Annotated in this window: 97 protein-coding genes, 2 tRNA genes, 2 rRNA genes and 1 pseudogene; 51 read left to right on the top strand and 51 right to left on the bottom strand. The window is 42.6% G+C overall.

Annotated features, from left to right (window positions below; genetic code table 11):
• Window positions 1–205, bottom strand: a 205-nt coding sequence (locus E7588_07390; GenBank protein ID MBE6689084.1) for a helix-turn-helix transcriptional regulator, incomplete at its 3' end; no start/stop codon positions are given.
• Window positions 206–342: 137 nt separating this feature from the next.
• Between E7588_07390 and E7588_07385 the strand changes: the two genes are divergently transcribed.
• Window positions 343–687 (top strand): hypothetical protein, encoded by a 345-nt coding sequence (locus tag E7588_07385; GenBank protein ID MBE6689083.1) that lies wholly within the window; start codon window positions 343–345, stop codon window positions 685–687.
• Window positions 688–953: 266 nt separating this feature from the next.
• On the opposite strand, the gene E7588_07380 is transcribed toward E7588_07385, so the two are convergent.
• The 4 genes from E7588_07380 to E7588_07365 all read right to left on the bottom strand — a co-directional run bounded on the left by E7588_07380 (window position 954) and on the right by E7588_07365 (window position 3,202).
• Complete coding sequence (locus E7588_07380) at window positions 954–1,292, bottom strand: hypothetical protein (GenBank protein MBE6689082.1); 339 nt, start codon at window positions 1,290–1,292, stop codon at window positions 954–956.
• Window positions 1,293–1,297: 5 nt separating this feature from the next.
• On the bottom strand, window positions 1,298–1,858 hold the full coding sequence (locus E7588_07375) for a recombinase family protein (GenBank protein MBE6689081.1): 561 nt from the start codon (window positions 1,856–1,858) through the stop codon (window positions 1,298–1,300).
• A gap of 262 nt (window positions 1,859–2,120) precedes the next feature.
• Complete coding sequence (locus E7588_07370) at window positions 2,121–2,777, bottom strand: SprT family zinc-dependent metalloprotease (GenBank protein ID MBE6689080.1); 657 nt, start codon at window positions 2,775–2,777, stop codon at window positions 2,121–2,123.
• Between the two features lie 146 nt (window positions 2,778–2,923).
• Window positions 2,924–3,202 (bottom strand): hypothetical protein, encoded by a 279-nt coding sequence (locus E7588_07365; protein MBE6689079.1) that lies wholly within the window; start codon window positions 3,200–3,202, stop codon window positions 2,924–2,926.
• A 320-nt stretch (window positions 3,203–3,522) separates the two neighbouring features.
• Between E7588_07365 and E7588_07360 the strand changes: the two genes are divergently transcribed.
• The 4 genes from E7588_07360 to E7588_07345 all read left to right on the top strand — a co-directional run bounded on the left by E7588_07360 (window position 3,523) and on the right by E7588_07345 (window position 7,326).
• Window positions 3,523–3,708, top strand: coding sequence for a hypothetical protein (locus E7588_07360; GenBank protein ID MBE6689078.1), 186 nt, complete (start codon window positions 3,523–3,525; stop codon window positions 3,706–3,708).
• 914 nt (window positions 3,709–4,622) lie between these two features.
• Window positions 4,623–5,444, top strand: a complete 822-nt coding sequence (locus E7588_07355; protein ID MBE6689077.1) for a hypothetical protein — start codon at window positions 4,623–4,625, stop codon at window positions 5,442–5,444.
• Window positions 5,445–5,466: 22 nt separating this feature from the next.
• Entirely contained in the window at window positions 5,467–5,724 is a 258-nt protein-coding gene (locus E7588_07350) for a hypothetical protein (protein ID MBE6689076.1), read from the top strand.
• A 327-nt stretch (window positions 5,725–6,051) separates the two neighbouring features.
• Window positions 6,052–7,326 (top strand): site-specific integrase, encoded by a 1,275-nt coding sequence (locus E7588_07345; protein MBE6689075.1) that lies wholly within the window; start codon window positions 6,052–6,054, stop codon window positions 7,324–7,326.
• A gap of 362 nt (window positions 7,327–7,688) precedes the next feature.
• Here E7588_07345 and E7588_07340 read toward each other — a convergent pair whose 3' ends face one another.
• Window positions 7,689–8,240 (bottom strand): TetR/AcrR family transcriptional regulator, encoded by a 552-nt coding sequence (locus E7588_07340; GenBank protein MBE6689074.1) that lies wholly within the window; start codon window positions 8,238–8,240, stop codon window positions 7,689–7,691.
• A gap of 163 nt (window positions 8,241–8,403) precedes the next feature.
• On the opposite strand from E7588_07340, the gene E7588_07335 reads away from it, so the two are divergent.
• From E7588_07335 to asd, 15 genes are all read left to right on the top strand, one after another.
• Window positions 8,404–9,300, top strand: a complete 897-nt coding sequence (locus tag E7588_07335; GenBank protein ID MBE6689073.1) for a cation transporter — start codon at window positions 8,404–8,406, stop codon at window positions 9,298–9,300.
• 141 nt (window positions 9,301–9,441) lie between these two features.
• Window positions 9,442–10,269 (top strand): sugar phosphate isomerase/epimerase, encoded by an 828-nt coding sequence (locus E7588_07330; protein ID MBE6689072.1) that lies wholly within the window; start codon window positions 9,442–9,444, stop codon window positions 10,267–10,269.
• Between the two features lies 1 nt (window position 10,270).
• Complete coding sequence (locus E7588_07325; GenBank protein MBE6689071.1) at window positions 10,271–10,966, top strand: hypothetical protein; 696 nt, start codon at window positions 10,271–10,273, stop codon at window positions 10,964–10,966.
• Window positions 10,967–11,224: 258 nt separating this feature from the next.
• Window positions 11,225–14,872 (top strand): S-layer homology domain-containing protein, encoded by a 3,648-nt coding sequence (locus tag E7588_07320; GenBank protein MBE6689070.1) that lies wholly within the window; start codon window positions 11,225–11,227, stop codon window positions 14,870–14,872.
• 358 nt (window positions 14,873–15,230) lie between these two features.
• Window positions 15,231–15,671: a GNAT family N-acetyltransferase gene (locus E7588_07315; GenBank protein MBE6689069.1), complete on the top strand. Its 441-nt coding sequence runs from the start codon at window positions 15,231–15,233 to the stop codon at window positions 15,669–15,671.
• 212 nt (window positions 15,672–15,883) lie between these two features.
• Window positions 15,884–17,269: a tRNA (N6-isopentenyl adenosine(37)-C2)-methylthiotransferase MiaB gene (miaB, locus tag E7588_07310; protein MBE6689068.1), complete on the top strand. Its 1,386-nt coding sequence runs from the start codon at window positions 15,884–15,886 to the stop codon at window positions 17,267–17,269.
• Window positions 17,269–17,658: a YlbF family regulator gene (locus tag E7588_07305; protein MBE6689067.1), complete on the top strand. Its 390-nt coding sequence runs from the start codon at window positions 17,269–17,271 to the stop codon at window positions 17,656–17,658. The genes miaB and E7588_07305 overlap by 1 nt, the downstream gene beginning before the upstream one ends.
• Before the next feature lie 35 nt (window positions 17,659–17,693).
• Entirely contained in the window at window positions 17,694–20,282 is a 2,589-nt protein-coding gene (gene mutS, locus E7588_07300) for a DNA mismatch repair protein MutS (GenBank protein MBE6689066.1), read from the top strand.
• Window positions 20,282–22,348 (top strand): DNA mismatch repair endonuclease MutL, encoded by a 2,067-nt coding sequence (gene mutL, locus E7588_07295; GenBank protein MBE6689065.1) that lies wholly within the window; start codon window positions 20,282–20,284, stop codon window positions 22,346–22,348. Before mutS ends, mutL begins: the two co-directional genes overlap by 1 nt.
• A gap of 18 nt (window positions 22,349–22,366) precedes the next feature.
• A complete protein-coding gene (gene tgt, locus E7588_07290) occupies window positions 22,367–23,497 on the top strand; it encodes a tRNA guanosine(34) transglycosylase Tgt (GenBank protein ID MBE6689064.1) in 1,131 nt (376 codons plus the stop codon).
• A 97-nt stretch (window positions 23,498–23,594) separates the two neighbouring features.
• The gene (locus tag E7588_07285) at window positions 23,595–24,410 is read left to right on the top strand and encodes a hypothetical protein (GenBank protein MBE6689063.1); all 816 of its coding nucleotides are present in this window, start codon (window positions 23,595–23,597) and stop codon (window positions 24,408–24,410) included.
• Between the two features lie 28 nt (window positions 24,411–24,438).
• A complete protein-coding gene (locus E7588_07280) occupies window positions 24,439–25,815 on the top strand; it encodes a glycine--tRNA ligase (GenBank protein MBE6689062.1) in 1,377 nt (458 codons plus the stop codon).
• A 15-nt stretch (window positions 25,816–25,830) separates the two neighbouring features.
• A complete protein-coding gene (locus E7588_07275; protein ID MBE6689061.1) occupies window positions 25,831–28,233 on the top strand; it encodes a leucine--tRNA ligase in 2,403 nt (800 codons plus the stop codon).
• 147 nt (window positions 28,234–28,380) lie between these two features.
• Window positions 28,381–28,557, top strand: a complete 177-nt coding sequence (locus E7588_07270) for a 30S ribosomal protein S21 (protein MBE6689060.1) — start codon at window positions 28,381–28,383, stop codon at window positions 28,555–28,557.
• Between the two features lie 104 nt (window positions 28,558–28,661).
• Window positions 28,662–29,744 (top strand): aspartate-semialdehyde dehydrogenase, encoded by a 1,083-nt coding sequence (asd, locus tag E7588_07265; protein MBE6689059.1) that lies wholly within the window; start codon window positions 28,662–28,664, stop codon window positions 29,742–29,744.
• Between the two features lie 57 nt (window positions 29,745–29,801).
• Here asd and E7588_07260 read toward each other — a convergent pair whose 3' ends face one another.
• From E7588_07260 to E7588_07230, 7 genes are read right to left on the bottom strand one after another with little or no spacing between them, the layout of a single operon-like run.
• Window positions 29,802–30,512, bottom strand: coding sequence for an rRNA pseudouridine synthase (locus E7588_07260; protein MBE6689058.1), 711 nt, complete (start codon window positions 30,510–30,512; stop codon window positions 29,802–29,804).
• A 2-nt stretch (window positions 30,513–30,514) separates the two neighbouring features.
• A complete protein-coding gene (locus E7588_07255) occupies window positions 30,515–31,642 on the bottom strand; it encodes a D-alanyl-D-alanine carboxypeptidase (protein ID MBE6689057.1) in 1,128 nt (375 codons plus the stop codon).
• Between the two features lie 43 nt (window positions 31,643–31,685).
• A complete protein-coding gene (locus E7588_07250; GenBank protein MBE6689056.1) occupies window positions 31,686–32,126 on the bottom strand; it encodes a sporulation protein YtfJ in 441 nt (146 codons plus the stop codon).
• Entirely contained in the window at window positions 32,123–32,743 is a 621-nt protein-coding gene (locus tag E7588_07245) for a hypothetical protein (GenBank protein MBE6689055.1), read from the bottom strand. Before E7588_07245 ends, E7588_07250 begins: the two co-directional genes overlap by 4 nt.
• Window positions 32,740–33,354, bottom strand: coding sequence for an SMC-Scp complex subunit ScpB (scpB, locus tag E7588_07240; GenBank protein MBE6689054.1), 615 nt, complete (start codon window positions 33,352–33,354; stop codon window positions 32,740–32,742). Before scpB ends, E7588_07245 begins: the two co-directional genes overlap by 4 nt.
• A complete protein-coding gene (locus tag E7588_07235) occupies window positions 33,347–34,078 on the bottom strand; it encodes a chromosome segregation protein ScpA (GenBank protein MBE6689053.1) in 732 nt (243 codons plus the stop codon). The genes scpB and E7588_07235 overlap by 8 nt, the downstream gene beginning before the upstream one ends.
• A gap of 3 nt (window positions 34,079–34,081) precedes the next feature.
• Window positions 34,082–34,816, bottom strand: coding sequence for a site-2 protease family protein (locus E7588_07230; protein MBE6689052.1), 735 nt, complete (start codon window positions 34,814–34,816; stop codon window positions 34,082–34,084).
• Between the two features lie 185 nt (window positions 34,817–35,001).
• Here E7588_07230 and E7588_07225 point away from each other — a divergent pair, with 185 nt between their 5' ends.
• Window positions 35,002–35,556, top strand: coding sequence for a DUF4364 family protein (locus tag E7588_07225; GenBank protein MBE6689051.1), 555 nt, complete (start codon window positions 35,002–35,004; stop codon window positions 35,554–35,556).
• Here the strand turns inward: E7588_07225 and E7588_07220 are convergent.
• The 11 genes from E7588_07220 to E7588_07170 form a co-directional block, all read right to left on the bottom strand.
• The gene (locus E7588_07220) at window positions 35,548–36,027 is read right to left on the bottom strand and encodes a 2-C-methyl-D-erythritol 2,4-cyclodiphosphate synthase (GenBank protein MBE6689050.1); all 480 of its coding nucleotides are present in this window, start codon (window positions 36,025–36,027) and stop codon (window positions 35,548–35,550) included. The genes E7588_07225 and E7588_07220 overlap by 9 nt on opposite strands.
• On the bottom strand, window positions 36,017–36,784 hold the full coding sequence (ispD, locus tag E7588_07215; protein MBE6689049.1) for a 2-C-methyl-D-erythritol 4-phosphate cytidylyltransferase: 768 nt from the start codon (window positions 36,782–36,784) through the stop codon (window positions 36,017–36,019). Before ispD ends, E7588_07220 begins: the two co-directional genes overlap by 11 nt.
• Window positions 36,784–37,314 (bottom strand): 2-oxoacid:ferredoxin oxidoreductase subunit gamma, encoded by a 531-nt coding sequence (locus E7588_07210; protein ID MBE6689048.1) that lies wholly within the window; start codon window positions 37,312–37,314, stop codon window positions 36,784–36,786. Before E7588_07210 ends, ispD begins: the two co-directional genes overlap by 1 nt.
• 1 nt (window position 37,315) lies before the next feature.
• Window positions 37,316–38,065, bottom strand: coding sequence for a 2-oxoglutarate oxidoreductase (locus E7588_07205; protein MBE6689047.1), 750 nt, complete (start codon window positions 38,063–38,065; stop codon window positions 37,316–37,318).
• Between the two features lie 15 nt (window positions 38,066–38,080).
• Window positions 38,081–39,136, bottom strand: coding sequence for a 3-methyl-2-oxobutanoate dehydrogenase subunit VorB (gene vorB / locus E7588_07200; protein ID MBE6689046.1), 1,056 nt, complete (start codon window positions 39,134–39,136; stop codon window positions 38,081–38,083).
• A 15-nt stretch (window positions 39,137–39,151) separates the two neighbouring features.
• Complete coding sequence (locus tag E7588_07195; GenBank protein ID MBE6689045.1) at window positions 39,152–39,361, bottom strand: 4Fe-4S dicluster domain-containing protein; 210 nt, start codon at window positions 39,359–39,361, stop codon at window positions 39,152–39,154.
• 14 nt (window positions 39,362–39,375) lie between these two features.
• Window positions 39,376–40,047 (bottom strand): MinD/ParA family protein, encoded by a 672-nt coding sequence (locus tag E7588_07190; protein MBE6689044.1) that lies wholly within the window; start codon window positions 40,045–40,047, stop codon window positions 39,376–39,378.
• 103 nt (window positions 40,048–40,150) lie between these two features.
• Window positions 40,151–42,499, bottom strand: coding sequence for a hypothetical protein (locus E7588_07185; protein ID MBE6689043.1), 2,349 nt, complete (start codon window positions 42,497–42,499; stop codon window positions 40,151–40,153).
• Window positions 42,500–42,519: 20 nt separating this feature from the next.
• On the bottom strand, window positions 42,520–43,386 hold the full coding sequence (gene rlmB, locus E7588_07180) for a 23S rRNA (guanosine(2251)-2'-O)-methyltransferase RlmB (protein MBE6689042.1): 867 nt from the start codon (window positions 43,384–43,386) through the stop codon (window positions 42,520–42,522).
• The gene (locus E7588_07175; GenBank protein ID MBE6689041.1) at window positions 43,386–44,144 is read right to left on the bottom strand and encodes a 4-hydroxy-tetrahydrodipicolinate reductase; all 759 of its coding nucleotides are present in this window, start codon (window positions 44,142–44,144) and stop codon (window positions 43,386–43,388) included. Before E7588_07175 ends, rlmB begins: the two co-directional genes overlap by 1 nt.
• A gap of 24 nt (window positions 44,145–44,168) precedes the next feature.
• Window positions 44,169–45,056, bottom strand: coding sequence for a 4-hydroxy-tetrahydrodipicolinate synthase (locus E7588_07170; GenBank protein ID MBE6689040.1), 888 nt, complete (start codon window positions 45,054–45,056; stop codon window positions 44,169–44,171).
• Between the two features lie 226 nt (window positions 45,057–45,282).
• On the opposite strand from E7588_07170, the gene queA reads away from it, so the two are divergent.
• From queA to E7588_07080, 18 genes are all read left to right on the top strand, one after another.
• A complete protein-coding gene (gene queA, locus E7588_07165) occupies window positions 45,283–46,326 on the top strand; it encodes a tRNA preQ1(34) S-adenosylmethionine ribosyltransferase-isomerase QueA (protein ID MBE6689039.1) in 1,044 nt (347 codons plus the stop codon).
• Window positions 46,319–47,236 carry a tRNA (adenosine(37)-N6)-dimethylallyltransferase MiaA gene (gene miaA, locus E7588_07160; GenBank protein MBE6689038.1) on the top strand — a complete coding sequence of 306 codons (918 nt, stop codon included), beginning with the start codon at window positions 46,319–46,321 and terminating at the stop codon, window positions 47,234–47,236. The genes queA and miaA overlap by 8 nt, the downstream gene beginning before the upstream one ends.
• A complete protein-coding gene (locus E7588_07155) occupies window positions 47,233–48,513 on the top strand; it encodes a hypothetical protein (protein MBE6689037.1) in 1,281 nt (426 codons plus the stop codon). Before miaA ends, E7588_07155 begins: the two co-directional genes overlap by 4 nt.
• Window positions 48,513–49,208, top strand: coding sequence for a YggS family pyridoxal phosphate-dependent enzyme (locus E7588_07150; protein ID MBE6689036.1), 696 nt, complete (start codon window positions 48,513–48,515; stop codon window positions 49,206–49,208). The genes E7588_07155 and E7588_07150 overlap by 1 nt, the downstream gene beginning before the upstream one ends.
• Before the next feature lie 22 nt (window positions 49,209–49,230).
• A complete protein-coding gene (locus E7588_07145) occupies window positions 49,231–49,704 on the top strand; it encodes a cell division protein SepF (protein ID MBE6689035.1) in 474 nt (157 codons plus the stop codon).
• Window positions 49,705–49,729: 25 nt separating this feature from the next.
• Entirely contained in the window at window positions 49,730–50,005 is a 276-nt protein-coding gene (locus tag E7588_07140) for a YggT family protein (GenBank protein ID MBE6689034.1), read from the top strand.
• Between the two features lie 6 nt (window positions 50,006–50,011).
• A complete protein-coding gene (locus E7588_07135; protein ID MBE6689033.1) occupies window positions 50,012–50,761 on the top strand; it encodes a hypothetical protein in 750 nt (249 codons plus the stop codon).
• A 21-nt stretch (window positions 50,762–50,782) separates the two neighbouring features.
• Window positions 50,783–51,370 carry a DivIVA domain-containing protein gene (locus tag E7588_07130; protein ID MBE6689032.1) on the top strand — a complete coding sequence of 196 codons (588 nt, stop codon included), beginning with the start codon at window positions 50,783–50,785 and terminating at the stop codon, window positions 51,368–51,370.
• A 31-nt stretch (window positions 51,371–51,401) separates the two neighbouring features.
• The gene (ileS, locus tag E7588_07125; GenBank protein ID MBE6689031.1) at window positions 51,402–54,218 is read left to right on the top strand and encodes an isoleucine--tRNA ligase; all 2,817 of its coding nucleotides are present in this window, start codon (window positions 51,402–51,404) and stop codon (window positions 54,216–54,218) included.
• 25 nt (window positions 54,219–54,243) lie between these two features.
• The gene (gene lspA / locus E7588_07120) at window positions 54,244–54,750 is read left to right on the top strand and encodes a signal peptidase II (protein ID MBE6689030.1); all 507 of its coding nucleotides are present in this window, start codon (window positions 54,244–54,246) and stop codon (window positions 54,748–54,750) included.
• Window positions 54,725–55,666, top strand: a complete 942-nt coding sequence (locus tag E7588_07115; GenBank protein MBE6689029.1) for an RluA family pseudouridine synthase — start codon at window positions 54,725–54,727, stop codon at window positions 55,664–55,666. Before lspA ends, E7588_07115 begins: the two co-directional genes overlap by 26 nt.
• Complete coding sequence (locus E7588_07110) at window positions 55,650–56,477, top strand: Cof-type HAD-IIB family hydrolase (protein MBE6689028.1); 828 nt, start codon at window positions 55,650–55,652, stop codon at window positions 56,475–56,477. Before E7588_07115 ends, E7588_07110 begins: the two co-directional genes overlap by 17 nt.
• Window positions 56,470–57,294, top strand: coding sequence for an HAD-IIB family hydrolase (locus tag E7588_07105; GenBank protein ID MBE6689027.1), 825 nt, complete (start codon window positions 56,470–56,472; stop codon window positions 57,292–57,294). Before E7588_07110 ends, E7588_07105 begins: the two co-directional genes overlap by 8 nt.
• Window positions 57,272–58,093: an HAD-IIB family hydrolase gene (locus E7588_07100; GenBank protein ID MBE6689026.1), complete on the top strand. Its 822-nt coding sequence runs from the start codon at window positions 57,272–57,274 to the stop codon at window positions 58,091–58,093. The genes E7588_07105 and E7588_07100 overlap by 23 nt, the downstream gene beginning before the upstream one ends.
• 50 nt (window positions 58,094–58,143) lie before the next feature.
• Window positions 58,144–58,977, top strand: coding sequence for a transketolase (locus E7588_07095; GenBank protein ID MBE6689025.1), 834 nt, complete (start codon window positions 58,144–58,146; stop codon window positions 58,975–58,977).
• A 29-nt stretch (window positions 58,978–59,006) separates the two neighbouring features.
• Window positions 59,007–59,966: a transketolase family protein gene (locus tag E7588_07090; protein ID MBE6689024.1), complete on the top strand. Its 960-nt coding sequence runs from the start codon at window positions 59,007–59,009 to the stop codon at window positions 59,964–59,966.
• 151 nt (window positions 59,967–60,117) lie between these two features.
• Window positions 60,118–61,347: a hypothetical protein gene (locus E7588_07085; protein MBE6689023.1), complete on the top strand. Its 1,230-nt coding sequence runs from the start codon at window positions 60,118–60,120 to the stop codon at window positions 61,345–61,347.
• A gap of 58 nt (window positions 61,348–61,405) precedes the next feature.
• On the top strand, window positions 61,406–62,200 hold the full coding sequence (locus E7588_07080; GenBank protein MBE6689022.1) for an amidohydrolase: 795 nt from the start codon (window positions 61,406–61,408) through the stop codon (window positions 62,198–62,200).
• A gap of 61 nt (window positions 62,201–62,261) precedes the next feature.
• Here E7588_07080 and E7588_07075 read toward each other — a convergent pair whose 3' ends face one another.
• Both E7588_07075 and E7588_07070 read right to left on the bottom strand, forming a co-directional pair.
• On the bottom strand, window positions 62,262–66,224 hold the full coding sequence (locus tag E7588_07075) for a hypothetical protein (GenBank protein ID MBE6689021.1): 3,963 nt from the start codon (window positions 66,222–66,224) through the stop codon (window positions 62,262–62,264).
• Window positions 66,145–66,957, bottom strand: coding sequence for a methyltransferase domain-containing protein (locus E7588_07070; GenBank protein ID MBE6689020.1), 813 nt, complete (start codon window positions 66,955–66,957; stop codon window positions 66,145–66,147). The genes E7588_07075 and E7588_07070 overlap by 80 nt, the downstream gene beginning before the upstream one ends.
• A 227-nt stretch (window positions 66,958–67,184) precedes the next feature.
• Between E7588_07070 and E7588_07065 the strand changes: the two genes are divergently transcribed.
• From E7588_07065 to E7588_07030, 8 genes are all read left to right on the top strand, one after another.
• Window positions 67,185–68,249: a branched-chain amino acid aminotransferase gene (locus E7588_07065; protein MBE6689019.1), complete on the top strand. Its 1,065-nt coding sequence runs from the start codon at window positions 67,185–67,187 to the stop codon at window positions 68,247–68,249.
• A gap of 3 nt (window positions 68,250–68,252) precedes the next feature.
• Window positions 68,253–69,488 (top strand): DUF3810 domain-containing protein, encoded by a 1,236-nt coding sequence (locus E7588_07060; protein ID MBE6689018.1) that lies wholly within the window; start codon window positions 68,253–68,255, stop codon window positions 69,486–69,488.
• The gene (locus E7588_07055) at window positions 69,463–70,668 is read left to right on the top strand and encodes a hypothetical protein (protein ID MBE6689017.1); all 1,206 of its coding nucleotides are present in this window, start codon (window positions 69,463–69,465) and stop codon (window positions 70,666–70,668) included. Before E7588_07060 ends, E7588_07055 begins: the two co-directional genes overlap by 26 nt.
• A gap of 13 nt (window positions 70,669–70,681) precedes the next feature.
• The gene (locus E7588_07050) at window positions 70,682–71,383 is read left to right on the top strand and encodes a response regulator transcription factor (GenBank protein ID MBE6689016.1); all 702 of its coding nucleotides are present in this window, start codon (window positions 70,682–70,684) and stop codon (window positions 71,381–71,383) included.
• 18 nt (window positions 71,384–71,401) lie between these two features.
• Complete coding sequence (locus E7588_07045) at window positions 71,402–73,219, top strand: cell wall metabolism sensor histidine kinase WalK (GenBank protein ID MBE6689015.1); 1,818 nt, start codon at window positions 71,402–71,404, stop codon at window positions 73,217–73,219.
• A 4-nt stretch (window positions 73,220–73,223) separates the two neighbouring features.
• Complete coding sequence (locus E7588_07040; protein ID MBE6689014.1) at window positions 73,224–74,657, top strand: hypothetical protein; 1,434 nt, start codon at window positions 73,224–73,226, stop codon at window positions 74,655–74,657.
• A gap of 32 nt (window positions 74,658–74,689) precedes the next feature.
• Window positions 74,690–75,550, top strand: coding sequence for a hypothetical protein (locus E7588_07035; protein ID MBE6689013.1), 861 nt, complete (start codon window positions 74,690–74,692; stop codon window positions 75,548–75,550).
• Window positions 75,551–75,719: 169 nt separating this feature from the next.
• Window positions 75,720–76,994, top strand: coding sequence for a UDP-N-acetylglucosamine 1-carboxyvinyltransferase (locus E7588_07030; protein ID MBE6689012.1), 1,275 nt, complete (start codon window positions 75,720–75,722; stop codon window positions 76,992–76,994).
• A gap of 301 nt (window positions 76,995–77,295) precedes the next feature.
• Here the strand turns inward: E7588_07030 and E7588_07025 are convergent, their stop codons facing one another.
• The 6 genes and pseudogenes from E7588_07025 to ybaK form a co-directional block, all read right to left on the bottom strand.
• The gene (locus E7588_07025) at window positions 77,296–78,750 is read right to left on the bottom strand and encodes a hypothetical protein (protein MBE6689011.1); all 1,455 of its coding nucleotides are present in this window, start codon (window positions 78,748–78,750) and stop codon (window positions 77,296–77,298) included.
• A 254-nt stretch (window positions 78,751–79,004) separates the two neighbouring features.
• A pseudogene (locus tag E7588_07020) lies at window positions 79,005–79,082 on the bottom strand (resuscitation-promoting factor).
• 817 nt (window positions 79,083–79,899) lie between these two features.
• Entirely contained in the window at window positions 79,900–80,745 is an 846-nt protein-coding gene (rsmI, locus tag E7588_07015) for a 16S rRNA (cytidine(1402)-2'-O)-methyltransferase (protein MBE6689010.1), read from the bottom strand.
• Window positions 80,735–81,475, bottom strand: a complete 741-nt coding sequence (locus tag E7588_07010) for an SAM-dependent methyltransferase (protein ID MBE6689009.1) — start codon at window positions 81,473–81,475, stop codon at window positions 80,735–80,737. The genes rsmI and E7588_07010 overlap by 11 nt, the downstream gene beginning before the upstream one ends.
• 66 nt (window positions 81,476–81,541) lie before the next feature.
• On the bottom strand, window positions 81,542–81,712 hold the full coding sequence (locus tag E7588_07005; GenBank protein ID MBE6689008.1) for a 4Fe-4S dicluster domain-containing protein: 171 nt from the start codon (window positions 81,710–81,712) through the stop codon (window positions 81,542–81,544).
• A gap of 87 nt (window positions 81,713–81,799) precedes the next feature.
• Window positions 81,800–82,282, bottom strand: coding sequence for a Cys-tRNA(Pro) deacylase (gene ybaK, locus E7588_07000; protein ID MBE6689007.1), 483 nt, complete (start codon window positions 82,280–82,282; stop codon window positions 81,800–81,802).
• Window positions 82,283–82,408: 126 nt separating this feature from the next.
• Between ybaK and E7588_06995 the strand changes: the two genes are divergently transcribed.
• The 3 genes from E7588_06995 (at window position 82,409) to E7588_06985 (ending at window position 85,749) form a co-directional block, all read left to right on the top strand.
• A complete protein-coding gene (locus tag E7588_06995; GenBank protein ID MBE6689006.1) occupies window positions 82,409–82,807 on the top strand; it encodes a hypothetical protein in 399 nt (132 codons plus the stop codon).
• 9 nt (window positions 82,808–82,816) lie between these two features.
• Window positions 82,817–84,952, top strand: a complete 2,136-nt coding sequence (locus tag E7588_06990) for a hypothetical protein (GenBank protein MBE6689005.1) — start codon at window positions 82,817–82,819, stop codon at window positions 84,950–84,952.
• A 92-nt stretch (window positions 84,953–85,044) separates the two neighbouring features.
• Entirely contained in the window at window positions 85,045–85,749 is a 705-nt protein-coding gene (locus E7588_06985; GenBank protein ID MBE6689004.1) for a PIG-L family deacetylase, read from the top strand.
• A 51-nt stretch (window positions 85,750–85,800) separates the two neighbouring features.
• Here the strand turns inward: E7588_06985 and E7588_06980 are convergent, their stop codons facing one another.
• The 15 genes from E7588_06980 to E7588_06910 form a co-directional block, all read right to left on the bottom strand.
• Window positions 85,801–86,121, bottom strand: coding sequence for a multidrug transporter (locus E7588_06980; GenBank protein MBE6689003.1), 321 nt, complete (start codon window positions 86,119–86,121; stop codon window positions 85,801–85,803).
• The gene (locus E7588_06975) at window positions 86,121–86,426 is read right to left on the bottom strand and encodes an EamA/RhaT family transporter (protein ID MBE6689002.1); all 306 of its coding nucleotides are present in this window, start codon (window positions 86,424–86,426) and stop codon (window positions 86,121–86,123) included. The genes E7588_06980 and E7588_06975 overlap by 1 nt, the downstream gene beginning before the upstream one ends.
• A 59-nt stretch (window positions 86,427–86,485) precedes the next feature.
• Window positions 86,486–87,412: a glycosyltransferase gene (locus E7588_06970; GenBank protein MBE6689001.1), complete on the bottom strand. Its 927-nt coding sequence runs from the start codon at window positions 87,410–87,412 to the stop codon at window positions 86,486–86,488.
• Window positions 87,413–87,424: 12 nt separating this feature from the next.
• Entirely contained in the window at window positions 87,425–88,543 is a 1,119-nt protein-coding gene (locus tag E7588_06965) for an FAD-binding oxidoreductase (protein MBE6689000.1), read from the bottom strand.
• A 12-nt stretch (window positions 88,544–88,555) separates the two neighbouring features.
• Window positions 88,556–89,881, bottom strand: a complete 1,326-nt coding sequence (locus tag E7588_06960; protein MBE6688999.1) for a hypothetical protein — start codon at window positions 89,879–89,881, stop codon at window positions 88,556–88,558.
• Between the two features lies 1 nt (window position 89,882).
• Window positions 89,883–90,704: a glycosyltransferase family 2 protein gene (locus tag E7588_06955; GenBank protein MBE6688998.1), complete on the bottom strand. Its 822-nt coding sequence runs from the start codon at window positions 90,702–90,704 to the stop codon at window positions 89,883–89,885.
• Window positions 90,701–91,483, bottom strand: a complete 783-nt coding sequence (locus tag E7588_06950) for a sugar phosphate isomerase/epimerase (GenBank protein MBE6688997.1) — start codon at window positions 91,481–91,483, stop codon at window positions 90,701–90,703. The genes E7588_06955 and E7588_06950 overlap by 4 nt, the downstream gene beginning before the upstream one ends.
• 9 nt (window positions 91,484–91,492) lie before the next feature.
• Window positions 91,493–92,407, bottom strand: coding sequence for an NAD(P)-dependent oxidoreductase (locus E7588_06945; GenBank protein MBE6688996.1), 915 nt, complete (start codon window positions 92,405–92,407; stop codon window positions 91,493–91,495).
• A 357-nt stretch (window positions 92,408–92,764) separates the two neighbouring features.
• Window positions 92,765–93,610: a hypothetical protein gene (locus E7588_06940; GenBank protein ID MBE6688995.1), complete on the bottom strand. Its 846-nt coding sequence runs from the start codon at window positions 93,608–93,610 to the stop codon at window positions 92,765–92,767.
• A 556-nt stretch (window positions 93,611–94,166) separates the two neighbouring features.
• Window positions 94,167–94,763, bottom strand: coding sequence for a TetR/AcrR family transcriptional regulator (locus tag E7588_06935; protein MBE6688994.1), 597 nt, complete (start codon window positions 94,761–94,763; stop codon window positions 94,167–94,169).
• A gap of 20 nt (window positions 94,764–94,783) precedes the next feature.
• Window positions 94,784–95,137, bottom strand: a complete 354-nt coding sequence (locus tag E7588_06930) for a dihydropteridine reductase (GenBank protein ID MBE6688993.1) — start codon at window positions 95,135–95,137, stop codon at window positions 94,784–94,786.
• A gap of 243 nt (window positions 95,138–95,380) precedes the next feature.
• Window positions 95,381–96,619: a hypothetical protein gene (locus E7588_06925; GenBank protein ID MBE6688992.1), complete on the bottom strand. Its 1,239-nt coding sequence runs from the start codon at window positions 96,617–96,619 to the stop codon at window positions 95,381–95,383.
• Window positions 96,620–96,871: 252 nt separating this feature from the next.
• Window positions 96,872–97,033, bottom strand: a complete 162-nt coding sequence (locus E7588_06920; GenBank protein MBE6688991.1) for an AraC family transcriptional regulator — start codon at window positions 97,031–97,033, stop codon at window positions 96,872–96,874.
• Window positions 97,034–97,098: 65 nt separating this feature from the next.
• Window positions 97,099–100,125 (bottom strand): hypothetical protein, encoded by a 3,027-nt coding sequence (locus E7588_06915; protein ID MBE6688990.1) that lies wholly within the window; start codon window positions 100,123–100,125, stop codon window positions 97,099–97,101.
• Window positions 100,126–100,468: 343 nt separating this feature from the next.
• Window positions 100,469–101,698 (bottom strand): MFS transporter, encoded by a 1,230-nt coding sequence (locus tag E7588_06910; GenBank protein MBE6688989.1) that lies wholly within the window; start codon window positions 101,696–101,698, stop codon window positions 100,469–100,471.
• A gap of 100 nt (window positions 101,699–101,798) precedes the next feature.
• On the opposite strand from E7588_06910, the gene E7588_06905 reads away from it, so the two are divergent.
• On the top strand, window positions 101,799–102,770 hold the full coding sequence (locus E7588_06905) for a LysR family transcriptional regulator (protein ID MBE6688988.1): 972 nt from the start codon (window positions 101,799–101,801) through the stop codon (window positions 102,768–102,770).
• A 136-nt stretch (window positions 102,771–102,906) separates the two neighbouring features.
• Here E7588_06905 and E7588_06900 read toward each other — a convergent pair.
• The 4 genes from E7588_06900 to E7588_06885 all read right to left on the bottom strand — a co-directional run.
• Window positions 102,907–102,982: transfer RNA gene (locus tag E7588_06900), tRNA-Asn, on the bottom strand.
• Window position 102,983: 1 nt separating this feature from the next.
• A 5S ribosomal RNA gene (rrf, locus tag E7588_06895) occupies window positions 102,984–103,100 on the bottom strand.
• Between the two features lie 28 nt (window positions 103,101–103,128).
• Window positions 103,129–103,204, bottom strand: a tRNA-Lys gene (locus E7588_06890).
• 64 nt (window positions 103,205–103,268) lie between these two features.
• Window positions 103,269–103,368 (bottom strand): 23S ribosomal RNA (locus E7588_06885); the annotation flags it as partial.

Raw genomic sequence — 103,368 nt, 5'->3', positions numbered from 1 at the left:
TTTCTACTCCAAGCAAATAATCAGTTGTTACCTTGAAATAATCAGCAATTAAAATTAGTACATCAAATGTAGGATAGCCCATACCATTTTCATATTTACTAACAACAGCTTTTGATAATCCTAATTGGAAGCCTAATTCTTTCTGTGTTAAGTTATGGCTTTTGCGTAATTGTTTTAATACTGTACCAAAATCACAAACATTCATTTAATCACCGCCTTTTTATTATATTATTATATACCAAAAGCGGTTTATGTTTCATAGATTATAGTCAACGATATATTGACTTTTTGCATTTTGTATGCTATAATATACATATCTGTATATATGGGGGAAATGCAACTATGGGAGCGAAAAACAAAGTTATTGCGGGAGATTACGAGGGCGGGGAAATATTTTGTGCCTTTGATAATCTGTCAATAATTGGTACAGCTAATAATATGCCATTGGATAAAAGCACTATTAAAAGCTATGATATTATAGACGAAGAAAGCAGAAAAAGTGCTACAAGTGCAGTAGGTAGGGCTGCCGTTGGTACTTTCCTATTGGGTCCGGTTGGATTGCTTGCGGGCGTTACAGCCAAGAGAAAAGGCATTTATACTATTGCTCTTGAATATCACAAAGGCGGTAAAAGTCTAATAGAAATAGACGAAAAACGATATAAGCTATTGATTAAAAAAATGTTTTAAAACGGGGGTAAATTATGAAAACGATTATAAGTATAATGCTGTTGTTAGTTATGTGTATATCCCTTTTAACAGCCTGTGGCGGTAATGATAAATGCGGGGCGTGTAATGGTAGCGGGTACTATCAAAAAAAGACTTGCCCTATATGTAAAGGGAGCGGGCATAGCGACTATGACCCATACGAGCAATACAAGAACATAGGAAAATAATTGAAAGTGTACATCCAAGAAATAGTTAAAAGTAAAGCGGGGTTTTATGCCCCGCTATTTCTATCTTATAACCAATGTATAAGCCTTTGTCTTTTCGTCTGCGTTACAGTACAATGTAACAACATCACCAAGCAGACAACAGCTTGTATCAATACTTACCCTGTGTATATGGTTAAATCTCATTTTACCGCTTTTGGATTGAAGCTGTACAATGTTTGGATTAGTTGCTATAAGTATATCATTAAAGGTTAAGCACATATGTAATGGCTGTGCGATTGAATAACACCGCCGTTCTGTGCCTTGCATATAGTCGCTGTTGTTTTCGTCATTGTAGATTATTTCTTTCGGTCTTTTCTCTGTTATATAGTCTTTAAATTCAGTTATATTCAGCATATCCATTTTGATTACCTCTTTTCCTCAAATTCTTTTATAAGTTTGTCAAGTGTCGGTCTGCTTATGCCAAGCTCACAGGCAAGAGCTGATTTTGTGATTTCCCTTGATATATAGCGGGCGTAACATTCGGCAAAGTTGCCAACAGTTTTACATTTACCGCCTTTATACTTTCCGCTCCGCTTTGCTATTGCAATACCCTCTCTTTGTCGCTCCAATAGGTTTACACGCTCAAATTCGTTTATAGCTCCTATCATAGTCAACATCAATTTTCCTGTCGGTGTTGATGTATCTATGTTTTCCTTGTTGCTTATAAGGTGTACGCCTTTTGCGTTAAGCTGTTCTACTATGTCGAGCAAGTCCCTTGTAGAGCGGGCAAGTCTTGAAAAATCGTGTATGTGTATTGTGTCCCCCTCTCTTGCAAATTCTAAAAGCTCTTGCAGTTTTGGTCTGTTTGTGTCTTTGGCTGATACCTTTTCTGTAAACCACTTTTCAATATTGTATATTTGCATAGCCTCGATTTGTCGCTGTTCGTTCTGCTCTATGGTTGAAACTCTTATATAAGCAATGTTCATAATATAGTCCCCTTTGTAAAATTCAAGTTATGATATGCTTTACATTTTGTAAAAGCGGTTGAAAAACAACTTTGTTTTTACAGCTTTGTAGGTTATTCAAAATGTAAATACAGGGTGTACCCTGTTTTATTAGATAGTAGCGGGGATTGCTCCCCGCATATCTATTATTTAAACAGTAACCACGCTACAAACAATCCAAGTAAAGGATTTAAAGCGGAAGCACATACAACGATTATACAACATATTAAACCGCCCATCTTGTTCACCCCTCTATCATTCTTTGCATACAATCACCGCATATAACATTGACCTGTTTTGTTGCTCTTACGCTGTTACCACAACAAGGGCAAGAATATTTTCTGTGGTGGTTGTTCGGTGTTACGCCTATTGGTTTAAGCTCCCCGCCGTTGCTTGCGTGTGTGCCAATTCCAATAGCTGTAAATGTTGGATTTGCTCTGCACATTTCAACCTCTCTTAATTCGGTATGTTCAAGTACCCATTCAAGTAAGCTGTCTGCGGGGGCTGTGTGTGCATATCCGTATTTGTCTGTGCGTGTAACAATCAATCCTCTTTGTTCCGCTTGCTTTGCAAAATGCTTGTTGTGATATGTACCGCCCCTTGATGTGTCGGCTATGTTTAAAACAATGTCATTGTACATATGTACCATTTCGTGTACAAGTGAAGCAATGATATTTTCAAGCGGTCTGTCAAGTGTTCCGCTTGCTATGTTTATCTCTCTTTTCTTGCTGTCCTTTGTGTCCCAAATGTCAAAAGGTACATAGTGGGCGTATGCTCTCGGTGTAGGTATAACTGTTATAATTGGTGTGGGTAATTCATTATCAAATATTTCATCATTGATAAGTCTAAATGCTTTTTCAAGCTCTCCTGTTAATCTACTCATTTTGTCAATCTGTTTCATAATGTAAACGCTCCTTTAATTCTCATATTTTAATATTGATTTTATGGAGCGGATACGATATAATATATGTACCCGCTCCTTGTGGTTGTGGGTGTTAAGTCCTTTGCTGTGTCGCTTTGGTCGGTGGCTTTTGCAAGGGGCTTTTCTTATGCAATACTAAATCTACGGCTTGATGTTTGCTTTGTGTACTGTTTGTACATTTCTGCGTGTTCTTTTTTAAATGATGTAGTGTCAAAGCGGTTTGATAATACCGAAGTCCAACGGCAAATAAATCTGCCCGCTTCCATTTCTTCTGTGTCCTGTGAAAGCATTTCGGCTTTGATTTCATCTTTTAATGCTTCCGCTTCTGCTTTGGCTTCTTCTGCAAGTGCTTCCCATTCTTGCAACTTTGCAATTTTCATTTCCATTTCTTTTACTGATAACATTTCGTTATCCCCCTTTAATTCTTTTATTCAGCGTGCGGGCTGTTGCCCTTGCTGTGATTATAGTATAGCACATTGTGTAATGTTCGTCAATAGGCACATTGCACAATGTTTTTAATTTCTTTTTGTGCAAAAAGTACATTGCGTAATGTACTGCGTTGTGATATAATATAGTTACGATGGGAAAGGTGCAAACAAATTGCTTGACACAGCCCACGCATAGCGGGGGTAGTTTTGGTATTTTGTCGGCTGATGATGTGTCTATATGTATAAGTCGCTTCATCTCCCATATACAAGTTAAAATATTTATTGGGGGTGCTGTTATGGCATACAAAGACAAAACAAACGCAATTAAATACAACAACGAATTTAACAAACAGGCGTATGACAGAATTAGTCTTATGGTAGCAAAGGGTAAAAAAGAGCTTATCCAAGAGAAAGCAAAGGCAAACGGCGAGAGCTTGAACGCATTTATTAACAGGGCTATTGATTTGTTACTGAATAAATAAAAGATATACCCGACCACCATTTACTATATATACGAAACGCCACAGCATACAGGGTACACCCTTTGGGATTATAAATTGAAGTGTCTATATTCAAAAAATATTAGTACAACTTTTGAGAAAACATTGACTTCATTTTTTCGGTGTGGTATAATTAACACATAACAACAGAATATAAGGTTTGTAAGAACGCCAAAAGGCTAATGCTGTAAGTAAGTCGTGCTTCACAAAGTAGATTTTTCTATCTTGTGATGTACGGCTTTTTTATTTTATCCTGTAATACAGTAAGAAAAGAGGTGTAAAGAATGAAACAATCAAACTGCGGTTTTATATGCAAATGTGCAATATGCGGAAAGCCTGATTTAGTAATGTCTGAGTTGACGCTAAAAGCCAATTATGGTAGCAGTTATGACGGCGAAGTGTTACAAATCGATTTATGCAGAAATTGTGCAGATAAAATCTTTGTATCGTTATCCAATGAGCATAGAACTTTTAGTACAATTTAGAACTTTTAAGGTTCTAAAAATTTTTGTAAAGCATTGTGTAACAACGGATTAGAGCGGGAGGCTTAAAAGCAAAAATAACTCCAATCATTGTATAATAAAATACTATATACAAGTAAAAATAATAAATAATATATTTGATATAGTTGATAGATAAATACTGTTTTATCCAACAGGAAAACATTTTTATTAAATATAAATGAGTACAAATCTTAATAGTCTGTTTGAGCCTGTCAGTAATACAAATTAAGCTATTAAATGCGAGTGTTAATAACAGCAACAGTACACAGGAATTTGTACGAATGATTATTTATATAAAATGTTATATAGTAATTAAATGATTGGAGTCAAAAACTAAATAGATGCTTTAAATAACCAAAGTCCCGCCGACAAAATTTTATAAGGAGTGAGTGTATGAGCTTGATAAGAAATGAATTAGGGCAAGTAATGACAAGAAAAACTAATTCAATGGATAATGCAACAAGAATTATAGAGGTATGCAATGATAAGATTATATACACGCTGAAATTAGACGGTGTTAAGGATTATTTAACTTATAACGAAACTCTATTAACAATTCTTAAAATGGATAAGTTAAAACCATATCGTGATAATGGGCGTTTGAAATTTAAAGTATGGCACAACGGGGCAGATGTCAATATAGCGTTGCACGATTTAGCCTTTGCCTGTTATTCGGAGCGGGTGCATAGTAAAACATTTATTAGTGATATGCAAAAATACCACGAGTACAAGGCGTTTAATAATCTGTCAATAGACCACGCCGACAACAATGTACGAAACAACACAGAATACAATTTATCTCTTATGGATAAAACGCTAAATTCAACAAAGGGTACAATTATAGCAAGGGTTAAAATGCCCGCATATCTAAATGTATCTTTTTGTAATGATAAGTATAGGGTACAGCTATTGTGGGCTGTTTCTGCTGATGATATAAACAACAGTATAGGAAAGCTGTTTAATGAAAGCATTACAGACACAGCGGGGGTTTGTGCAATGCACTTTATTTGTGAGAGTACAGAAAGTTTTGTAGATTGTTTGCAGTATATCATATCACAAAAATATGAGTGGGCTTTGCCATTGAAAAACGGCGGTAATTGGATTAAAAATAATAATCCTTGTTGGTGCGAAAATATCAATCATTCTATGCACGCACAGGAAATATTATCAAAAATGAACGAGGCGGATTTTCAAGTTTTTAATCGTCTATCTTAATATAACAGGAGTTGAGAGGGGTATGTTAAACTTGACTGTTGACGAGCGGGAAAAGAATTTAAAAAAGATTTATCCAAACCTTAAACGCTACACAATAGATTTTGCAAATGATTTTTTATGTTGGTGGGATATGTACGATATGCCTATGTTGGCTATGCTTTATATTGATATTACCTGCAATTCCCCCGACAAACCAAAAGATTTGGAACGGTGGAAAAGTGAGCATTATGTAGGTAGAGAAACAAATGTAAGGTGGGATATAATTCGCAAACAAGGATAGAAGCTTTATAAATAGCGATTGTTATGGGCTTTTTCTCCCATAGGCATATATTTTTCTTGCATAAAAAGGCGGTTGTCAACATCTGTATTTTTGATACATCATTGTTGCAACACAAGGAGTTATACATATTGGATATAATAACAATACATTATAAAACACCCATAACAACGGGATTTTCAATAGTGTTTTAGTGTGATTTTGAATGTGTACATTCAAGAAAAACACGATAACACCGGTAAATAATTTGGTAAATTTATATTGTCAGTTGGTATGCGGTATGGTATAATATCAATACTATATCGTGTGCCACAGACAGAAAGGAGCAGTATGGCACATAACAGAAAAGATAAAAGAAACAGGGTACTTTACAAGGGCGAATATCAGCGTGCAAACGGAATGTATGAATACAGATACACCGACACAAAAGGAGTATCGCAAAGTGTTTATGCGTGGAGATTAAAGCCAGAGGACAGCACCCCATACGGCAAACAGGAAACGCTGTCTTTGCGAGAATTGGAAAGCGTTATTGTTAGAGATAAGCAAGACGAGATAGACACCATATCAGCACGAAAAACAAGTCTTGACGATTTCTTTGCAGAGTACATACAGGAAAGACCGCTAAAACAATCCACAAGGACAAATTACAAGTATATGTATAACAAGTATGTTAGCGGTGTATTAGGGCAGAAAAAGCTCTCTAACATCAAATACAGCGATATACGGCGGTTGTATAATTCCTTAATAGATGAACAGGGATTTAAGCCAAACAGTATGGAAGTTGTACATACCATTTTACACCCCATTTTTGCGGTTGCTGTTCGTGATGATTTGATAAGGAAAAATCCAACAGACGGAGTTATGGCAGAAATAAAAGCAAGGCGGGATTGGAGCAAGCCGAAGCGGTTAGCATTAACAGCGGAGCAACAAGGCGTGTTTATCGACTATCTATCAAAGTCAATAACATATTGTCATTGGATACCGCTATTTACTTTGTTTCTCGGTACAGGGTGCAGAGTTGGAGAAATTATCGGTTTGCGGTGGGAAGATTGCGACTTTGAAAACAATCTAATATCCATAAATCATAATTTGATATACCGCCCGCAAGATAACGGAAAATGCGAATTTCACATAACAACACCAAAAACAATGGCGGGTATGCGTGTTATACCGATGTTTGACGAGGTTAAAAAGGTACTGTTAAAAGAATATGAGTACCAACAGGCAGAGGGATTTAATCAAACAGTAATAGACGGATATAGCGGGTTTATTTTTAAAAATCGTTTTGATACTGTATATAATCCCCATTGTATAAACAGAGGTATAGAGCGGATATGCAGAGATTACAACGCTGAGGAAACAGCAAAGGCAGAAGCTGAAAACAGAAGCCCTGTATTATTACCCCATTTTACAGTACATAATCTACGGCATACTTTTTGTTCGAGAATGTGCGAGAACGAAAGCAACAAAGTAAATTTAAAAGTTATACAGGAGATTATGGGGCATAGTAGCATAGACACAACACTTGATGTTTATACTGATTTGACAACACAGATTAAGCAAGAAGCGTTTACAAGCCTGCAAGGGAAAATTAAACTTTCTTAATGGAAAACTTAAACTTTTTTGATATTCTCTTGATTTTGTGATACTTTATGTTATAATATGTTTGTGGGTTTAATGCTTGTACCAAAAATCATACCAAAAATTTTGGTATTGTGCCACAATAAATAACATAAGGATAACAAAGGGCTGTAGTAGATATTGTACTACATATTGTGGTTTAACCAAACCAAAACAGCAAAATGCAATGTCTATGTCTTGTTTTGGTACATTTCAAGGTTTAATCCCCACGATGAAGCCGTTGGATTAAGAACGTAAATCATTTACTGAAAAAGTGTTTTAAAACAATCACCCTCAAAGGACATATGTCCTTTGAGGGTGATTTGTCATTCTGTAAAGTTGGTATTTTATACAACCGCGAAAAAATAATCCGTTATAACTTCCGGACTTTCTTTTATGCCATTGTCAATCCACCATTTGAGCGTTCCCACAAATGCAGATATGATATGATTTTTCCAAAATGCTTCCGGAACATTTTTTCTTTTTTGTGAATCAAACAAATCAATATGACTTTCCACGAGACTTTCAAGGTTGCTGCGAAAGTATTTTAAAAACAACTCGTTGTTTTGTGATGATAACAAAGCCAAGATGTTATTATCATTTTTCTGCAAATGCTGAAACAAGTGCAAAAAAACAGAATCGGCGCCGTCGCATTCAAAAATATGCTTATGTTCATGTTCCCGATTATTTTCGGTGTCAAATATGTGGCAAAACAATTCCTCACAAAATTCTTTAAGCAAGAAATCTTTAGTTTCAAAATGAGAATAGAATGTGGCTCTTCCCACATCCGCGCCCTCAATAATTTCTCCCACAGTTATTTTACTGAATTCCTTTTTAGAAAGTTGCTCTGTGAAGGCGCTGAAAATTGCCTCTCTTGTTTTTCGCTGACGTCTGTCCACGTTGATTCCTCCGTACTTTTTTCACAATTTGTTCAGTAATGAATAAGCCGATAATCTTGTGTATTGAAGTTTTGAAATATTCTGTTATAATATTATCGAACGATGTGTTCCGTACCATACTTATCATACCACAAATAAACACATAAGTCAATCGGAGGATACTATGAAAACCGAAAAAAATATTTTTATTGCATTTATTTTAAATCTCACTTTTTCCGTAATTGAGTATTTTGGCGGTATTTTTACCGGCAGTGTTGCAATTATGTCGGACGCACTGCATGATCTGGGTGACGCGGCAGGTATCGGCGTTTCGTGGTTTCTGGAAAAGAAAAGTAAAAAGAAGCCGGACGACGTATACACATACGGTTATACACGTTATTCCATTATCGGAAGCGTTATCACTACATCAATTCTGCTTTTTGGCTCACTGGCGGTAATATATAACGCAATTTGCAAAATAATAAATCCCATCAGCATCAATTACAGCGGTATGATTATTTTCGCCATAGTCGGTTTATGCGTAAATTTTGCAGCGGTATTTTTCACCCGTGAAGGACATTCGCTTAATCAAAAGGCGGTTAATCTGCACATGCTGGAGGATGTATTGGGGTGGGCAGTGGTTCTTATGGGCGCTATCGTAATGAAATTTACAGATTTTGCGCTTATCGACCCTGTTATGTCTGTCGGCGTGGCGTTATTCATTCTTGTGAACGCTGTCAGAAATTTAAAAGCTTCTGTTGACCTTTTTCTTGAAAAAGTACCGCAAGGTATAAGTATAGCCGAGCTCAAAGAACACATTATGAAAATTGACGGTGTGCAGGACGTTCACCACATTCATGTATGGAGTATGGACACTCACAACAACTTTGCCACCATGCACATTGTCACAAACAGTGACCCGCACGAAATTAAACATAAAATACGCGAGGAGCTGAGCGAGCACGGCATTTTCCATGCAACACTCGAGCTGGAAGCACAAGGCGAGCACTGTCACTCAAAACACTGTGTTATAGAGACAGAAAACACTGCGTGGCATCAACACCACCATCACCATCATTAAACATAATGCGGTAAAACACATAATCAAATCCCCAAATCACAAAAATAGCATAAATTTTAATAAATTAAGCAAAAAAACGCTTGAAAAAAGCTAATGAAACAAGTATAATATACTCATAACTTACTAAAAAGGAGAATTATTATGAGCAATCTTAAAATAGGTTTACAGCTTTATTCCGTTCGTGACAAAATGGAAAAGGACGTTGACGCAACTCTTAAAGCTGTCAAGGAAATGGGCTACGACTATGTAGAGTTTGCGGGTTATTTTGATAAAACTGCGCAAGAATTGGCAGACATTTTGAAAAAGTACGACCTCAAATGCATATCCGTTCATCAGGCGCTTGACTTTTATATTGAAAAAGGCACTGCCGGAATTGAATACGTAAAAGCGCTGGGAGCTGAGTACTCCGCCATTCCCTGGTATGACGCAGCCAAATATCAAGAGGACTTCAACGGTACAATGGAGCTTTTCACCAAGTTAGGCAAACAGCTTAAGGACGGCGGTCTTAAAATGCTTTACCACAACCATGATTTCGAATTCAAAAATATCGGTGACGAGCTTATTATCAACAAGATGTATTCCACGGTTCCGTCGGAATATCTCAATCCGGAATTTGACACCTGCTGGATAAAATACGCCGGCTATGAGCCTGTTGAATATCTCGACACCTACAAAGGTCGCATCAATGTTGTGCACATTAAGGATTTCTGGGCAAAGAAACTGGCAAACGGTCCCGTATACGCACTTATTGATGCTGACGGAAATGAAATCAAGAACGATTCCAACGCAGGACGTGATTTTGAATTCAGGCCCGTAGGAAGCGGAATTCAGGATGTAAAGGCTATTATGGAGGCTTCCGAAAAAGCCGGCGCAGAATATGTTATCGTTGAACAGGACAACTGGTATGACGATGACAGTCTTGAGTGTGCAAAGAAAAGCCGCGAGTACCTCAAGAGCATAGGCTACTGATATGACGAAATTTCAGAAATGGCTGGATAACTACTGGTATCATTACAAGTGGCCCACCATTATCGGCTCGCTTTTTGCGCTGTTTATAATAATCTGCACAGTACAGATGTTTTCAAAGAAAGCTCCGGATGCACATATTATGTATGCGGGTCCCGCATCGGTGTCCTTCACATCACTGGATGAAATTGAGCAATCCTTCAATGATATTATTTCCGCAGACCTCAACGGCGACAAGCGTAAGATTATCGAGTATGTGGAAATAACACTGAACGACCGTGTCAAGATAACCGAAGAAGGAGAGCTTTTCAGCGAATACATAAACAACAATCTCGACTATAAAGGCAGTATGCTGGAACGATACAACGCAGAAATCGCTTTCGGTGACTCGGTTATATACTTACTGTCCCCCGGAATTTATCAGGATCTTAAATCCAACGGACAGCTTGTTCCGCTGGTGGCAGAACGCCTTTTGTACGACATCCCCGACAATGCCTTTGACGAGTATTCCTTCAAGCTTTCCGATATGGATATTTACAGGCTCCCCGGGCTTTGTATGCTCCCCGAGGACACTTTGGTGTGCGTAAGAAACCCGGACAAACGGTTGCAGGTGGCTAAAATTTCAGATCAGGCTTTCAAAAATAACGTTCAGGTGTTCCGTGAGATGGTAAATTACGTTCATCCGCAGGAAACCGAATGATTATAATACCAATCATAAATGGCGAGGAAAATCCCTCGCCATTTTAATTTTTTGAATGTCTTACCTCGTATCAATTATTCATCGCCACGATACAAAAGAGCGGGCCCCTCTCTATTTGCATAATAAACAATACCGCATTTAAATTTTGTGCGTTTTGCTGTTTTTTTATCCAAACATAATATTTATATTGCAATTTGCGCAATTATATTGTATAATTGCTTTATAGCATAAATTAACCACGTTTTCAGGAGGAAATTTATGAAAAAATTCACACTTATTTTGTCAACCGTTGCTCTCTTCTTATGCCTATTTACCGTTTCTGCTTTTGCCGTAGAATGGGTATTCGACAATGAGACCGAGAAAAACGCCTGGACGTATACAGGCATGGACAGTGTGCTGTCCGATGACGGTGTTGCCCTTGCGATGAATGCGGATGACAATTATATGTCACGTGCTCTTGCGGCGGGTGAACGTATTAATGCAACAGATTACCGCTATGTAGCAATGGTAATGAAGGTTGAATCAAAATCAACATATGGTGCCATTTTTTATGTTACCGACCAGTCACCCAGTATGGGAAGCAATCACACACATATTGGTCTGTCAAACAATACCGGCGAATGGCAAGGATATGTATTTGATATGTCTGCCCTCTCCGCCAACTGGAAGGGAGAGCTTTCCACCTTCCGTATTGACCCCATAAATGCTGCCGACATAAATGCAAAAATCACCGTTGCGCGCGTAGGTATATTCAAGACAAAAGCCGAAGCAGACGCATTTGTTGAGAATCTTCCCAATAATACAGCAACCGAAAATACCGAAGTGACAAAACCGGCTCCCGAAGTATCCTCAGATGTGGAAAGCAAAGGATGGATATTAAGTGACCCGACCGAGACTGCCAATTGGAAATTCACCGGCATGAAGGAATCGACCACCGATGAAGGAGTTGCACTTGAAATGACATCTGACGACAACTTCATGACACGAAATCTGCAGGGCGAGGAAGTACTCAACACTGCCGAGTATCACTACCTGTCTTTGGTTATGAAGGTGGAATCAAAGGTAAATTACGGTGCTATTTTCTATATTACCGACCAGTCAACCAACATGGGCAGTAACCACACACATTTCAATTTGTCAAACAACACCGGCGAATGGCGCACATATATATTTGATATGTCCTCCATCTCCGGCAAATGGAAGGGCAATCTTTCCACCTTCCGCATAGACCCCATTAACGCTGCCGACAGAGATGCAAAGGTAACCGTTGCGCGTATGGGCATATTCAAAAGCAAAACAGATGCTCAGGCATTTGCCGATGCTGACCCCGTGATGTACGAGCAAGCCGCAAAAAAAGAGGCTGAGCTGGCAGCCAAAAAGGAGTTGTACGCAGATATGGAATCCCCAAAGTTTATTTTTGATTCCTACGAAGCTGTTGACCAATGGAGCAACAGCGGTTCTGACATTTCCTTCCGTTTCGGGTATCTGTGCATGGTTCCCAAGCACAACGACCCAATAATGGAGTACAAATTTGAAACTCCCTTCCCCGCCTCGGAATTCAAATATTTCGCAATACGAATCAAGCCAATTTCCACCTTCCTCAGCGGTGCGCTTTTCTTCTCCAACACCGTATACAACGGATATTCCGACAAGAGCCATATTCCTTTTGCGCTCGAATATAACAAGTGGAAAAATGTAATTATCAACATGGAAGATAGCTTCCCCGAACGCTGGACAGGCGAAGTAAACAAATTCCGTCTGGACCCCATCAACCCCGGTTATTACGATAAGAACGCCGAAATATATCTTGACCGTTGCGGATTCTTCAGAACGCAAGAAGAAGCAGAAAAGTTCCTTTCCTCGGGACGTGAGGATTTTGATTATTCGCATGAAAGCGTAATCACAAGAGAAATGTCTCAGACCATCATTCCCGGAGGAAGCATAACCGACGGCTATGATCCTGCAAAATATATCATAACCAACACAGCCGATGCTTCCACTGCAAAGGATGCTGTTGTCATGTTCACCGATGCAAACGGAAAAGAAACTCCCGTGGCACTTTCTTACGTGAACGGTGCCGGATATGTCACCTACACTGCAAGAAATGCAGGCACTTACAAAATAGGCTATAATACCAAAGCTTTCACCGACACCGACGGTCACTGGGCAAGCGAAAATATCAAGTTTGTTGCTGACCGTGCACTGTTCGGTGGAACATCCCCTACCGAATTCAGTCCCGATATGACCATGACAAGAGGTATGTTTATAACCGTCCTCGGTCGTATGCACGGTCTTGATGTGACCGAATACGACGGTAACACGGGATATGCGGATGTTAAACCCACCGAATACTACGCTCCATACATCAAATGGGCAACCGAACAAAAGCTTGCCAATGGTGTAAACGAAACGGCATTTGCACCCGAAGAGCCTATCACCAGAAAGGATATGGCGCTCATCACCTCAAACTACATGAAAGCATTTAACTACAATGTCAAGCTCATGCAGGAGGTCGAAGCGTTCAATGACCTTGAAGGCTTCAGCAACGAGGAAAAAGAGGCTATTATTCTGATTCAGAAGGCAGGCATAATAAACGGCAAGGGCGCCGGACGTTTTGATCCCCACGGCATTTCCACACGTGCCGAGGTTGCCACCGTTATGCAAAGAATTATCAAATCTATACTCAGAGTTAACATTCTCTACTCACAGAATACTGCCGAATACATTTCGCGTGACCGCATAAGAATCGGCGTGTGGAGCTATTATATAAACCCCAACGAAGGCAACTTCTTTGAAACACTTGCTAACGCAGGCTTTGATAATGTTGTCGGAATGGGCTTTGTTACACCCGACACATACGATCTTGCGGATAAATACGCGGTTGAAATGTTCACAGGCTCTATGTCCCGTTCTCTCGATACCAACGCAAACCCTGTATTTATGAATGCCGCCATTTACGATCATCCTTCCTTCGGCGGTTCTTATCTGGGTGACGAGCCAGGAACCACACAGTTTGACGCGCTCTCCGCATGTGCAAATGATTATATCCAAAAGCTTCCCGGAAAGGTACCGTTTATCAACCTTCTTCCCATGTACGCAAATGCGGCACAGCTCAAATACGATGCAGGCGCGGCGGCTATCGAATACTACGATTCCGACCCCAACCTTTACAGAAAGTATTGTGATGAGTATTGTGAAAAGTTTGACACCACATATATTTGTGTGGACATTTATCCTCTGCACTCCGCAAGCACTTATAACGATTATGTCGAAAGCGTTAACCAGGTTGCATCTTCCGCACGCGACCACGGAAAGGAATTCTGGTGCTGTCTCCAGGCATTTGGCTTCAACGGCAGTAAACGCACTCCTGTCCTCAACGAATACTACTGGCAGTGCTTCACTCTGCTTTCTTTCGGATGCCGCAATCTTATCTGGTGGTACTACGAGGGCAATGAAAACTTCCCCTCTCTCATTGACAGAAGTACCATGCAGACCACGCAGGCATACGATGATTCCAAGGCTGTAATCTCTGTAATCAAGGCGATTTCCGATACATTCATTCAGTATAACAATGTCGGTGCGTTTACCGTTAACTGCACATCGAAAACACCTTATCTCAAGATATCAAATGAATACAAGGACTTTGATGCCATCACCGAAATAATATGTGATGAGCCTCTTCTGGTAGGTTGCTTTGACAAAAAGGATGGCAACGGACACGCATTTACACTTGTTAACATGACCGAGCTTCTTGAAAAGAAGAGTGCAACAATAAAATTCAAGATTGCCGACAACAGAACCGTAACCTCTTATAAGAGCGGAGCGCCCACCGTTCTGACTCCTGTTGACGGTTACTACACCGTGACACTCGACTGGGGCATGGGAGAATTCTTCACAATAGCATAAAATGTTTATCAAGCCGTACAGATATTTTCTGTACGGCTTCAGACTCTCGAGAAAGTCGTGATACCGCGACGGAAATAAAATATATTTCAAAAAGACGAAAATAAATCAAAAAAATTTAACAGCAGGTGATACATCGAATATCACCTGCTGTTTGTCGCTTTTTGCCGCTTCAAGCCTTACCGTACCTTTGTACGCCGACAGGCTTAAATCAGCAAAATATCCCTGACTTTTCGAAAGTCTCACAGTGTGTCGATAGGTTTATCGACACACTGAAGCCGTACAGATATTTTCTGTACGGCTTGATTTTTTCATGTTTTTGTTGTAAAATACAGATAAAAAATAAAACTGGAGAAAAAATATGATACGTGAAATAACTTCAAACGACAAACAAGATTTCCTCGATATGGCGCATGAGTTTTACGCTTCCGATGCTGTGCTTCATCCCCTGCCGGACGAATACCATCTGAGGGCCTTCAACGAGGCTGTAAATTCCAAACTTTATCTGCGAATATTCATAATGGAATATGACGGAAAAGTCGCGGGATATTCCACTCTTTCCAAGCAATTCTGTACCGAAGCCGGCGGATTCTGCATGTGGTTTGAGGATATATATGTAAAACCGCAGTACCGCTCCAAGGGACTTGCAAGGGAACTTTTCGCTCATGTTGAACAAAATTTCGGTTATGCACGCAGACTCAGGCTTGAGGTAGAAGAAGAAAACGAGCGTGCGGTAAAGCTGTATAGCAAAATGGGGTTTGAAGTTCTGCCGTACATGCAGATGGTTAAAGAAAAACAATGATAAAATACGGGTATGACACTGTGAAGCGTCATACCTTTTAGTTTTGTACATAATAATGAAAAACGAACAGATGGGTAAAATAAATATCGTGTTTCCGGTTGACATGTACAACAAAATATGATATAATTATACATTGATTATTATAATGAAACGAGTGACTTATTTTGCCATCCAAAAGACTGGTTTTGCATGAAACCGAGCTAGATAAATCAATACAGCTTCTTAAAGCGCTTAACGGACAGTTTGAAGCTTTACGCGGACATTTACCGCGTGTTTACACCGAAACCTACGGTTGTCAGCAAAACGAAGCGGACACCGAGAGGATACTTGGTATACTCACATCGGCAGGATATGAAAAAACAGACTGCAAAGCCAACGCCGACCTTATAATAGTAAACACCTGCGCAGTGCGCGAGCACGCAGAATTAAAGGCACTTTCAAACACGGGTGGCCTTAAGCATCTTAAGGAAAAGAATCCCGAGCTTATAATCGGTGTGTGCGGATGCATGGTGCAGCAGGAGCATCGCACAGGTGATATAAAGCACAAATATCCTTATGTGGATTTCGTTTTCGGCACCAATATGATGCACAATCTTGCTTCTATCGTATATTCGGCACGCACTCAAACGGGACGCGGTTTTTTCGTTGAGGATTATTCGGTAAATCCCGGAGTAATGCGGGAAGACATACCCGTAGTGCGCGAAAGCAGCTTTAAGGCATGGGTGTCGGTGATGTACGGCTGCAACAATTTCTGTTCTTACTGTGTTGTTCCCTACGTGCGCGGACGTGAAAGAAGCCGCAAAAAGGAAATGATTTTAAAGGAAGTTCGCGATCTTGTTGCGTCCGGCTACAAAGAAATAACTCTTTTGGGGCAAAACGTAAATTCCTACGGAAAGGACCTTTACGGCAGACCGGCTTTCGCCGAGCTTTTACGTGAAATATGCGAGATACCCGGTGAATTCTGGATACGCTTCATGACCTCTCATCCCAAGGATGCAACCGAAGAGTTATGTGATATTATCGCGCAGAATGATAACATCTCGAATCACTTCCACCTTCCAATGCAATCCGGAAGTAATGATGTACTCAAGGTGATGAACAGAAAATACACCCGTGAGGAATACTTCGACTATATAGACCTGTTGCGCAGCAAGATACCGGATATATGCATAACAAGCGATTTTATTGTTGGCTTTCCGGGCGAAACCGACGAGGATTTCGAAATGACGCTGGAGGCGCTTGAAAGAGTCAAATTTGACCAGATATACTCCTTTATATACTCCGTACGTCACGGCACACCTGCGGAAAAGATGGAGAATCAGGTGCCCGAGAATGTAAAAAAAGAGCGTATGACACGGCTTCTGGAGCTTCAGAGCAGTATATCGGGTAATAAAAACCGCGAATATGAAAACAAAATTATATGTGTGTTGGCAGAGGGACCAAGCAAAACAGATCCAGGCATGATGACCGGACGGTGTTACCACAATAAGCTGGTTCATTTTAAAATGCCGAGCAACGCGCAGGACATCATCGGACAGTTTGTAAACATAAAAATCGAAAAAGGCGATGCCTTTTCAATGAAAGGAACGATAGTGTAATGGAAATTATAGAGATGGCTCAGGCACTGGGCGAAGCAATAAAGGCAGATGGCCGCATGGCGCGTTTTCAAAAGGCGAAGGAAGCTTATGACGCGGACGAAAAGCTTGTGGCAGCAGTAAAAGAATACAATGTTCAGAAAATGGCGCTCAACGAACATCTTAAGGACGAAAACAGGGACGAAGCGGTTACAGATGCCATACAACGGCGTATTGAAGAGATTTGCAACGAAATCTGCGCTTCTCCCGTTATGATTGAGTATAACGAAGCTGAAAAGGCGCTCAACGACTTTATCGGTCTTGTAAACATGGCTATATCCTGTGCTATCACAGGCGAAGAAATGGGTTGCACCGAAGAAAAGTGCAAAACCTGCTCGGGATGCCGCCACTGATAAATTAATTTTTTTGAAAGGTACGGGTGTTTTGCATGGCGACACCAATGATGCAGCAATATTTTCAGATTAAAGAGGAATACAAGGAATACCTGCTTTTTTACCGTCTGGGCGATTTTTACGAAATGTTTTATGACGATGCAAAAACAGTATCTGCTGAGCTCGACCTTGTACTCACAGGTAAAAACTGCGGCGAAGAAGAACGTGCACCTATGTGCGGAATTCCATACCACAGTGTGGACACCTATATTCCCAAGCTGATTGAAAAGGGATATAAAATAGCTATCTGCGAGCAGACAGAGGATCCCGCAACCGCAAAGGGTCTTGTCCGCCGTGAAGTTGTCAGAATAATAACTCCCGGTACTCTCACGGAAAGTACTTATCTCAAAGAATCTGCGAATAACTATCTGGCCTCTCTCTATTGGGGACGGAACACTGCTGCTATATCTTTTTGCGATATTTCCACAGGTGAAATATACACTACCTCCTGCGAAACCGATTCCGATCCGTCAGGAGCTGTCATCGACCAGCTTGCGTTATATGCTCCCAGTGAACTTATGACCAATGCCCGCGAGGAGGATGCTTCGGAAGTATTCAAATTTATAAAAACAACTTTAAAATGCGCTCTCAACAGCGGATGCTCAGATTATTTTTCGCATACCGGCGCGGAGGACGTTATTGTTGAAAATGCAGGGGAAAATGCTCAGACACTGGGCGTGTCCTCCGATTCCCCCATTCTTCCTTCGCTGAGCGCTTTGTTTATTTATCTTCGCGAAACTCAAAAAACAGAGCTGAAAAACATAAAAAAAATAAATGTATATTCCCAAAGCACATTCTTATCGTTGGATGCCTCCACGCGCCGCAATCTTGAACTTTGCGAGACCATGCGTACAAAAACGAAAAAAGGCTCTTTGTTGGGAATTCTGGACAAAACCAAAACCGCAGGAGGTGCGCGTGCACTTCGCAGATGGCTGGAAGCACCGCTTACAAACTGTCTGTACATAAAGAACCGCCAGGACGCGGTAGGATATTTTGCTTCTCAGCAGATGCTGAGGGATGATGTGCGCGAAATGCTTTCTTCGGTGCACGATATTGAGCGTATTCTCACAAAAATCATATATCAGACATGCTCCGCACGTGACCTGAAGGCACTGGAGCGGACGCTCAATATTATTCCGAATATAAAATCCGCCGTTTGTTCCTGCACGTCCCCACAGCTTGCATCTCTCGGTGAAAAGCTTTACGAGCTTGGTGAAATAAAAGAGCTTATTTCAACAGCTATTGTAGATGACCCTCCTTTTTCGGTTCGCGAGGGTGGTTTTATCGCTCAGGGCTACAATGCAGATGTAGATGAGCTCAATCTCATAATCAAAGACAGCAAATCATATCTTGCCACCATTGAGCAATCGGAGCGCGAGCTCACGGGAATAAAAAATCTAAAGGTAGGCTATAACAGAGTTTTCGGTTATTATATCGAGGTAACAAAATCCATGCTGGACAGTGTGCCCGAAAGATACATCCGACGCCAGACTCTTACAGGTGCTGAGCGTTATGTAACTACCGAGCTCAAGGACGTAGAAGGAAAGGTTCTGGGGGCAAAGGATAAAATACAGGCACTGGAATATGAGCTTTTCACACATATATGCGAAAAAGTACGTCTTGTCAAGGATGAGCTTCAGCAAAATGCCGTCATTATTTCCACTATTGATGCATACCAGTCACTGGGCGAGGTTGCTGCAAAAAATTCATATGTCTGCCCCGAAGTGGATTACTCGGACAAGCTTATTCTTGAGGATTCCCGTCATCCTATTGTCGAGCAGTATGCCCAGACTATGTTTGTTCCCAACGATGCCAAGCTTGATTGCGGAGATAACCGCCTTAACATAATAACAGGTCCCAACATGGCAGGTAAATCAACATACATGCGTCAGGTTGCACTGCTTGTCATTATGGCACAGATAGGTTCATTTGTGCCTGCAAGATATGCCCGTATCGGTATTGTGGACAAAATATTTACCAGAATCGGCGCTTCGGATGACCTGTCACAAGGCTCCTCCACCTTCATGCTTGAAATGAAGGAGGTTGCCGCGATACTTTGCGGTGCCACCGAAAAAAGCCTTATAATTTACGACGAAATAGGCAGAGGCACCAGCACTTTTGACGGAATGAGTATTGCCCGTGCGGTATTGGAATTTACAGCACAGAAGATAATGGCAAAAACACTTTTTGCTACCCATTATCACGAACTTTCCGCGCTGGAGGGAAGCATAAAGGGTGTAAAGAATTACAATATAGCCGCAAAAAAACGCGGTGATGATATTATTTTCCTGAGAAAAATCATAGCAGGCTCAGCCGATGACAGCTACGGTATTGAGGTTGCAAAGCTCGCAGGAGTACCCAATGAGGTAATCACACTTGCGAAAAAGTATTTAAAGCAGCTTGAAAACGAAGCTCCCGAAAAGAGACCGGCTCACACTTCCGAATCCGCAGCAGATATAACAATGGGCTCGGCTCTTTCCCAATCCATAATCGATGAAATGAAAAAAATCGATGTAAACGTTCTTACTCCCATAGAGGCACTGGAGAAGCTGCATGATTTGTGCAAAGAAGCAAGGAGTATATAATGGGAATAATAAATGTTCTGGACCAGCAAACGGTAAATCTTATTTCAGCCGGCGAGGTTGTTGAACGTCCCGCCTCGGTAATCAAGGAGCTGCTTGAAAACGCGGTAGATGCAGGTGCAACAGCCGTAACTGTTGAAATTAAAGCAGGCGGTTCAGCATATATGCGCGTCAGTGACAACGGCAAAGGTATGTCCCGCGAGGATGTGTTGATATGTGTGAAAAAGCACGCCACAAGCAAAATAAAATGCTCCGACGACCTTGACAGCATAATCACGCTGGGATTCCGAGGAGAAGCTTTAGCGGCAATATCGTCCGTTTCAAAATTCGAAATAGTTTCAAAACGACGTGATGATATTATAGGAACGCGCCTTGAAATTCACGGTGACGAGAAAATTTCCGAGCAAGAGATCGGCTGTCCCGAGGGTACAAGTGTTACCGTTTGCGACTTATTCTTTAATCTTCCCGCACGCAGAAAATTCCTTAAAAAGCCCGCTACCGAAACGGGTGTAATTTCACAATATGTCGAAAAAATCGCTCTGTCCCACCCCGAAATAGCTTTCAAATACATTGCTGACGGCAGTATAAAGTTCCAGACACCGGGCGATTCCAAGCTTGCAAGCGCAATATATTCAATATACGGACGCGAATTTGCTTCGGGCATAACCGAGGTTTCGCACGAGGAAAACGGCATCGAAGTAAGCGGTTACATTTCAAAACCCGAGTTTTCAAAAAACAACCGCAATTATCAGACATGCTTTGTCAACAACCGCTATGTACGCGCAAAATCCGTAATGTTTGGTGTTGACGATGCGTACAAGAATTACATTCTCAGCGACAAACATTCCTGTTATGTGTTGTTTTGCAAGGTAGATCCGCACACTATTGACGTAAATGTTCATCCCGCGAAGCTGGAAATCAAATTTTCGGATGAAAAAGCAATATATTCGGCTGTATATTCCGCTGTTCTTATGACTTTGCGCAATCTTAAAAATCCAATTGCAGCCGGTCAGCCTCTCTCCGAACCGCCGAGGCAAGACAGCGATTCAATCCGGATAATCCCCAAAAACGAAACAACTCCGTCCGAAAAGGCAGTACCCGATTCTGCAAACAGAATCCGCACAGAGCAGAATACATACAAAATGGTACAATCACCATCCGATTCGCCTATAAGTTTCAAGGAGTTTTCCGAAATATTCAAAATAGAGGAATATAAACCTGCCGAATCGGAACTAAAAGCAACTGTTCCTGAAAATGTTGCCGAGTTTAAATCAGCTCAGCCCGTCGGAATTTTGCGGACACGTTATATCCCGGAAAATCCCGGCGGAAATATAATAAATCAGGTTTCCGAAAAAAATGAAGTTCCCCAAAAAACGGAGTCTGCACAGGAAATAATATCCCCAAAAGACAGCACCGAAACACACATCACTACGGAATCTTCGGATATCCCGCAAGAAACCGACATTCCAAAGCTGGAAGGGACCGTATCACCCTATCGCATTGTGGGGGAAATATTCAATACTTATGTTCTTGTGGAAAGCGATGACGGTCTGGTCATGGTGGATAAGCATGCCGCACATGAGCGAATACTTTACGAGGAATTAAAGCTATCCTCCAAAAACGATGCCATACAGATGCTTATGGTGCCGGTGGTAATAGAACTGGATCGCAAAACATCCGAGTATGCCGAAGATTTCATTCCGCAGATAACAAAAGCGGGCTTTGAAATTGAAAGCTTTGGAGACAACACCTTTACGGTACGCAGTGTCCCTGCAATGCTTTCAGGAATTTCTTCCGATGATATAACCGAAATCGTAACTTCCATGGCACTGAATGTTGCAGACAGCAAAAAAGCGCTTATGACGGTAGAGCATATTTTTGATGACATATTGCACACTGCCGCATGCAAAGCCGCAATAAAAGCAAAGAGGCATTATGACGAAAAAGAGATTGAATATCTCATAAAGCGTCTCTACGAAATAGGCAACATCACCTACTGCCCCCACGGACGTCCCGTGTGCAAAATTTTCACAAAAAAAGAGCTTGATAAATTCTTTTTCAGAACATAGAAAGAAAGGTACGAAAAATTGTTTGAACTTATAAAACGCGAAAAAAGAGCACGTCGCGGCAGACTTCATACCAACAAAGGAGTTATAGAAACCCCTGTATTTATGAATGTTGGTACTTCAGCCGCTATTAAAGGCGGCGTCTCCACACTTGACCTGCAAAACATAAAATGCCAGGTGGAGCTTTCCAACACATATCATCTGCACGTGCGTCCGGGTGACGACGTTATACGCGATATGGGCGGTATCCATAAGTTTTTTAACTGGGACAAGCCCGTCCTTACCGACAGTGGCGGATTTCAGGTGTTTTCACTGGCAAAAATAAGAAAAATAGACGAGCAAGGTGTAACATTTGCCTCCCACATAGACGGCAAACGCATATTTATGGGGCCAGAGGAAAGCATGCGGATACAGTCCAATCTTGCTTCTACGATAGCCATGGCATTTGACGAATGTATCGCAAATCCCGCCGAATACGAATATACCCGTATATCCTGCGACAGAACCACAAGATGGCTATACCGCTGCAAGGATGAGATGGCCCGTCTGAACGCACTGCATGATACCATTAATAAGGAGCAGATGCTTTTCGGTATAAATCAAGGAAGCACCTATGAGGATTTGCGTATAAAGCATATGCAGGCAATTTCCAAGCTTGACCTCGACGGATATGCTATCGGCGGTCTTGCAGTAGGTGAATCCACAGAGGATATGTATCGCATTATCGATGCGGTCGAGCCTTTTATGCCCGAAAACAAACCTCGTTATCTTATGGGAGTAGGCACATGTTCCAACATAATAGAGGGTGTATGGCGCGGGGTGGATTTTTTCGACTGTGTTATGCCCAGCAGAAATGCTCGTCACGGCAATCTGTGCACAAATCAGGGTGTAATAAACCTGATGAACCAGAAATATGAGCGTGACCCGCTGCCTATCGACCCCGAATGTGATTGTCCGACTTGCCGTAATTTTTCGCGTTCATATCTCCGCCACCTTCTTAAGGCGAAAGAAATGCTTGGTTACAGACTTTGCGTTCAGCACAACCTTTATTTCTACAACAATCTCATGGAACGTATACGCAATGCGCTGGACGAGGGTACTTTCGAGGAGTTCCGCAATAAATACAGTCCCGTTCTTTCAAAGAGAATTTAAGTAATGTATTGATTTTTTCTTACTTTTATGATAAAATATTACAGATTGGATATTTTATGTTATCCGGCTTAAACGTTCACCCGAAAGGAGAATTTTCTTGAAGCTTGTTAAACAGTTAATTTTCACCGTTTGTGTCGTCCTGGCAGCCCTTTTTGCACTGTCCTGCGATGACGTATCGGAAACGGAGGCGCTTGATAACCTAGTGCTTCAAAATGTGCTTACTGCAGATGCCTCACAGGAAAAAAACAATCTCACCAATGACGAAAACATCAACGAAGAACCGATTATGAAGGCTCTTCAGAACGGCGATAGCGGTTTTGACGATGTTTTTATCTCCGACGGTGCAATATGGCATTTCAAAGCCGACGGAACTATTGACGCATACGAAAACGAAAGCAAAGTTTACAGCTATACCTATTCACTGGAATATGAAGGCGCGGACAATGCAAACAAATATATTGAGCTTCTGACTCAGGAAAGCGTCCGAAAGTTCAGATTTAAAAAAATAACCACAAAAGGCTTTGATATAGTCTTTACCGACGTCAATGGAAACGATGCGGGAATTTACACTTTCATCAAAAGCTCTTTTTATGCCGCTCTTTTCAACAAACGTCCGTATTTTACGGAAACTTTCTATGAAAGCAACGCAGTATGGAACTTCAAACCCGACGGCACTCTGAAGACATATGACACCAACGGCGAAGTTTACAACTACATGTACAATCTGGAATATGTTGAAACGGAAGACGGAAAATACGAAAACTTCCTTGTTCTGACCGGAAATGCAGGTAAGGAGAATGAGATAGTTCTTCGCCTTAAGATTCTTTCCTTCGTCGCAACACAGTTCAGCTTGCTTAATGTAAGCGAGGATTCCGACGGTGCAGGCGCCGTCATCACATTCACAAAGCAATAAAAATATATAATTAATCCGGAGGATATAAATGGTTAATACTGAAAAAACTATGGAAAAAGTCGTTGCGCTTTGCAAAGGCAGAGGCTTCGTCTATGCAGGCTCCGAAATATACGGCGGTCTTTCCAACACATGGGACTACGGTCCTTTGGGTGTTGAGCTTAAAAATAATGTTAAACGTGCATGGTGGAAGAAATTTGTTCAGGAATCCCAATATAATGTCGGTCTCGACTGTGCTATTCTCATGAATCCCAAAACCTGGGAAGCTTCGGGACATCTCGGCGGTTTTTCCGACCCACTCATGGACTGTAAAGACTGTAAGACCCGTCACAGAGCGGATAAACTTATCGAGGATGTAACAGGTCAGGCTGCCGACGGTATGTCCAACGAGGAACTTATGGCATACATCAAAGAGCATGATATAAAGTGCCCCAACTGCGGCTCCACCAATTTCACCGACATTCGTAAATTCAATCTTATGTTCAAAACCTTCCAGGGTGTTACCGAGGACGCAAAAAATGAACTTTATCTGCGTCCCGAAACCGCACAGGGTATTTTCGTGAACTTCAAAAATGTTACCAGAACAACCCGTAAAAAGATTCCTTTCGGTGTATGTCAGATCGGTAAATCCTTCAGAAACGAAATCACACCCGGAAACTTTACATTCCGTACACGTGAATTTGAGCAGATGGAGCTTGAATTCTTCTGCAAGCCCGACACCGATCTTGAGTGGTTTGCTTACTGGAAAGATTATTGCGCAAACTTCCTTTATAACCTGGGTATGAAAAAGGAAAACCTCAAACTCCGCGACCATTCCAAGGAAGAGCTTTCCTTCTATTCCAAAGCAACTACTGACTTTGAATACCTGTTCCCATTCGGTTGGGGCGAGCTTTGGGGTATTGCCGACAGAACTGACTATGACCTTACACAACATCAGACCTTCTCCGGCGAATCCATGGAATACTTTGACCAGGAAACAAACGAAAAATACATTCCTTATGTTGTTGAGCCCTCTTTGGGTGCAGACCGTGTAACCCTCGCATTCCTGGTCGAAGCATACGACGAAGAGGAAATTGCTGAAGGCGATGTAAGAACAGTTATGCACTTCCACCCCGCTTTGGCTCCTGTGAAAGCTGCTGTCCTTCCCCTCTCCAAGAAACTGGGTGATAAGGCGGGCGAGCTTTATGTACAGCTTGCCAAGAAGTTTAACGTTGAATACGATGACGCAGGTTCCATCGGCAAGAGATACCGTCGTCAGGACGAGATCGGTACTCCTTTCTGCATAACCTACGACTTTGACACCGAAAATGACAACTCCGTTACCATACGCGACCGCGACACTATGGAGCAGATACGTCTTCCCATTGACCAGGTTGCCGCTTATATCGAAAGTAAAATGGAGTTTTAACAGAGAGGCATTAAAATGAAATACGATTACAAAGATATAGAAGCCAAATGGCAAAAAGCATGGGACGACCAGCAAGCCTTTAAGGTAGACATTGACTATTCAAAGAAAAAATTCTACCCTCTGGTAGAATTCCCATATCCCTCTGCCCAGGGTCTGCACGTTGGTCACCCCCGTTCCTACACAGCTATTGACATTATAGCGCGTAAACGCCGTCAAGAAGGCTACAATGTTCTTTATCCCATGGGTTGGGATGCTTTTGGTTTGCCTACCGAAAATTTTGCGATGAAAAACAAAATTCATCCTGCAATAGTTACGGCAAACAACGTTAAAAGATTCAAGGCGCAGCTTAAAAGTCTGGGGCTTTCATTTGACTGGTCACGCGAGATAAACACCACCGACCCCGATTATTTTAAGTGGACACAGTGGATATTTCTCAAGCTGTTTGAAAAGGGTCTTGCATACAAAAAGAAAATGTCGGTTAACTGGTGTACCTCCTGCAAGTGCGTGCTCGCCAATGAAGAAGTTGTCAACGGTCTTTGCGAACGTTGCCACAGCGAGGTAGTTCACAAGGAAAAAAGCCAGTGGATGCTCAAAATCACCGAGTATGCACAGCGCCTGCTGGATGACCTTGACGAGCTTGATTTCATCGACCGCGTAAAGCTCCAACAGAAAAACTGGATAGGACGTTCCACCGGTGCTGAAGTTGATTTTGACACAACTGCCGGGGAAAGCCTTACCGTATATACCACCCGCCCCGACACACTGTTCGGCGCAACTTACATGGTTATATCCCCCGAGCATCCCTTTATAGAAAAATTTGCAGACAAAATTGCCAACATTGATGCTGTAAATGCATACAAAGCCGAGGCGGCTAAAAAGTCCGACTTTGAGCGTACCGAGGTGGCAAAGGACAAAACCGGCGTTAAGCTGGAAGGCATTGAAGCCATCAATCCTGTAAACGGCAAGCAAATTCCTATTTTCGTTTCCGATTATGTTCTTATCACCTACGGAACAGGCGCTATTATGGCAGTGCCCGCTCATGATACACGCGACTGGGAGTTTGCAAAAGCGTTCAATCTTCCCATTATCGAGGTTGTAAAGGGTGGAGATGTTGAAAACGAAGCTTTCACCGATGTTGAAACCGGCGTAATGGTTAACTCCGGATTCCTGGACGGTATGGAAGTTAAGGAAGCTAAAGAAGCCATTATAAAATGGCTTGACGAAAAGGGTCTTGGCAAGCCCAAGGTTAACTTCAAGCTTCGCGACTGGGTATTCTCCCGTCAGCGCTACTGGGGCGAGCCTATTCCGCTTGTATGGTGTGACCACTGCGGATGGGTTCCTGTAAAAGAAGAAGAACTCCCACTCAGACTCCCTGACCTTGAAGTGTACGAGCCCAATGAAAACGGTGAAAGCCCTCTGGCTAATCTTACCGACTGGGTAAACTGCAAGTGTCCCAAGTGTGGCGCGCCCGCACAGCGTGAAACAGATACCATGCCTCAGTGGGCAGGTTCCTCCTGGTACTTCCTGCGTTACTGCGATCCTCACAATGACAAAGAGCTGGCTTCTAAGGAAGCACTTGAGTATTGGATGCCGGTTGACTGGTACAACGGCGGTATGGAGCATACCACTCTCCATCTTCTGTACTCCCGTTTCTGGGCTAAATTTCTTTATGACATCGATGTTGTTCAAACTCGTGAGCCATACAAGAAGCGTACCTCTCACGGTATGATACTGGGCGAGGACAACCAGAAAATGTCAAAATCCAGAGGAAATGTTGTAAACCCTGATGACATTGTAAATGATTACGGCGCAGACACGCTCCGCCTTTACGAAATGTTTATCGGTGACTTTGAAAAGGCGGCTCCTTGGTCCAGTCAGAGCATCAAGGGCTGTAAGCGTTTTCTCGAAAGATTTATGGGACTTTGCGATATTGCTTCCGGAAACGGTGTAACTCCCGAGCTGGATACAATTTTCCACAAGACCATTAAAAAGGTTTCCTGCGATATCGAGGACATGAAGTTCAACACCGCAATCGCGGCAATGATGGCTCTCATGAACGCAATATACGAGCACGGCTCTCTTACAACAGATGAGCTGAAAACCTTTGCTAGTCTGCTTTGTCCCTTCGCTCCTCACATTTGCGAGGAAATCTGGCATAACTTCGGCGGTGAGGGTCTTTGCTCACTTGCTCCCTTCCCCACCTATGATGAAGCGAAAACCGTTGATAATGCTGTGGAAATTGCAGTTCAGTTCTGCGGTAAGGTGCGTGGAAAGTTGATGATTGCCGTGGATGCTGCACAGGACGATGTTATTGCTCAAGTTAAAGCAGACAGCCAGTTCACCCAATATCTTGACGGCAAACAGATAATCAAAGAAATTTATGTTAAAAACAAACTTGTGAATATTGTTGTAAAATAAATTTCGATTTTTTTAAAGTTTTTTGCAAATAACTATTGACATATTGATATTGTTTGTAGTATAATGTAGTGTAGTTAATATTTATCTATTCAGATGATATTATAATTTTTCCTTTGCATGAGTGCAATGCGGGGGGAGGGATATAGAATGGCAGAAGTAAAACTTAAAGAAAATGAGTCTCTTGACAGTGCTATCCGCAGATTCAAAAGACAGTGTGCAAGAAGCGGTGTACTGAGCGAGCTGCGTAAGCGTGAGTGCTATGAAAAGCCCAGCGTTAAGAGAAAGAAAAAATCCGAAGCTGCAAGAAAACGCAAGTTCAAATAATTGAGCGCGTATTGCGATTTTGGGTCTATGTTTTACGGCAAAAACCCGTCTTTTTAGGCGGGTTTTTGTGATTTATTTTTGAATTTATGAAAGAGAGTAACAATATGGATAAGCTTAAAGTGGGTATTGTCGGTGCAACCGGTATGGTTGGTCAGCGTTTCATCACTCTCCTCAACAATCACCCTTATTTTGAAGTAACCACCCTTGCGGCAAGTAAAAATTCCGCAGGTAAAACCTATAAAGAAGCCGTGGGCAGCAGATGGAAGCTGGATATAGATATGCCCGAAGCTGTAAAGGACCTTGTTGTAAAAGATGCTTCTCAGGTAAAATCTGTTTGCGATGAAGTTGATTTTGTTCTTTGCGCCGTTGATATGAAAAAGGACGAAATCCAGGCGCTTGAATATGAGTACGCAAAAATGGAAACTCCCGTCGTTTCCAACAACTCTGCACACCGTTGGACTCCGGATGTTCCCATGCTCATTCCCGAGGTAAACAGCGACCACATCGCTATTATTGAGGCTCAGAGAAAGCGTCTGGGAACTAAGCGCGGATTTATTTCTGTTAAGCCCAACTGCTCTATTCAGAGCTATGTTCCCATGATAACTCCCCTGCTCAAATTTGAACCTACAAACATAGTTGTCAGCACATATCAGGCTATTTCAGGTGCAGGAAAGACATTTGGCGACTGGCCCGAAATGGTTGATAACGTTATCCCCTATATCGGCGGTGAGGAAGAAAAGAGCGAAAAGGAGCCTCTTAAGGTTTGGGGTAAAATCAGCGGTAACGAAATCATTACCGCGCAATCTCCCATTATTACCTCTCAGTGTATCCGTGTTGCCGCTTCAAACGGACATCTCGCAACTGTATTTATGTCCTTTAAAAACAAGCCCTCCAAAGAAGAAATTCTTGAGCTGTGGAAAAACTTCAAAGGCAGACCTCAGGAACTGGAGCTTCCTTCGGCTCCCAAGCAGTTTATTACTTATTTTGAAGAAGATAACCGTCCTCAGACAAAGCTGGACCGTGACATTGAAAACGGTATGGGCATCACCGCAGGTCGTCTGCGCGAGGATTCCATATTCGATTACAAGTTTATCGGTCTTTCCCACAACACCATCCGCGGTGCCGCAGGCGGCGCTCTTCTGGGTGCAGAGTTGTTGTACCGTGAGGGCTATATAACAAAGAAATAAGCTTCACAATAAAACAAAAAGGAGTCTTTTGAGACTCCTTTTTATTTTATACAATAATTATATTGATTTCAGATAATCAATTTGTTGTTTTGACAGTTCAAGTATAGCACCGCTATGCAGTCCGCCGAGTGTAATTTTACCGATAGACACACGTTTAAGACGCATTACTTCCAGTTCACACTGCTCACACATTTTTCGTATCTGGCGATTTCTGCCCTCTTTGAGAGGAAATTTCAGCACAGTGCCGTCTTCCATAGTTTTTTCTACCGTAACCTCTACCGGCATTATAGTATAACCGTCAAGCACAAGTGCACTGCGAAGTTTTGTAAGCTGTTCAGTACTTACCGTGCCGCGTACCTTGCACATATATATTTTTTCAACATTTCCCTTGGGGTGCATGAGGCGATTTGCAACATCGCCGTCGTTGGTAAGAATAACAAGTCCTTCGCTGTTAAGGTCAAGACGCCCCACGGGATACACTCTTTCAGGAATATCCTTGATAAGATCGGCTATGCACTTTCTTCCTCTCTCGTCTGACATTGTTGTGACATATCCGCGCGGCTTATTTAGAATATAATAGCTTTTGGTATCGGTGGTTCTTTCTATAATTTTGCCGTTAAACATTATAATATCGCTGTCGTCCACTTTCTGTCCCAATTCACACGGCTTATTATTTACGGTTATTGTACCTTTTTTCATTTCTTCCTCGGCCTTACGACGAGACATTACACCACAATCGGACAGATATTTTTGCAATCTTACTTTCATTTTCACTTTCCTAACATTCTGCTCCAGAAGCTTTTGGGAGCCTTAATATTTACATCGTCTTCAAAATATAAATCGACCTCACCAATATATTCTCCGCCCTGTCTGAATACCACTCTGCCCGCCTTTTCACCCTTGGCAACGGGCGGATAGTAAAAAATAAACAGCTCTACGGTATGCGTAACAGGCGGTGAGGTTTTCTTTGAACAAATACTTATTTCCTGTACATTGCTCACGCGGGCGTATTCCGTTTTTCCTCCGACAATAGGCACATTAAAGCTGAATTCACCATTTTCGGCAACGCTTCTCCTCTCATAGAGAGAAAAGCCATACTCGGTCAGCTCTTTGTGAATATTCCAATCATCTCCCGCGTTCAGCGTGACACATATCATGTATATATCGTCACGCGCAGTGCCCGAAACAAGGCACCTGCCGGCTTTTTTGGTATAACCGGTTTTACCGCCTATACATCCGTCCAAAAGCGATAAAAGGCGGTTATGATTGGAAAAATATCGATATCCATCGCTTTTCAAAGGCGATTTATAGCTTTTAGCGGCGGTTATCTGAGCAAAATCCGCATTATCAAGAGCATGGGAAAACAGCCTTGCCATATCACTCGCACTGGAATAATGGTTGTCGTGCGGAAGTCCGTGGGGATTTTCAAAATGTGTATTACCCATACCAAGCGCTTGTGCCTTATCATTCATCAAGCCTACAAACGCTTCCACCGAGCCCGCCACATGTATTGCAATAGCTACAGCCGAATCATTGGCGGATTCCAGCATCAATGCGTACAACATATCCCTCAAAGGTATCTTTTCGCCCGCCTCAAGATATATGGAAGAGCCTTCCACGCCCACCGCGTCCTTATGAACAGTAACAATACTGTCCGCAGGAGAATTTTCAAGCGCCACCAGTGCAGTCATTATCTTCGTCGTGCTTGCTATCGGCAAACGTGCATCTGCGTTACGGGCAATAATAAACTCATCCGTGGTCTTATTATAAAGTACTGCGGCATCTGCATAAAAGCTTGAAACGCCCGACACTTCTACCGCGTGATCCGCAAAATCAGATGCTGACACAGCTATTTCAAATATCAGAACAAATAATATCAGAAACCAATATTTTTTCATTCAAATCCACCTTTCGGTAAATACTATGCCGAAAGGTGAATTTTTATTCTGATTTTTCTTCAGTCTTTACTTCCTTATTTTTTTTAGGAAACAAATCAATAAAACGCTGTACAAGATCGGGCGAACGATCTACAAAATCAGCTATCGTTCCTACAATGTTATCGGAAGCAATGGCGGTCGGCTGGTTAAGATTAAGTATACGCACATCGTCCTTGGTGACAACAAGAAATGCCACAGGAGTAACAGTCATTCCGGCTCCGTTTGCACCGCCGAAATGCGCCTGCTGTCTTGTTGGGTTGTGCTTACTGTCAAAATCCACTCCGCCTGAAGTTATGCCTACTGCAACCTTAGAAACGGGTATTATTACGGTATCGTTAAGTGTGTTAATGGGTGTACCTACAATGGTGTCAACATTAAGTACCTGCTTGATACTCTCCAGTGAGGATTCGATAACTTGTTTCAACGGAATTTCGTTATTATTCATGCCTTTTTCCTGTTCCTTTCAGAAATTCGTTTACGTGTATTTTCATTAAAAATTCTGAGTGCGCCAAAAAGTATGCGAATGAAATGCCATATCTTCATAGTAAAAACAATCTCTGCCGCAAATGTTGATTTTTCGGCAAGATAGTCGGGATATATGTGTATTTCCTTATAATGTGGATCAAATTTACGTACTGCATTGGGCAAAAGCTCAAAAAGAACGGCCACTGCATTACTCACAGCACTATACCGCCTTGCCGTCTTATCTGGGGAATCAGTAGCGATAACGGCATTGAGCCTGCGTATTTTGACACTCAGACTTCTTGAAAGATTGTCGCAAAACATGCGTACCACAGAATTTATAAGCTCTAAAAAAGCCATAAAATCATCAAACGAGCCTTTGGTTTTCTTTTTCTTTTCGGTGGGGTGAGCGGGTGTTTTTTCGCTCTTTTTGGAAGCTTTTTTGTCCTTATCGAAAAACTTCAGAACATCAACGCTTACAAACAGCACTCTGACACGCACTTTAATTCTGTCATCATAGGCAAATATAAGATGTACATTAAGTAAAAGTACTGCTGCAATAAAAGCAACTACACCTGCAATTATATACAAAACTGTCATTCCTGTTCCTCGTCGGGCGATTCCTCCTGCTGTGACGGCGACATTTGCTCTATTTTCATTTCGAGCTGTTCGTTGCCGTATTTATCGATATCAGGAAGCTCCTCAACCGAATTCAGTCCAAAGCTTTTGAGGAAGTTAAGCGTGGTTCCGTAGAGTATGGGACGACCGGGAGCATCCATTCTGCCCCTTTCCTCAATCAGTTCCTTTTCAAGAAGAGAATTGACTATACCGCTGCAGTCAACACCACGCACCTTTTCCATGTACGCTTTAGTAACAGGCTGAGCATACGCCACTATCGCCAACACCTCAAGCGCAGGCTTGGAAAGTGAAACATTGCGTTTTACCTCCAAAGCATGGGAAACGTAATCCTTATATTCAATTCTTGTGCACAGTGTTACACTGTCTTCCAGCGAAATAAGCTCAAAGCCACCCGGGTGAGCCGATAGCCGAAGACGAAGCTCGGTTATAACTATTTCAAGTTCGTCTTCGTCAATCTGAAATATTTCGCAAAGTTTGTCTTTTTCCACGGGTGTGGAGCAGGCAAACAGCACTGCCTCAAGTGCGGCAGCAAAATATTCTTTGTCGTGTTCGTAAAATGTAGATTCAGTCATTTTTCTTTTCTCTGATAAGTTTTATTTTATAATCATTGCCGTTTTCTGTGACTCTTATTCTGCCGGACTTTGTCAATTCCAGTGCCGCAAGAAAAACAGCTACCACTTCGGATTTGGATTTACTCTCCCCTACCAGCTCGCTGAAATTCATTGAATTATCGGAATTTTTAATACGGCAAAGTCTGCGAAGAATGAAAATGATTTTTTCCTCAACCGGTATTACGCGATGCTGCATCATTGCACCGATTGTTCTGAAATTATTTTCCTTTTTCACCTCGGGCGCTGTCATTTTCATGTTTGCATACGCCTTTGCCAATTCCTGTGGCGAATAACTGCGAAGCACCTTAGTGATATGAATTTTCATGCCGGCACTGCGATAACGTTCGAAAAAATCGTCCTTTCGACGAAACAGATAATCCGCGACATCTTTGACTTTGGAGTATTCCAAAAGCGCTTCCACAAGCTCGCTTCTGGGATCCTGGTCCTCTGCCTCACGAGGGAGAAGCATTCTGGACTTAATATAAAGCAATTCACATGCCATTACCACAAATTCACTGGAAAGCTCTATATTAAGCTGAGCCGCCTGCTCCATATATGCCAGATACTGTTCCAGAATTTCGGAAATGGGGATATCGTAAATATTGATTTTATTCTTCGCTATAAGGCTCAAAAGCAGGTCCAGCGGACCGTCAAAAACCTCAAGCTTGTAATTAAGTTCTTCCATAATTTATCTCGGAGGTAATAAATCGACAACGAATGAAAGTCCTCTGTAAACCAGACCGCCAATATAATCCAGCGGTACATCCAGCACGTCAAATATCAGGAGGAACAAAAGTATCATTGTGATATATTTTTCATATTTTACAAAAGCAATAAGCATCTTCCGCGGCAAAAAGTAATAAAGTATCTTAGAGCCGTCAAGCGGAGGAATCGGCAACAGATTGAATACAGCAAGACCTATATTCAGCTGTGTAAGATAAACAAAGAAGTACATTGTCATGAACGCAACGTACATTCCGAACTGTGTATCGGGAAGAATATACACCAGGAGGTAGGAAATGTATTTAAACAATATAAGAGAAATAAGAGCAACAAGAATATTGGTAACAGGACCTGCAACAGCGATAATTGCCATATCCCTTAAAGGATTTTTCAAGCCGCCCGAGCCTACGGGAACAGGACGTGCAAAGGTAAAGCACACCATAACTGAAAGCATGGACATAACAAATCCGCTGCTTGCGCCGGAAAAGGAACCTATAAGCATAAGTATAGCCAACAGCAAAAGACTGGCAGGATTAATATGTGCAAACGGGTTAAGTGATAATCTTCCCGAAGATTTTGCAGTGTAGTCCCCCATTTTATACGCGGCATAGCCATGCGCCACTTCATGAAGCGTTATACTTATCAAAAGCGCAACCATTCCCAGAAGCATGGTCATTATGTTGTAAGCAATTTCTGACATTTTTTACACCTTTCGTTGATGTGATGGTTTTAGTTTAGCATAAAACAATAATATTTTCAACAGAATTTTGTAAAATCGGTAATTTAAAAATTTACTGTAATTTTTTATATTGTGTATTTACTTTTAAGTGAAATTATAGTATAATTATAGTAAGATAATAAAAAATAATATATTCGGAGGCATATATGACAGCTATTGAGCTTCGAGACGATGACGATATAAAAACTCTAATACTGTATCTTCTTAAAAATTTAGATATACCGATTGATTTTGACACACTTTGCGAAGTATTTTTTACCATTGACTTTGTGCGCCATTTTGATTTTACCGACCAGTTTGCCGACCTTCTGGACAAAAAGCTGATTACCGAGGTGCAGACCGACGGCAAGACAAAGTATGTTATTTCCGCAAAGGGAAAAATCGCGCTTGAAGGAATTGAGGACAGGCTTCTGGAGCTTGTCAAGGAAAAAGCCCTCACTGCCGCCACTCGATTTCTGGAATACAAGGATCACGGCTTCATGATAATCTCCTACATCGAAAAATCTCCCGACGAAGAAGATGATGAGGGGGTTATGCTTCATTGCATAATTAAAGACAATCGTTTCACCATGCTCAACATGGAAACATACGTAGGAAGCCGCATAATAGCCGAAAAAATGAAGCTTATTTTTGAAAAAAGGGCCGAAAAGCTGCTTTCCCAGTTTCATGCCCTTATGAGTGAAGATATAAAGCTATTTTAAACTCAATAATGCGACGCTGTGGGCAGAAATACCCTCAAGGCGTCCTGTAAAGCCCAACCCTTCCTCGGTTGTGGCTTTTATATTTATGTTGTCACAATCAAGTATCTTTTTGATATTGTCAACCATCTGAGGAATATGCGGTGCAAGCTTGGGTTTTTGTGCAATTACGGTGACGTCGGCATTGACAATTCCATATCCCTTTTCGTCGAGAAGTTCCTTTACGTGTTGTAAAAGCAAAAGGCTGGAAATGCCTTTATACTTTGCATCACTGTCCGGGAAATGCTTTCCTATGTCACCAAGAGCAGCCGCGCCGAGAAGTGCATCCATAAGAGCATGGCAAAGCACATCTGCATCCGAATGTCCCAGAAGTCCCATTTCATAAGGTATTTCAACACCGCCCAGTATAAGCTTTCGCTCTGTGGCAAAACGGTGAACATCATATCCGTGGCCGATTCTGAAATTACATTGCATTTTCTGTCCCTCTTTTTTCAAGTATAGCCTCAATGGTTTGGCAATCGTGAGGCACGGTAAGCTTAAGATTTGGTATTCCAAGCTCGCAAAGCATAATTTTGAAGCCTGCATTCTCCACCATGGAACAATCGTCGGTAACAGCGGTTTTATTTTTCAGGTGAAGGCTTAGCGCCGTACGGTAAATATCGCAGGCAAAAATCTGAGGGGTCTGAGCACCATAAAGCCCATCCCGGGGCACAGTTTTTTCAATAAAGCCTTTAGAATCCGCACGCTTGACAGTGTCGTTTATGCGACCGGCAGCACATGCCGAGCCGTATCTGTACGCCTGACGGAAAACGGCATCTATCTTTTCGGTAGTAATAAGCGGACGCGCAGCATCGTGAATAGCAACATATTTAATGTTGCCTCCGATTTTTTCAAATCCATTTTTGACCGATTCATCTCGTGTACTGCCGCCCGTCACAATATGCTTCACCTTTTGGAATCCGTATTTTCCGACTATATCCTGAATAGCAGAAATGTCCTCTTCACGAGTGACAATTATTATCTCATCAACATTTACACTTTGCTCAAAGGCTCTGAGACTGTAATATATAACGGGATGACCCGCCAGTTCCATGAGCTGTTTCGCCACGTTTCCCATACGGCTGCCGTTTCCGGCAGCCGTAATTATTGCGCCAGACTTACGTCTTTTATGCGCACCGGGAAGCTTGTAAAGCAATTCAGCCACAATGTGTGTCACACTGCGAAGCTTCATTATTTGTGGTTATAGCCTATGGAAAGAGCTTTTTTGTTAAGCTCAATAAGTCTTTCCTTGGCAGGAGGGATAGAGCCGATCATAACATTTTCGAAATACTCATAATCGTAAATACCGGTAACCTGGATAAGCTTACCCAGCATTATAACATTAGCCATACCGCTGATGTTATTTTCGTTGGCAAGCTCGGTTGCGGGGATATAGTACGCCTTTATGTCGTCTCTCTGAGTTTTTTTAGGAATGAGAGAGCTGTCGGAAATGAGTATGCCGCCTTCTTTAATTTTGTCCTCAAATTTTTCAAAGGAGGGCAGATTAAGAGCGATGAGAATATCCGGCTCGGTTACGAGAGGAGAACCGATAGGCTCATCCGAAACAATAACAGAACAGTTGGCCGTACCGCCGCGCATTTCGGGGCCGTAAGAAGGAAGCCAGCTTACTTCTTTATCGGATTTCATACCTGCATATGCAATCTGCTTTCCGGCAAACAAAATACCCTGTCCGCCGAAGCCTGCAAGAAGAATATTATACATTTTATTTATCCTCCTTTGCAGTTATATCCTTGTAAACACCAAGAGGATAGAAAGGCATCATATCGCTTCTGAGCCATTCCAGAGCTTCCTGAGGTGTTTTTCCCCAGTTGGTGGGGCAGGTGGAGAGAACTTCTACAATAGAAAGTCCCTGCTTGTTCTTCTGAACTTCAAAAGCCTTTCTGATGGCTTTTTTAGCGTTATTGATATTTTTTACGGAGTCTACCGCAACTCTTTCAGCGTAGGCAGTACCATCGAGAGTGGACAGCATTTCGCAAATTCTGATGGGGTTACCCTGAATTTTCAGGTCACGTCCGTAAGGAGAAGTGGTAGAGTACTGACCGGGAAGAGTGGTAGGAGCCATCTGACCGCCGGTCATACCGTAAATTGCGTTATTTATAAAGATAATGGTGATGTTTTCACCTCTTGCGCCTACGTGAACGGTCTCAGCAGTACCTATCGCAGCAAGGTCACCGTCGCCCTGATAGGTGAATACGAACTTATCAGGCATAGCTCTCTTTACACCGGTTGCAACGGCAGGAGCACGTCCGTGGGGAGCTTCTATCATATCGCAGTTGAAATAATTATATGCAAAAACCGAGCATCCGACGGGTGCAATACCTACGGTGTCGCCTTCTATGCCGAATTCGTCAATCACTTCAGCTACCAGACGATGCACGATACCGTGTGTACATCCGGGGCAGTAGTGAAAAGGTACATCGGTCAATGCTTTGGGTTTATCAAATACTACCATGTTATTTTTCCTTTCTTATTCAGCATATTTCTCTATATTCTCGAGAACCTCGTTTACGGAGGGCATCATACCACCGGTACGTCCGTAAAATTCAACGGGCTTTTTGAACTGTGTTGCAAGTCTTACATCCTCTACCATCTGACCCATGCTGAGCTCGACGGTAAGGAACTTCTTGGCAGTCTCGGTAAGCTTAAGAAGCTGCTGTGCAGGGAACGGCCAAAGAGTTATGGGACGGAACAGACCTGCCTTGATACCCTTCTTGCGTGCAGCATTGACTGCGGATTTTGCAATACGTGCGGTAATTCCGTAAGCCACAACAACGATATCGGCATCATCGGTAAGATATTCTTCGTATTTTACCTCTGTTTTTTCGATTTCCTTATACTTTTCAAAACGATCAAGGACTGTTTTTTCAAGAGCATCCGGCTCGATATAGAGGGAGTTAACTATATTATGCTTGCGCTTTCCGCCGTGTCCGCATGCTGCCCAGGTCTTTTCGGGAATTTCGCGGGGAGTTCTTGCTTCAAAATCAACAGGCTCCATCATCTGACCCAGTGCACCGTCGGCAAGAATCATGGCAGGCATTCTGTATATATCGGAAAGGTCGAAAGCTTCCATTGTAAGGTCAACGATTTCCTGAATTGATGCAGGTGCAAAAACAAGAATGTGCTGGTCACCGTGTCCAAGTGCGCGAGTTGCCTGATAATAGTCAGCCTGTGAGGGCTGGATACCGCCCAGACCGGGACCGCCGCGCTGTACATTTACGATAACACAGGGAAGATCGGAGCCGACGATATAAGAAATACCCTCAGATTTAAGGCTTATTCCGGGAGAGGATGAAGATGTCATAACTCTGTTACCGGTGGAAGCCGCACCGAGAACCATGTTTATGGCGGCTATTTCACTTTCCGCCTGAAGGCAAAGTCCGTCCACCTTGGGCATACGCTTTGCAAAGGTTTCGGCAACCTCGGTCTGAGGTGTTATGGGATATCCGAAGAACAAGCGGCAGCCTGCTTTTATAGCAGCCTCGGCAATGGCTTCATTGCCTTTCATAAGTACCTTTTTACTCATTTATGTATCTCCTTTTTAATCTTTTTCAACTTTGATGACTACATCCGGGCAAATTGTTGCACAGAATGCGCAGGCGATGCACTTTTCCGCATCGGTGATAACCGCAGGATGGTAGCCCTTTTTGTTGAGAGCGGAAGTGTCAAGGGAAATTATTTTTTTGGGGCATACAGATACGCAGAGGCCGCATCCCTTACACAAGTCGCTTTTGAATGTTACTCTTTTCATTTTTTCTCCTCTTTTCAGCAATATAAGTGTTTAGTTATGTCTTTAATAAAAACCATTTCTCGTTTTTGGTCGGATGAAAACTCACTTTCCAGTGAATCTATCACCGTTGTAGCCGCTATTTCCAGTCCCGTAAGCTTTGAGACCTTGCGAGCGTATTCCATTCCGTCCAATACTATATTTTTATCCGTTTCCGCACCGAGATTTGTATTATTGATAATAGCGCAGAACTTCATGCCGCTCGTGTTTTCAATTTCGCGCATCATCATTGCCGCATCCTGCGGATCCTCTATCTGCGGACGGCACATATTGATAACATAATACATCTCGTAACCGCGCTTTTTGAAGCCCTCGGCAAAGCCGCACAATGCAATGGCACCGGCGTCGTCGCCGCCTACATCAAAAACAGCACTTTTGCCCGGATAAAAAACGGAGTTTATATCCGGCGGAATTGAGGGCACATCCACATTTGTATTAGCAAAAAGCGGCGTAATCACCCTCACTCCCCTTTCCTCCAGCTCGGATTTGTTATCCGCTGATCTGAAAAAGGGATTAACTATATCAAGGTCAATGAGCGTAATATCACCTTTGGGGATGTTAAGTGCCATATTAACAGCAATGTTGGTTTTACCCACGCCGTAATGTCCGCAAACAACATAAATAACGTCTTTTTCAAAAATATTTTTCAAATTATCACCTCGCCATACTGTCCGGAGCATTCGGATAACAACCCTGTATGTAAAAGTATCGGGGAGAAACTTTAAAAGCAAGTTCCTCCCACTTTATACAAACTTATCCCAGAAGTGCAGTAGCTATGCAAGGCATCAACCACAAAAGCTGATATATTATTATAAACTGCGGTGTAATTCCGGAAATATCGCCGCCATTTATTACAGACAAAAATGCAATAATTGCAAATGCCAGGAACATTGCAATAAACTTTGTTCCTATATTGAGGGAAACATTCTTTGCAAGCTTATCACAGCTGAGGAATGCTCTGAGCATATTAAACGCATTTGATGTGCAAACTATGCCCGAAGAAGCATTGGGAAGGACATCGTCTGACGGAAGGGGGGCTTCGGATTTGATTATTCTTACGGGGAATTCCTTACGTCTGAGAAGCTTTTTGAGAAGCATATCATCAATATTGGGATCACAGGTCTTGATGCCTACGCATATACCTACTTTTTCAAGATTGGTAAGAAGCTTTTCAAAGCCTTTATAAATGGAATACTTAATATAGAACTTAGCAGCAATATTATCGCCGATAGTCATGTACATTATGCGACCTATGGAGTTTTCAAAAGCATCATCCATGCTGTCCTTGACAAAACCGAAGTTATATGCCAGCATGAAATTTTTCTTACCGATAAACACCTCGGTACCGTCCACAACAGCGCTGATACCGTCGTGTTCGATGGAAATTATTTCCACAGGCGAAATTTCATCCACAGCGTTCTTTATGTAATTTTCAAAAACACTCGCCAACGGTCCGCCAACCGTTTTAAAAACACGTGCGGCATACATGAGCGTGTGATCAATACGATGCTCGCCATAGGTTCTCACACTGGTAACCTTTATACCGCGGGAAGGAAGCACCTCTACGTCGTTGAAGGAAACAACGGACGCATAGCTGTATTCCTCGAAAGAATCTCCGCCGATAACCGCACATCCACGCTTAGCTATCTTAAGACTTTCAACCAAGTACGGAAGTGCTATATAAATAAGCGAGGAAGCCGGCAAAGCAACAAGGCTCATCACGGTGAAAGCGTTTATACATTTGTTTAAATCATAGGAAACGAAATAGGTAATAACCGCGTAAACGACAGCTGCAATAAGCGCCAGCGGAATGATGATTTTGCAATTCTGTTCTGCTCTTGCGGGGGTTTTGATATTTCTCACTGCGTCATCGACAAATTTCGCCTTTTTAAGCGAAAAAATATCAGGATCCTGTGGCAGATAATCGCCCAACTCATTAAGCTCGCCATCCGAGCCGTCAGTCTTTTCGGCAACAAATTTCACCTGTTCGCCGGAAATAATATTGAATGTGCAAAGATTGCGTTTATTCTCCATCGCGTTGGAAAACGCGCTTATAACCGCGAACAGTGCACCGACGGAAGAATAGAGCGAAAGGGTTTCTGCATTTGAAGTGAAGCACATAAAAACTGCATGCAAGAGGCACACAAAAATTGCACTTACAGTAACCGTGTTACGATTTGGGTTTCCCGAAAACAACGCTTTCGCGCCATCTATTATGCTTTCATAAACCAAAGCTCCTGCGATAACCAGAAGTTGAATATCCACCAATATAAGCACAAGACGGAAATTCTCGGGCTTAAGAAAAGCAGGGCGCGGTAAAGAAGGCATAAATGAAAAGCTTTCTATGTAAAGCAATGCAAACAGAGCTATTACAGCACCTACACCCAACAGCAAGTCGACAAGAGACTTGGTTCGGTAATGCTGCTTGAACTTATCTGCATCCTCGGGATCGGTATATTCACCTATGTCAGGCTCGTCATATTCGTCGTTATCATATGTTTCAGCCGCTTCGTCATCCTCATCATTGTAAGGATTGTCGTCATCGTCATCAAAAAGCAACGGTCCGTGGTCAACCTCGCCGGGGATAGAGGATGTTTTTTCCTCAGGAAGCTTGACTTCTTTTTCTTCTTCCTCAGCATCGTAAAGCGAGCGTATATCCTCATCCACCTGTATGGTGCTTCTGAGTTTTTCGCCGCGCCTTTTTTTGCGTTTTGTGTCAGCATCATGCTCGCCATCATCCGGTTGCGCTTCATCGGAGGCAAAAGTCTTCATCATGAGCATGTCAGTTTCATCAAGCTCGCGTCCGGTTGTAACCTTTCCAGGCTTTACAACCTTTTCGGGAGGAGTGCTGGTAATCCCGTAAATAACGGTTCCGTCATCGGGTATTCCGGTTTCATCCTCGCGCGCTACACTTACAAGATCGTCAACATCCTTGGTGCGCAAATTATCAGCCAAAGAAGCATTTGTCAGAGCGACGCCGTTGTCTTGCACAGAGAGGTCATTTTCCGTTGCGCGACCGCCTTTATAATTGCGAAAGAAATATGTCGGTGGCTTTTTAAACAAGCCTTGTGGATCCTTGCTTATTTTATAAACATTTGCCATAACTTATCCTTCCTCTTATTTTATTTTCTGCCGCTCACTACTCTGTAAAGCACTGCTGCCGCGGCGCAGGAAACATTAAGCGAATTTATCTTTCCCTTCATGGGCAGGGATATTACATAATCGGAGTTTTTGATTACCTGCTTGGATATACCGTTTTCCTCACTTCCCATGATGATGCACAGCGGAATATCGTAATCCATTTCATCATAAGGCTGTCCGTCGGCTTCGCATGCCATTATCCACAGTCCTTTCTGCTTAAGCTCCTCCACAGCGGAATTTATGTTTGTCACTTTGGCAACAGCCATGTGTTCAACCGCCCCCGCGGAAGCCTTGGCAACGGCAGGACTGAGTCCCACACTACGGCGCTTTGGAATAATAATCCCGTGTACACCGGCACCCTCGCAGCAACGTATCAGAGCGCCCAGATTATTCGGATCGCATATTTCGTCCGCTATGACAACAAAGGGTTTTTCACCACGTTCCCGGGCAATGGCAAGTATTTCATCTATGGTGGAGTAGCCCTTGAACGCCGCCATGGCTACTATACCCTGATGGGAAGTAAAGCCAGAAAGTGCATCGAGCTTGCTTTTTTCTGTTTCCACAACCGGTATTCCGCGTGAAATTGCTTCCGCCGCAAGAACTACAATCGAACCCTCGCGCTCACCCGCCTGAGTGAATATCTTATCTATATCCCTTCCGCTTTTCAAAAGCTCACGCACGGCGTTTCGTCCCGCCACTATACCGCTTTCGGAGAGCTCCTCGCGGGGCTGATCATCAAAATTACGACGTGTGTCACGTCTGTTACCGTCGAAGCGGTCATCGCGCTTTTTGGGGGAATGACCATTGTCGCGGGGAAATTTCGAAAATTTCTTGTCTTTTTTTTCCATCATATGTTTCCAATCAGATTTTTCATATTATACATTCCCGCAGGCTTTCCGGCAAGAAATTCAGCCGCGCGTATTGCACCCATCGCAAAAACCTCACGGGATGCGGCATGGTGAGACAATGTTATTACCTCGTTGTATCCGGCGAAAATAACGTCATGTTCGCCCACAATGGTTCCGCCGCGCACAGAAGAAAAGCCTATTTCATTTTTGCTTCTTTCCTTACGGACGGAGAATCTGTCAAACACGTATTCCGGCTTTTCGTCCATAACCTCACTTATTCCGTCGGCGATCATAAGTGCAGTGCCGCTGGGAGCATCCAGCTTTTTGTTATGATGCTTTTCTACGATTTCGATGTCGAAGTTCGTGCCCAGAAGAGCCGCCGCCTTTTTGGAAAGCTCGGTGATGAGATTTATACCGATAGACATATTGTACGAATAGAAAACCGGAATTTTTTCGGAAGCTGCATATATATTCTGCTTTTCCTCCTCGGTGTGTCCCGTGGTGGAAATTACACACGGAAGGTTGTTTGTGACAGCAAAATCAAGAAGTTCATTTGTAAGAGCATGATTTGAAAAATCAATAATAATACCGTCAGGCGAAGGGATACACTTTAAAGAAGAGTACAACGGATACGGGTAACCGGCGTCCGTAGTAATATCGACTGCCGCGGTTATGTTGAAATCATCGAGTTCGGCAACCTTGGCAGTGATAAATCTTCCCATTCTGCCCAACGCGCCTGTGAGAATAATATTTGTCATTTCGATACCTTTCGGGGTAATATATTATTTTATAATTCCGAGTTCTTTCATTATGGATGCAAGCTTAGCCGCATTCTTTTCTTCCATTTCGCACAAAGGCAGACGAAGCTCACCGTTGCAATATCCCATGAGTGCCATAGCCGCCTTTACGGGAATGGGATTTACTTCGCAGAACAGTGCAGAAATAAGATCATGGTACTTAAGCTGAAGCTTAAGGCTTTCTTTGGTTTTACCCTGTTCAAAGAGTGCACAGATATTATGTACCTCGCGGGGAATAAGGTTAGACAGCACGGAAATAACGCCGCTTCCTCCCAAAGACATTATGGGGACGATCTGGTCGTCATTTCCCGAATACAACGTAAGCTCGTCACCGCACAGCGCCATGGTGTGGGCAATAGCCGACATATCTCCGCCCGCTTCCTTAAAAGCAACTATGTTGGGGTGCTTTGCAAGCTCGGCATAAGTCTCAGGCTTTATGCAAAGACCCGTACGGCCGGGAACATTGTAAACGATAATGGGCTTATCAACACTGTCAGCAACCGCATTGAAATGCTTTACAAGACCGCGCTGACTGGTTTTATTGTAGTATGGTGTCACCATAAGAAGTGCATCTGCGCCCATTTCGCATGCTCTCTTAGAGAGAGATATCGCATATGCAGTATCGTTACTTCCGGTTCCGCAAAGCACGGGAACACGTCCTGCGGTACGCTGAATGCAGTATTCCATTGCGTTGATGTGTTCGGCATCATCCAGCGTGGATGGTTCGCCGGTAGTTCCGCAAACTACAAGTGCATCAATTCCGCCGTCTATCTGAAAATCTATGAGGCGTCCAAAAGATTCGTAATCTATCTTTCCGTCCTTGAAGGGTGTGATAAGTGCGGTAGCTGCTCCGCGAAAAACAGTTTTCTTCATAAATCATGGTCCTTTCCGTCCGAATGATAACATTATATGCGGTTAATAAAAAATTTTGCTATCATCCGAAAAAAACAGTTGAAAATTAAAACTTTATGGTGTATAATATAATCACACTATATTTTATCACTAATTTTTATTTTTGTCAAATGTTTTTTGTCAATTTTGCGCATATTTTTTAAAATAATCGAATATTTTTTCTATTTTAATAGGAAAGGGTACTGTTTTGGACTTTCTCAAACGCTCAACTTACAATTATTACCTGCCGGAAGAACTTATTGCACAGGTACCGGTGGAGCCACGCGACTCGTCGAGGCTTCTTGTTTGTGACGACGGAAAAATAACTCACCGTCACTTTTTTGACATAACCGAATATCTCGAGCCGGGAGATCTGCTTGTCATAAACGATTCCAAGGTTATTCCCGCGCGCCTGTGGGCAAAACGCGAAAGCGGTGCGCTCACCGAGGTTGTACTGCTGGAGCAAAAAGCAGACGGAGTCTGGGAGGCGCTCACACGTCCCGGCAAAAAAGCCCGTCCCGGAACTGTTCTTGATTTCGGAGATACTCTCAAAGCCGAAGTGCTTGACACCGTCGAAGGCGGAAACAGAATACTAAAATTCGACTACGACCGTTCCAAAACCTTTTTTGAAATCCTGGACGAGGTCGGCAACATGCCGCTTCCGCCGTACATACATGAAAAGCTGAGGGACAAAAGTCGCTATCAGACGGTTTATGCAAAAACCGAGGGTTCTGCCGCAGCACCTACCGCAGGACTTCATTTCACCCCGGAGCTGCTTGAAAAAATACGTGCGAAGGGTGTAAATATCGCAACCGTCATGCTTCACGTAGGCCTGGGGACTTTCCGCCCCGTAAAATCCGAGGATCTTTCAGGACACAAAATGCACTCTGAGTTTTACAGTCTTTCCGAAGAAACCGCCGGAATGATACTGGAAACAAAGAAAAACGGCAAAAAAGTAATCGCCGTCGGAACCACCTCCTGCCGTACACTGGAGGGTGCTTTCGCAAAAGAGGGCTGCATAAAGCAATCATCGGGTTACACGGATATTTTCATCTATCCCGGTTACAAATTCAATGTCATAGACAGTCTCATCACCAACTTCCATCTTCCCGAAAGCACGCTGATAATGCTGGTATGCGCACTGTACGGCTACGATAACACCATGGCGGCGTACAAAGAAGCCGTAGAGCAGAAATACCGTTTCTTTTCGTTTGGCGATGCGATGCTGATACAGCAGGTGGAGCATGAATAAGGCAATAATCATTGCGGGACCCACTGCAAGCGGAAAAACATCCCTTGCCATAGACATATGCAAAAAGTTCGGCGGAGAAGTGGTCTCAGCCGACTCTATGCAGATATACAAAGGCATGGACATTGCAACCGCAAAACCCACCGCACAGGAAATGGACGGCATTGTGCACCATCTGATTGACATTGTGGACCCCAGCGAACCGTTCAGCGTATCGCAGTTCAAAAGCATGGCAGATACGGCTATAAAGGATATAGTTTCCCGCGGAAAAATTCCGGTTATTGCAGGAGGAACAGGGCTTTACATCGACAGCCTTATAAACAACACGGAATTCGGAGAGTTTTCGGAAGATGAAAACTACCGTGCCGAGCTAAACCGACGTGCGGAATTATCCGGCGGTCAGGTCCTTTTGGATGAGCTTGCCGGCGTTGACCCCGAATGTGCTGCCAGACTCCACGCAAATGACATAAAGCGGATAATACGCGGTCTGGAGTTTTATCATTGTACAGGAAAGACACTTACTCAGAATGAAAAAGAGTCCCGTGTAAAAAAGAGCGAGTACGAGTATCTTATTCTGGGGCTGTTTTTCGAGGATCGCGAGAAGCTGTACCAACGCATAAATCTGCGTGTGGATAAAATGCTGGAGGCAGGACTTGAGCAAGAAGCACGTAACGCGCTCAAGGTTGCAGATTCACCTACGGCATATCAGGCTATCGGATACAAAGAGCTAAAGCCGTATTTTGACGGTGTTATAACATTAGAGCAAGCTGTTGAATCTCTCAAGAAATCCACACGTAATTACGCCAAGCGTCAACTGACCTGGTTCAGACGTTACGAAAACATGGTAAGACTTTATGTTGACAAGGGCGATTTACAAGACGCAGAGCAAATCGTAAGGAGTTTTCTCAAGTGAAATTTTCAAAATCATTAAAAAGTCTTTTAGCAATCGGAGCCTGTGCCGCCGCACTGTTGTATGTGGGGATATGGTTTATGCGCACTTTTTCCACCGATGTGGGTACAGAGCATATAGGCATGGCTACCGTCGAGCAGAAGCTTGACATAACAGGCTATATACTTCGCTCCGAAACAGTGCTTCCCCGCCCCACCGACGGCGTGGCATACTACATTGCCGACGAGGGTGAAAAGGTTTCCAAAAATTCGATTGTAGCCAATATCTACGAAAGCGAGCTGCTCGCCGACACTCAATCTCAGATACTTGAAACAGAGCGGAAAATAAAGGTGCTCGAGGACAGTGCCATAGACAAAAACAACATCATATTGGACATTTCAAAAATCGATCAGCAGATAACCGAAAATCTGATAGCCATAAAAGCCAATGCTCTTAACAGAGATTTCAGATTATCCGCCCAGAAAGGTGACGAGCTTCTCACCATACTGAACAAACGTCAGATTCTTTCCAAAAAGACCGAAGGTTTCGAGGAGAAAATCGAGCAGCTTGAAAATGAAAAGACCAATCTTTCCCACTCACTCACGGGACTTAAAAGTGCTGTTGTAACCACCGAAGGTGGGTATTTTTCCACCGCAGTGGACGGATACGAGAATATATTCTCCCCTGAAAAGCTGAAAGAAATGTCGGTAGACTCATTTGAAGAAATGCGTTCCGCACAAGCGGACGAGACGCTGAAAAATAATAACGCAGGAAAGATAATCACGGACTTCTGGTGGTATATTTTATGTCAGGTGGATAAAAACTCCTGCATGGAGCTTCACGAAGGAGAAACTTATGAACTCATCTTTCCGTACTCCTCCGGCAAACGCATAGAATTCCGTCTTGATGCAAAGCTGACGCAAACCGATCGCGCTACTGCCGTATTGGTTTTCAAGACACTTTCCGAGCCGGACGGATTTGATTATACAAGGCAACAGGAAGCGCAGATAGTTAAAAAAAGTTACACGGGTTTAAAGATTCCCAAGTCTGCACTACGCATTCTGGGTGAAGAAGAGGGCGTTTATGCGCTCAAGGGCAGTGAAGTGGTTTTCAAGCGTATAGAGCGGATTTTTGAAAGTGATACGTTTTATCTTGTGAATCCCGTGGCACCCGAAAACAGAGACGAAAACAAAGAGAAGGTTGCACAAGGACTTATTGACACAACATATGATTATCTGGCGTTGTATGACGCCGTCATCACAAAAGGAAAAGAGCTTTACGACGGAAAGGTGGTCAACTGATGAACATTGAAGAAAAGAAAAAGCAGATAAAAGAAAACATCGACAGAATAAAAAATGAAATCGGAGACCGTGACGTAGTATTACTTGCAGCCACCAAAATGAATTCACCGGAACTTATCAATTACGCTATTGAATGTGGTATAACTCATATAGGTGAAAACAAGGTCCAGGAGCTGCTTGACAAGTACGATGACATCAACAAGGACAACGTGAAAATACATTTCATCGGTGCTCTTCAGACCAACAAGGTAAAGTACATTGTCGACAAGGTATCCATGATACAGTCGGTCGACAGGCTTTCGCTGGCACAGGAAATAGACAAACGCTGCAAGGCCATCGGCAAGGTAATGGATATTCTGGTGGAGGTCAACATCGGAAACGAAGAAGCAAAGTCGGGGGTCAGTCCCGAAAATCTGGAAGCCACGTTAAAAGTTTTTTCACAGTTTGAAAACATATCGGTAAAAGGTTTGATGTTCGTACCGCCAATTTTTAAAAATTTTGATGAACAGTCTTATTATTTGAAGAAAATTAGGGATTTATATATTGACATTTCGCGCAAAAAATTAGATAATATATATATTCATGTACTTTCGTTCGGAATGTCCAACGATTATATTGCCGCAATGGATTACGGCTCCAACATGATTCGAATAGGTTCGGGCATTTTCGGTGCCCGCAATTATGCTGAAAATTAATAAAACTCGGAGGTATATTACCATGAGCGCATTCGACAAAATCAAAAATCTTTTATTCACCGACAATGATGACAGCGATGTAGATGACGAAATAATCGACGAGAGAAACCCCTACGATACAGACGAATTCACCCCTCCTGCCGCAAACCACGCATTCGAGCGCACTCAGGTAGGCGGTGCCGAAGAAATCGAGACCTCTAAGGTTAACATGACCAGCGGAACTTCCATCGAAATGAAGGTTATCCGTCCCGAAAAGCTGGACAACAGCGTCACTCAGATTGCTGATTATCTTATCAACAAGAACACCGTGCTTCTCAATCTTGAAGCAACCAACAAGGAGACTGCAAGACGTCTTCTGGACTTTTTGAACGGTGTTGCTTATGCCGTAAACGGCAAGCTTAAAAAGGTTGCCAACAGCACCTTTGTTATCACACCATCCAATGTTTCAATTTCCGGAGAAAACATTGCGGAAACCTCTGACCACGAGGCTATATAAGTACATAGCAGAGTAATACCGCACTATGTACGATATCATTGCCACACTTGTCAGAACCCTGCGGCTTTTACTGGATGCGGTTCAATTTCTGATGATGTTACGCGCAGTTCTTTCCTGGATCCCCACTATGGGTGATAATGCCGTTGTCAATTTCATATATTCTGTCACGGAGCCCATTATTACACCCGTAAGATCATTTATGGAGCGCTTCAATATCATGCAGGGACTGCCAATTGACACCTCATTCATGGTAACATTCTTTATAATCATTATCATACGTTCTTTGTTGCCTGTCATCTGATTGCATATGGAAAACAGTTTACTTGCCAACAGAATATCTGATGCCGTCTACAACGCACGCGAGCGGTATATGAGTTTCACGCTGGGTTTTTGCGATGAAAAAGAGCAGTGTGAAATTACCGAAGTTTTGAAATCACTTGCATTTCATGATTATATGTTTTGGGGCGGATACAATGATGCCGAGCGCAAATGCCTCGGCATTTTTCCCGACACTCCAAACCGGGAAAATTTCCCTATATCCTTTTTAAAGTTTACTGCCGACAAGTTTTCTTCCCTCTCGCATCGTGATTGCATGGGAGCTATTCTGGGGTGCGGTGTCAAGCGTGAAATATTGGGGGATATAGTTCTCACTGATGATAAAACCGCTTTTGCCGCCATATACGATGAAGATAATATGGCACAATATCTGTGCGGTGCCGTTTCTAAAATAGGTCGTGCTACCGTCAAATGCACGTTGATGCCGGAGGGCTTTGTTCCCGACATACAGCGAAAGTTTGAAAACATATCATTCACCGTTTCCTCGATACGTCTTGACAGCGTTGTGGCAGGAGCCGTGCATGCTTCGCGAAGCGGTGCGGTTTCCCTTATTTCCGAAGGTAAGGTCACTTTGAACCACAACACCGCAACTCGTCCGGATATATCGCTCAAGCCGGGAGATGTGTTTTCGGTGCACAAAAAGGGAAAGTTTATTTTTGAGCAGAACGGCGGACTCACAAAAAAAGACAAAATACGCATAAACCTAAAAAAATATCTTTGATCCACATGAAAGGAACATGCTATGATACCTCCGCATGAATTAAAGAATAAGCAGTTCACTCAGTCCTTCCGCGGATACAATCCCGCAGAAGTTGACAGTCACATTGATTTTATTATCGAAAAGTACACCGAGCTTTACAGGTCCAATCTGGAGCTTGACAAACAGCTTTCTGCGGCAAACGAGCGTCTCGAACAGCTCAGCGACGAAGAAGAGGCAATCCGCAAAACTCTTGTCAAGGCTCAGAAGATGGGCGAAACAATTATCAAACAGTCACAGGAAAAAGCCGACGGTGTTATACTTAAAATACGCGAGCGCAGCGAGGAAATAATTTCAGAAACCGAGAAAAAGCTTGCCGCCGAAAAAGAAGCTCTTGAAAAGCTCCGCGCTTCAGCAGACGAATTCCGTGAAAATGTTCTCAATCTGTATGTAGAGCAGTTGAAATTTCTCAAGGAATCCGCAGGCGCTGATATAGAAACCATAAAAAACAGCATTCCCGAAGGCGGAGAGCTTAAAAAACAGCTTCTCTCCATAGATACCGAATCCTCTTACGATCTTACGGAAGCAAAATCTTCCGACAATGCCTCAAAGGGCAGTAATGACCAGGAATAATATAATTCACAACGAATAGGAGCAAATAGACATGGCATCTGAGAAAAAAGATTACGCCGGCACGCTTAATTTACCGATTACTTCTTTCCCCATGCGTGCCAATCTCCCTCAAAAAGAGCCGGAGATACAGAAAAAATGGGAAGAAGAAAAGCTTTATGACAAATTGATGGAGAAAAATGACGGTAAGCCGTTGTTTGTTCTGCATGACGGTCCCCCTTACGCAAACGGTGATATTCACATCGGTCATGCCCTCAACAAAATCATAAAAGACTTTGTCATCAAAAACAAAAACATGAGTGGCTTTAAGGCGCCATATGTTCCCGGTTGGGACACTCACGGTCTGCCTATTGAGCTTCAGATGATAAAGAAGCACAACATTAACCGCAATGCCACCGACCCCGTCAAATTCCGTGCTCTTTGCACCGAATTTGCAAAAAACTGTGTCAATAATCAAAAAACACAGTTTTTGCGTCTTGGTTCACTTGGCGACTATGATCATCCTTACCTCACACTGCAGAACGAGTTTGAAGCAAAGCAGATAGAAATATTCGGTGAAATGGCTGAAAAGAAGTACATCTACAAGGGTATGAAGCCTGTTTACTGGTGTGCTCATGACGAAACCGCTCTGGCGGAAGCTGAAATCGAATACAGCGATGACCCCTGCGATTCCATCTACGTAAAATTCCTCGTAACAGATGATAAGGGAGTTTTCTCTCAGCTTAAAGGTGAAAAGATATACTTTGTAATCTGGACCACCACAACCTGGACTCTTCCGGGTAATATGGCAATTTGCGTAGGACCCGATTTTGAATATTCCGTAATGAAATACGGCGACGAGTGCTATGTACTCGCAACCGAGCTTATCGCTTCCACCGAAAAAGCGGCAGGTCTTGAAAACGGTGAGTGTCTTGCCAAGTTTAAGGGAAGCGACCTCGAGTTCATCGAATGTGCACATCCTTTCATTGACCGTGTATCCCCCATCATTGTAGGCGACCACGTAAGTCTTGACAGCGGTACGGGTTCTGTCCATACTGCGCCCGGTCATGGTCTTGAGGACTATCAGGTATGCCTCAAATACAAAAATCTGAAGGAAAATATTATCGTTCCCGTTGACTCCAAGGGACGTCTCAACGAGCTTGCAGGCAAGTATAACGGCTTGCCCGTTGCAGAAGCAAATGTTGCTATTCTCAACGATATACGCGAAAGCGGAGCACTTCTTGCTGTTGAAAAAATCGTCCATCAGTATCCTCACTGCTGGCGTTGCAAGAGTCCTATTATTTACCGTGCTACCGAGCAGTGGTTCTGTTCTGTTGACGGCTTTAAGGATGAAGCTCTCGCGGCAATCAAATCTGTCAAATGGATTCCCGACTGGGGCGAACAGAGAATTGAAAACATGGTTCGCGACCGTGCGGACTGGTGTATCTCGCGTCAGCGTATCTGGGGTGTGCCGATTCCGATATTCTACTGTGCGGACTGCCACAAGCCCATAATTTCCAAGGCAACCATAAAAGCCGTTGCAGACCTGTTCAGAAAAGAAGGCTCGGACGCATGGTACAAGTACAGTGCAAAAGAAATCCTGGGTGAGCTTTGCGCGTGCGAATGCGGATGCCACGAGCTTGAAAAGGAAACCGATATAATGGACGTATGGTTCGACTCCGGTTCTTCCTATGCTTCTGTTCTGGAAAGAGAAAATCATGCATTCCCTGCGGACTTATATATTGAAGGAAACGACCAGTACCGCGGATGGTTCCAGTCCTCCCTTCTCACCTCCGTTGCTACACGCGGTGTGGCTCCTTACAAGGGTGTTATAACCCACGGTATGACAGTGGACGGCGAAGGTAAAAAGATGTCCAAGTCACTGGGCAACGGTATTGACCCTCTGCAGGTTACCAAAGAATACGGTGCGGATGTTCTGCGTCTGTGGGTTTCCAGCGTTGATATAACAGGCGACCAGCGAATTTCCAAGGATATTCTCAAACAGCTTTCCGAAATATACAGAAAGATAAGAAATACCATCAGAATACTCCTTGCCAACGTAGGTGAAGGCGAAAATGCTTTTGACCCCAACGTTGATGCAGTTAAGTACGAAGATATGGTGGAAATAGATAAGTGGGCTCTTTCCCGTCTCAATGGTCTCGTTGAACGTGTACGTGCTGCATATGACAGCTATACTTTCCATTATATCTATCACGACATTCATAATTTCTGTACAATCGACATGTCAAAGCTTTATATTGACATTACAAAAGACAGAGTTTATGTCGAAAATGCAAAATCTCTCGCACGCCGTTCGGCGCAGACCGCAATGTATATTATTGCAAACTCTCTTACCCGCCTTATCGCTCCTATCCTTTCCTTCACCGCCGAGGAAACCTGGACACACATGGCTCATACCGCCGATGAAGATACCGCAAGTGTATTCTTCAACGATATGCCGTGCGTAAACCCCTTGTATGTAAACGCGGCTGTTGAGGAAAAATACAATCACCTCTTTGATTTCCGCGACGATGTTATGAAAGCACTTGAAAAAGCGCGTGCCGAAAAGGTTATCGGTAAATCTCTTGAGGCGAAAATCACCGTTTACGGTGAAAAGGGCAGCGATGTTATGGCGCAGTTTGAAAGCTTCAAGGATATGCTTGCCACTGTATTTATTGTTTCTCAGGTTGAGCTTTCATACGATGCGGCGCCTGCAGATGCATTCAACGAAACCGACAGCGGTATAGCCGTAAAGGTCGCTCCCGCAGACGGCGAGAAGTGCGCACGTTGCTGGATGTACGTCACCGAGTATGACACCGACGAGGCAGGTCAGGCTATTTGCCACCGTTGCCGTGATATCATAAACGGTTAATTAATTTGAATTTCAGGGAGAGCAGATGTTAGCGTTATTTATTATAATTTTGGTGGTAGCAGCCGATCAGATAACCAAATATTGGGCGTTGACTCTGCTCGCCCCTATTCGCAGTTATCCCATTATAGACGGTATACTGGAATTCCACTTTGTACGAAACCGCGGTGCGGCATGGGGAATGCTGGCTGACAGCCGATGGATATTTATGACAGTATCCGCAGTCGCCATTATTCTCATGCTGGTTTGTCTTTTCTGTTCCAAAGAAAGCGGTAGGCTTTTCAGAATCTCGCTTGCCATGATTATCGGTGGCGGCATCGGGAATATGATAGACAGATTGTTTTACACTGACGGTGCAGTGGTGGATTTTATATATTTCAAGCTCATCGATTTTCCGGTATTCAATGTTGCCGACTGTGCCGTGACGGTAGGTGCCGTTTTGCTGGTACTTTGGCTGATAACCGATATTATTTCACAAGAAAAAAGCAAAAAAAGCAAGGACAGTGCCGATGGAAAAACTGATAACATGCAGTGAAAACGGCATACGCCTTGATATGTTCTTGGCGAAAAACGCCGAAATGACGCGTTCACATGCCGCACAGATGTGTGAAAACGAAAAGATTACAGTAAACGGCAAACCGGCTAAAAAGAATCTTATCCTGAATTCCGGTGATGCCGTATATCTGCAGATTGATGCCCCCGTGGCAATAGACACGGTTGCGGAGGATTTACCGCTTAATATTGTATACGAAGATAACGATTTATTGGTGGTAGACAAGCCGCAGGGTATGGTAGTACATCCCGCTGCCGGCAATTACAGCGGTACACTTGTAAACGCTCTGTTGCATCATTGCAAAGATTCCCTTTCCGGAATAAACGGCAAAATACGCCCGGGAATAGTTCACAGAATTGACAAAAACACCGCAGGACTTCTGATTATAGCCAAAAACGATGCTTCTCATGAGGGCCTTGCGGAACAAATAAAAGTTCATTCCTTTGTCAGACGCTATCACGCTATACTTTACGGCCGGCTGAAAAGCGACAGCGGAACGGTGGATATGCCAATCGGGCGCCACCCAAGCGACCGAAAGAAAATGGCAGTATATGACAAGGAAAAACAAGGTGTGCGAAACGCCGTAACCCATTACAGAGTGCTGGAGCGTTTCGACAATTACACTTACACGGAGCTGACACTGGAAACAGGTCGTACACATCAGATAAGAGTTCATACGAATTATCTTGGTCACCCCGTTGTAGGTGACGATGTTTACGCATCGTCTTTTGTGAAGAAAGACAAAAACAAGTTCAACGGTCAGCTTCTTTACGCTAAAGAAATAGGCTTTGTCCATCCCATAACAAAGCAAGAGCTGTTTTTCAGCGGTAAGTTGCCCGACTATTTTACTAAATTTCTGGAAAAGCTCAGAGGTATGCCAAGTGGCAAAATTCAGTAACATTGTTATCGTTTCCGATATGGACGGAACTTTCTTGGCTTCAAAATCAAGGATTGTGCCCGAAAACATGAAGGCTATTGAATATTTCCGTCAAAACGGCGGAAAATTCACATTTGTGACGGGACGTAACCATCCTGCCGTTGCATCGTTGGATGGTGCTGTCGACGCCGTAAATGCCCCGATAGGCTTTCACAACGGATGCTATTTGTTTGACACACAAAAACAAGAAATTTTTGACGAAATTTGCATAGTGCCAAAAGCAGTAAATGATGTCACCGAATACCTTCTGACATTGCCCGAAAGTATTGATTTTACATTCCGCTGTGCTTTTTCTTTTCTTAAAATAGACGGAAGAAGCTCCGGTGATTTTGATATATTTGCAAAGCGTTGGCCCGAACGTTGCTTTGCGCTCACTGTTGATGAGGCAACAAAACGCTCTGTAAACAAAATCGTATTTTCAGGTAATACGGAAAAAATAGCTTCCGTGCGTGAATATATCGAAAACACTTTTTCAGACACAGTTGAATGTACTTCTGCAGGCTCCGGGTACATAGAAATAATGCCAAAGGGAGTTAAAAAGTCAATAGTTATACCACATCTCAGAAAGCTCGAGGGCTTGGAGAATGCAAAGTTTTTTGCCATTGGCGATTATGAAAACGATATTGACATGATAAAAACTGCGGATTTCGGTGCATGCCCGGACAACGCAATGGACAAAGTAAAAGAAGTCGCACAAATCCATGTTTGCCACCATGACAAAGGTGCTGTTGCTGATCTTATCCGCATAATCGAGGAGAAATACATTGGGTAAATTTGATAACATTGTTATTGCCTCCGACATGGACGGGACTTTTCTCGGGAATGATTCAAGGATTATTTTCGAAAATGTGTCAGCCATTGAGTACTTTAACAAAAACGGCGGACGTTTTACATTTAACACGGGACGTGGTTATACCACCGTTGCTCTGCGCTTTCCCGAAATAATGCATCTGGTTACCGCCCCACTCGGTATACATAACGGTTCATGCATTTACGATGCGAAAAATGATTTACCGCTTGATACAATTTTTATAAACAAAAATGCGGTTTGTGACATTTCACGTTATATTATGTCTTTTTCGGGCAGTGTCACGTTTACGCTTCGTACAATCCATGAATTTTATGCTGTCGAAAGATTCGAAAAGGGAAATTTTGAGTACTTCAAAACAACTTATCCCGAATTTTCCCATGTAATAAAGCATGAGCAAATCGGAACACTTGACGTCCAGAAAATATTTTTTGTGGGACCGCAAAGCATTATTGACTCCATGCGCGATCACATTCAGAATGTTTACGGTGAATATGTGCAGTGCACAACCGGTGGTGAAGGATACATTGAAGTCGACCCCGCAGGTGCTACAAAAGCGAGGCCGATTGAATATATCAAAAAATCTTTTCCGCAATCGAAGATTTTTGCAATCGGAGATTATGAAAACGACCTTGAGATGCTTGAAGCTGCTGATTATGCAGTATGTCCCGAAAACGCAATGGACAAAGTAAAACAAGCATCTGACTTCATGGTTTGCTGCAACAACGAGGGTGCTGTCGCCCATCTTATCAATATAATTGAGGAAAAATATCTTGGCTAAGTTTGATAACATAATAATTGTGACCGATCTTGACGGTACATTTTTCGATGACAATTCCAAGCCGACACAAAACAATGTGGAGGCTGTAAAATATTTCACACAAAACGGCGGACATTTCAGCTTTTCCACCGGACGTAACGAGAGTATTCTTAAAAAGATAATTCCGGATACCATCAGTCTTAACAATATGCCCGCGATACTTTCAAACGGTGCGTATCTTTACGATTTTTCCACTGATATCCGTTCAGAAGAGGTAGTGATGCCCCCCGAAGCGGCAAAAGAATTTGCTCAGCGGGTAGAAAATGAATTTCCGGGAATCGGTGTCAGATGGAATGTGGAAAACGGATTTGTTACTTATAACCTTGAAAACGTATCAAAAAACGATCTTCCCGTTTACCGAAACGGTATTCCCGAATTACCAAAGGAAAAGCTTTTTGAAATGAAGCTTTACAAAGCGGTATTTTCTGCACCCGCGGAAAGCATTCAAAAAATCAGGGAATTTGCCGAAAGCATAAATGAATACGGTTTTTCAATCGTAGTCACCGCCCCTACCCTTGTGGAATTCATGCACAAGGATGCAACCAAGGGCAAAGCACTGGCAAAGCTTAAAAAGGTGCTTGAACTGCCTGATGCAAAAGTATATGCCGTGGGTGATTACGAAAACGACTACGATATGCTGAAATCGGCGGATGTCGCCGTATGCCCGTCCAACTCATTGGATATTATAAAAGATATATCCGATATAATAGTTTGCTCCAACAACGAAGGAGCGCTTGCCGATCTTATCGGCAGACTTTAATTTCGAGCAAAAAAAATATAATATAAAACATTTTCAGGAGGATTTACAACATGCAAGAGGCAAGAGTTAAAGAATTACAAAAAATTGCCAACAATATCAGAATGGGTGCACTTGAGTGCGTTTACAGCGCAAATTCCGGTCATCCGGGCGGCTCAATCTCCATAGCTGACATTATGGCTTATCTTTTCTTTGAAAAGATGAATATTGATCCCAAAAATCCCAAATGGGAAGACCGTGACCGTTTCGTACTGTCCAAGGGTCACACTGCTCCCGCACTTTATGCTACTCTGGCTAACAGAGGTTTCTTCTCCACCGAGCTTCTCAAAACCTTCAGACATTCCGACAGCATTCTGCAGGGTCACCCCGATATGAAGGGGGTTCCCGGCGTTGACATGTCTACCGGTTCTCTCGGTCTGGGTATTTCCGCTGCCTGCGGTATGGCTCTTTCAGCAAAGATTTCCAACAAGAATTATAAAGTATTCGCAATCATGGGCGACGGCGAGCAGGAAGAAGGTCAGGTTTGGGAGGCTGCAATGTTTGCGGCTCACTATAAGCTGAATAATCTCTGCGCGTTTGTTGACTTCAACGGTCTTCAGATTGACGGCGACATAACCAAGGTTATGAATCCTACTCCCTTAGACGAAAAATACAAGGCGTTTGGCTGGAACGTAATCGTTATCAACGGTCACGATTTCAACGAAATAGAAAGTGCAGTCAAGGCTTCCGAAACCAGTGATAAGCCCACCGTAATCATTGCAAAATGTATCAAGGGTAAGGGCGTTTCCTTCATGGAAAACGAAGCTTCCTGGCACGGTACCGCTCCCAACAAGGAACAGTACGAGCAGGCCATTGCCGAAATCACCGCTGCAAACGCAAATCTGTAATATTTTTAGATTAAAGGAGTATCACAACAATGAGTATATACGAAATCGGTAAAAAAATTGCTACCCGTGAAGCATATGGTAACGCTCTGGCTGAGTTCGGCTGCGACGAAAGAATCGTAGTTCTGGACGCTGACCTTTCCAAGTCCACCAAAACTGCCACCTTCATCAAAAAGTACCCCGAGAGATTCTTCAACTGCGGTATTGCTGAAGGCGATATGATCTCTGTTGCGGCAGGTCTTGCAACCACCGGAAAAATCCCCTTTGCAAGTTCTTTTGCAATGTTCGCGGCAGGCCGTGCATTTGAGCCTATCCGCAACTCCATCGGCTACCCTCACCTCAACGTTAAAATAGGTGCTACCCATGCAGGTATTACCGTTGGCGAAGACGGCGCAACACATCAGTGCAACGAGGACCTCGCTCTCATGAGAGTTATCCCCGGAATGGTAGTTCTCACCCCCGCAGATGCTACCGAAGCACGCGCGGCTGTTAAGGCAGCTATTGAGTTTGACGGTCCCGTTTACCTCAGATTCGGACGTCTCAGCGTACCTGTAATTTACGACACCGACACCTTCAAGTTTGAAATCGGCAAGGGTGATATGATAAGCGACGGTAAGGATGTTACTCTTGTTGCAACCGGTATTATGGTTGCTCAGGCTATTGAAGCGGCTAAGATGCTGGCGGCTGAAGGTATCAGCGCAAGAGTTATCAACATAGCAACCATCAAGCCTATTGATAAGGACATTCTTATTAAAGCCGCTAAGGAAACCGGTGCTATCGTTACTGCCGAAGAACACAGCGTTGTGGGCGGTCTGGGTAGTGCTGTTTGCGAAGCACTTTGCGAAGAAAAGCCCGTACCCGTGCTCAAAGTAGGTATTCAGGACACATTCGGTAAATCCGGTCCTGCAGAAGAACTGCTCAAGATTTACGGTCTTACCGCGGCTGATATCGCCGACAAGGCTAAAAAGGCCATCGCAATGAAAAACAACTGATTAATATTTGCGGAAAAGTAGGGTTTACCACCCTACTTTTCTATATATAAATCTTTAAACTTCGTACATAATATAATGCAAATAGTATGATACAATAGTAGGGTAAGTGTTTTACAGACTTGCCAAAATTATTAAAAGAACGGAGAAAATTATGAAAAAGCTTATTACACTGGCGGCTGTACTTTTGTGTACCGTTATGATCATGTGTGCATTCACCGCATGCAATAACACCACACCGCCCGTTGACGAACAACCCGATGCAACTCAGAACGGTGAAGCAACCAATGAGGATAAAACCTCCGAAGCAGAGCCTTTCGACCTTTCCGGTATAGACCTCGAGCAGGTTACTTACTTTGTTCCTCAAGGCGAGCAGACCGGTTACATCGACAACAACGGTGAAAAAGTTGTTCCCGAATATGTGCTGAAAATCAACGGTGTCCCCGTCACCATCGAGGAATACAGATATCCCTACCTCAACATCAAGGCTTCTCTTGACGGCGGAGATGATGCACTTTGGACCGAAGAAGCGGCTGAAGAAAACCGTCTGACCGAAGAGGACATAGCTTCTCTCAAGGATGAGGTGCTCAGTTACTTCAAGCAAACCACAGCATATCAGCTTATGGCAGTTAAGTTTAATCTGCCTCTTACCGAAGAAGAAAAAGATGAAATTGCCACTTCAGTTCAGCAGACAATCGACAGTATGAACGTTGAAGGAAGTACTTATACTTACGAGCAGGCTCTTGAAGATTCCTTCTTCACCGATGCACTTTACCGATACACCATGAGCCTCTACTCCATTGCAAACAAAATTTTCAACCACCTGTACTTTGACGAAGGAGCTCCTCTGGGTTATACACCCGATGAAATGCTTCAGGCTGTTAAGGATGCCGGTTATATAAGAACCCAGCAGCTTCTCGTTAAATTCCCCGATGCACCTACCGAAGGTACAGACGAGGAAAAAGCTGCCGCTGTTGAAGCCGGAAAGGCTGCCGCAAAAGCGGAAGCTGAAGAGGTTCTCGCAAAGATTAACAACGGTGAAGACTTCATGAAAATGGTTGAAGAATACAATGATGACCCGGGAATGGATGTTTACGGTGAAGACGGTTACTACTTCGTCGCAGGAACTATGGTTCCCGAGTATGAAGAAGCTTCATTTGCTCTCGAGGAAGGCGCTGTAAGCGGTATTGTTGAAACCTCTTACGGTTATCACATCATCAAGAGAATGCCTCTTGAAGCTGATTACATCGTTGAAAATGCTCAGCAATATATGAGCGAAATCTACTCTGCAGACTTCACAGAAAGACTCGAAGCAACCTTTGACGCAATGGAAGTCGAGTATGCACCGGAATATGAACTGATTTCTCCCACAACATTGAAATAACAACATTTAAGTTGTATCCGGCGTGCAATAGCGCCGGATACACTTTTTTGGAGGAAGCATGACTATTGATTTTCACACACATGCCTTTCCGGATATGCTGGCACAAAAAGCAATCGGTGTATTGACATCTAATCTCACCATTGATCTCAAGCCCGTCCATAATGGTACTGTATCCGATCTGATTGCACGTATGGACGAATGGGGTATTGACAAATCCGTGGTAGCCCCCATCGTCACAAAGCCCAGCCAGACTAAAACCCTCAACGAATGGGCCGTAAGTATAACTTCACAACGAATCATTTCCCTGGGCAGTATTTACCCAAGCACCGATAATTACAAACAGGATATCGATTTTGTATGTTCTCTCGGACTTAAAGGCTTAAAATTCCATGCAGAATATCAGAATTTCATACTGGATGCACCCGAGATGCTCAGGATTTACGACTATGCACTTTCAAGGGGGCTTATTATTCTTCATCACGCAGGAGCGGATTACGGAATGCCCGCACCATACAAAAGCAGTCCGAAACAATTTGCAAACGTTGCCGACCAAATGTGCGGAGGCATAATTGTGGCGGCACATCTGGGCGGTCATGCACAGTGGGATGATGTATTTGACAACCTGTGCGGTAAGAATATATACCTGGACACTTCCATGGGCTTTGAGTATTACGGTAAAGAAATGTTCAAAAAAATAGTTTCCAAGCACGGTGCGGACAAAATACTGTTTGCCTCGGACTCGCCCTGGAGCAATGCAGGAGATGATCTGAAGGCTTTACGTGACTGCGGTCTGGACTGTGATACGATAAGTATGATAGAAGCGAAAAACGCACAAAGAATTCTTAAAATATAAAAACATCCGATATGGAAATCCATATCGGATGTTTTTTATACGTCAGGCTTTGCAGTATGCTTTATTCTACCATAAGAATTGCTTTTATCAATCTTGTCATTACAGTAGAAACCTCTGCACGCGTAGAGCTTCCAAGCGGGTCGAAACGGCTTGCGCCCTTTCCGTTAACCAGACCGCAACGCTGTGCAATTTGTATTGCAAGCTGTGCTTCCGGCTCAACGACAGAAATATCATTAAATTCAATCGCCTTTACGACGCGTTTAATACCGTATGAATAGCGGTTTATGTAACGATAAATCATTACTACCATATCTTTTCTCGTAATAGGCTCATCGGCATAAAAGCTACGCTCGGAAAGTGTGTTAAGAATTCCGTTTTCTGCAGCCCATCTTACATACGGTGTGTAATATTCATCGAGTTTGACATCATCAAACGGAACAAGACCATCAGCATACGCCCAGCTGTCAACACCGTGCATTCTGCCCAAAACAGTCACAAACATTCCGCGTGTCATTATTTCGTCGGGCGAAAACTCAGTTGGCGAAGTGCCGCCAAACAAACCGCGTGCCGATGTGAAATCAACATACTCTTCGCCCCAGTGACCGCTTATGTCATCATATTCCTTGTGACTATATGCCAGCTTGTAGTTTCCGGGCTTGTTGGCAACATAACTGGTATATGCATTATCATCTGTATAGCACATGGGAACAACACTTTCATTTCCGCCGTTATCCATATACATAACAACTATCTGTGCTTTTTCGTGTTTTTGCGATGCATCGGGAAGAGAAGCGTCCTTCATGGTGAAGCCTTTTTTATTTCCTTTTGTCAGGAATGCATTCTCGGAAAGATATACAGTCTGATTTTCAGCCCTTAGAACCTGGCTTATCATGTCACTTTCATCCAGAAAAGCTTGTGCTTCCTGTTGTGTCTTGAAAATTCCGATACGCTCTATGGTTATCTTAGCTTCGGTGTCTTCACCGTTAATTGGGTCAAGGCGAAATACATTTACCGTGCCGTGCCATCTGTCATGCTCATACTGCGACATGTCAATGATGTAATCATGCCATCTGCCGTCATTATAAACCTCAAACTGAGAATACGCCTCTGCTACGGGTCCGGGGAATTCGTCAGTTCCAAAGAAAAATCCGCCCTCATCAACCGTTGAAACAACTCTCATCTTTACAGCAACAAAAGGATACTCCTCTGCCAAAAAGCGCTCATTTATATCAAGGCTTACAAAAGTTATCGGGTCATTATTCTCAGGAGCCATGGTAATGTATTTTTCTTCGTACTGCGCTTTGGCACCGCTTGTATTTCTTATCCACTTGTTTGCGGTGCTTCTGTTTGACATTATCCACTCCGGCTTATACTTCGGAAGCGTATCCAACGTTGCAAAATCATCAGTCAGCTTTATAGCGTTTGTTCCCGTCTCCCACATTTTCAACAGGCGGTAATCCAATCCGCCGGTTCTGGAAATTGATATAAGCTGCAAATTCATTTCATGTGCAAATTCCTTGCTGTTAAGCACCTTTGCATCCAACGCGCTGCCACTGAAGACGTTCATATTGCGTCCACCCTCGGTCTGGGTTCGCTGTTGCTGTCCCTGACCACCGACTCTGTCGCCCTCTCGGCTAAGCCAGTATGCGTGTGTAATGCGTGTACGTCTTCCGGAAAGCTCACCTATAACAGCGCCTACAAATCCGTCGGGGGCAAAAGAACAAGTTACTTCACCGTAATTCACAACCGCTACTGCTACTGCTCCGGTTGAAGCGTGTCCTATAATACCACCCACTCCACGGCAAGATGCAAATATGGCATTGGGAGCATTTACATTTCCGTAATTTATACAGTTGACCAGATAATTCTGTGTTCCGCTCACCATATGGCCGACTATTCCGCCCACCATCTGAAGATTGGAATCGGCTCTGTTGGTAACATCGGCACTGTTCGTGCAGTTATAAATCTTCGCGCCGTTCATACGTCCCGCAACAGAACCCACATCACAGGCAACAACATCTATAACACCGCTTATGATATTTACGTTCTTAATCTCTCCGCCTGACACTCTGGCAAACAGCCCCGCAGACACGGTACTGTCATTAACGGATTCAGTGGTTATTTTAAGGTTCTTTATACTGTATCCGCAACCATCATAGTTGCCCATAAAGCCCTCGGCGTTCATGCCTATCGGAGCAAATTCCTCGCCAGCCAAATCAATATCAGCAGTCTGACGAAAGTAACAGCCCATCTGGCAGTCCCCCGCATTCACTTCGTCACGCATCTTTTTCAGGTCAAGTGCCGTGGAAATTTTAATAGGATTATACTCTGTGCCCAAATCGCTGGTTGCCATGTCGCTGTTCATGGTCTTATCTATCCATTCGGCGCGTCTGGAAAGATATGTCTTTACAAAATCAATTTCGCCGTCATATGTCACCGACTTGTTAGGAGTTTCCCATTGATGATCCTGCAACAGCACATTCCAACGAACGAAATTCATATCGGCACTTTTACGGATATATTCAGCATATTCATCTGCGCGCTGAGACATGTTGAGAAGAAGTTCTCTTACAATGGTATCGTATATTTCTTTATTGCGAAGTCTGAAATCCTCATGTGCGAAAAGACGTTTTGTAAAGCCATCCGCTACTGTTCTTACCCACCATCCGATGGGGCTTGCAAGGTTTGCCTGTCGTGCAGGTGTTCCGGCACCGGCATTGGAACAGGCGTTTGCAAGAGTTATGTCAAAATCCCATGCGGGGCCGCTGTAAAGCTTTTCATTTTCGCCGACATCTTTATACATAAATGTACTTCCGTAGAAAAAGTCGCCGTTTTTGAATATTTCATTTATCCAATACAGCTTTATAAAGGAATCCACATCCATATATTCGCTGTAATGCTTGCCTTCGGGACTTTTTCCGTCATCGGCATATATGGATTTTTCCATGTTGCCAATAAAGCCGGTTATATATGCTCTTTGCTCGTCATTTGCCTCTTCGGGGCTTTTAATGGTAATAAGGCGTCCCGTTTCAGGACCGACCGTCCAGGTAATTTCGCTTTCCGCAAGTCGGTCGTACTCTATGAGATATCCGCCGGTAACACGGTCGGCATCCGGATTTTCGTCCTTTTCTTCAAGGTCGTAAATATTAACTCGCTCTTTGCCCAACTCTACCTTTTCGGTGAGAAGGTAGTTACCTTGGTACTCACCGTTAAAGTACACATCCACAAACTCACAGTCCAGCGCAAACTCCATATCCATGTCTTTGGCAAAATCATACGCAAGCTTGTTTCTGATAAGTGAGCGGTCGCCGTGATTTGCAAGGATTATCCAGGTTTTATCCTTGCCCATTTCCAAAATACTCTGTTTTTTGTCCAGCTTTATCTGATATGCTTTCTTATCCAATGACCATGTTGCGTTCCCGCGGCCCTTTATTTCAGAAGCGGGATCGGTATAGTATTCCTGCCATCCGTTTTTCTGTGCCAATTCGGAAGGGACATCAAGATAAAACGTACCGAAACACTTAGTATCATGCTCAGGGTCCTTATTCATAGCTGCGATCGTTCCCTGCGACTCGTCAATTGTCATGTTAATAACGGGAAGATTTGTCTGCATGGCGCACAGCGTAAATTCGCCATCGGCGAGGTGCACGGTCTTTTCCGTAGTCATGTCAAGCACCTTGGAAACATTATTGAAAGTAATAATGAGCTTTGACAAATCCACATCTGCAGGCATGAACAGATATACCGTTTGCTCATTCGCTTTATAAGCCTTGATATCAAAAGCCAGGTTATCATTATTGGCACTGCGTACAATAATGTCCTCCGCTTTTGCTGTTGTAACGCTTACATCCGCAGCACTGACAAGACATACTGCATACAGCATTGCGACTATCAATATTACCAGAGTTAAAAATCTTGTGATTCTTTGCATAAAAATCCTCCTATTATCTTTTTTTGTAAACCAGTATGTCAAATTCCAATTCTGTTTCGAGCTTTGATGTATTTTTAAGCTTTTCATGTCCATTAATGTCGGTTTTCCAGTAGTATGGTGTCATGGCAAAAAGCGACATTATAACCTTGTTTTCGCAACAGTTAAGCTGTGATTTCAGGGGGATGCGGTCAACAAAATTGAAGCCCTCGTATTCGGTTTTAATAATGTCGTTTTCGTAAGGCTTGTCATACAGTATTTCTTTGAGTCCGAAAAGATGCCTGGGTCCCGGTACAGCTATGATAAGATGTCCGCCCGAAGCACAGGTGCGCAAAAACTCCTTTTCGGCTATGGGGGAAAAAATGCTGAGAATTATATCGGCACTGCTGTCTGCAACAGGCATATCATACACACCTGCAACGGAATATGTTATGTCCTTATTATGCGAAGCGGCATACTTTACCGCGAATTTTGAAATATCAAGTCCGTAAAACTCACTTTGGGGTATACAGTCCTTTACAACACGGTCATAGTATCCCTGCCCGCATCCGGCGTCAAGAATAACAGGAGAGACGTTAAGAGATACGTCCGAGGCTGTTTTGGCAATGCCGTCAGCAAAGAGCTTATAAGCACCCGTTTCGAGAAAGAGTGTTCGCGCAGAAACCATCTCCTTATTATCCCCGGGCACAGCGGAATTTGCCTTTCCCGACGGCAAAAGATTTACGTAACCCTCACGCGAAATATCAAAGGTGTGCCGATTGGGACACACATAGCTTTTATTCTGCTTTTTAAGAGCACTGCAGCAAACCGGGCATATAAAAAAATCCATTTTCCCATCCTTGTCATGTAAAGCTTTATACAAATAATTATACTTTTTTATTGCATAATTGTCAAGTTAAAATTGATAATTTTCCACATCATTAACATAAAAGAAAAAATATTTGTTTTTCAACAATAATTTTCCACAATTAAATGTGAAATTTTTATATTTTGTATTGAAATTTAGCCGTATCGGTAGTATAATAATGTGTAAATATTTTTTGGAGGCACGTAATTATGTTAAATATCAAAATTGAAAAAACAACTTCTCCACGTCAGAAGCCCGATTATAACAACCTTGGCTTTGGACGTCATTTTACCGACCATATGTTCATTATGGATTATTCAGACGGAACCTGGAACAATCCCAGAATAGTCCCCTATCAGGACATATCCCTTTCCCCTGCCGCAATGGTATTCCATTACGGACAGGAAATGTTTGAAGGTCTCAAGGCATACTACACCGAAGACGGCAAAATTCAGCTTTTCCGTCCTCAGAAGAACATTGAGAGAATGAACAGAACCAACGACCGTATATGCATTCCTCAGCTTGATCCCGACGATGTTCTTCAGGCAATCAAAGCTGTTGTAGAGGTTGACAAAGAATGGATTCCCACCAAAGAAGGAACTTCTTTGTACATCCGTCCCTTTATCATCGCAACCGAACCTCATCTGGGTGTTGCTCCTTCCAAATCCTACATGTTCATAATCATTCTTTCTCCTGTCGCAGCATACTACGCAGAAGGTCTGAACCCCGTAAAAATCTACATCGAAAACAAATATGTACGTGCCGTTAAGGGTGGTACAGGATTTGCCAAGATCGGCGGTAACTACGTTGCATCGCTCAAGGCACAGATGGAAGCAAAGGAGCTTGGTTATTCCCAGGTTCTGTGGCTGGACGGTGTTGAACACAAGTATGTCGACGAAGTTGGCGCGATGAACGTGTTCTTCGTTATCGACAATGAGGTTGTGACTCCCTCTCTGGATGAAGGAAGCATTCTCCCGGGTGTTACACGTGATTCCTGCCTTGCGCTGCTCAGAAAATGGGGCATTAAAGCTACCGAGCGCCGCATAAGCGTTGATGAACTTGTAAAGGCATATGATGACGGCAAGCTTCAGGAAGTATTCGGTACAGGTACTGCGGCAGTTATTTCTCCTGTCGGCGAACTCAACTACCACGGCAAGGTCATGACCATAAACGACGGTAAAATAGGCACTATTTCCCAGAAGCTGTACGATGTCATGACAGGTATGCAGTGGGGCAAGCTTCCCGACGATATGGGCTGGATCGAAAGAGTTTAAGCCGTGTCGTATAAGGATAATCAATTTACAAACAATAGTACAAGTACTCCCGCCCATGCGGCGGGAGTACCCGCACAGCCGGACGAGCCGATAATGCACAGCGCAGTCAGTTTAAAACCCGACGAAAAAAAATTTTCTTTTTGTTCGCCGTTTTTCTTTACACTCTGTGGTTTAAGCCTTATTTGCTTTGTCCTGTTTTTCATTTTCAGACTCAGTTCCGACTTTTCCGAGTTTTTTGTAAGATATGTTTCGGGTCCGGTACGTATGGTACTGAGCGCCGTTACATCTGTTATTCCGTTTTCGCTGGCTGAAAGCATAATACTTCTTTTGCCCGTTGGTATAATACTGTTTTATATCAGAATTTTTACCGACAAAAGCGAAGATTCCGAACTGAACTTTAAAAAATATCTAAAAATTTTACTGTGCACCGTCTTCATCTTACTGGATGTTTTTGTTATTACGGTGTCACCGTCTTATCACAGACTGCCGCTCAGCAATAATCTTGCGATAGAAAACCAAGATATAACTCCGCATCGTTTAAAAAACACCTGCGAAATAATGGTGAATATGCTTAACCGCGATGCAGAAAATATTTATTACGGAAGTGACGGTCAGAGCTATTCGGGGGAGGATTTTTCCGCTCTTTCGGATGAAATGCTGGAATGCTTTAAAAAATTCAGCAAAAAATACTCATTTATTTTTCCCGTCGGCTTTCGTGCAAAGCCGGTAGCGCTAAGCGAGCCCATGACCTATTTGCACATTTCCGGCGTATATACCTATTTTACCGGCGAAGCTAATGTTAATGTGAATTACCCCGACTATATACTTCCGCATACCGTAGCGCACGAAATGTGCCACGCACGAGGCGTGTTTAACGAGGGAGATGCAAATTTCGTTGGATTTCTCGTGTGCCTCGAAAGCGACAATCCTTATGTGCGTTATTCAGGAGTAATGAGCATTTTTTCATATATTGCCAACGCGCTGTATTCTGCTGACCCAGAGGGATATTTCGAGGTCATGTCCAAGCTTAATTACAACGTTTTTGAAGAATTTGATGCTTTTTCAAAATTCTTTGAAAAGTACAGTACCTCAAAAGCCGCGCAGATATCGGGCGCTGTCAACGATACATTTCTTAAAGCCAACGGTCAGTCTGAGGGCATAAAATCCTACGGGCTGGTAGTAGATCTGGCTGTAAATTACCTGGAGGAGCATTATGGAAAGAGCAGTACGCAAGAATAGCTATCCGGCAGTACGTTTCCTGTCGGTCTTTCTGTGTGTCTTTATGCTCTTTTCTTTTGTTTCTGTCGGCACGACTCCGGTTCGTGCCAATACAGTTCCCTTGCTTTACACAAATGATTCGGTATTTTCTTACTGGCAAAAAACTCCGCCTCAGACAGCAGACGGTGTTGTGTATATCCCCATATCAATGTTCATTGATTTGGATAATGTGTATTATTATTCCAATCCAAAAAGCGGTTCTTTCTATTTGCAAAATGAAATAACGGAGGAATATCTGTCATTTTCGCTTAAAACAAGCGATGCCTACAACGGAAAGGCAATGATAAAAATCAATATCAAAGTGTTTAACGATACCCTGTATCTGCCCGCCATAGAAACGGCAAATTATCTCGGGCTTTATATCGAAATGAACACAGACAACACAATAGTGCGTCTGAGCGATGCATCTGCAAAATTGCCTTTCGGAAAGCTTATTGAAATGCACACTCCCCCGCCTCCTGTTGTTACACCGCCCGTTGTTACTCCGCCGGAGGACAACAATACCAATGTGATTACTCCGCCCGCCCCTTCTACCGATGATCCGCCGGTGATCAAGCCCCCTGTAAACACAGAGCCGGATGAACCGGAGATTTTGCCATGTGATGTTTACTTGTTCATTGCTGACCCCGATCCAACGGTAATCCCTTCACTTTTTGTGGCATTGAAAAAAGCAAATCTTAATGCAGCTTTTGCGCTTTCTTCCGAATATATCAAAAACAACCCTCAAAGCGTTCTGAAGATTTTTGTGAGCCAATACCCCATCGCGTTAAACGCAGACAAGGATTATACCGATGTCGAGCTGTTAACCCGGGACATAAATACTTCAAACTTGCTTCTTGAACGCATAACAAAGCAAAAAACACGGATTATAACATTGCCCTCGGATATCGGAAGCGGAATACACGAAATTCTTGAAAAATCCGGTTATGTCACTTATAAGACTAATATAAAACCAACTCAAAAGTATTCTTCATCAAAGGCGCTTGCAAATCACGTCATTTCAAAATTCAACAGCTTTCCCAAAGCAAATGTTCTGATAAATGCCGATATGACAGGCGTATCGGCAATTTACGAACTCGGAAAGCACATAAACAGCTACGATATCATCAATTCACTTATCCCCGACGAAACGGTACGATGAAAGGCTATAACTTATGAACAAAAACATTCTCATTGTGGAAGACGAAAAAACCATTGCGGAAATCTTGCTTTTTAATGTCAAGAAAAACGGATTTGATGCAAAAGCCGTATATGACGGCGGAAGCGGACTTGAGGAAGCGCTAAGCGGAAAATATGATCTGATACTGCTGGATTTGATGCTTCCCGTCATGGACGGATTTGAGGTATGCAGAAGACTGCGTGAGGTCAATGACACCCCCATTATAATGCTTACCGCCCGTGAGGAAGAGGCAGACAAGGTTATGGGGCTGGAGGTCGGTGCCGATGATTATATGACTAAGCCGTTCAGCATAAACGAGCTTCTCAGCCGCATAAAAGCCAACATCCGTCGTTATTCCAACGAAATGGTTACAAGAAAAATAACCGACAAGGTTATTAAAATCGGAAAACTCACCATTGATAACGAAAGCTATGAAGTGCTCAAGGGTGAAGTCAAGCTTGATCTTACCAAAAAGGAATATGAGGTCATCGCTTTTCTCGCCAAGAACATGGGTAAGGTTTACTCACGTGAACAGCTCATGGAAGAAATATGGGGCTACGACGGCTTTTACGGCGATATGAGAACGGTGGATGTCACCGTTGCAAGACTGAGAAAAAAGCTGGAAGACAATCCTGCTCTCCCCGAATATATACAAACAAAAAAAGGAATAGGTTACTTTTTCGCGAAGCCCGAATAATACCTACGGGAGAAAGTCATGTTTAACAAGCTTCAATCAAAAATTGTTATCACATTGACGGTTTTTATAATTCTTGTAATGACCGTTATCGGAACAATTCTGATCAACAACATTTTTTCATATTACCAGGAAGACTTTGTAGCTCAGATGGACGGATTTTTTGACGAAGAGCACACTGCGATGCTGACAGAGAGCCTAAGAAGCGACAATTATGTGGAAAGCCTCAAGGACAAACTCACGGCATATTCATCGTTCTTGGGAATCGACCCTTACCGCAGCTTTTATATTCTCAACTCAAAAGGCGGATTCCTGGACAGCAACGCTGATATAAACAATACAAACATTACAAAAACACAAAATCTAATTTCCGCCATAAACGGCAACAGAGTTTCAAAGGAATATTCTTCCCCTGCTGTAATGGATTATGCCGTAAGACTGGAAGACAGCGGAAGATGCGTAATTATTTATATCGCGGATACACGCGACGAAATGATGAGCATTTCTTCCATAATCTTCACCATTGTTTTACAGGCTTTACTGGTGGGAATAATAATCGCACTGATATTATCATTCATACTCTCTTCTGTAATTTCCGCTCCCATCCAGAAAATAACAGCTACCGCGACCAGAATTTCGGAAGGAGACTTTTCTCAGCGCGTTGAAGTACACTCCAAGGATGAGATAGGTATACTTTCTCAAGCCTTCAACTCCATGGCCGGAGATCTTAAAAGCAACCTTGATGAAATAATCGGTGAGCGCGAAAAGCTCAGCACAATCTTTTCTTATCTCAAGGATGGCGTTATTGCTTTTGACTCTTCCGGTAAAATACTGCACATAAATCAAACAGCCATAAATCTTATAGGGGACGATTACGACCGTGACATGACTATGTCGGACTTTGTAACCCTGCTTAGCATAGATTACACCTGCGACGAGCTGATTTCAGACACTGCTTCCGGCGAAAGCAAAGTTTTTTTGGACATAAAATTCAAGCAAAGAGTCATAGATGCTAACTTCGGAAGCTTCCGGTTTGAAATTTCCGACGAACCATATGTAGGATATATAGCTGTAATTCACGATGTTACAGAGCATTTTGAACTTGAACTGGCGCGAAGAGAATTTGTTGCCAATGTTTCCCATGAGCTTCGCACCCCTCTTACGGGTATAAAAGGCGCAGCGGAAACCGTTATTGACAACAGTTCGGATATGCCTCCCGAGCTTGTGTCTCACTTCCTGAAAATGATTGTTGACGAATCCGACCGTATGACGCGCATAGTGCACGATCTGCTGATGCTTTCAAGGCTGGACGACAACCGCGTTTCCTGGAAAATATCCTCATTTTCACCCACAGAGCTTTTAAATAACCGTGCCGAAATAATGCAGCATGAGGCAAGATCTCACAATCAAAAGCTTGCGGTTGAAAAAGTCCCCGACAATATCCCCATGATTACAGCCGACCGCGAAAAAATAGACCAGGTTCTGACAAATATAATTCAGAACGCCGTAAAATACACTCAGGACGGCGGAGAGATAACCCTTTCTCTGAACTTGAAAAACATAAAGAACACAAAGAATTTAAAAGACGGTCAGTACATCGTTTTCACGGTACGCGACAACGGCATGGGTATTCCGGAAGCGGATATACCACACCTTTTCGAGCGTTTTTACCGTGTTGAAAAAGCCCGTACCTCCGACAAAGGCGGAACCGGGCTGGGTCTTGCGATATCCAAAGACATCATAACCGCTCACGGTGGAGATATTACAATTACGAGTGCATTGGATAAAGGCACCGCTGTGTTTATCTACCTGCCTCTAAAATCCTCCATCAAGGAATAAAGATATGAAATTTAATTTTTCTTATGACAGCAAGATGGCGGAAAGCATAAAGCTTTTAATAATTGTATTATTGTTTATATCCATGCTGTGGATGTTTGTTTCCTTCACGGAAATAAAGCTTGGCTCTTTCGGAATACTTGCCAGTACCCGCAACGACAGCTTTCCGGCTGATAAAATGTGGGTATTCTCGGAAAACTCTGTACGTACACAGCAGGATCGAAACAGCTCACCATATGTTTTCCCATCATCCATAACCTTCAGGTCAGGTTCACTCACCTACTCGGTTGAAAAACAAAAAAGCATGCTCGTCAGCGTTTACAATGATGTTGTCATGTATATTTCGGAATTTCTGGGTTCTCAATATAACGGAATACCCACCGATTACGATGAATATCTTGAGGTGCTGAAAAACAACAATTATACCCTTCTGCGCTACAACAGCGAGCTTTCGGCATATGTATTGAAGCTGTATTGCGACAGCGAAGCGGATGGTTATTATAACGGAGATTTTTGTAATATTTCAAAAATTCTCATGACGGAGGATGATAACGGCCGACTCATTGCTTACTCTATGGATTCGGCGGGCGCAATAATGAAGTTCATCCCTGTTTCTCAAGCGCAAGCCACCGCATATCCTGTTAACAGTGCCGTCATTTCGGCATATACTGGCAGTAAAGTAATTGTACCGTCGATATTGTCATTTGAATCTGATTTTTTTGCCAACCAAACCGACAACGTTTCACCGGATATTCCGCTTCAATCTAACATGCAGTTCTATGAAGCGGGCATTTCCAATCCTCTTTCATTCATAAGTTCTTTGACCCAAAGCGATTCTATGATTAAGAATGACAGGATACTTTCTATCCTAAAAAGCTTTAAAATGAACACAGGGCTTGTGCGTCACTATGTTGACAAAGACATTATTTACTTTGTTGAAAGCAACGCCGCATTGGCACTTTCAGCCGACGGATATATGACTTACAACGCTGAAGAAGGCGGCATACCCCTTTACAAAGTATTGGACAAACAGTCAGACAGCTTTTCCGTTTCGGACAAGCTTAACGCCGCACTAACTCTTGTGGGAGGATTCAGCGGTGACATCATAGGCGGAAACGGTGAATTGATGCTTTCTAAGGTCAATTACAACAAAGAAAATGACATTATGAGATTTGAATTCACTTACAGTTTCGATTCAATCCCATTCTATGGGCTGGATAGAATAACTCTCGAAATTGGCAGCGATTCCGTAATACGAGCTCATATTCCGACTTACAGCATTTACCGCAATTCCGTTCGAAAGATAACCCTGATTTCACCCGAGATTGCATTCCGTGCCACTCCGGTTTCAAACGGAAAAACAGTAATTGACTACAAGCCCGGCTACGTGATTTCAAAAAATGGTAAAACTGCCAATGCCAGTTGGATCGCCGTAACCTAAAACGGCAGTAATTTAAAAAACGGTAGTATCATATGAACAGCTCAAAAATAAAAAGTTTTTTCATAATTCTGCTTGCGGCAGTCAATATTTTTCTTTTGATAAATCTCCTCATCACAAAATCGGAGGATTCAAGGCTCTCCGGGGAAATGCTGCATGCTTCTGTAAAGGCACTGGCAAGCAACGGTATTTATGTAGATGAAGAAGCAATACCCGCTCAAAAGTATACTCAGTGCGTAATTTGCATGAATTCTTCGTCTGACAGCCATCTTACGGCGGCTCAAAGTGTTCTGGGGGAGATTGTGGCGGAATACAGCCTGCCTGACGGTATCACGTACCAATCCGAAAAAGCTTACATCAGTTATTTTGATAACGGAAATTTCGAATACGGATTATTAAAAAACAGGCATGACAATACAACTGTTTTAAGCACTACACCGCCCGAAAACATCAAAAAGCTCACTTCCAATCTGGCAAAAAAGCTAAAAAAAAGCTTTAAACGCTTCACGGATCCCGAAAACAGCTTCACTTATACAGCCGACGGATATATCGAGCAAAACGGGGTAAGTATTGTATATTCCACGCTTTACATCGACGGCATGGCTGTCCACAACGGTGCGTTCGTCTGTGTTTTCAGTGATGACGAGCTGATTTACTTTTCGGGAAAATACTTTTTTGATTCTTTCGAAGCCTTTTATGAAAAGGAATATATCGACGCACCGAATGCATTGTTTTTGCTGAAGAAGGACAATGTTTCGGTGAAAAACATCCGCATGGTTTATTACCCTGTAATATCGACAAACAACGAGTATTTCCTTATACCCTCATGGGAAATAACCACCACGAACGATGACATCAAGATTTTTGACGGAGTAAGCGGATTTGAGCGACAATAAAATTTTACATTTTTTAATATGTTTATTTATGTTCTGTTTGCATTAGTTATATATAATAATGTGGTAGAATGTGATTTTGCTGTCGGTTGTGTAAAAACGCGGTATGTTTTTGCGATTTTATACATCAAGACTTTATATACAAATCAAAAGGGAGGTCCCCAACCAATTCATGGATAAATATGTCATTAACGGTGGCAAACCGCTGAATGGCGAAATTCATGTCTCCGGCATGAAAAACGCCGCCGTACCTATAATTCTTTCCAGCATTCTGGTTGAAGGCAAGGTAACCATCGAAAATGTTCCGGACATAAGCGATGTTCGCATTTCATTGGAAATTCTTGAAACAATGGGTGCCAACATAAAATATATAGATAAAAACACCGTAGAAATCGATTCAACAAACATAGATCCCGACCTGACTCCACAGGAGCTGGTGGGAAAAATGCGTGCTTCCTATTACCTTCTTGGTGCAGAGCTTGCACGCTTTGGAAGAGCCAATGTGGACTGCCCCGGCGGTTGTGATTTCGGTTCGCGCCCCATAGACCAGCATATAAAGGGCTTTGAAGCATTGGGGGCTGATATTGTCACAATCGAAAAGAAGCACATAAACGCTACCACCGACCCGGAAAAAGGTCTCGTCGGTGATTCTGTGTACATGGATATTGTTTCTGTCGGTGCTACCATTAATATAATGATTGCGGCGGTAAAAGCAAAAGGCACTACCGTAATCGAAAATGCAGCTCATGAGCCACACATAGTCGATACAGCAAACTTCCTCAACGCCTGCGGTGCACAAATAAGCGGTGCAGGAACGGGAATCATAAAAATCAAAGGTGTGGATACTCTCCACGGTACTACTTATGCTATAATTCCCGATATGATCGAGGCAGGAACATATATGGTGCTCGCCGCAGCAACAGGCGGCAGACTTAAAATAAATAACGTTATCCCCAAGCATCTTGAATCCATTTCCGCAAAAATTTCCGAAATGGGCGCAACGATAGATGAAGAGGACGAGGCCGTTACGGTCTATCTTGAAGAAGGCAAGACTCTCGAAAGTATAAGCGTTAAAACTCTCCCCTATCCCGGTTTTCCTACCGACATGAATCCTCAGATGTGCGTGCTTCTGTGTCTTGCTCACGGTGTTTCAACACTCACCGAAGGCGTATGGGACAGCCGTTTCAGATATGTTGAGGAATTGAAGCGTATGGGTGCTTCCATCACTGTCGAAAAGACAACCGCCGAGGTGACAGGCGTAAAAGCTCTGACGCCCGCTAAGGTTCGTGCCGTAGATTTACGCGCAGGTGCCGCTATGGTAATCGCCGCTCTTGTTGCCGAAGGAAAGAGTGAGGTTGAAGAGATTTACCACATTGAGCGCGGATATGAAGACATGATACAAAAACTTCGCACTGTTGGTGCAGACATAACAAAAATCTCCGAGTAAAAGTAAGCAGGCAATGCAAGGTATTGTGTTCTAAAGGATAGTTAAATAAGAAAAAACCTCTGAAAACGGCATGAAAAGCCGAATTCAGAGGTTTTGTTTATCCGGTGATATGTTGTCTTGCGACAACGCGATATATTTGCTTACGCAAATGCGGGTATAATATAAATTCTCGTCACGAAGTGACATATCGCGCCGCTTGCGGCATATCGAGTGCGAAGCACATATATCAAATTCCGCAGGAATTTATATCGCTGCGCAGTGTCCCCCCGGACACTGCGCTAATGCATTGCCTGTTTTTTATCTATGCTATGTCGAGATATTTTTCTATAATTGTGTTATAGGTTTTAAGTGCCGTTCTTTCCTGCTTATCGTATTCGGAAGCAAAGTTGCGGTTGCCACTCGCAATAACGCTGGAAATAAGAGTACCGTAAGGACCGTAAACATAACCGAAATCAAATTTAACGCCTTTACTTATCATATCAAGTATTTCCGCCGCCTGTTCATCACCGCGCGCGCCTTTAACCTTAAGGTCGGTTTCATAGTAAGCAGGAATAACCTTTTTATAGCTTTCGGCATTAAGCGCTTCGATTATTACACTTGAGAACTCCGCATCAGCCGTCAAAGGTACCGCCATTATTGAATGAGCGCCGTCCACCATGGTGTAATATTCCTTTTGGTCCTCATCGTACTTAGGATACGGAATAATACCAAAATCAAAGTCGACAGCACGCAATCCGCTGGTAGCATTGAATCGGCTGTTCATAAGCAATGCTCTGCCTTCGCGGAAAATAGGATCGGGGACTTCCCACTCGCCGGTGAATGAACCGGGGTTATCCCGGAACAACTCACAAACCTTTGCAACTATGTTAACCATTTTGGGAGTATTGAAGCTGAGCTGCGGTATACCCTCCGAATCCATGGTCATAACAGGGTTATCCATTGAATACTGATAGGTAACGGCGGAGCTGTGCCAATCCGATGTAAAACCATATTCATCCTTGTTGTCACGTTCGCCATTTCCGTTAAGGTCATACCAAAGGTCTTTAACAAGATTGTTCAGATAATCGATTGTCCATCGTCCCTCCAGAGCGACGGTGTAAAGATCCTCCATATCCGGGTGCTTGGCAAGTATATCCTTGTTGAAGTACATACAATATGTAAATCTATAAAGCGACAAGCAGAAATCCCCTGCAAGGAAATACGATTTTCCTTTAACGCTGATATTATCGGTAGCATTTTTCATATACCAAGGCTTTTCCGTATTTACGTATTCAAGCTCATCCACCGGGATGAAAATACCATCCACAGCCGTTGCACTAAGAGATCTGACATGGTCAACCACTAAATCATAGGAATCCAGCCCCGCTTTTACTGTCTTTTTTATGTCATTATAGGGCTGAGCGACATGGGTTGCGACAATCTTGACACCAAACCTGTCCTCCACTTCTTTATTGCGCGTAAAAACGGCATTTGATACTACTTCCTCGTTTTGTTTAAGCTCCACTCCTATTTCTTCTTTGAAATCGTCGCGGTCACGGGCGAGTATGCGAAATTCACGATCTTCAAAATCTATTTCAGGAAGCTCGTCAGGCTCTGCATTACGACCCGAAAATACTGTTTCCTCCACAGGTCTGGTGACGCGATTATCCCGATTTGCAGTATATACATCATCAGCGCCGTCAGAGCTACACGAACATAAAACAAAAGCGCATACCACCAATAATACTGTCACAGCACAACGCATTATCCTTTTCATATTTAATTCTCCTCAAAATCATTATTTATATTTATATATTACCACACATTGGATAAGATGTCAATACATTAAATGTGATTATTTGTGCAAAATCATCAGTAGTGGCGCTTTAAACAGTATTTTTGCATAAAAAAACTTGCGAAGCGCATAGCGTTTCGCAAGTTTTAATTAATTAACTATTATCTTCTCTTTTTGATTGCAAGAGCAACGCCTGCAGAAATTGCCATTACAGCTGCAACTGCGGTGAAGGGATCTGCTGTCTGAGGAGCGGAGCCTTCAGCGGGAGCTGCGGGAGCGGGAGTTGCAGGAGCGGGAGTTGCAGGAGCGGTGGTAGCAGTATCAGCAGAAGTGGTAGTATCTTCCTTAGCATCTTCCTTGGTGTAGGGGGGATTTTCTTCAGCCCACTTATCATAGTCGAACTTTAAAGCATCCTTTTCGTTAGTGAACATACCTACAAAACGAACTGCTATACGGCAATCGGGAATTGTTGCAACGTCGAGACGGAGAGCCTTGATGGTGTCAGCCCACTGAGAGTTGGAAAGAAGCTCCATGTCGATAACGGTGCTCTGGTAATCCATAGTGGTAAGGTCGGTAGCGTATTCGGTGAAGGTACCGGAAGAACCCATGGTGAAGCCGCTGGTGCTTGCATTGAAGAAAAGCTGAGACTTGCTGGGAGCGCCTTCAATAATTTTGTAATCAATTCTGAATACAGGATAATCAGCAGCATTGAAACGATGCTTGGACTTGATGCTCAAGTTTATGTAAGGGTCGTTGTTGGAAGTAAGAACTTCATATCCACCTTCAATAAACTGCTTTTCGCTGATACCGGAAACACTGATAGTAGCGTTCTGCTTGATAGCATCTTCAGTTCTGAAGTCAAATGCGATAAAATCTCCGGCTGCAAACGCAACAGTTGTGAAAACAGCTGCCAGACATACTACCGCAAGAAAAAGAGCGATTTTTTTCATGGTTTAATCTCCTTTTAAATGTTAATTTTTGCGATAACTTTTCGCTTACCATTATTCTATCACAAAATGCGAAAATGTGCAATACATTTTTAAAACTTTTTTCGATTTTTTGATGCTCACAAAGCAATTTTGTTGAATGTGGGTAAAACGTCAATTTGTTTTTGTGCATAATGACAATTTGTCAATCCAACAGTTGTTTATATACCGCGCTCTTGCCCACTCCCCTGTCACTCGCTACCTTCTTGATGGCATCCATGCGTTCCATGCCTTTGGCGGAGTAGTAGTCAAAATGCTGTCTGATACTCATCTCTTCCCAAAAATGCGCCTCTTCCTTATGCTCTGCGCCTTCTATGACCAAGACGAATTCCCCCTTGGGCTGATTATCCGAATAATACGCCAACGCCTCGGAAATTGTGGTTCTGCGTACCTCTTCGTTTATTTTGGTTATTTCACGCGCAAGCGAAATACGTCGGTCCCCCAGTATCTCCAGCATCACCTCCAGCGTTTTTACAAGATGGTGCGGAGCTTCATAAAAAATCAATGTGCGTTCTTCGTTTTTTACTTCTTCAAGACGTTCAAGTCTGCTGTTCTTGGCAGTGGACAAAAAGCCCTCAAAAACAAATCTGCCCGTGAAAAGACCGGAAAGTGTAAGTGCACATATTGCGGCGCAGGGGCCGGGGACGGAAAACACCTCAATATTTTGCAGGGCGCAAAGCTTAACAAGATCTTCGCCGGGGTCGGAAATGGCGGGAGTGCCGGCATCGCTCACAAGAGCGCAGGACTGACCCTCATCCTTTATTTTTCTGACAATTATTTCGCCGTGCTCGTGTTTATTATGCTCATAATAACTTATCATGGGCTTCTTTATACCAAGATGTGTAAGAAGCTTAACGGTGTTCCGCGTATCCTCGGCGGCAATAAAATCCACTTCACTCAGCACCTTCACGGCTCTTGGAGACAAATCGCTCAGATTTCCTATGGGTGTTGCCACAATGTACAACGAGCCTTTTTTGATTTCATTTGCCATTATGCTTTCCTCCCATTCTTCCGTATCGGTAAATATAGTCAAGTTCTTCTGTCATAACAGCCTTTTGCGTGTAAAGCACAAGCGGCTTATGAATCTTAAGCCCTCCGCCCAAACCGTCCTTCTTCGCTTTTATAAGAAAAAGGTTAGGAGCTTTATCCGCATGAGACTGAACAAACACAATCTCCTTGGGCTCAAGATTATTATTTTTCATTGCAAATATAATATCGCTCATTCTGTCAGGCCGATAAACCGCAAAGAAATTTCCGCCGTTTTTGAGCATTCTGCCCGCCGCACGGCATATATCATTTATGTCGCAGTGTGTTTCATGACGGCTGATAAGCTTTTTTGTGTTTTCGTTAAGCTTACCGCTGTCGGTCTTCATGTAAGGTGGATTTGAAAACACGAAATCCACATCCTCTATTCCATGTGCAGCATAATTCTTCAGATTGTCGCATATAACACTTATCTTATCGCCGTATCCGCACATTTGAGCATTCTTCCGGGCAAGAGACGCATATTCCGGCTGAACTTCAAAAGCATAAATATGTGCCGGGCTTTTGTGGTAACCGAGCAAAATGGAAACTATTCCGCTACCCGTCCCCAATTCCACTCCCACATCACCTTTTTTCACAGCAGTAAATGCGGAAAGAAGAACGGCATCCGTTCCATAACAAAAACCGTCTTCGTATTGATATATTGACAAGTCACTGTTTATTTTATCAAGTCTCATAATCCTCTTTCAAGACAATAAGGGACGCCGCAACGTCCCTTATCAACAAATAAAAATTCAGGCGAATTATTCAGCCTTAGGTGCATCAACAGGGCAAACCTCAGCGCAAGAGCCGCAGTCAGCACAGCTGTCCTTATCGATAACGATTTTGCCGTCCTTTTCAGAAATACAGCCAACGGGACATTCGTCGATGCAAGCACCGCATGCGATGCAATCATCAGTAATAATGTATGCCATTCTAAAACACCTCCTATTCGTATAATAGCATGATACAACAAAGTTGTTAACGAGAAGTGTACGATATATTAATTTTTACGTTACAATTCAAAATATGATATTTTCAAAGTGTGCGTTTATGATTTTTGCCAGTTCTTCGGGATTAAGTTCGAGCTGTAAGCCTATCTTTCCGCCGCTTATGAATATGGTTTCAAACTGCCGTGCGGAAGCATGAATAATTGTTTTATACTGCTTCTTCATTCCTATCGGAGTACATCCTCCGCGTATATAGCCTGTTACGGAATTTATATCCTTTACGTGTATAAGCTCTACGGATTTTTCCCCCACTGCTCTTGCCGCCGCCTTAAGATCGAGTTCCTGAGCTACCGGAAGAACAAACACATAATAATTTTCGCTTTTCCCCTGCGCTACAAGAGTCTTGAACGTGCGCTCCATTGGAATATTCAGCTTTGTTGCAATATCGATTCCGTCGATAAATTCTTCGCATTCATATGAACGGGCAGTGTATTTCACCTTTTTTGTCTCAAGGAAACGCATGGCGTTTGTTTTGATTTCTTTATCTTTTGCCATAATTTCACCTCACGATGTTAAATTATAATATAATTTTCAAAAAATTGCAATACCATTTTCCGATACCCTATTGACAATAATTATGAAAAATGTATAATATAGTTAGTTTTAAAGGAGGTATTACTCATGAAAAAAATCTTTGTTGTACTTGCACTTATCGTATTTTGTTTTGCGCTTTCCGCCTGCGGCGGAGACAAAGCTGCAGTTGTAGCCTTTCCCAAGGACACAAACAGTGGGTATGTATGGGATACTCCGTCATTTGACGAGAACTATTTCAAGCTGACCTCTCAGCGTTCATACAGCGAATCTGCACCCGGTCTCCCCTCTACCCAGTACCACGAATGGACTCTTACACCTCTCAAGTCGGGAACGGCGCAGGTAGTATTCACTCAGTACGATTCCAGAGAAAACCTTGAAGCCAAAACCGATCCCTTCAGAAAAGTTACCATAACCTATGAAATAGCAGAAAACCTTACCCTAAAGGAAACTGACAGAATTGACCTCAATTACAAGCAAGACGAATAAGGAGTAATTATGGCTGAGCTTAATTATGAATTCAGAAAAAGGCTGATGGAGGTTCATACACCAAACCGCCGTTTACCCGGCAAAATCGCTTCGGAAACTCAGGTAGAGATAACCCCCGAATGGCAAATTGTAATTCCCGAGGGAAACAGCTTTATGCGTCGGTGCGCCCGCGATCTGGAAGACTATTTTCTCACATCTATGGATATACAGGTCCGTTACACCGTTGAACATCCCGAGGAAAAGTACATAGCATACATAATTGACGAGAGCCTTGAAAAAGATGGTTCTTACACTGTCGAAGTGACCGACAGTTATGTGCACATCGTGGGAAAATCCGAACGTGCGGCGGCTCAGGGCGGTTATTACCTTGAGGATGTTATGAATCTTGAGGAAGCGCCTTTTCTTGAAAAAGGCAGTATCACTCGTGCTCCGCGTTTCACAACACGTATGGTTCATTCGGGCTATTCCATTGACAGCTTCCCCGATGAGCACCTTAATACCATTGCGCACTACGGCATAAATTCCATACTTCTTTTCACGAAAGATGTAAACCTTACAACCTGCGGATACGTAGATTTTAACGATCTTATACGCCGTGCCGCACGCTACGGTGTGGACGTATACGCATACAGCTATTACAAAAATAAAATGCATCCGTCTGACGAGGGAGCCGAGGAATACTACCGTAATCAATATGGAAGACTGTTCAAGCTTTGCCCAGGTCTTAAGGGTATTGTATTTGTAGGCGAAAGCATTGAATTTCCCAGCAAAGACGACCGTACCACAGGCCGTCCGTGGAGAGAAAACATTGACAAGGACGGTAACCGCATCACCAACAAGCCCTCTCCCGGATGGTTTCCCTGCAGCGACTATCCGGAATGGGTTAATATGATAAAAAAGGTTATAAGAGAAGAAAATCCTCAAGCGGACATTGTATTCTGGACCTACAATTGGGGCTATACGGACGAAAAAGACCGTGTGGCGCTTATTGAGAATCTGCCAACCGATATTTCGCTTCAGGCGACATTTGAAATGTTTGAAAAGGTTCAGCGTCTGGGTGTAAATGCAACCACCACCGACTATTCCATTTTTGAACCCGGCCCCGGAAAATACTTTGTAAGTGAAGCAAAAGCCGCAAAAAAACGCGGTATACCGCTTTATTCCATGACAAACTCCGGCGGTCTTACCTGGGATATAGGTACTGTTCCGTATGAACCTGTACCCTATCAATGGCTCAAGCGCTACAATGCCATGATCGAAATGAACGAGAAGTACGGTCTTGTCGGCAGTATGGACTCACATCATTTTGGATTTTATCCTTCCTTTATCTCCGAACTTGCAAAATGGTGTTTCTGGACCCCCACCCCCAACGGCGAAGAAGTGATCGAGGCGTTGGCAGGACGCGACTGGGGAAAACAACACATAAAATCCGTAACAGATGCTTACAAGCTTTTCAGCGAGGGTATAAATCTTTTGGTTTCCACAAACCAGGACCAGTACGGTCCGCTGAGAATGGGTGCATCTTATCCTCTGGTACTGTTTGATGACGAGGATATAGTTATTCCATCTCCTGCACACGCACATTTCGGCGGTAACAAGATTTGCTCCCCCAACTATATGTATAATATTTCCACACCCGAAAAGCTGGAAAAATTCAATAATGAAATAATGCTTTATACCAAGAGCAGCGAATGCTTCCTTGAAGGTGCACAAATTCTTACTGATCTTCTGCCCGAGGTCACCGAATCCAAACGCGATAACGCCAGAAGAATCGCAGGACTCGGTGAATACATGGGACGTGCCATCGCAACAGCGCGTAATGTCAAAGAATGGCACAAGAGAAAAGCGGCGCTTCTTGAGGAAAATTCCGATGTGGATAAGCTGCTTGACGAAATGACCGAGATTGCAAAATTTGAAATAGAAAATGCAAAGGGCGCTATTCCTCTGGTTGAATTTGACTCCCGTCTCGGTTACGAGCCCAGCATGGAATACATGTGCGACAGAGCGCATCTCGACTGGAAAATTGACGTTGTGGAACGCATAATCAATGAAGAAATACCAAAGAGACGCGCATCCCGCGAATTCGGGAAGCTCAACACCGCTCTCATATTCACGGGCGGAAGAAGTGACCGTTCGGAAGCCTGAAAAAACATTTTTTCCTGTTTCTATTTACTTTTGCAAATTTTTGTGTTATAATAACCGAGCAAATAATTATTTTTCAGATTTGGAGAAACATAATGAGAGTATTAGCAATAGCAGCACATCCCGATGATATTGAATTTCACTGTGCCGGAACTCTTCTTAAGTGCAAGGAAAGAGGCGACGAGGTATTCTTGTGCACAGTAAACAACGGAAGCATGGGTCATGCGGTTATTATGCCGGATGAGCTTTCCAAAATCAGAGTTGCAGAAGCAAAGCGCTCCTGCGACCTTGCAGGCTTCCACTATCTCACCGCTGATATAGGCGACCTTCAGTCCTACTATCAGAGTCGTGAGCACAAGGATCTTCTGGTAGACATCGTCCGTCAGGCTAAGCCCGACCTGATGTTCATACAGAAGCCCACCGATTACATGTGCGACCACATTGCCGCTTCTCACTTAGCTTTTGATGCGGCATTCATGGCTACTTGTCCTCACTACGAAACCAACTTCCCCGCTATCGACACCATCTGCCCCATCTACTACATGGGTACCGCATCTGAGGTTGGCTTCAACCCCACCGAATATGTAGACATCACTGATGTTTATGACAAGAAGATTCAGATGCTTATGTGCCACGAATCCCAGGAAGTATGGCTGAGAGAGCACGACAATGTTGATTACACCAACGAGTGCCGCATACTTGCCGAATTCCGCGGTATGCAGTGCAAAGTAAAATACGCAGAAGCATTCGAGCCCTGCATGGTTGCTCACAGAATCGTTCCCAAGAGACTTCTGCCGTAAACAACAAAACACAACAAAAACATCCTGTCCGACGGACAGGATGTTTTTTTGTCAAATCAACATCATTATTCCCAATATCATTACTATTGTGCCCCAGATTTTACGGTAAGTTATTTTTTCTTTGAGGAATTTGCAGGACAGTATCATTGTCCATACGTAGCTCAGCGAGCACAGTGGCACTACAAGGGAATAATCAAGGCGTGTGAGAAGCCAGACATTTATAACAAGGCTTATAAAATAAAGGGTTCCGCCGATGTAGAAATTGGGGTTTCTGATTATGCCGACAAGCTCACCGTCGGTGGCTTTTTTCAGAAAAAACGAGCCCAGTGAGCCTGCAAGCGTCATTAAAATAACAAATACAACCGTTATCATCAGTCATCCCCACCCCCTATCAGCAATATGCCTGCTATTATCACCACTATGCCGACTATACGCATGGGCGAAATTGCTTCATTTAAAACTATTGCGGCAATAACCGGTGCGAAAATATAATTTGCCGCCAGCATAGGCTGAAGTACCGACAAGCTTCCGTAACGGTATGCAAGTATCATAACCACGGCACCAATTCCGTAAAGTATGAATCCGCATATAAGATGCGGAATATTCATTCCCTCCCCGGTTGAGGCAAGCTTCCAGAAAAGCTGTCCCAAGCAAACACAGAAAGAGGAAAACAGCATCAGTGCAATGCCTTTTTTGTTTTTCTCAAATGATTTTTTTATACTGTTTAAAAAGTTTGTCATTTTGTTATCTTTTCAATCGAACGTATAATATACTTCTGCTTTTTGAAAACAAGTTCGGTGAGCAGTGTAAGGTACTTAATAACCACCGCAAACAGACCGAAAATGCCCACAAACGCAACTGACAAAAACAGCATGATGGTAGCCCAACCGGGTGCGGTGTCAATGGCAATGTAGGTTACGATGGTATAAATAACGCTGAACACGCAAAGGCAAAGCATAATAAACGCCATCGCAAGCGAGCTTTTGTACGCAATATCGGTGAACAGAATGAGGCTGTCAATCGCCTTATCGCTTCTGGAGGTTTCAAAATCGCTGTTACGGCGGGCGGTTTTGCTATCATAAAAAACAGTGTCGCATTTAAGGCCACATGCCGCGTACTGTGCCTTGCGGTAAGGAAGCGTATCCGACATGGAATTAACACGGTTTATGGCACGACGTGTGAGTATGCGGAAGGTTTCGGTGCGAATTTTTGCGGGATTGCCGGAAAAACGATTATAAAGCTTATAAAACAGGCGTGATGACTTACGGCTTTTTGCGGGTGAAGCGCTTACAATATCAAAGCCGGTAAGACTGCGTCGGTATATTTCCATTATAAGCGAGTTGTCAAATTCGGCGCTTATATTGTCAAATTCATAAACAAAGTCGCCTATTGCAAGGTCCACACCTGCCGACATAGAAAGCTCCACGCCCTGGCGATAGCTCATATTCACAACGCTGAGAACTCCGTTTTTCACATCTCCGGAAAGCGCTTTGAGGGGCGAAACGGCATCATCGTCATAGCCGTCATTTACGCAAATTATTTCATAGTGCTCGAAATTTTCGCACAGAACTGCCGCAAGCTTACGTACGAAATCCGGGGCAATATCCATATTATCTCCTATGTACATAACAGCGGATATAAAATTCTTTTCCTTATTTATCATGCTTTTCACTCCTTATTTCAATATTTCATCAAGGTCGTAGACCGTATTTATCTTGCCCGAAAGCACGCTGTAAAACGCGGGGCTGTCGGAGAATTGACGTATAACCGTAGGGCGGGAATCATCCACCTCCGAAGCCTTAAGAATCGGTTTCATAGAAAACAGCGAGGAAAGATACTCAAACTGATATTCGTCCTTCATATACTTTCTGGCAAGGCTGGACATATAACTCCACGCGCTTTGGGGCTTGGAGGGACACTCGTTACAATTACCCAGTCTTTCCGGGGTACAGTGGCCATTACAGGTCTTCTGGCAGTCAAAGGTAGGAAGCTTATCGTATGAGGTAACATGGGGAGTAAATGTTACAGAGGTAAGGGAATGTATACCTGTTTTTCCGAACGGCATTATGGAAAAGAAAGGTCCGTCCATTACCGTAAGACCTACGTTTTTAAGGTTTTCGCTTACCTTACACAGAATAATTTCGCAAAGCTCATATTTTATCTTGAAGGGTTCGTATCCCAACTTTGAAAGTACTTGGTTAACGGCGGCATATGTGGCATTCAGCAGAAAATCCGTACTGTGTGTGGTGCCGTCCGGAAGCTTTATTTCAAAGCTTGTATCACTCTTTTTTATTTCGTAGTCACGCATATTGTAAAGTATTTCAATTGACGGAAACTTTGATATTTCGTCAAGAAAATACTTTTTGAGTATCTGGGCATCGTAGGTGTATTCGGTGGTAAGGTATGTACCGTCACAAAGCCCGTCCTTGAAATACACATCCGGCATAATATCATCGCATCTTATCCCGGCATCACGGCAGAATTTACGGAATTCAGCCGCATTTGTCCATGAAAATGCAGAAGATGTGGCATATACCTGATCAAACTGAGTGTGTACACAAAAGCCGTAATCCTCGTTGAAGCGTTTAAAGTAACCGGCAGATTTTATTGCAGTGGACAGTGAACGTGGGTAATGATAACCCATATGCACACGTGCCTGGTTTATATATGTAGCACGCATAAAAGGAGCCGAGTCGTGCTCCAGAACAAGTATTTTCTGTCCTTTTTTCGCACAGTACAATGCAGAATAAAGCCCGTAAAGCCCTGCGCCGAGTATTATTTTATCATATACCATTTTTGTTCCTTTCTACCAGCCTCTCACATTGTTGCGCATGTAGAAGCAGGCGATTATATAAAGTGCCAATATAACAGGCACTGCAACAACTGTAATTTTACGTGTCAGGCTTTTAGCATTCAGATAGCTGTCACGCACAAGTCTGTAAAGTGTTCCCAAACCGCTCAATGTCATAACGTATACCGTGGGGATAGACCAAAGAATATAATTAATATGACAGTGGATATAGGAATGTCCCTTAGCCAGCACCATCCATGAAACGGGTCCTATCAGTGATACGACAGATGCCGAATAAGCCGCATTACTTCCCTTTCCGGTAACAATATGAACACACAGCATTACAAGAAAAAAGGCTATAATTTCAGCCATGGTAAAGCTGAAAAGAACAGGCTCACCGCTGAAAAGGTATGTGTTTATAACAGTTATGGGGCTTACGTTAAGGCTTGCGATAATAAGCTCATTTGTCTGTTCTATGCCAAACGCGCCTGTACGCTTGGAGATGTTCTCCATCATAAGCTGTACGGCAGTAGAAAAATCACCCACAAGCAGCCTGCACTGAAAAAGATTTATACCGATGGCAGCGGCAAAACCCGCTATTCCGCCCAGTCCGCTGACAATTGCTCGACCAAAGAATTTCTTTATACTCCAGTTGTTTTTTACAGCATAGTAAATAAACGGCAACTCCATGCACACCAGTACACAGCTTACAAACTCATAGCCCGCACCGCATTTAAGAAACAGTGAAACAAAGCACAGCAAAAATGCCAGCACATTGGAATACTTTCTGCGTACCGCATCGCGGTGCAACAGCATCAGCATAAGTACCGCCGGCAACAACATAAGCCAGGTTGCCCAGTAAAGATTTCGTGCCGAAACAGTAAGCCATGGTGAAAATGCAAAGAGGAAAACAGATATTACCGCTGTCGTTTTATTGAATTCCTTCCACAGCCAAAACGAAAACAACGCACACACCAAAGCACACAAAAATGAATTAAGCATACGTGTATAGCGTACAGTGTCCTCGAGATTTGCGCCGGTTAATTTCTGCACAAAAGAAGCATAAAGTCCCTGTATTCCGATCTGCCTGAAATAAGGGTCATACTTTTCCTGAGAATCAATAACCGCATACTGACCTATAAGCGCGTGGTCGGAAAAAGGGTTTCCCGTCTCGATAGTGCGTGTTATTCTTCCGCGTATATGCAAGTCGGAATCATCCTGATAGGTCATAAACCAGTCCTGTCCCGAAACGCCCAGCTGATTGCGGTAAAAGCACAGCGACAAAAGAATTACCGCCGCGATTACAAATATCAAAGGCAGAGTTTTATTCAAGGTTTTCATATTATTTCCTTTCAGAACCGTTGTCCGTTGACGGATTGTAGCCGCCGAAAAGGTTTTTAAACAATATTTTAAGAAGATTACTGTTTCCGCGCACGGCACTTATTTTCGTAGGTGTTTTGCCGGTTTTGGGGTAAGCTCTGGTAACGGGAACCTCGCACGCCTTCATTTTTAGCTGAGTAGCTCTTACCGAAAGATACGCAAGAAGCTCATATCCGCTGAACACCTCGCGCAACGGCTGAACCTTGGGGTGTCTAAGATATGCCGCCGAATAACAGCGGTATGCATTGGTAGTATCGGTAAACCACTGTCCCGCGGTGATAGAAATAATCGGAGCATGGATAAGACGAACCGAAACATATCTTACAAACGGAGTATTTATTGCCTTACCGCCCTTTATAAAACGGCTTCCCTGTACCAAATCGTAGCCCTCATTCAGTTTTTCAATGAACTTGGGTACATCCTCAATACTGTCCTTATCGTTACCGTCTATGGTAACAACACCGTCGTAGCCACGTACATTCAAGGCAAAATCAATGCCCATACGAAGCTGTGCTCCCTGCTTGCCTGCACTTTTCTTTATAAGCAACGTATTAACGCCGAGAGACTGCATTATTTCGTCGGCAGTGGAGCCGTCGGTGGAATCGCCGTCGCAAATAATTATATCGCACAGCTTGTCCACACCCGCGGTCTTTGCTCTTTCAAGCTCTCTTTTTATGCGCTCGCCCTCGTTTATTATGGGAATAAGCACACAGTATTTTGTATTTTTGGGGGCATATTCGCGACATTCGTAGCGCGGAACACCCTCCTTTTGTTCAAATATCAAGAAAACACTTCCTTTGCGTAATTCATAACTTCTTCGATTTCAATACGGTCAAGACCCTTTTTCATTTCTATGGAAACATAGCCTTTATAATCGGCACATTTCATCATGTCCGCAAGCTGTTTATGAAGCTCGCGTTTCTGTGGCTTTACAAGTCCCGGCTCGCTGAGATGAACATGGGAAATTGCGGAAAAATCAAGTTCATTGATATCCTCTTGGTTGTGAATGACCGTTCCCATATCAAGATTTATCTTAAAGCCGTCGCTTGAAACCTCTTTCCACAGTTTCAGAGCATCGGTGTCATTATTTATGAAGTTGGTATTATATATGGGGGGATTGGCTTCTATGGCAACTACCGTACCCTGTGAAGCGGCATAATCGCCAAGCTGATGAAAAAACTCCACCGCTGTGGGATACTGCTCTTCACTGTCGATAACGCGGTTACGCGGACAGCCGAAAACAAGGTTTTTACAATTTGCCGCGTGAGCAAAATCTATTGCCTTTTTTGTGTAATCCACAAGGAAATTGCGTTCCTCAGCGGTTGAGAATATTCTCTGGTTTATTCCGAACCAGATTGACTGCATGGAAACTATATCAAGTCCGTATTCGGCTTTTATTCTACGGGAAAAGTCGGAAATGATTTCACCATTGTCATAAGGCGATTGCGGTATTATGCGTGTCGGGGCTATCTCAAGACCGCAAAAACCCAGTTTATTCATGAGACTGTAAAAATACTCGTCATCCTGAGCCTCAAAGGCTATATTTGATATTGCAAGCTTCATATTATTTCCTCATATTCTTTCCAGAATATACTTATTTATATCCGCCTTGACAAAATCCGCATCCATTATATACCCGTCTTTTCCTCCGAAAAGCTGTGCGTATTCCGTTTTGTAGTCATACATGGCAGGTTCTTTTGCCAGAATGTTCTCAAAATCCTTTTTATGCACACTGCGGTATATCTCCGCGGCACTTACAGGGGCGGTGGATATATTGAGCAGTTTAATATCGTTCTTAAGTGCAATCTGTATATGCTCCCACAGGTATGAAAGGTTATAAAACTGGAAAACGGAACGGCTGTCGGTGAAATTAAGTGCGGTAAATCCGCTTGCTTCAAAAAACGTTCTCAATTCCTTGCGCTCGTTTTCTTCAAGCGGTCGGCACTTATAAAACCCGTTGGATTGAAGTGAATAATACTTATCGATAATATCGCATTTTAACTCGGTATACTTCGTTTCATTTAACATGGAAGGAATGAGATTTATCATGTCGTAAATAAAATTCTTTTTAAGTCCCTCTCCGTAAAGACCGGGAAGTCTTATAATATGGCACTCGGGGAACTCCTCACGAAGCATCTGTTCCAGAGCATATCGGTCATATCCGTATGCACCCAGTCCATCGGTATCTATAATGCTTTTTTCGCTGACATTAACAGGTTTTTTGTATACATCAACAGTAGAAATGTGCACCAGCTTTTTGGGAGCAATCTTCTTTATATTTTCAAAAGCGGTCTTTATATTCTCCATATCCGCCGCAGGGTCATTATTGGCAAGGAACTTTTCCGAGCGTACACCCGCATATACTAACATATCTGGGCAAAGTCCGAAAGCATCGGAAATGTTTTTAGAATTGAATTTATAACTGAAATCATGGCTTTTGCAAAGATTTGTGCCCACAAATCCGGTATATCCTACAACAGCGTCCATTTACATACCTCTCCATTTTACATTATTCAATATATTTTACCACATTTCTTCATTGTTGTCAACACAAAAAGCATACTGCGAGGCAGTATGCTTCAGACTGTCGAGGAAGTCGTGATACCGCGACGAAAATAAATTATATTTCAAGAAGCGCAAATAAATCAAAAAAGAAATTAACAGCAGGTGATACATCGAATATCACCTGCTGTTTGTCGCTTTTTGCCGCTTCAAGCCCTACCGTACCTTTGTACGCCGACAGGCTTAAATCGGCAAAATATCCCTGACTTTTCGAAAGTCTCACAGTGTGTCGATAGGTTTATCGACACACTGAAGCATACTGCGAGGCAGTATGCTTTTTGTTCATTCTTTCTTTTGAGTTTGGGATGTTTCGTTTGTCTGCAATTGTTTGGTTTTCTGATGCTCGATTTCTTCGGCGGTCTTCATGCGCGGAATGAATTTTGAGGCGAATATACCTTTATTTCTCCCGATTATATAGAAATATCCGATAGCAGAGAACACAACTGCTCCGATGCAGTTTACTATAAGGTCTTTCATCGTATCCGCAATGCCGATATCAAGATAGCCATTCACGGTGTAAGTCCGGTTTTCGCCGTAATGTATTACGGTGCTTGTAACATCATTGAGTATTACGGGGGCATTAACCCCATCGGGATTGAGCAGCACCGAAGAAACGGTATCAATAATTCTGTCCTTTTGCATATCACCTGCGGTGAAGCAATCCATGCCGAATTCAAAGAATTCCCACGCAACACCTACTGTCATGGAAAAGCAAAATGCCACAAATGCCACAAACACAGGCGACAAATTAAAATGGAAGCGCGGCGAATTATTGAGTATATCAATCATGGCAAAGCCTATTGCCGCCATGAGAAAGCCGTTTACGGTGTGAAGCATGGTGTCCCACCAGGGAATGTGAGTATAAAAGCTGCCAATTTCGCCCAGAATTTCCGCGGCGAAAACAAAAAGCAATATTATCGCTTCCAGCTCTTTAGGCAGACTTACATTAAAGGTTCTGTCCACAATAACGGGAATATAAAAAAGCACCAGCGTAAGAACACAAAGAAAAACGGCATAATAATCAGCACGTACAAAACGTGCTACCATCACTGCCAGAACGATGGCACTTAGAACAGAATGAATTATACCCTTTTTATACTTTCGAGTTTTTCTTTGAAAGCCTTTCATTTTCTGCACCTTTCCGGATTTTGTAAATATCAAATGCGCTATAATAATTATATTATACAAATGTTAAAAAATCATTTGAATTATTAAACAATTTATCAATTCGTACATCTGATGTTATATATCAATTGTTATTTTATCACGCAAATTAAAAAAATCAATAGTTTTTATAAAAAATTTGACTTTCAAAATTTCGTTTTTTTAAATAGAGTAAATATGGTATATAAAAAAGGTGAGTTTATGATTCATATCCTTTTTCGCGTGATTCCATCACGGACGGAAACCGTTTTAATAGCCTGACAAGCATTTAGGGGGTGAATCATCAGATTGGACGTTCATATGTACATACTATTGCAGAATTTCCGTGAAGAAAATACCCCCGGTTAATACCACTTTATCAACCGGGGGTATATGGAAATACAAGAGACCAGCCGGCTACTTGCCGAAAACAGGATACATTGGATGAAAAAACGATATTTTAAGTATACTTACAGGAACAAACGAAAAACTATAATGATGTTTACCCCGAAGCTCCGGAGGCATTCAAGGTTTGAACAATTCAGATGACTTTGTTTTCACGTCCAAATATACATCCGTAAATAATTTGTGATACTTCTTCAATTGTCTTTTGGCATCCGTCTTTCAACCATTCTGTTACAACAGCTGTTATTCCGTTGAGATAAAACATCATGGCATACTTTCTGTCAGTGGCGGGATAATTGTATTTTTCTAAAATCGGATTAAATATATTGTCATAAAGCCTTTGAAATATTTCATTGAATCCAAATGAAACCGAATGCGATAAAATGGTTGAAAACAGAATCCTATTTTCTTTAATGTATGACAAATACGGGTGTAAATACGCATCTGATATAAAATTCAATTCATCAAGTGAGTCGGCTTTAAATTTTTCAGTTATATTTTCTACATCAACATTAAAATATGCTGCAAAATCATTGAGTAAAAATCGCGCTGTCTCATTGAGTAAATCAGCCGTGTTTTCATAATGTAAATAGAATGTAGAACGATTAACTTCTGCCCTTTTACATATTTCGCTGACTGTTATATATTCAAAAGCTTTTTCTTCAAGGAGGGATATAAGGGCCTTGTCCATCTTTTTGGCAGTATTAAAATATTTGCTCTCTGATTTGTTCAAAGCAAACCCTCCTTTTCATTTTATTTTCCTTCGCCGATCTCGCGGGCAAGTTCAACAATTTCATACGCATATTTAGCTTTGTCTCTTTCAAGCATTCTTTTGTAAATAGGGTAATTAATTCCGCAAAGAACAAATCCTATAATTCCTATAACAATTCCTGCCACCATTGAAACCACTCCGCTGCCAATCACCTGCATAGCAAAACACATACCTGTGCCAACAATAAGTGCCGAAATAATACCAAATGTGTAAGCAAAAATCGTCGCCGGAAGTTTTGCTTTCTTATCAAGTTTCTTCAGGGCAACTATTTTTGAATTATCCTTTGGTACATAGTCCTTTGCGATTGCTTCTGCTAAAATTTTGTCTGTGTTCATAATAAATTCTCCTTTCAGTTTGTAATTACATTATAACCGAAAGTAAGAATAAAGTGAACAACATAATTCGTGTTTTTTGTTGGTTTAAAAATCATTGTATTTATATATTATCAGAACTAACATTAAATGTCAATAATATAAAAAAACAGAACAACTCTAATTGTCATCTGAGTTGTTCTGTTTCTATAAGCTCTTGGTAAAAAATGCAACCATTACAAGATGTCTCTTATATTATCAATTTTTCTATCCACCGTATATCTGCTCTATCACACCGTAATTGCTGATATCATTTTTAGACATCCCAACGGTATAAATGCTTTTCACGCATCCATAATTCACAAGCTTTTCGCAAAATTTGTCAGTATAATTTTCCAGTGTTAGATCGCTGATGTGTAAGCATTCCACAACAGCAGTTTTTTCAATATGTATGGTATCAACCGGATTAACACGCTCACGACGGTGAACATGATCTATACTCAATTTACCGATTACCGTTCCGCTTTGAATCCAAATAAAAGGAAAATGATAGTTCTTGTTTCCCATATGTGCTTCCTGAATCGGCAAACGCGCCGACTTTGATGCATGTATATTATCAAGAGATATGGCATCAAATCGCCCGGTCGTTTCACCGGGATAATACTTAGTAAACCCAATACAATATTGATAGTAGCTCCCGTAAACGTTTGAGATGCTGATGTGCTCTATATTGTGGTTTACCGTCAGCAAACGAACGGCACTATGACAATTCTCGGCAAACAGACCGTCAATTTCAATATTTGTAATATCTCCGCCGGAGCCTTCATGCGCATTGAGAGCAACAAGATCGTCGTAACACGCACCTTGAAGATTTTTAATAATACCGTAATGACAGTTGCCGTTAAGATGTATGCCATCCATGTTTCCGGCTATCGGATTCCCGAAGTTAAAATCGAAAACAATATTCTCTATTGTAAAATACGATCCCGTATCAACCATAACAGCATAGTTAGCAGGATCCTTGATAGTCAAATTGGAAATCCTGAAGTTTCTTACGTTATAAAAAAACATAACGTGTCCAAGATAACCGTTATCGTCAAATTTTCTTGTATAAATCGGATTTGGTGTTTGGTTCATATTATTAAAATTCCAAATACCTCCTTCGATTTCAAAATCGTGACACACATCTTCCTTATCGGGCGAAAAAGAATCATAAAAGCGCCAAAGTGCTTTGTGTGTAAATGCTAAAAACTCCCTAAGTCTTGCTTGCGGCTTATTTACAGTCCTGTTTTGAAGCATAAAGCAATCAGAACCGTCTGCAAGCTTTATCTCAGCATATCGCGGTAATTTTAACTTAAAGTTCGAAGGGATCACAAGAGGTCTTGAAATCAGATAAAGCTTATTCGGTGCAGGTAAGGATACCTCGCACACACCGCTGTCAATCATTTCCTGTATAGCATCTGTATCGTCGTGGATTCCATCGCCGTAAAGAATATATTTCAACATTTTATCACATTCATCTTCCTACATAATAAATTTTCGATTCATTATAACATGCCGAAACACTGTTGTCAATATATTTCCATATATTTCCATCAAATAACAGATTCCACCTTAAGATACGTAATAAAGCGAAATGATAAGATTTGTAAGATCCGAATAGTTTAGATGCACAATACACGCTTAAACATGCGATATATACAAATGCACTATAGCGTATCGTTTTCAAAAATTCTGATTGCACAAAGAGTCGTTTATTTATTCACTAACATTTAACAGTTTTCTGTACTCCGAAGGCGAAATGCCTTCACTTTTTGCAAATATTTTCGAAAAATATGAAGCACTTCCAAAGCCGTATTGCTGTGCTATGGTTACAATATTATCGTTACTGTTCAATAACAATTTCGAACCTTTTTTAATATTATTTAACCATGATTTTCTATATGTTCTGCAATTTTATCGGTAGCATAACCAAAGGCTACATATTACAAGCATATTTCTAGAACGGAGCCTGTTGAAAAATCAACCGTAATTTCTCTACAGGATCCATCCTTTAGTACAACAAACGTAGCAATGCCCGCTCCCTGAACTCGCGCGATAGAGCCGTCAAAGGAGATAACCTCATCTCCGTCATTTTGAGGATAGATCGCGCTGTCGCCGTATGCGGTTATCTTCACAAGCTGTCCCCACGAAACGGGAATGTCGTACTGATGGTCTCCCAACATAAGAGTTCCCGTTCCGTCGGGGCACTCCTTATGCCAATCGGTAGCTATAAAATATACGTCTCTGCTTCCGTCACGGCGCTCAAATACGGTAAACTGTACGTTTCTGCTGCCTTTCGCGTATATACTTTCGGACTCTATACACTTTGCTGTTAATTTTTCAAGAACGTCACGGTATGCAAGATCAACAGCCTGAACACCCGCATATTCCTTTGCGTTCACCAAATAAACACAGCCCTCACCGATTATTTTCCTAACCACCAACGGCTTGTGTGAATCCGTATAAAGAATTACTTCGTCATACTCGGTAACCTCACACACGCTAACGGGAAACGATCGATAAGTATCGGAGAAAAACCGTCTTTCCTTTCCGTCATAGTATGAAAATTCGCCTGTTTGCATCGTAGAGCGCTCAACCGTGTCGGAAAGCTGCGGCCAGCCTATAAGTAATGTACCACCCTGCATAACGAAATCACGAAGCTTTTGCATATCCTCTTTTTGAGCTTTATTGTATCCTGCGGCGATCAGCAAACGGTATTTTGAGAAGCTCTCCGCTTCTATCGGTATGATATCTACGTTTCCGTGCGGAGTTCCGCTGTAATATCCAAGCTCTTCAACCGGACAATTATGCTTGTATATACCGTCCAGAACACTTTTTGGGTAAAAGAAAGTAAGAAGATCCCAAGCTTTTTCCGCGTCCGAAAATCCAAACGAGTTCAATCCCCAAGTCGAACGGCGTCCAAAGCATCTCCAGCCGTCATATCGTCCGCTTAAAAATGCTATCGGCGTATAAAAACTACCTCTCCTCGTGTGAGTGCAAATATATCTGTAAAAATCCTGCTGTTGAAGCGTATGATTCTTACACGCATCTGAAAAACGATGGTGGAAATGATAATATTCCTCCAATCGCCAAAGACCTTCTTCGGTATTGATCTCGTCTATTCCCTGTATATAGCTTATAAATAGTGCTAATCGGTATCTGCGATAGCGATATTCGGTATCATGAGGAGACGTTGACCATTGAACAGCAAGATGCGCTCCCGTCTTTCCACCGTACACGCTGCTCGCACCTCTCAGTGCCGCCACTGTCAATTCGGTAGGTGAATACATAAGCTCCGCTCCCACCCACTTGTATCCGGCTTGGTAGAAATATTTAAAAAGCGTAGACGGGCCCGTATGCCTTGTAACCGCTTTTCTCGTATCTCTAAGACTTTTCACAAATCTCTGTGCCGCGCTCTGCATATCCGTCGGCAATTCGGGAGACCTGAAAATATACTGCTTTTGAGGAGTATAAAAAACGTTCTCGGGAACATAGCGATGATGCATTCTATCCGAATATTTTCTATCCATTCTTAAGAAAAGATCGTAAAACATCTGTCCGGAAAGATCACCCGTAACGTCGCGATCCCCCCAATAAACAAACTGCCCGTCAAATTCGTGAGTCTGCCGTCCAAGAAAGTGCTCGCTTTCGATCTCCTCGACCAGCGGATTTGCATTACAGCCCGGGAGCTCTCTGCCATCAAGCATATGCGAATAACGGATACCCATTGAGTCTAAAAGGGATGCGACATTTCTATAAACCTCGGAGTTTATAGTTCGCGTGCCGTTCCAACGGTACGTTGGACGGATGGTAAGCAAATTTCCTATATTGTTGGAAAGATACCATTTAAGATAATTGGAAACACTCTCCGCCTCAACGGGAATATACACCATGTCTCCCGTTCCCGTCAAAACACCGTCGTCATCCTTCTCAACACAACGCTTTATTATAATATTTTCTCCGTTTAATTCGATATGTATATCGTTCAACGCAGTATCACATATACAGCGTAATGCATTCAAACCGTCCTGCATTAAAACGGGATCACTAATCATTTTCACTGTATCAGACACAAACTCGATCTTATCTCCTTTTTTACCCTCTATGCAGATAAAAAACGGTTCGTGTATCGTGATACATTCGGGTGCGGATATGAATACGGTTGGCTTTTCGGCTATAAATCCCCATTCGTGCAAAACGTATCCCGCCGCATCTCTGTAATCCGAGGTGCAAGTAAACTTTATCGTATTTACACCCTCACGAACAACACCCTCGGGAATAGACAGCTCCGCTTCCGAAAATCTGTGACAGCGCTCAAATATCTCTCCGTCAAACACGAGCTTATCGTTTATATCTACCCGAAGTCCTATCCATTCTATATGCGAAAGATTTTGTCCCATCCAATTAACTGTCTGTCGGTCTTCCGTGTGAGGCAAAAACTGCCCTACAAGATTATGTCCCGCGGCCGAAACGAATTCGGGAGCTTCAAGGTATAGCTCTCCCTCATAATCTTCTCCCTCAATAAAATAGCAAATATTTGCTACGTTTTTCGTGTCTATCACGATCTCACGATGAAAAGAGGTCCAATCATAGCTTCCATCGGGAATGTCAAGGTTAAATGTGCAGTCGGGGTAATCAACCGTTGAATGCTTATCAACTCCGTCTTTTTTGAATCTGACCTCAACACAAACACGCAAGTATCCGTAAATTGTCAAATCGCGCGCCTTGGCAGAAATTCCGATTCTCCAAGTATCCGTACAATCGTTCAGAACGAACATAGGTGTTCTAAAGGGAGCGACAAGCTTTTTAAACGCAATTTTGGGATATTGACAACGCCCTCCTGAAAGATCAAGGCAAAATCTATCCTTCCTCGCAATATCACTCCTCAAGGAATCGTCAATGCGACGGTAAAGCATCTGATAATCGGGCTCTGTCTTCCAAAAAGGAGAAATGTTTGTTTCCCCGGTCAAAAACAACCGCGTAGCAGACATCCCCTCGCTCCCATCAAAATGAAAGCTCACACTCTGCATCGGTCTGATACACGTATCTATGTTCGTCATAACGGGATTATACGTTTCAAAATTCATAAGCACACCGCCTTTCTTTGTCGTATTATATCACGAAAGTTTTATAAAGTCAATATATTTCGCGTGTTCAAATCCCCAAGATCGGAGAAAAGGCGAAATGGTGAAAGAGGGTTGTTTTTTACCCCTAAAAACACAAAAAGCCCTTGAAAATCAAGGACTTTTGTGCTAGGGTGCAAAATTGTTGCACCAATATGGAAGAGCCGAATGGTTTAGATGCCATTGAATTCTATCTATACCTTACATCTGTTTTTTTAATTAAAACCATTTTGTAAAGTTTTATACTCAATACTATATCAATTGTTGATATTACCAACATCAGCGCCATAACAACAATCATAGGATAATTGATAAGAATAGCAGAAAAGCCCAATCCAAATCCTGCAGTTGTTAGTTTTACACCAAATTCCAACATAGTGAGTAACGTCTGATGCTGTTCTTTTGGCGTATTTTCAAATACCACGTCCTGCATATATAATTTGAAAGGGTCTCTCGCAAAGAGAATTATTGTATATCCTATGCCCATTACAATAATTTTAACTATAATCTGCGGAATTAACGAGCCGAATAACATTAATGCTATTGAGCAGCTGAGCATAACAGGTAACGCAATCCCTAATTTCCCTTGATATTTATAATATAATTTTGCAAAAATCACATTGGAAAATACACGTATAATACGGGAAACACAAACAATAGCACCAATTATCAATGCTGTGGTATCAACATTAAAATCTAAAAGAATCTGTTGCTGTATAAACAATTTACCATCTGTCTGACCATTATTGACAATCGGATAAAAGAATGAATAAACAACAATTGTCATTATTATAAACTTACTATAATGTATTTTAACCTTCTCTTTGTTTTCTTTTTTGTATGTAATCTTATTATAATCCGAACAGTCTTTCATTAAAAATGTAAGTATAACACCTATTGCACAAGCCGTGATGCATCCTATCATCGGCAAATAATGATAGAGATTAAACATATAACTTGCAACAAAAGAAATAAGCATAGTTAAAACTGCATAAATCGTGTTTGCTGAAGCTCTTAAACGCACAAAATCACTTCGTTTGCCAACTAAATCAAGATTGTTTTCAAGGGCTACAAATGAAGCAGTTTTGAAAATTACAGAAACATCATGAAACAATCTGCCAACCAATACAAGGTAGTAACTTTTTCCCACGGTAATAATAATAGCTGATATCAGCATACAAATAGCACCAACTCTTGTAGATGCGGTATTTCCAATTCTCTTAATTATGAAAAGAACCAGAAATTGAAGAGCTATACAGGCAAGCTGTGCAAATGAGGTAAGAGAAACTATTTGTGCCGCAGAAAAGTTCTTTACTATTGTTAGAAACAGTGTATCTATAGCAATATAAAACAAAAGGTCTGCCGTTAAACCCGAATACCAGGGAAATATTTTTATAAATCTGTTTATATTCTTATTCATAGCCATTTTTCTCCTTTTTTCTAATTTGCCTATTGATTATATCATCCTTTTAGGATATAATCAAATACATATAACTTAATAAAGTTATAGAATAAATGTTATGAGAGGTCAAATTATGGAAACAGTTGCTAAATATGCATATGAGGTATATAAAAAAGAAAGTTTTACCAAGGCTGCCGAAGCTCTTTATATATCACAGCCTTCGCTTAGTGCTGCAATTTCAAGGTTGGAAAAAGAGTTAGGCTTCAATATTTTTGATCGTTCTTCTATACCTCTTTCCTTGACAGCAGAAGGCAGAATTTATATTGATAGTATTGAAGAAATAGCAGAAAGTGAAAATAATATGCGTAAAAGAATCCGAGCGCTTTCCGATACGGACCACGGCTCAATAATAGTCGGTGGTTCAAGCTATGCATCATATTTAATCATGTCTGAAATCTGCAGTGAATTCTATAAAAAAAATCCCCAAATAACTGTAACACTCGATATAGGAAATATAGGAAGTTCACAAGTTCTTTGGGAAAAAATAGATAAAAACGAAATTGATATTTTGATAACCTATTCTAATCAACACGGCGGATGTGTTACAGAGCCTCTTTTAGAAGAGCGATTGGTCATTGCGATGCATAAAAAAATGCAAGGTGCAGAGAAATTGCAACACCTTTCATTGTCAAGAGAAGAAATTGTTGCAAACACATATTCTACTGACCGCGAAATTGATGATATGTCCATATTTAATGATATTGAGTTTCTGGATTTCTCACGCAATTCAGATATAAGACAACGAATGGTAAGATTGCTTGGTAATTATAAAACCTCACATTACAAAATCGTAAATGCAAAACATAGCGAAATGCATTATAACCTGATGCATGCAGGTATCGGTGCTGTTGTTACTACAAATTTGGCTGTACAACAAAAACTTCATGAAGACGATAATATATTGTTCTTTGTTCCAAAAGGCAAAGAGTCCCATCGAAAAATTTATCTTGCATATAACCCCTCATCAAAAAACAATCCTCTTGTTAAGAATTTTATAAATAACGCCAAAGACATTTACTCAAAAAAATAGTTAACTGCTGTAGCAGGGGTGTTATTATATTCACTAATTCAAGTCTAGTTCAAAACCGCTTGGCATCTTCCCTTTTGTTTTAAAACTTATGAAAAAAGCGAACAATTTAGATCGCATCTAAATTGTTCGCTTTTTTTGGCTCCCCCTGTTGGGCTTGAACCAACGACCCCATGATTAACAGTCATGTGCTCTACCGACTGAGCTAAGGAGGAGTGTTAGCGCCGACCTATTTTCCCGGGCCGCTTCCAGCCAAGTATTTTCGGCATAGTTGAGCTTAACTACCGTGTTCGGAATGGGAACGGGTGGACCCTCAACAATAAAGACACTAACTATTGTTATGAGCTACTGCCCATAACCATGGTGCACCTTCAGGGATTCGAACCCGGGACCCACTGATTAAGAGTCAGTTGCTCTACCAACTGAGCTAAAGGTGCATGTTCTGATGTACTCAGAAAACCGAATAAAGAAGAATGAGTTGAAACTCTCAGAAGAGATTGTAGTTCAAGCCATCGGTCTATTAGTATCGCTCAACTGAAAGCATTACTGCTCTTACATCTGCGACCTATCAAACTTGTAGTCTACAAGTGACCTTACTGAC

Source organism: Oscillospiraceae bacterium, assembly GCA_015065085.1.
GTDB lineage: Bacteria > Bacillota > Clostridia > Oscillospirales > SIG627 > SIG627.
Note: the sequence above shows the minus strand (reverse complement) of the source record. Positions and strands in the feature narration are given on the sequence as shown.

Bases quoted from the DNA above. Each gene is read 5' to 3' on its own strand.
- asd (MBE6689059.1), top strand. From the start codon at position 28,662: ATGGATAAGCTTAAAGTGGGTATTGTCGGTGCAACCGGTATGGTTGGT.
- E7588_07145 (MBE6689035.1), top strand. From the start codon at position 49,231: ATGAGCGCATTCGACAAAATCAAAAATCTTTTATTCACCGACAATGAT.
- vorB (MBE6689046.1), bottom strand. From the start codon at position 39,136: ATGAGTAAAAAGGTACTTATGAAAGGCAATGAAGCCATTGCCGAGGCT.
- E7588_07350 (MBE6689076.1), top strand. From the start codon at position 5,467: ATGTTAAACTTGACTGTTGACGAGCGGGAAAAGAATTTAAAAAAGATT.
- E7588_06905 (MBE6688988.1), top strand. From the start codon at position 101,799: ATGAGAGGTCAAATTATGGAAACAGTTGCTAAATATGCATATGAGGTA.
- E7588_07365 (MBE6689079.1), bottom strand. From the start codon at position 3,202: ATGTTATCAGTAAAAGAAATGGAAATGAAAATTGCAAAGTTGCAAGAA.
- E7588_06940 (MBE6688995.1), bottom strand. From the start codon at position 93,610: ATGAAAGGCTTTCAAAGAAAAACTCGAAAGTATAAAAAGGGTATAATT.
- E7588_06960 (MBE6688999.1), bottom strand. From the start codon at position 89,881: ATGAAAACCTTGAATAAAACTCTGCCTTTGATATTTGTAATCGCGGCG.
- E7588_07305 (MBE6689067.1), top strand. From the start codon at position 17,269: ATGGAAATTATAGAGATGGCTCAGGCACTGGGCGAAGCAATAAAGGCA.
- E7588_07210 (MBE6689048.1), bottom strand. From the start codon at position 37,314: ATGTATAATATTCTTCTTGCAGGCTTCGGCGGACAGGGTATTTTGTTT.
- E7588_07075 (MBE6689021.1), bottom strand. From the start codon at position 66,224: ATGGACATGAAAAGCTTAAAAATACATCAAAGCTCGAAACAGAATTGG.
- scpB (MBE6689054.1), bottom strand. From the start codon at position 33,354: ATGACTGAATCTACATTTTACGAACACGACAAAGAATATTTTGCTGCC.
- E7588_07250 (MBE6689056.1), bottom strand. From the start codon at position 32,126: ATGAATAATAACGAAATTCCGTTGAAACAAGTTATCGAATCCTCACTG.
- E7588_07045 (MBE6689015.1), top strand. From the start codon at position 71,402: ATGTTTAACAAGCTTCAATCAAAAATTGTTATCACATTGACGGTTTTT.
- E7588_07055 (MBE6689017.1), top strand. From the start codon at position 69,463: ATGGAAAGAGCAGTACGCAAGAATAGCTATCCGGCAGTACGTTTCCTG.
- E7588_06910 (MBE6688989.1), bottom strand. From the start codon at position 101,698: ATGAATAAGAATATAAACAGATTTATAAAAATATTTCCCTGGTATTCG.
- E7588_07130 (MBE6689032.1), top strand. From the start codon at position 50,783: ATGATACCTCCGCATGAATTAAAGAATAAGCAGTTCACTCAGTCCTTC.
- E7588_07085 (MBE6689023.1), top strand. From the start codon at position 60,118: ATGAAAAAGCTTATTACACTGGCGGCTGTACTTTTGTGTACCGTTATG.
- E7588_06925 (MBE6688992.1), bottom strand. From the start codon at position 96,619: ATGTTGAAATATATTCTTTACGGCGATGGAATCCACGACGATACAGAT.
- E7588_07080 (MBE6689022.1), top strand. From the start codon at position 61,406: ATGACTATTGATTTTCACACACATGCCTTTCCGGATATGCTGGCACAA.
- E7588_07355 (MBE6689077.1), top strand. From the start codon at position 4,623: ATGAGCTTGATAAGAAATGAATTAGGGCAAGTAATGACAAGAAAAACT.
- E7588_06970 (MBE6689001.1), bottom strand. From the start codon at position 87,412: ATGATAAATAAGGAAAAGAATTTTATATCCGCTGTTATGTACATAGGA.
- E7588_07255 (MBE6689057.1), bottom strand. From the start codon at position 31,642: ATGAAAAAATATTGGTTTCTGATATTATTTGTTCTGATATTTGAAATA.
- E7588_07135 (MBE6689033.1), top strand. From the start codon at position 50,012: ATGGAAAACAGTTTACTTGCCAACAGAATATCTGATGCCGTCTACAAC.
- rlmB (MBE6689042.1), bottom strand. From the start codon at position 43,386: ATGGAAAAAAAAGACAAGAAATTTTCGAAATTTCCCCGCGACAATGGT.
- E7588_07375 (MBE6689081.1), bottom strand. From the start codon at position 1,858: ATGAACATTGCTTATATAAGAGTTTCAACCATAGAGCAGAACGAACAG.
- E7588_06965 (MBE6689000.1), bottom strand. From the start codon at position 88,543: ATGGTATATGATAAAATAATACTCGGCGCAGGGCTTTACGGGCTTTAT.
- E7588_07385 (MBE6689083.1), top strand. From the start codon at position 343: ATGGGAGCGAAAAACAAAGTTATTGCGGGAGATTACGAGGGCGGGGAA.
- E7588_07140 (MBE6689034.1), top strand. From the start codon at position 49,730: ATGTACGATATCATTGCCACACTTGTCAGAACCCTGCGGCTTTTACTG.
- E7588_06975 (MBE6689002.1), bottom strand. From the start codon at position 86,426: ATGCTGTTTTCCTCTTTCTGTGTTTGCTTGGGACAGCTTTTCTGGAAG.
- E7588_06985 (MBE6689004.1), top strand. From the start codon at position 85,045: ATGAGAGTATTAGCAATAGCAGCACATCCCGATGATATTGAATTTCAC.
- E7588_07195 (MBE6689045.1), bottom strand. From the start codon at position 39,361: ATGAAAAGAGTAACATTCAAAAGCGACTTGTGTAAGGGATGCGGCCTC.
- E7588_06950 (MBE6688997.1), bottom strand. From the start codon at position 91,483: ATGAAGCTTGCAATATCAAATATAGCCTTTGAGGCTCAGGATGACGAG.
- lspA (MBE6689030.1), top strand. From the start codon at position 54,244: ATGTTAGCGTTATTTATTATAATTTTGGTGGTAGCAGCCGATCAGATA.
- E7588_07090 (MBE6689024.1), top strand. From the start codon at position 59,007: ATGAGTATATACGAAATCGGTAAAAAAATTGCTACCCGTGAAGCATAT.
- rsmI (MBE6689010.1), bottom strand. From the start codon at position 80,745: ATGGCAAATGAAATCAAAAAAGGCTCGTTGTACATTGTGGCAACACCC.
- E7588_07150 (MBE6689036.1), top strand. From the start codon at position 48,513: ATGAACATTGAAGAAAAGAAAAAGCAGATAAAAGAAAACATCGACAGA.
- miaA (MBE6689038.1), top strand. From the start codon at position 46,319: ATGAATAAGGCAATAATCATTGCGGGACCCACTGCAAGCGGAAAAACA.
- E7588_07095 (MBE6689025.1), top strand. From the start codon at position 58,144: ATGCAAGAGGCAAGAGTTAAAGAATTACAAAAAATTGCCAACAATATC.
- E7588_07325 (MBE6689071.1), top strand. From the start codon at position 10,271: ATGACGAAATTTCAGAAATGGCTGGATAACTACTGGTATCATTACAAG.
- E7588_07260 (MBE6689058.1), bottom strand. From the start codon at position 30,512: ATGAAAGTAAGATTGCAAAAATATCTGTCCGATTGTGGTGTAATGTCT.
- E7588_07010 (MBE6689009.1), bottom strand. From the start codon at position 81,475: ATGAGACTTGATAAAATAAACAGTGACTTGTCAATATATCAATACGAA.
- mutL (MBE6689065.1), top strand. From the start codon at position 20,282: ATGGGAATAATAAATGTTCTGGACCAGCAAACGGTAAATCTTATTTCA.
- E7588_07335 (MBE6689073.1), top strand. From the start codon at position 8,404: ATGAAAACCGAAAAAAATATTTTTATTGCATTTATTTTAAATCTCACT.
- E7588_07235 (MBE6689053.1), bottom strand. From the start codon at position 34,078: ATGGAAGAACTTAATTACAAGCTTGAGGTTTTTGACGGTCCGCTGGAC.
- E7588_07245 (MBE6689055.1), bottom strand. From the start codon at position 32,743: ATGACAGTTTTGTATATAATTGCAGGTGTAGTTGCTTTTATTGCAGCA.
- E7588_06930 (MBE6688993.1), bottom strand. From the start codon at position 95,137: ATGAACACAGACAAAATTTTAGCAGAAGCAATCGCAAAGGACTATGTA.
- E7588_07170 (MBE6689040.1), bottom strand. From the start codon at position 45,056: ATGAAGAAAACTGTTTTTCGCGGAGCAGCTACCGCACTTATCACACCC.
- E7588_07065 (MBE6689019.1), top strand. From the start codon at position 67,185: ATGTTAAATATCAAAATTGAAAAAACAACTTCTCCACGTCAGAAGCCC.
- E7588_07380 (MBE6689082.1), bottom strand. From the start codon at position 1,292: ATGGATATGCTGAATATAACTGAATTTAAAGACTATATAACAGAGAAA.
- E7588_07035 (MBE6689013.1), top strand. From the start codon at position 74,690: ATGAACAGCTCAAAAATAAAAAGTTTTTTCATAATTCTGCTTGCGGCA.
- E7588_07005 (MBE6689008.1), bottom strand. From the start codon at position 81,712: ATGGCATACATTATTACTGATGATTGCATCGCATGCGGTGCTTGCATC.
- E7588_07175 (MBE6689041.1), bottom strand. From the start codon at position 44,144: ATGACAAATATTATTCTCACAGGCGCGTTGGGCAGAATGGGAAGATTT.
- E7588_07220 (MBE6689050.1), bottom strand. From the start codon at position 36,027: ATGCAATGTAATTTCAGAATCGGCCACGGATATGATGTTCACCGTTTT.
- E7588_07270 (MBE6689060.1), top strand. From the start codon at position 28,381: ATGGCAGAAGTAAAACTTAAAGAAAATGAGTCTCTTGACAGTGCTATC.
- E7588_07330 (MBE6689072.1), top strand. From the start codon at position 9,442: ATGAGCAATCTTAAAATAGGTTTACAGCTTTATTCCGTTCGTGACAAA.
- E7588_07115 (MBE6689029.1), top strand. From the start codon at position 54,725: ATGGAAAAACTGATAACATGCAGTGAAAACGGCATACGCCTTGATATG.
- E7588_07315 (MBE6689069.1), top strand. From the start codon at position 15,231: ATGATACGTGAAATAACTTCAAACGACAAACAAGATTTCCTCGATATG.
- E7588_07275 (MBE6689061.1), top strand. From the start codon at position 25,831: ATGAAATACGATTACAAAGATATAGAAGCCAAATGGCAAAAAGCATGG.
- E7588_06995 (MBE6689006.1), top strand. From the start codon at position 82,409: ATGAAAAAAATCTTTGTTGTACTTGCACTTATCGTATTTTGTTTTGCG.
- E7588_06990 (MBE6689005.1), top strand. From the start codon at position 82,817: ATGGCTGAGCTTAATTATGAATTCAGAAAAAGGCTGATGGAGGTTCAT.
- E7588_06980 (MBE6689003.1), bottom strand. From the start codon at position 86,121: ATGATAACGGTTGTATTTGTTATTTTAATGACGCTTGCAGGCTCACTG.
- E7588_07205 (MBE6689047.1), bottom strand. From the start codon at position 38,065: ATGGTAGTATTTGATAAACCCAAAGCATTGACCGATGTACCTTTTCAC.
- E7588_07230 (MBE6689052.1), bottom strand. From the start codon at position 34,816: ATGTCAGAAATTGCTTACAACATAATGACCATGCTTCTGGGAATGGTT.
- E7588_07345 (MBE6689075.1), top strand. From the start codon at position 6,052: ATGGCACATAACAGAAAAGATAAAAGAAACAGGGTACTTTACAAGGGC.
- ileS (MBE6689031.1), top strand. From the start codon at position 51,402: ATGGCATCTGAGAAAAAAGATTACGCCGGCACGCTTAATTTACCGATT.
- E7588_07225 (MBE6689051.1), top strand. From the start codon at position 35,002: ATGACAGCTATTGAGCTTCGAGACGATGACGATATAAAAACTCTAATA.
- E7588_07370 (MBE6689080.1), bottom strand. From the start codon at position 2,777: ATGAAACAGATTGACAAAATGAGTAGATTAACAGGAGAGCTTGAAAAA.
- ispD (MBE6689049.1), bottom strand. From the start codon at position 36,784: ATGAAGCTTCGCAGTGTGACACACATTGTGGCTGAATTGCTTTACAAG.
- E7588_07360 (MBE6689078.1), top strand. From the start codon at position 3,523: ATGGCATACAAAGACAAAACAAACGCAATTAAATACAACAACGAATTT.
- E7588_07280 (MBE6689062.1), top strand. From the start codon at position 24,439: ATGGTTAATACTGAAAAAACTATGGAAAAAGTCGTTGCGCTTTGCAAA.
- mutS (MBE6689066.1), top strand. From the start codon at position 17,694: ATGGCGACACCAATGATGCAGCAATATTTTCAGATTAAAGAGGAATAC.
- E7588_07025 (MBE6689011.1), bottom strand. From the start codon at position 78,750: ATGAAAAGGATAATGCGTTGTGCTGTGACAGTATTATTGGTGGTATGC.
- E7588_07050 (MBE6689016.1), top strand. From the start codon at position 70,682: ATGAACAAAAACATTCTCATTGTGGAAGACGAAAAAACCATTGCGGAA.
- E7588_07030 (MBE6689012.1), top strand. From the start codon at position 75,720: ATGGATAAATATGTCATTAACGGTGGCAAACCGCTGAATGGCGAAATT.
- E7588_06945 (MBE6688996.1), bottom strand. From the start codon at position 92,407: ATGGACGCTGTTGTAGGATATACCGGATTTGTGGGCACAAATCTTTGC.
- ybaK (MBE6689007.1), bottom strand. From the start codon at position 82,282: ATGGCAAAAGATAAAGAAATCAAAACAAACGCCATGCGTTTCCTTGAG.
- E7588_07070 (MBE6689020.1), bottom strand. From the start codon at position 66,957: ATGGATTTTTTTATATGCCCGGTTTGCTGCAGTGCTCTTAAAAAGCAG.
- E7588_07185 (MBE6689043.1), bottom strand. From the start codon at position 42,499: ATGGCAAATGTTTATAAAATAAGCAAGGATCCACAAGGCTTGTTTAAA.
- E7588_07040 (MBE6689014.1), top strand. From the start codon at position 73,224: ATGAAATTTAATTTTTCTTATGACAGCAAGATGGCGGAAAGCATAAAG.
- E7588_07320 (MBE6689070.1), top strand. From the start codon at position 11,225: ATGAAAAAATTCACACTTATTTTGTCAACCGTTGCTCTCTTCTTATGC.